This window comes from Lysinibacillus sp. OF-1, from assembly GCF_028356935.1.
Taxonomy (GTDB): domain Bacteria; phylum Bacillota; class Bacilli; order Bacillales_A; family Planococcaceae; genus Lysinibacillus; species Lysinibacillus fusiformis_D.
This window is the reverse complement of record NZ_CP102798.1, coordinates 2191314-2306656: the sequence shown is the minus strand read 5'-3', so window position 1 is coordinate 2306656 and position 115343 is coordinate 2191314. Positions and strand designations below refer to the sequence as shown.

Annotated in this window: 105 protein-coding genes, 2 pseudogenes, 6 riboswitches and 2 other annotated features (2 of these 115 cut by a window edge); of the genes and pseudogenes, 30 read left to right on the top strand and 77 right to left on the bottom strand. The window is 38.3% G+C overall.

What is annotated here, in order from left to right; translation table 11 throughout:
- From NV349_RS11175 to mmgD, 14 genes are all read right to left on the bottom strand, one after another.
- On the bottom strand, nucleotides 1-105 hold the beginning of the coding sequence (locus tag NV349_RS11175) for a M1 family metallopeptidase (protein WP_271913473.1). It extends 1353 nt beyond the left edge of the window; only the first 105 of its 1458 coding nucleotides appear in the window; the start codon lies at nucleotides 103-105; its stop codon lies beyond the left edge, outside the window.
- Between the two features lie 365 nt (nucleotides 106-470).
- Nucleotides 471-908 (bottom strand): dUTP diphosphatase, encoded by a 438-nt coding sequence (gene dut / locus NV349_RS11170; protein ID WP_036126296.1) that lies wholly within the window; start codon nucleotides 906-908, stop codon nucleotides 471-473.
- A gap of 11 nt (nucleotides 909-919) precedes the next feature.
- Nucleotides 920-1888, bottom strand: a complete 969-nt coding sequence (gene nrdF, locus NV349_RS11165; RefSeq protein WP_036126298.1) for a class 1b ribonucleoside-diphosphate reductase subunit beta — start codon at nucleotides 1886-1888, stop codon at nucleotides 920-922.
- The gene (gene nrdE / locus NV349_RS11160) at nucleotides 1876-3969 is read right to left on the bottom strand and encodes a class 1b ribonucleoside-diphosphate reductase subunit alpha (RefSeq protein ID WP_058844404.1); all 2094 of its coding nucleotides are present in this window, start codon (nucleotides 3967-3969) and stop codon (nucleotides 1876-1878) included. The genes nrdF and nrdE overlap by 13 nt, the downstream gene beginning before the upstream one ends.
- Nucleotides 3966-4325 carry a class Ib ribonucleoside-diphosphate reductase assembly flavoprotein NrdI gene (gene nrdI, locus NV349_RS11155; RefSeq protein WP_141904342.1) on the bottom strand — a complete coding sequence of 120 codons (360 nt, stop codon included), beginning with the start codon at nucleotides 4323-4325 and terminating at the stop codon, nucleotides 3966-3968. The genes nrdE and nrdI overlap by 4 nt, the downstream gene beginning before the upstream one ends.
- The gene (locus NV349_RS11150; protein WP_271913469.1) at nucleotides 4322-4546 is read right to left on the bottom strand and encodes a glutaredoxin family protein; all 225 of its coding nucleotides are present in this window, start codon (nucleotides 4544-4546) and stop codon (nucleotides 4322-4324) included. The genes nrdI and NV349_RS11150 overlap by 4 nt, the downstream gene beginning before the upstream one ends.
- A gap of 114 nt (nucleotides 4547-4660) precedes the next feature.
- Nucleotides 4661-4838: riboswitch (cobalamin riboswitch) on the bottom strand.
- 283 nt (nucleotides 4839-5121) lie between these two features.
- Complete coding sequence (locus NV349_RS11145; protein WP_271913468.1) at nucleotides 5122-5778, bottom strand: hypothetical protein; 657 nt, start codon at nucleotides 5776-5778, stop codon at nucleotides 5122-5124.
- 39 nt (nucleotides 5779-5817) lie between these two features.
- Nucleotides 5818-6018 carry a hypothetical protein gene (locus NV349_RS11140; RefSeq protein ID WP_271913466.1) on the bottom strand — a complete coding sequence of 67 codons (201 nt, stop codon included), beginning with the start codon at nucleotides 6016-6018 and terminating at the stop codon, nucleotides 5818-5820.
- Nucleotides 6019-6218: 200 nt separating this feature from the next.
- Nucleotides 6219-6406, bottom strand: a riboswitch (cobalamin riboswitch).
- 135 nt (nucleotides 6407-6541) lie between these two features.
- Nucleotides 6542-7606, bottom strand: coding sequence for an enoyl-CoA hydratase/isomerase family protein (locus NV349_RS11135; RefSeq protein ID WP_271913465.1), 1065 nt, complete (start codon nucleotides 7604-7606; stop codon nucleotides 6542-6544).
- 14 nt (nucleotides 7607-7620) lie between these two features.
- A complete protein-coding gene (locus tag NV349_RS11130; RefSeq protein ID WP_271913464.1) occupies nucleotides 7621-8406 on the bottom strand; it encodes an enoyl-CoA hydratase-related protein in 786 nt (261 codons plus the stop codon).
- A 15-nt stretch (nucleotides 8407-8421) separates the two neighbouring features.
- Nucleotides 8422-10089 (bottom strand): acyl-CoA dehydrogenase FadE, encoded by a 1668-nt coding sequence (locus NV349_RS11125; protein ID WP_271913462.1) that lies wholly within the window; start codon nucleotides 10087-10089, stop codon nucleotides 8422-8424.
- A 44-nt stretch (nucleotides 10090-10133) separates the two neighbouring features.
- On the bottom strand, nucleotides 10134-11048 hold the full coding sequence (prpB, locus tag NV349_RS11120; protein ID WP_036126321.1) for a methylisocitrate lyase: 915 nt from the start codon (nucleotides 11046-11048) through the stop codon (nucleotides 10134-10136).
- Between the two features lie 174 nt (nucleotides 11049-11222).
- The gene (prpD, locus tag NV349_RS11115; RefSeq protein WP_271913460.1) at nucleotides 11223-12656 is read right to left on the bottom strand and encodes a 2-methylcitrate dehydratase; all 1434 of its coding nucleotides are present in this window, start codon (nucleotides 12654-12656) and stop codon (nucleotides 11223-11225) included.
- 98 nt (nucleotides 12657-12754) lie between these two features.
- Nucleotides 12755-13876 carry a citrate synthase gene (gene mmgD / locus NV349_RS11110; RefSeq protein ID WP_271913459.1) on the bottom strand — a complete coding sequence of 374 codons (1122 nt, stop codon included), beginning with the start codon at nucleotides 13874-13876 and terminating at the stop codon, nucleotides 12755-12757.
- 193 nt (nucleotides 13877-14069) lie between these two features.
- Nucleotides 14070-14264: riboswitch (cobalamin riboswitch) on the bottom strand.
- A gap of 248 nt (nucleotides 14265-14512) precedes the next feature.
- Here mmgD and NV349_RS11105 point away from each other — a divergent pair.
- Entirely contained in the window at nucleotides 14513-14998 is a 486-nt protein-coding gene (locus NV349_RS11105) for an NUDIX hydrolase (RefSeq protein WP_271913457.1), read from the top strand.
- A 55-nt stretch (nucleotides 14999-15053) separates the two neighbouring features.
- Here the strand turns inward: NV349_RS11105 and NV349_RS11100 are convergent, their stop codons facing one another.
- From NV349_RS11100 to metE, 9 genes are all read right to left on the bottom strand, one after another.
- On the bottom strand, nucleotides 15054-15335 hold the full coding sequence (locus NV349_RS11100; RefSeq protein WP_036126328.1) for a hypothetical protein: 282 nt from the start codon (nucleotides 15333-15335) through the stop codon (nucleotides 15054-15056).
- Nucleotides 15336-15344: 9 nt separating this feature from the next.
- Nucleotides 15345-15731 (bottom strand): SHOCT-like domain-containing protein, encoded by a 387-nt coding sequence (locus tag NV349_RS11095; protein WP_271913455.1) that lies wholly within the window; start codon nucleotides 15729-15731, stop codon nucleotides 15345-15347.
- Nucleotides 15732-15744: 13 nt separating this feature from the next.
- Nucleotides 15745-16110: a DUF2089 domain-containing protein gene (locus NV349_RS11090; protein ID WP_271913454.1), complete on the bottom strand. Its 366-nt coding sequence runs from the start codon at nucleotides 16108-16110 to the stop codon at nucleotides 15745-15747.
- A 272-nt stretch (nucleotides 16111-16382) separates the two neighbouring features.
- Nucleotides 16383-17183: an ABC transporter ATP-binding protein gene (locus NV349_RS11085; RefSeq protein ID WP_271913452.1), complete on the bottom strand. Its 801-nt coding sequence runs from the start codon at nucleotides 17181-17183 to the stop codon at nucleotides 16383-16385.
- 10 nt (nucleotides 17184-17193) lie between these two features.
- Nucleotides 17194-17982 (bottom strand): ABC transporter ATP-binding protein, encoded by a 789-nt coding sequence (locus tag NV349_RS11080; RefSeq protein WP_271913450.1) that lies wholly within the window; start codon nucleotides 17980-17982, stop codon nucleotides 17194-17196.
- Entirely contained in the window at nucleotides 17979-18791 is an 813-nt protein-coding gene (locus tag NV349_RS11075; RefSeq protein ID WP_271913449.1) for an ABC transporter permease subunit, read from the bottom strand. The genes NV349_RS11080 and NV349_RS11075 overlap by 4 nt, the downstream gene beginning before the upstream one ends.
- A gap of 1 nt (nucleotide 18792) precedes the next feature.
- Nucleotides 18793-19746: a nickel ABC transporter permease gene (gene nikB, locus NV349_RS11070; RefSeq protein ID WP_271913448.1), complete on the bottom strand. Its 954-nt coding sequence runs from the start codon at nucleotides 19744-19746 to the stop codon at nucleotides 18793-18795.
- 71 nt (nucleotides 19747-19817) lie between these two features.
- Entirely contained in the window at nucleotides 19818-21431 is a 1614-nt protein-coding gene (nikA, locus tag NV349_RS11065) for a nickel ABC transporter substrate-binding protein (RefSeq protein WP_271913446.1), read from the bottom strand.
- A 386-nt stretch (nucleotides 21432-21817) separates the two neighbouring features.
- Nucleotides 21818-22010, bottom strand: a riboswitch (cobalamin riboswitch).
- Nucleotides 22011-22181: 171 nt separating this feature from the next.
- Nucleotides 22182-24479, bottom strand: coding sequence for a 5-methyltetrahydropteroyltriglutamate--homocysteine S-methyltransferase (gene metE, locus NV349_RS11060; protein WP_271913445.1), 2298 nt, complete (start codon nucleotides 24477-24479; stop codon nucleotides 22182-22184).
- Nucleotides 24480-24658: 179 nt separating this feature from the next.
- Nucleotides 24659-24837: riboswitch (cobalamin riboswitch) on the bottom strand.
- Nucleotides 24838-25392: 555 nt separating this feature from the next.
- Between metE and NV349_RS11055 the strand changes: the two genes are divergently transcribed.
- From NV349_RS11055 to NV349_RS11045, 3 genes are all read left to right on the top strand, one after another.
- Nucleotides 25393-26874, top strand: a complete 1482-nt coding sequence (locus NV349_RS11055) for an Lsa family ABC-F type ribosomal protection protein (RefSeq protein ID WP_271913443.1) — start codon at nucleotides 25393-25395, stop codon at nucleotides 26872-26874.
- Nucleotides 26875-27036: 162 nt separating this feature from the next.
- The gene (locus NV349_RS11050) at nucleotides 27037-27774 is read left to right on the top strand and encodes a DUF3888 domain-containing protein (protein WP_036126352.1); all 738 of its coding nucleotides are present in this window, start codon (nucleotides 27037-27039) and stop codon (nucleotides 27772-27774) included.
- 229 nt (nucleotides 27775-28003) lie between these two features.
- Nucleotides 28004-28369, top strand: a complete 366-nt coding sequence (locus NV349_RS11045) for a hypothetical protein (RefSeq protein WP_036126354.1) — start codon at nucleotides 28004-28006, stop codon at nucleotides 28367-28369.
- A 233-nt stretch (nucleotides 28370-28602) separates the two neighbouring features.
- On the opposite strand, the gene pdxR is transcribed toward NV349_RS11045, so the two are convergent.
- The gene (gene pdxR, locus NV349_RS11040; RefSeq protein WP_271913438.1) at nucleotides 28603-30018 is read right to left on the bottom strand and encodes a MocR-like pyridoxine biosynthesis transcription factor PdxR; all 1416 of its coding nucleotides are present in this window, start codon (nucleotides 30016-30018) and stop codon (nucleotides 28603-28605) included.
- A gap of 168 nt (nucleotides 30019-30186) precedes the next feature.
- On the opposite strand from pdxR, the gene NV349_RS11035 reads away from it, so the two are divergent.
- Nucleotides 30187-30804: an FMN-binding negative transcriptional regulator gene (locus tag NV349_RS11035; protein WP_101966656.1), complete on the top strand. Its 618-nt coding sequence runs from the start codon at nucleotides 30187-30189 to the stop codon at nucleotides 30802-30804.
- A 48-nt stretch (nucleotides 30805-30852) separates the two neighbouring features.
- On the opposite strand, the gene NV349_RS11030 is transcribed toward NV349_RS11035, so the two are convergent.
- Nucleotides 30853-31371, bottom strand: coding sequence for a spermidine/spermine N(1)-acetyltransferase (locus NV349_RS11030; protein ID WP_271913436.1), 519 nt, complete (start codon nucleotides 31369-31371; stop codon nucleotides 30853-30855).
- A 124-nt stretch (nucleotides 31372-31495) separates the two neighbouring features.
- On the opposite strand from NV349_RS11030, the gene NV349_RS11025 reads away from it, so the two are divergent.
- Nucleotides 31496-32113 (top strand): YczE/YyaS/YitT family protein, encoded by a 618-nt coding sequence (locus tag NV349_RS11025; protein WP_036126364.1) that lies wholly within the window; start codon nucleotides 31496-31498, stop codon nucleotides 32111-32113.
- Between the two features lie 223 nt (nucleotides 32114-32336).
- On the opposite strand, the gene NV349_RS11020 is transcribed toward NV349_RS11025, so the two are convergent.
- Nucleotides 32337-32615, bottom strand: a complete 279-nt coding sequence (locus NV349_RS11020; RefSeq protein WP_257982899.1) for a DUF4304 domain-containing protein — start codon at nucleotides 32613-32615, stop codon at nucleotides 32337-32339.
- A gap of 414 nt (nucleotides 32616-33029) precedes the next feature.
- On the opposite strand from NV349_RS11020, the gene NV349_RS11015 reads away from it, so the two are divergent.
- Nucleotides 33030-33944 (top strand): C40 family peptidase, encoded by a 915-nt coding sequence (locus NV349_RS11015; RefSeq protein WP_271913434.1) that lies wholly within the window; start codon nucleotides 33030-33032, stop codon nucleotides 33942-33944.
- A 520-nt stretch (nucleotides 33945-34464) separates the two neighbouring features.
- Here the strand turns inward: NV349_RS11015 and NV349_RS11010 are convergent.
- A complete protein-coding gene (locus NV349_RS11010; protein WP_036126369.1) occupies nucleotides 34465-35994 on the bottom strand; it encodes a DHA2 family efflux MFS transporter permease subunit in 1530 nt (509 codons plus the stop codon).
- A 560-nt stretch (nucleotides 35995-36554) separates the two neighbouring features.
- The gene (locus tag NV349_RS11005) at nucleotides 36555-37109 is read right to left on the bottom strand and encodes a helix-turn-helix domain-containing protein (RefSeq protein WP_036126370.1); all 555 of its coding nucleotides are present in this window, start codon (nucleotides 37107-37109) and stop codon (nucleotides 36555-36557) included.
- 142 nt (nucleotides 37110-37251) lie between these two features.
- Between NV349_RS11005 and NV349_RS11000 the strand changes: the two genes are divergently transcribed.
- Entirely contained in the window at nucleotides 37252-38454 is a 1203-nt protein-coding gene (locus NV349_RS11000) for an MFS transporter (protein WP_271913432.1), read from the top strand.
- 418 nt (nucleotides 38455-38872) lie between these two features.
- On the opposite strand, the gene NV349_RS10995 is transcribed toward NV349_RS11000, so the two are convergent.
- The 5 genes and pseudogenes from NV349_RS10995 to NV349_RS10980 form a co-directional block, all read right to left on the bottom strand.
- The gene (locus tag NV349_RS10995; protein ID WP_058844410.1) at nucleotides 38873-40213 is read right to left on the bottom strand and encodes a sensor histidine kinase; all 1341 of its coding nucleotides are present in this window, start codon (nucleotides 40211-40213) and stop codon (nucleotides 38873-38875) included.
- Nucleotides 40210-40422: pseudogene (locus tag NV349_RS23230) on the bottom strand (winged helix-turn-helix domain-containing protein); the annotation flags it as partial. The pseudogene NV349_RS23230 and the gene NV349_RS10995, both read right to left, overlap by 4 nt.
- A gap of 80 nt (nucleotides 40423-40502) precedes the next feature.
- Nucleotides 40503-40848: pseudogene (locus NV349_RS23225) on the bottom strand (response regulator transcription factor); the annotation flags it as partial.
- A gap of 12 nt (nucleotides 40849-40860) precedes the next feature.
- On the bottom strand, nucleotides 40861-41403 hold the full coding sequence (locus NV349_RS10985) for a glycoside hydrolase family 73 protein (protein ID WP_101966653.1): 543 nt from the start codon (nucleotides 41401-41403) through the stop codon (nucleotides 40861-40863).
- 174 nt (nucleotides 41404-41577) lie between these two features.
- A complete protein-coding gene (locus NV349_RS10980) occupies nucleotides 41578-42462 on the bottom strand; it encodes a GNAT family N-acetyltransferase (protein WP_101966652.1) in 885 nt (294 codons plus the stop codon).
- A 463-nt stretch (nucleotides 42463-42925) separates the two neighbouring features.
- Here NV349_RS10980 and NV349_RS10975 point away from each other — a divergent pair, with 463 nt between their 5' ends.
- Genes NV349_RS10975 through NV349_RS10965 form a run of 3 tightly spaced genes read left to right on the top strand, consistent with a single transcriptional unit; the run spans nucleotide 42926 to nucleotide 46695 of the window.
- Nucleotides 42926-44446, top strand: a complete 1521-nt coding sequence (locus tag NV349_RS10975) for a spore germination protein (RefSeq protein WP_271913428.1) — start codon at nucleotides 42926-42928, stop codon at nucleotides 44444-44446.
- 16 nt (nucleotides 44447-44462) lie between these two features.
- Nucleotides 44463-45584 (top strand): GerAB/ArcD/ProY family transporter, encoded by a 1122-nt coding sequence (locus NV349_RS10970; RefSeq protein ID WP_036126393.1) that lies wholly within the window; start codon nucleotides 44463-44465, stop codon nucleotides 45582-45584.
- Nucleotides 45571-46695 carry a Ger(x)C family spore germination protein gene (locus NV349_RS10965; protein WP_271913426.1) on the top strand — a complete coding sequence of 375 codons (1125 nt, stop codon included), beginning with the start codon at nucleotides 45571-45573 and terminating at the stop codon, nucleotides 46693-46695. Before NV349_RS10970 ends, NV349_RS10965 begins: the two co-directional genes overlap by 14 nt.
- Nucleotide 46696: 1 nt before the next feature.
- Here the strand turns inward: NV349_RS10965 and NV349_RS10960 are convergent, their stop codons facing one another.
- The 5 genes from NV349_RS10960 to NV349_RS10940 all read right to left on the bottom strand — a co-directional run bounded on the left by NV349_RS10960 (nucleotide 46697) and on the right by NV349_RS10940 (nucleotide 53097).
- On the bottom strand, nucleotides 46697-47650 hold the full coding sequence (locus NV349_RS10960; protein WP_058844414.1) for a nucleoside hydrolase: 954 nt from the start codon (nucleotides 47648-47650) through the stop codon (nucleotides 46697-46699).
- Between the two features lie 163 nt (nucleotides 47651-47813).
- Nucleotides 47814-50981 carry an ATP-binding cassette domain-containing protein gene (locus NV349_RS10955; protein WP_271913425.1) on the bottom strand — a complete coding sequence of 1056 codons (3168 nt, stop codon included), beginning with the start codon at nucleotides 50979-50981 and terminating at the stop codon, nucleotides 47814-47816.
- Nucleotides 50982-51085: 104 nt separating this feature from the next.
- Complete coding sequence (locus NV349_RS10950; RefSeq protein WP_036126406.1) at nucleotides 51086-51496, bottom strand: SRPBCC family protein; 411 nt, start codon at nucleotides 51494-51496, stop codon at nucleotides 51086-51088.
- Nucleotides 51493-51819 (bottom strand): ArsR/SmtB family transcription factor, encoded by a 327-nt coding sequence (locus NV349_RS10945; RefSeq protein WP_101966647.1) that lies wholly within the window; start codon nucleotides 51817-51819, stop codon nucleotides 51493-51495. The genes NV349_RS10950 and NV349_RS10945 overlap by 4 nt, the downstream gene beginning before the upstream one ends.
- A 591-nt stretch (nucleotides 51820-52410) precedes the next feature.
- Entirely contained in the window at nucleotides 52411-53097 is a 687-nt protein-coding gene (locus tag NV349_RS10940) for a Dph6-related ATP pyrophosphatase (RefSeq protein WP_101966646.1), read from the bottom strand.
- A 219-nt stretch (nucleotides 53098-53316) separates the two neighbouring features.
- On the opposite strand from NV349_RS10940, the gene NV349_RS10935 reads away from it, so the two are divergent.
- Nucleotides 53317-53463, top strand: coding sequence for an NUDIX domain-containing protein (locus NV349_RS10935; protein ID WP_257982898.1), 147 nt, complete (start codon nucleotides 53317-53319; stop codon nucleotides 53461-53463).
- A 21-nt stretch (nucleotides 53464-53484) separates the two neighbouring features.
- Nucleotides 53485-53691, top strand: coding sequence for an NUDIX hydrolase (locus tag NV349_RS10930; protein WP_271913423.1), 207 nt, complete (start codon nucleotides 53485-53487; stop codon nucleotides 53689-53691).
- 27 nt (nucleotides 53692-53718) lie between these two features.
- Here NV349_RS10930 and proS read toward each other — a convergent pair whose 3' ends face one another.
- The 7 genes from proS to NV349_RS10895 all read right to left on the bottom strand — a co-directional run bounded on the left by proS (nucleotide 53719) and on the right by NV349_RS10895 (nucleotide 60795).
- Nucleotides 53719-55155: a proline--tRNA ligase gene (proS, locus tag NV349_RS10925; RefSeq protein ID WP_058844416.1), complete on the bottom strand. Its 1437-nt coding sequence runs from the start codon at nucleotides 55153-55155 to the stop codon at nucleotides 53719-53721.
- A 135-nt stretch (nucleotides 55156-55290) separates the two neighbouring features.
- Nucleotides 55291-55510: a binding site (T-box leader), on the bottom strand.
- A 69-nt stretch (nucleotides 55511-55579) separates the two neighbouring features.
- Nucleotides 55580-57286 carry a putative bifunctional diguanylate cyclase/phosphodiesterase gene (locus NV349_RS10920; RefSeq protein WP_271913421.1) on the bottom strand — a complete coding sequence of 569 codons (1707 nt, stop codon included), beginning with the start codon at nucleotides 57284-57286 and terminating at the stop codon, nucleotides 55580-55582.
- Between the two features lie 391 nt (nucleotides 57287-57677).
- Complete coding sequence (locus tag NV349_RS10915) at nucleotides 57678-57848, bottom strand: hypothetical protein (RefSeq protein WP_058844418.1); 171 nt, start codon at nucleotides 57846-57848, stop codon at nucleotides 57678-57680.
- A 217-nt stretch (nucleotides 57849-58065) separates the two neighbouring features.
- Complete coding sequence (locus tag NV349_RS10910; protein ID WP_036126419.1) at nucleotides 58066-58215, bottom strand: hypothetical protein; 150 nt, start codon at nucleotides 58213-58215, stop codon at nucleotides 58066-58068.
- A gap of 175 nt (nucleotides 58216-58390) precedes the next feature.
- Nucleotides 58391-58888, bottom strand: a complete 498-nt coding sequence (locus tag NV349_RS10905) for a DinB family protein (RefSeq protein WP_369802772.1) — start codon at nucleotides 58886-58888, stop codon at nucleotides 58391-58393.
- Between the two features lie 54 nt (nucleotides 58889-58942).
- Nucleotides 58943-59905, bottom strand: coding sequence for a tyrosine recombinase XerC (locus tag NV349_RS10900; protein ID WP_036126422.1), 963 nt, complete (start codon nucleotides 59903-59905; stop codon nucleotides 58943-58945).
- Between the two features lie 476 nt (nucleotides 59906-60381).
- Nucleotides 60382-60795 (bottom strand): hypothetical protein, encoded by a 414-nt coding sequence (locus NV349_RS10895; RefSeq protein ID WP_271913417.1) that lies wholly within the window; start codon nucleotides 60793-60795, stop codon nucleotides 60382-60384.
- Nucleotides 60796-60871: 76 nt separating this feature from the next.
- On the opposite strand from NV349_RS10895, the gene NV349_RS10890 reads away from it, so the two are divergent.
- From NV349_RS10890 to NV349_RS10880, 3 genes are all read left to right on the top strand, one after another.
- Nucleotides 60872-62362: a circularly permuted type 2 ATP-grasp protein gene (locus tag NV349_RS10890; protein ID WP_271913415.1), complete on the top strand. Its 1491-nt coding sequence runs from the start codon at nucleotides 60872-60874 to the stop codon at nucleotides 62360-62362.
- On the top strand, nucleotides 62316-63281 hold the full coding sequence (locus NV349_RS10885) for an alpha-E domain-containing protein (RefSeq protein WP_271913414.1): 966 nt from the start codon (nucleotides 62316-62318) through the stop codon (nucleotides 63279-63281). Before NV349_RS10890 ends, NV349_RS10885 begins: the two co-directional genes overlap by 47 nt.
- A gap of 61 nt (nucleotides 63282-63342) precedes the next feature.
- Nucleotides 63343-64197 (top strand): transglutaminase family protein, encoded by an 855-nt coding sequence (locus tag NV349_RS10880; protein WP_036126429.1) that lies wholly within the window; start codon nucleotides 63343-63345, stop codon nucleotides 64195-64197.
- Between the two features lie 43 nt (nucleotides 64198-64240).
- Here the strand turns inward: NV349_RS10880 and NV349_RS10875 are convergent, their stop codons facing one another.
- Nucleotides 64241-65116: a tyrosine-type recombinase/integrase gene (locus NV349_RS10875; RefSeq protein WP_271913411.1), complete on the bottom strand. Its 876-nt coding sequence runs from the start codon at nucleotides 65114-65116 to the stop codon at nucleotides 64241-64243.
- A 366-nt stretch (nucleotides 65117-65482) separates the two neighbouring features.
- Between NV349_RS10875 and NV349_RS10870 the strand changes: the two genes are divergently transcribed.
- Complete coding sequence (locus NV349_RS10870) at nucleotides 65483-66277, top strand: enoyl-CoA hydratase/isomerase family protein (protein ID WP_036126440.1); 795 nt, start codon at nucleotides 65483-65485, stop codon at nucleotides 66275-66277.
- A gap of 44 nt (nucleotides 66278-66321) precedes the next feature.
- Here the strand turns inward: NV349_RS10870 and NV349_RS10865 are convergent, their stop codons facing one another.
- Nucleotides 66322-67137, bottom strand: a complete 816-nt coding sequence (locus NV349_RS10865; protein WP_036126442.1) for an AAA family ATPase — start codon at nucleotides 67135-67137, stop codon at nucleotides 66322-66324.
- Between the two features lie 821 nt (nucleotides 67138-67958).
- Between NV349_RS10865 and NV349_RS10860 the strand changes: the two genes are divergently transcribed.
- Nucleotides 67959-69134: an aminotransferase class I/II-fold pyridoxal phosphate-dependent enzyme gene (locus NV349_RS10860; protein ID WP_271913407.1), complete on the top strand. Its 1176-nt coding sequence runs from the start codon at nucleotides 67959-67961 to the stop codon at nucleotides 69132-69134.
- A 71-nt stretch (nucleotides 69135-69205) separates the two neighbouring features.
- On the opposite strand, the gene NV349_RS10855 is transcribed toward NV349_RS10860, so the two are convergent.
- The 3 genes from NV349_RS10855 to NV349_RS10845 form a co-directional block, all read right to left on the bottom strand.
- Nucleotides 69206-69571 carry a cupin domain-containing protein gene (locus NV349_RS10855; protein ID WP_271913405.1) on the bottom strand — a complete coding sequence of 122 codons (366 nt, stop codon included), beginning with the start codon at nucleotides 69569-69571 and terminating at the stop codon, nucleotides 69206-69208.
- Between the two features lie 91 nt (nucleotides 69572-69662).
- Nucleotides 69663-70862: an AI-2E family transporter gene (locus NV349_RS10850; RefSeq protein ID WP_058844423.1), complete on the bottom strand. Its 1200-nt coding sequence runs from the start codon at nucleotides 70860-70862 to the stop codon at nucleotides 69663-69665.
- Nucleotides 70863-70926: 64 nt separating this feature from the next.
- Complete coding sequence (locus NV349_RS10845) at nucleotides 70927-71877, bottom strand: LCP family protein (protein ID WP_036126458.1); 951 nt, start codon at nucleotides 71875-71877, stop codon at nucleotides 70927-70929.
- Between the two features lie 174 nt (nucleotides 71878-72051).
- Between NV349_RS10845 and msrA the strand changes: the two genes are divergently transcribed.
- A complete protein-coding gene (msrA, locus tag NV349_RS10840; RefSeq protein ID WP_082673741.1) occupies nucleotides 72052-72573 on the top strand; it encodes a peptide-methionine (S)-S-oxide reductase MsrA in 522 nt (173 codons plus the stop codon).
- A 54-nt stretch (nucleotides 72574-72627) separates the two neighbouring features.
- Here the strand turns inward: msrA and recQ are convergent, their stop codons facing one another.
- From recQ to argS, 4 genes are all read right to left on the bottom strand, one after another.
- Complete coding sequence (gene recQ, locus NV349_RS10835; protein ID WP_271913403.1) at nucleotides 72628-74400, bottom strand: DNA helicase RecQ; 1773 nt, start codon at nucleotides 74398-74400, stop codon at nucleotides 72628-72630.
- Nucleotides 74401-74407: 7 nt separating this feature from the next.
- A complete protein-coding gene (locus tag NV349_RS10830) occupies nucleotides 74408-75511 on the bottom strand; it encodes a hypothetical protein (RefSeq protein WP_058844425.1) in 1104 nt (367 codons plus the stop codon).
- Nucleotides 75512-75765: 254 nt separating this feature from the next.
- The gene (locus NV349_RS10825; RefSeq protein WP_271913401.1) at nucleotides 75766-76941 is read right to left on the bottom strand and encodes an MFS transporter; all 1176 of its coding nucleotides are present in this window, start codon (nucleotides 76939-76941) and stop codon (nucleotides 75766-75768) included.
- A 151-nt stretch (nucleotides 76942-77092) separates the two neighbouring features.
- Entirely contained in the window at nucleotides 77093-78766 is a 1674-nt protein-coding gene (gene argS / locus NV349_RS10820) for an arginine--tRNA ligase (protein WP_271913399.1), read from the bottom strand.
- Between the two features lie 44 nt (nucleotides 78767-78810).
- Nucleotides 78811-79029 (bottom strand) — a binding site (T-box leader).
- A gap of 113 nt (nucleotides 79030-79142) precedes the next feature.
- Between argS and NV349_RS10815 the strand changes: the two genes are divergently transcribed.
- On the top strand, nucleotides 79143-79442 hold the full coding sequence (locus tag NV349_RS10815; protein WP_271913570.1) for an ArsR/SmtB family transcription factor: 300 nt from the start codon (nucleotides 79143-79145) through the stop codon (nucleotides 79440-79442).
- Between the two features lie 122 nt (nucleotides 79443-79564).
- Nucleotides 79565-80755: an MFS transporter gene (locus tag NV349_RS10810; RefSeq protein ID WP_271913567.1), complete on the top strand. Its 1191-nt coding sequence runs from the start codon at nucleotides 79565-79567 to the stop codon at nucleotides 80753-80755.
- Nucleotides 80756-80921: 166 nt separating this feature from the next.
- Here NV349_RS10810 and NV349_RS10805 read toward each other — a convergent pair whose 3' ends face one another.
- Complete coding sequence (locus NV349_RS10805) at nucleotides 80922-82808, bottom strand: FAD-dependent oxidoreductase (protein ID WP_036125984.1); 1887 nt, start codon at nucleotides 82806-82808, stop codon at nucleotides 80922-80924.
- A gap of 630 nt (nucleotides 82809-83438) precedes the next feature.
- On the opposite strand from NV349_RS10805, the gene NV349_RS10800 reads away from it, so the two are divergent.
- On the top strand, nucleotides 83439-85043 hold the full coding sequence (locus NV349_RS10800) for an ABC-F family ATP-binding cassette domain-containing protein (RefSeq protein ID WP_036125988.1): 1605 nt from the start codon (nucleotides 83439-83441) through the stop codon (nucleotides 85041-85043).
- Nucleotides 85044-85498: 455 nt separating this feature from the next.
- Here the strand turns inward: NV349_RS10800 and fabF are convergent, their stop codons facing one another.
- The 3 genes from fabF to NV349_RS10785 all read right to left on the bottom strand — a co-directional run bounded on the left by fabF (nucleotide 85499) and on the right by NV349_RS10785 (nucleotide 87871).
- Nucleotides 85499-86734: a beta-ketoacyl-ACP synthase II gene (gene fabF, locus NV349_RS10795; protein WP_271913395.1), complete on the bottom strand. Its 1236-nt coding sequence runs from the start codon at nucleotides 86732-86734 to the stop codon at nucleotides 85499-85501.
- 27 nt (nucleotides 86735-86761) lie between these two features.
- Nucleotides 86762-87319 (bottom strand): TetR/AcrR family transcriptional regulator, encoded by a 558-nt coding sequence (locus NV349_RS10790; RefSeq protein WP_058844428.1) that lies wholly within the window; start codon nucleotides 87317-87319, stop codon nucleotides 86762-86764.
- An 81-nt stretch (nucleotides 87320-87400) separates the two neighbouring features.
- Nucleotides 87401-87871, bottom strand: coding sequence for a DinB family protein (locus NV349_RS10785; RefSeq protein ID WP_058844429.1), 471 nt, complete (start codon nucleotides 87869-87871; stop codon nucleotides 87401-87403).
- A 169-nt stretch (nucleotides 87872-88040) separates the two neighbouring features.
- Here NV349_RS10785 and NV349_RS10780 point away from each other — a divergent pair, with 169 nt between their 5' ends.
- Both NV349_RS10780 and NV349_RS10775 read left to right on the top strand, forming a co-directional pair.
- Entirely contained in the window at nucleotides 88041-88667 is a 627-nt protein-coding gene (locus NV349_RS10780; protein ID WP_089933593.1) for a hypothetical protein, read from the top strand.
- Between the two features lie 58 nt (nucleotides 88668-88725).
- Nucleotides 88726-89550, top strand: a complete 825-nt coding sequence (locus NV349_RS10775) for a S1 family peptidase (protein ID WP_089933597.1) — start codon at nucleotides 88726-88728, stop codon at nucleotides 89548-89550.
- Nucleotides 89551-89602: 52 nt separating this feature from the next.
- Here NV349_RS10775 and NV349_RS10770 read toward each other — a convergent pair whose 3' ends face one another.
- The 4 genes from NV349_RS10770 to NV349_RS10755 all read right to left on the bottom strand — a co-directional run bounded on the left by NV349_RS10770 (nucleotide 89603) and on the right by NV349_RS10755 (nucleotide 91590).
- Entirely contained in the window at nucleotides 89603-90094 is a 492-nt protein-coding gene (locus NV349_RS10770) for a YkvA family protein (protein ID WP_271913390.1), read from the bottom strand.
- 315 nt (nucleotides 90095-90409) lie between these two features.
- The gene (locus NV349_RS10765; protein ID WP_271913387.1) at nucleotides 90410-90664 is read right to left on the bottom strand and encodes a hypothetical protein; all 255 of its coding nucleotides are present in this window, start codon (nucleotides 90662-90664) and stop codon (nucleotides 90410-90412) included.
- Between the two features lie 183 nt (nucleotides 90665-90847).
- Complete coding sequence (locus tag NV349_RS10760) at nucleotides 90848-91048, bottom strand: cold-shock protein (protein ID WP_004230088.1); 201 nt, start codon at nucleotides 91046-91048, stop codon at nucleotides 90848-90850.
- A 221-nt stretch (nucleotides 91049-91269) separates the two neighbouring features.
- The gene (locus tag NV349_RS10755) at nucleotides 91270-91590 is read right to left on the bottom strand and encodes a DUF1033 family protein (RefSeq protein ID WP_230593917.1); all 321 of its coding nucleotides are present in this window, start codon (nucleotides 91588-91590) and stop codon (nucleotides 91270-91272) included.
- A gap of 88 nt (nucleotides 91591-91678) precedes the next feature.
- Here NV349_RS10755 and NV349_RS10750 point away from each other — a divergent pair, with 88 nt between their 5' ends.
- Nucleotides 91679-93406: a methyl-accepting chemotaxis protein gene (locus tag NV349_RS10750; protein WP_271913369.1), complete on the top strand. Its 1728-nt coding sequence runs from the start codon at nucleotides 91679-91681 to the stop codon at nucleotides 93404-93406.
- Nucleotides 93407-93451: 45 nt separating this feature from the next.
- Entirely contained in the window at nucleotides 93452-93733 is a 282-nt protein-coding gene (locus NV349_RS10745) for an acylphosphatase (RefSeq protein ID WP_036126007.1), read from the top strand.
- 152 nt (nucleotides 93734-93885) lie between these two features.
- On the opposite strand, the gene NV349_RS10740 is transcribed toward NV349_RS10745, so the two are convergent.
- The gene (locus tag NV349_RS10740) at nucleotides 93886-94407 is read right to left on the bottom strand and encodes a hypothetical protein (protein ID WP_271913366.1); all 522 of its coding nucleotides are present in this window, start codon (nucleotides 94405-94407) and stop codon (nucleotides 93886-93888) included.
- Between the two features lie 107 nt (nucleotides 94408-94514).
- Nucleotides 94515-94724 (bottom strand): hypothetical protein, encoded by a 210-nt coding sequence (locus NV349_RS10735; protein WP_271913365.1) that lies wholly within the window; start codon nucleotides 94722-94724, stop codon nucleotides 94515-94517.
- A gap of 407 nt (nucleotides 94725-95131) precedes the next feature.
- Here NV349_RS10735 and NV349_RS10730 point away from each other — a divergent pair, with 407 nt between their 5' ends.
- Both NV349_RS10730 and NV349_RS10725 read left to right on the top strand, forming a co-directional pair.
- Entirely contained in the window at nucleotides 95132-95782 is a 651-nt protein-coding gene (locus NV349_RS10730) for a 5-bromo-4-chloroindolyl phosphate hydrolysis family protein (RefSeq protein WP_036126015.1), read from the top strand.
- Nucleotides 95779-96846: a toxic anion resistance protein gene (locus tag NV349_RS10725; protein ID WP_058844434.1), complete on the top strand. Its 1068-nt coding sequence runs from the start codon at nucleotides 95779-95781 to the stop codon at nucleotides 96844-96846. Before NV349_RS10730 ends, NV349_RS10725 begins: the two co-directional genes overlap by 4 nt.
- 47 nt (nucleotides 96847-96893) lie before the next feature.
- Here NV349_RS10725 and NV349_RS10720 read toward each other — a convergent pair whose 3' ends face one another.
- The 9 genes from NV349_RS10720 to NV349_RS10680 form a co-directional block, all read right to left on the bottom strand.
- Nucleotides 96894-97091 (bottom strand): DUF6501 family protein, encoded by a 198-nt coding sequence (locus tag NV349_RS10720; protein WP_036126026.1) that lies wholly within the window; start codon nucleotides 97089-97091, stop codon nucleotides 96894-96896.
- A gap of 264 nt (nucleotides 97092-97355) precedes the next feature.
- A complete protein-coding gene (locus NV349_RS10715; protein WP_036126028.1) occupies nucleotides 97356-98087 on the bottom strand; it encodes an amino acid ABC transporter ATP-binding protein in 732 nt (243 codons plus the stop codon).
- Between the two features lie 12 nt (nucleotides 98088-98099).
- Nucleotides 98100-98825 carry an amino acid ABC transporter permease gene (locus tag NV349_RS10710; protein ID WP_036126030.1) on the bottom strand — a complete coding sequence of 242 codons (726 nt, stop codon included), beginning with the start codon at nucleotides 98823-98825 and terminating at the stop codon, nucleotides 98100-98102.
- A gap of 170 nt (nucleotides 98826-98995) precedes the next feature.
- On the bottom strand, nucleotides 98996-99853 hold the full coding sequence (locus NV349_RS10705) for a transporter substrate-binding domain-containing protein (protein ID WP_271913360.1): 858 nt from the start codon (nucleotides 99851-99853) through the stop codon (nucleotides 98996-98998).
- A 118-nt stretch (nucleotides 99854-99971) separates the two neighbouring features.
- A riboswitch (Lysine riboswitch) is annotated at nucleotides 99972-100158 on the bottom strand.
- A gap of 342 nt (nucleotides 100159-100500) precedes the next feature.
- Nucleotides 100501-101760, bottom strand: a complete 1260-nt coding sequence (odhB, locus tag NV349_RS10700; RefSeq protein WP_249645685.1) for a 2-oxoglutarate dehydrogenase complex dihydrolipoyllysine-residue succinyltransferase — start codon at nucleotides 101758-101760, stop codon at nucleotides 100501-100503.
- 94 nt (nucleotides 101761-101854) lie between these two features.
- The gene (locus NV349_RS10695) at nucleotides 101855-104680 is read right to left on the bottom strand and encodes a 2-oxoglutarate dehydrogenase E1 component (RefSeq protein ID WP_271913357.1); all 2826 of its coding nucleotides are present in this window, start codon (nucleotides 104678-104680) and stop codon (nucleotides 101855-101857) included.
- A 232-nt stretch (nucleotides 104681-104912) separates the two neighbouring features.
- Nucleotides 104913-106298: a HAMP domain-containing sensor histidine kinase gene (locus NV349_RS10690; protein ID WP_036126039.1), complete on the bottom strand. Its 1386-nt coding sequence runs from the start codon at nucleotides 106296-106298 to the stop codon at nucleotides 104913-104915.
- Complete coding sequence (locus tag NV349_RS10685) at nucleotides 106295-106969, bottom strand: response regulator transcription factor (protein ID WP_058844437.1); 675 nt, start codon at nucleotides 106967-106969, stop codon at nucleotides 106295-106297. The genes NV349_RS10690 and NV349_RS10685 overlap by 4 nt, the downstream gene beginning before the upstream one ends.
- A gap of 113 nt (nucleotides 106970-107082) precedes the next feature.
- Nucleotides 107083-109110 (bottom strand): diguanylate cyclase domain-containing protein, encoded by a 2028-nt coding sequence (locus NV349_RS10680; protein ID WP_036126045.1) that lies wholly within the window; start codon nucleotides 109108-109110, stop codon nucleotides 107083-107085.
- A gap of 541 nt (nucleotides 109111-109651) precedes the next feature.
- On the opposite strand from NV349_RS10680, the gene NV349_RS10675 reads away from it, so the two are divergent.
- Nucleotides 109652-110200, top strand: a complete 549-nt coding sequence (locus NV349_RS10675; protein WP_089933612.1) for a GNAT family N-acetyltransferase — start codon at nucleotides 109652-109654, stop codon at nucleotides 110198-110200.
- An 81-nt stretch (nucleotides 110201-110281) separates the two neighbouring features.
- Here NV349_RS10675 and NV349_RS10670 read toward each other — a convergent pair whose 3' ends face one another.
- The gene (locus NV349_RS10670) at nucleotides 110282-111358 is read right to left on the bottom strand and encodes an undecaprenyldiphospho-muramoylpentapeptide beta-N-acetylglucosaminyltransferase (RefSeq protein ID WP_271913352.1); all 1077 of its coding nucleotides are present in this window, start codon (nucleotides 111356-111358) and stop codon (nucleotides 110282-110284) included.
- A 172-nt stretch (nucleotides 111359-111530) separates the two neighbouring features.
- Here NV349_RS10670 and NV349_RS10665 point away from each other — a divergent pair, with 172 nt between their 5' ends.
- A complete protein-coding gene (locus NV349_RS10665) occupies nucleotides 111531-112877 on the top strand; it encodes an MATE family efflux transporter (protein WP_036126051.1) in 1347 nt (448 codons plus the stop codon).
- Nucleotides 112878-112919: 42 nt separating this feature from the next.
- Here NV349_RS10665 and NV349_RS10660 read toward each other — a convergent pair whose 3' ends face one another.
- The 3 genes in view from NV349_RS10660 to NV349_RS10650 are tightly spaced (each overlapping or abutting the next) and all read right to left on the bottom strand, a layout consistent with a single transcriptional unit that may run on beyond the window.
- Complete coding sequence (locus tag NV349_RS10660) at nucleotides 112920-113996, bottom strand: Ger(x)C family spore germination protein (protein ID WP_036126053.1); 1077 nt, start codon at nucleotides 113994-113996, stop codon at nucleotides 112920-112922.
- Nucleotides 113986-115014, bottom strand: a complete 1029-nt coding sequence (locus NV349_RS10655; protein ID WP_271913350.1) for a GerAB/ArcD/ProY family transporter — start codon at nucleotides 115012-115014, stop codon at nucleotides 113986-113988. Before NV349_RS10655 ends, NV349_RS10660 begins: the two co-directional genes overlap by 11 nt.
- Nucleotides 115011-115343 carry the end of a spore germination protein gene (locus NV349_RS10650; protein ID WP_271913347.1) on the bottom strand. 882 nt of this gene lie beyond the right edge of the window, so only the last 333 of its 1215 coding nucleotides appear in the window; the start codon falls outside the window, past its right edge; it ends in the stop codon at nucleotides 115011-115013. Before NV349_RS10650 ends, NV349_RS10655 begins: the two co-directional genes overlap by 4 nt.

Here is a 115343-nt window from a genome sequence, read left to right as displayed (position 1 = left end):
TTTCCCTTCCTGTTGATTGAACTCACAAGCAACGAGAAAAATACATACTAGTAATAAACCTGTACTCCATAATTTCTTCTTTATAATTTCCGCCCCCAATCCCAACACTATTAGCTACAATAAAAATGGTATATATATAAATTTTATATTATTATCCCAATTTAAACCATATACTTTCGATCTTTCATCTGGAATCTAGTTAATTACCAAGATGAACAAAGAAAGAAGAGCACATATTCGTGGTGATATGCTGCCTATTAGGTAGACAGATGAAAATTAAAAGCTGTTGATATTTTTAGATGTAGTTGTTGATTATGCCGTAATGGGATGACTTTGGTAAGTAACCGACGTCATCTTTTTTAATGTCCATTGCTTTCATGTGTAGTTCTGCTAAGCTTTAAACAGACTATCCTTACTGACAACAAAAAAATCCTGCATGTATATACACACAGGATTTCTTTGTCATCTTTTTATTTAGTACCACTTGCTCCAAATCCAGATGCTCCTCGGATCGTTTGTGATAATTCATCTACTTCTACTAATTGAATGGATGGGACAAATTGAATGACCATTTGGGCGATACGCATAGATTTTTCGACGATAAACGGTTCTTGGCCGTGGTTGATTAAAATAACGCCGATTTCCCCTCTGTAGCCTTCATCAATTGTGCCTGGGCTATTCAGTACGGTTACACTATGCTTTAATGCTAGTCCACTTCTTGGTCGAATTTGGGCTTCCGTTCCTTTAGGTAATTCAATCTGTATACCTGTTTTAATAAGTTTGGCTACGCCTGCTGGTATTTCTACTGCTTCAATGGAGTAGAGATCCATGCCCGCATCACCAGGATTGGCTTGCATTGGTAGTATTGCATCCGCGTGTACTCTTTTGATTTTTACTTCTACGTTCATTGTTCTCCATCCTAACGATTAAAATTAAATGTGTCATCTGTAATTGGCGCTACTTTTGCTTTAGCATAGGTAGCTCCCTTTTGTGAAAAGAAATCGTATGTGGAGCCTTCATTACGAATACCGTTCATCACAATCGGATTGACTTCTTCTTCTGGAAACATTGCTTCAAAACCAACATTCATTAAGGCTTTATTAGCATTATATCGTACATAGGCTCTCACTTCAGGTGATAATCCTGTTTCCGCATAAATATCATCCGTATATTTCATTTCATTTTGATATAAATCTAATAATAGCTCATAGCCCCATAAATTGAGCTCTTCTTGTTTTTCTTTTGAAAATTGCTTGAATAGATTTTGAGCAAAAAATCCAACTGCGACACCATGGATGGATTCGTCGCGTAAAATAAGTGAAATAATCTCAGCACTGTTTCGTAGGAAGCCTTGTCCTCCTAAGTACAGCGGGTAGAAAAAGCCAGAATAGAAAAGGAAAGATTCGAGCATAACGGAGGAGAACATCGCTTTCCATAAGCTTTCTGGATCGTTTTCTTCGATACTATTATAAATATCCGCAATTTTATTGGCCTTATATTGTAGAAATTCATTTTTTTTGACCCATTCAAATAACTCATCTATTTCTTCGTTTGTACAAAGCGTTGTAAAAATATAAGAATAGGATTTGGCGTGGATTGCCTCAAATGCATCAAAAACGGTTAGGACAGCCTTCTCTTGTAAATCGTCTGTATAAGCGGCCACACGATTCATCCCTATATTGGTCTGAACTGTATCCAGTAACGTTAATCCCGCGAACACTTTTTTATACGTGTCTTGATGCTCAAAGCTTTTCCACTGTTTGATATCTTTACTGACCGCAATTTCCTCAGGAAACCAAATTTGCTTCCATTGCTGGTCCCAAAATATTTGGGCAAGTTCACTCGTTGCCTTATTCCAATTGACCGCCTCATAAATTATATTTGACATGCTACACACTCCTCTAAGCTTTGTAATCGTTGACGAACATAGTAAACGGACTTAATGCCCTTTACCCATGCATAAATGTATACTTTAGCTAATTGTTCAGTTGTCCAATTATCTGTTACATAAAGCGTCATGGAAATACCTTGGTCAACGTGTTTTTGAGAAGCAGCGTACAAATCAATTAAATCATACGGATTAACATCATATGCCTCTACATATAAATGACTGTTATCATTTGTTAAATGAGGCATTGGATAAATCGTTCTACTATCTGCATAATCACGAACCTCTACACGCTCAGTACATGGCGCAATAGAAGCCGTACAGCTACGTATGTAGGAAATACTGCCAGTTGGTGCAATAGCCAAACGATAGGAATGGAATAGACCATATTGCATCACATCTTGCTTAAGCGTTTCCCACATGTTTTTCGTAATGATTGGAATATTGCCAAGTGCTTTTAACACAACAGGTGATAGTTCTTCGTCGATTTTATTGACATATTGGTCAAAGTAGCTACCTGATGCATAATCACTGTCCTCAAATCGATAAAAAGTTGCAGCTTTTTCTTTAGCCATTTCCATCGATGATTTGAGTGAATAAAAGTTCATCGCTTCCATAAAACGATCCATGAAAGCAATCGACTCTTTAGAGCCATATAAAATGCCCTCCGTCACAAGATGGCCGTGGAGGTTCATACAACCAAGCCCTACTGAATGCATTAATTGATTGGCTTTTGCAACAGACGGTACATTTTTAATGTGCGTCATTTGCGACACATTTGTTAATAGGTGCATAGCCGTATCGATTAAGGCTTCGAAATCATTGACCTTACTTGCTGCATGAATATCAATCGACCCTAAGTTACAGGATACATCTAATCCATAGTCATTCGGTTGATCTTGATCTGTAATAATGCTTGTTTCTTGAACTTGCAGGATTTCGGTACATAGATTGGACATTTTTACGCGACCGATGTTTTTTAAAGGATGCACTTCATTGACATTATCATCAAAAATTTCAAACGGATAGCCCGATTCAAATTGTGCTTTTTTCACTTCTGTATACAGCCTACGTGCATTCAAACGTTTAATTTTACGAATTTTAGGGTTATCAAGTAGCTCATAGTACATATCTGAAATGGAAATCTCAGACATGCGTTTGCCATATTCTTTGAAAATATCATATGGGCTGAACAAGACAATATCTTTATCACGTTTCATAAGTTCGAAGAAAATACTTGGTATAATTATTCCTGTTGATAATGTTGCGAGGCGAATTTTATCATCGGCATTCGGTTTTTTAGATGAAATAAAATTTTCAATGTCTGCATGGAAAATATTTAAATAGACAACACCAGAGCCATTTCGCTGCCCTAGTTGATTGGAATAACTGAAAGAATTTTCTAACAGTTTAGCAACTGGGATGACACCACTGGCACGATTTAGAATCTCTTTAATAGGGTCACCTAAAGGGCGTAAATCAGTTAAGTTAACTCCAACCCCACCGCCAAGTCTTGATAGCTCTAAGCAATAACCAATATTTTCAGCAATACTATTCATGGAATCATCCATCGATAATTTAAAGCAGCTCACTAATTCACCACGTGCTTTTTTACCACTATTTAATGCTGTTGGTGTAGCAGGCTGATAAGCTTCCATCATTGCTTCGACAGAACGTTCTGCTAGCACCGTATTCCCTTGTGCTAAATACAAGGCGATAATGACAATACGGTCCTCATATTTTTCTAAAATCTCTTCTCCATCACGACTTTTCATAGCATAGCTATCGTAAAATTTACTTGCACTCATAAAGGATGGGAAGCGGAAATTATAATCATATGCTTTTTTGTACAGCTTCTTAATAAATTCCATTTCATACATGTCGATAAATGCTTTCTCGTAGTAGCCCTCATCAACTAAATAACGGATTTTTTCTTCAATATCAATAAAGTAACGTAAACGCACGTTGACATATTCTAAAAAGTAGCGGCGTGTAGCTTCACGATCCTTTTCTAATTCAAGTAGCCCAGTTGAACTATAACGATTCAGTACGTCATTATTTAGCTTTAAATAGGTTTTCATCTTATTACCCTCGTTTCATAAAACGTTTGTATGGCTTCATAATCTGTTTGATTGCCTCGTAAATCTAATTTTCTCACTAAGGGTACATGATAGGTAGCAGCGATTTTCTCGCCAGCAGCCCCAAATACGTTGTGCCCAAAGTTACTATTGCCACTGGCAACTACACCTTTACAAAAATCTCTGTTTTTTTCTAAAAAACGTTCCACTTTTGCAGGGATATCGCCTAAGCCATCAGTATAAGTAATTAAAAGATAAGGCTTATTCAATTGTAATTCCTCAGAGAGCTCAACAGACTCTGCCCTTAATTTGGAAACAATATTCCGGACATTTCCTGTACGACTTGCGTAAACGATCATAGAACAATCATCTCAATATGAGAAACTATGTCCTTAACATCTCCTATAAATGTATTATTCATTTCTAAAACAGGCACACTTAAAAAACCTGCATCGATTATTGTTTGTTTAGCTTGTTCATCGTGATCAATGTTGACAATTTCTGCATCAAGTCCTGCACGTTGTAATTCAGATTTTACCCAAAGGCATTTTGGACAGATTGTTTTCGTATAAAGTTTCATAAAAATCCCTCTTTTCATATAATAAAAAGCTATCTCCTCTAGAGAGATAGCTAAATGGAAACGTTACCATACCAAAAATACTGACGTTCCCATTTCTTAATCCCCGAAGAAATGATTAATTGTTTTATAGAGGCAGGTCTCCTGGCTTTGCTTCATCCTCTGATTCCCTTCCCATGCGAATGCACAGTGGTTGTAATCATTGTCAGCTTCACAGTTGCGGGGACAGCGTCGGAATTGTACCGAACTTCCCTTTTAAACTACATATAGTAGCACCTATATAAAACGAACACAATATATAGTTGTTGTTCAATAGTTTTAAGTGTACCATCCTTCATATAAAAAGTAAATCTAGATTCTAAACTTCTTTATTTTTTGATTATTCATTATTTTCAATCATAACTTTCGAAGGAATTTCACCATCTATTACTTATATCTTAATTCATTGTGTATCTAAACTATGTACGAGATTTTTTGTTACTACGGATCTATGAGCATTAAATATACTAGCGTATTTCACATAGAAACAGCCTATATTCTAAAGAATAATAGACTGTTTGACATGTCGAACGTATGGATTACTCGATTTCGACAAATAAGGACAATTCCTTATAAAATTCAGGCGTTGCTGCCGAATTCACTTGAAAATGAGGATTATATTTTGATAAAAGTTTATAGAGAGTAGTTGCGGTTAACAGATTCTGTTCTTGATCGAAAGCCCTGAAACTTTCATAGACCTCCTTCACTTTACCATTTATTGAATGACAAAAAAACTGTTGAACATCTGCATCCTCTAAATAATCCTTTTCCCATCTGTAACATATTAAATTTGTTAGGAAAAACATTTCTAATCCAGGCATTTTTCCAACTTCAATGAGCAATGACATTCCATAATGAAATGCATTTTCCAACCATTTTATGCCGTGTCGATCTTTGTAAAAGCGCATCAACTTTTGTAACCCATGCCCTTGCTCCTTCACTAGATAAGCATGGATATTTGTACGACCAGCGGTTCTTTCCCATTCATCGAGAGAGAATTTATACTTCCTTACCAGTTTCATCCAAAGCTTTTGAAGCTTGTCTTCGGAAAGGTATTGTGTTTGTTGATTCCATCTTAGAAAAATGTCTAAACTTTCTAATACCAAGCCTCTTTCCATTTCAAAATGATCCAATTTTCTATATAAAACTTTTTGATTCATATCTATGTTGTCCATTATGTCTTCAGATTTGTTCATTTTGCATTCCATTTAATTATTCACTTCACTTCAGATTTTTTATCTACTATCATGACATGTCTTGACTAATTCAAGCTTGATCGTTAAATAGGCATCATTAATAGATGTATAATCATTTGGGTTTTCTTCTATTAACTTCCTAATATAAAGCTGTAAAGGCCTAATATGCTCACCAGAAAGGTTGTTCATAATTTGCTGCTTTAACTGATTTATATAAAATGAAATTGAATGTGATGTCATCTTGTTCACCCCTATTTATTCATAAAAAAAACATCTTGCCCTAATGGGAAGATGCTAGCTATGACTGACATACTTCATAGTTCTTCAACCAATATAAAATAAGTCGTCTATATTGAATAGAGACTCTTTTTTTGGTTGTCGCACTATGAGTATGATGAAGGTAATTCGTCACACTCAACACCCCCTATCCGCGTAGGTTTTGGCTGTACTAGATAAAGGCAGGTCTCCTGGCTTATGATCATCACACATTTTTCCCTTCCCATTACATACATAACAGTGGTTTTTAAAATGTGCTCCCAATTACAGTTGCGGGACAGCGACGGCTTTTCACCGTTCTTCCCTTTTAAACAAATTCTATTGAATTTGTACCTTTATCCTTTTATTCCGTTTTTTATAGTATAACATATCATTCTACTTTCTCTGACAAAACCCTATGAAAATCTACAGAACAACACTTAAGAAACCACCTACCTCTTAACAAGTAGATGGTTTCAGCATTTATTGAGCGAAGATATCATTGTTCTTACTTCTTTACGGTTTCACTACTGTCTTGAAAGAATTTTTCAAGTATATCATCTGTAAAATCAGCGAATGTTTGATAGATATACTGAGGATTTCGATCCTTATCAATGACGACAGACCTAACCCCTTCATAGAAATCCTCATGATTTAAAAAGTTTTTTGCCAAGATTAAATCAGTCGCAAAGCATTCTTCTACCGTTTTATGTTGGGCATCTATCAGCTGCTTTAATGTAATTTTTAAGGATGATGGAGATTTAGATAGAAGCAACTGCTTTGTTTCTTGTGCAAATTTGCTTGGGTCATTGTCTAAGGATTCGACTATCTTCTCCACTGTATGTTTTGAGAAATGTTGATCGATTTCATTTTGAAGGCTGGCAAGCTCACTGTTTGCTGTTGGTGTACTTGAATAGTCCTCTATTAATTGCTTTAGAGCTGTGTCAGTCTCCACTGTATGCCAGTCCGTTTGTTCAATGCGTGTGAGGAATGCGTGTAAATGATCGCTCGTCATATAGCTATCCGCACCATTAGCAAAGAGAACATCTGCAGCTTGGATGATCGATGCTGTCAAAGCTAAGTAATATCCTACATAGCCAGGCGCTTTATTTAGAAAATAGGCAGCTCCAACATCAGGAAAGAAGCCAATATTCATTTCTGGCATAGCCCATTTTGTTCGTTCTGTAACAATTCGGTGGCTAGCCCCATACGTTAAACCAACCCCACCTCCCATGACAATGCCATCAAGGCAAGCAATGATAGGCTTTGGGTAGTGATAGATTGCCCTATCTATGTGATATTCTTCCTCAAAAAAGATTTCGGCATTTTGGAAAGCTTCCTGACTGGAGCGAGCTTTATAGAGTGTTTTAATATCACCCCCAGCACAAAAGCCCTTTTCGCCAGTACCTCTTAGAATTATCAAGTGAATTTGATCATTCGCCTGCCATTCCTTTAGTTTCTCACCAATGGGCTTTAGCATTTCTATAGAAAGTGAGTTTAAAGCTTGAGGACGATTCAGCGTAATGCTTGCTGCGCCACCCTCACTGACGGAAAATATTACTTCATTTGTCATAGTAGTTTCCTCCCTTACAAATGTTTAAAGTTGGGCTGTCTTTTGTCTATAAACGCTTGAACGCCTTCTCTAGCATCCGCTGTTAAAAATAACTCAGCAAAGCGTGTTCGTTCTAATTCCAACCCTTTTTGGAGATGATCCTTCCCGCCTTGAATTATACATTCAATTGTACGGGATACACTTGTCATACTTTTGCCCTCAACAAAAGACTGAGCAAGGGCTTTGGCAGTTGGCAGAAGCTCATCTGGCTCCGTCACCACTTGAATAATACCTAGTTGTAGTGCTTCGTCAGCACTTAATTGCTGGCTTGTTAAAATTAATTGTAGAGCCTTTGCTTGCGTTGTTATTCTGCCCAGTCGTTGAGTGCCTCCGAATGTCGGCAGTAAGCCAAGCTTTAATTCTGGTAAACCAACAATGGCATTACTTGAAGCAATCCTGAAATGACAGCCTAACGCTAGCTCCAGTCCTCCTCCAAGGGCTGGCCCATTAATAGCAGCAATAACAGGCTTTTTCATGGCTTCAATTTCATCACATAGCGCTTGGCCTGCCTCAGCCATTTGTAATGCTCTATCCTGTTGCCCAAAGGCAGCAACAAATTCCTTTATATCTGCTCCCGCAGCAAAAAATCGTCCAGAGCCGGTCACAATGATGGCTCTCGTCTCTTCATCCTCAGCTAATTCTTTAAAAATGACACGAAGATGTTCAATAGAAGCTGATGACAACGTATTTGCTGGTGGATGATTTAAATGAATAAGCGTGATGGCACCTTCTTTACTAACATTGGCAAATGTATCAACCATGATTTTCCCTCCTGTTTATGATAATGAACTGATCGATTTTGGATTGTTGATAATCCCTCTTGCAATCTCTCGCTTTTTCATAAAGAGATTCTGGTGGAGTGGGATGTTTAAGCGCTGAATATGATCTAGCCTTGTTTTTCGCTTTTGTTCATTTGTTTCAGCAGCACAAATAATGTCGATTGTCCTTTTTTCTATTTTACGATAGCCTTCCTGACAAAGAATATCTGTCATCAAATGCTTCATATTGTCACATGCGTTCTTTTCCGTCCGCAGTAAAGAAGCTTCCATAACATAAATATCTTTTACTATATCAGCTAGCAGACGCATATATTCCTGCTCTTGCTCCAATTGAATCTGTGCGTCAGCAATGACAGCGATGGCTATTTGCATTAAGTACTTGGCAAGACGGATGTATTGCTGATTCTTTTCTGCTGGTTGATATGCTACTGGAGCATTTTCGGTAGAGGTTGCTTGTGAATACTTCTTATATAGTAGCTTCGCCATTGTTAAACGGTTGATTTCATTTGTTCCTTCAAAAATACGGCTAATTCTAGCGTCACGATATAAGCGTTCAACCTCGTAGTCTTGCATATAGCCATAGCCACCATGGATTTGTACAGCTTCATCTACAATTTCCCCAAGCACTTCTGAGCAATTGACTTTATTGAGTGCGCATTCCAGAGCGAAATCAGCTATTTTTTGAACCATTGACTCTTTATCCGTAACTTCCATCGCATCATCTATTTCTCCTGCTGTCCTGTATGCAGCGCTTTCCGCCCCATAGATGGAGGTTGCCATATCCGCAAGTTTTTCCTGTATCATGGTAAAATGAACGATTGGTTGGTGAAATTGCTTCCGTTCCCTACCATACGTTACAGCTAACTGAAGTGCCTGCTTGGAAGTGCCGATGTTGGAGAAAGCTAGCTTTAAGCGTGCCATGTTCAATATATTCATCGCTACTTTATGGCCTTTTCCAACCTCGCCAAGAACATTTTCCCTCGACACGACAACATCCTGTAAAATAAGCGTAGCAGTCGAGGAGCCTTTAATGCCCATTTTCTCCTCTTCTTGTCCAATAGATACACCGCTAAATGTACGTTCTACAATGAATGCAGTCATGCCTTCACTCGTTTTCGCAAAAACAACAAAGAGATTTGCTAGCTGTGCATTGGTAATCCATTGCTTTTCACCATTTATTACCCATGCAGAGCCGTCCTCGTTTAAAATGGCATTTGTTTTGGGATGTAGTGCATCTGAGCCTGCGTCTGGCTCCGTCAGAGCGTAAGCACCAATCCATTCACCTGAAGCTAGCTTTGGTAGGTATTTCAGCTTTTGGGACGCATCGCCAAAATAGACATAGGGCAATGTGCCGACTCCTGCGTGAATATTGTAAGATACACTGAATGAGCTGCCATAGCCCATTCTTTCTGCAACTAACCCGGAAATTTTTTTATTAAGTTCTAGCCCTCCATAGGCCTCGGGTATTTCGATGGCTAGTAAACCAAGATCACCAGCTTTTTGAAATAACCGCCGAGTGATGTCATATTGATGCTGCTCAATAGCTGCCATATTAGTGGCAACATCTTGTTTGATGAACAGCTCTGCGGTTTTTGCTATGAGCCCTTCCTCCTCCTGAAAGTCCTCAGGTGTAAAAATGGTCCTTTTGTTTTCTAATGTATCCATGCTAGTCCTCCTTGAAAGAAAGAGGAGAAAAGTAAACTTTTCTCCTACTTTATTTCCTCTTTAGGTAAGATGGTTTTCGCCAGCTCACTATCTAAATCTTCAAATTTGTAATAGGAGATGGTTTCATATAATTCACTTCTTGTTTGCATATCCTCAATAGCTTCTTTTTGAGTCCCTGTCTTTTTTATTAAGCCAAACACTTGCTCATAGGCTTTGGCTGCTACTCTCATCGATGTAACGGGATATATAACCATCGAATAGCCCATCTTTTCAAATTCCTTAGCCGTATAATACGGTGTTTGTCCAAATTCAGTCATATTGGCTAATAACGGAGCATCTAGCTCACTAGCAAAATGTTTAAATTCCTTTTCTGTTTGGAGAGCCTCTGGAAAAATGGCATCTGCCCCAGCTGCTACATAAGCTTTAGCTCTTAAAATAGCCTGCTCTAAACCTTCTACAGACCTTGCATCTGTGCGGGCAACAATTACTAACGTAGGAGCTATTTGTTTAATCATTTTTATTTTTTGTATCATTTCCTCTTGAGCAACGAGTGTTTTCCCATTCAAATGACCACATTTTTTTGGAAGATTTTGATCCTCTAGCTGTACAGCAGCTACTCCAGCCTCTACCATTTCACGAGCTGTGCGGGCAACATTTAAGACACCACCAAAGCCAGTATCGATATCCACTAGCAACGGTAAATTAGTCGCACGAATAATTTCGCTCGCACGCTGTGCAACTTCATTTGAATAAATCATGCCTAAATCAGGTAAGCCTCTACTGGCAGTGTAGGCAGCGCCAGAAAGATATAATGCCTCAAAGCCAACTTTTTTAGCCATTAAGCCAGCCATTGCATCATGAGCTCCTGGGATTTGTAAAATCGTTGAACGAGTAATGAGTGTTCGAAATTGTTCAGCCAATTGTTTTTGTGCTATTGCTTCATTTACAATCCACGCCATCTATAAAAACCTCCTAATAATCAATGATGCCTCGGCATATTTACGTCCGAAAGCGGCTGTGATGCAGGTCAGTTAGCCGTTATCGCAAGGATGGGAGGATTTTAGGCTAACATCCTTTATTAACTCCTTCCCGATTCGTGACATTCGCCAGAGGCTTTAATTTCCTGAAAGAAGTTAAACAAATAAATTAACGAATTCATGAACAGCACTATTTTCAAGAAGTGCTTGATCAGCACAAACTTCATTAATCTTACTGTATTGTTTTTGGGAATAATGGGTGCTAATGTTTTGCTGGAACTTATCGATGATTTGAGGGAATGCTTCCTCACGACGGAAACGGTGTCCTAAAGGATATTCACATTCAATAAGCTCAGATGATGTGCCATCTTTGTAATAAACTTGAACAGCATTGGCAATCGAACGTTTCTCAGGATCTAGGTAATCAATTGTATATTGGGGTTTTTCCACAACCACCATTTTATTTCTTAAATTATCGATACGTGGATCTGCAGCCACTTCATCTTCATAGTGGTCTGCTGTAATATCGCCATAGATAAGCCCTATTGCTGTAATGTATTGAAGACAGTGATCACGATCAGCTGGGTTATTAAGAGGTCCTTCCTTATCGATAATTCGTATAGCGGATTCATGGGTCGTAATTTGAATGCGTTCAATGTCCTGTAAACGATTTTTCACTTCATTGTGTAAATGAACGGCACATTCGGCAGCTGTTTGTGCATGGAATTCAGCTGGATAAGAAACTTTAAATAGAACATTTTCCATCACATAAGATGCTAGTGGTCTAGCAAGCTTTAATTCTTGCTTATTAAAGAGAACATCTTGGAAGCCCCAGCCAGGTGCAGATAAGGCCGTTGCATAGCCCATTTCGCCTTTCACAGCCATCATGGCTAAGTGTACTGCCCTGCTTGTTGCATCACCAGCAGCCCATGATTTTCTAGAACCCGTATTCGGTGCATGGCGATATGTTCGTAGGCTCGAATTATCAATCCAAGCATTTGATAAGGCGTTGACAATTTCCTGATGAGTGCCACCTAATGCCTTTGTCACAACAGCTGTTGTCGCAATTTTGACAAACAGTACATGGTCTAACCCAACACGATTTAAGCTATTTTCTAATGCGAGAATACCTTGTATTTCATGGGCCTGTATCATCATTTCTAATACGTCTTTCATTTTAAGTGGCTCTTTCCCTTCAGCAACACGCACGCGACTCAAATAATCAGCCACAGCTAATATGCCCCCTAAATTATCGGAAGGGTGTCCCCATTCAGCCGCAAGCCAAGTGTCGTTGTAATCCAGCCAACGAATCATACAACCGATATTAAAGGCACCTTTTACAGGATCAAGAACATAGGAAGTGCCTGGAACTCGTGTACCATTAGGAACGACTGTGCCTGGTACTACTGGGCCAAGAAGTTTCGTGCATTCAGGATATTGTAAGGCCAAAATGCCACACCCTAATGTATCTAATAATACATAGCGTGCCGTTTCGTATGCTTCTTCACTTGTAATAGTTGTATTGACTACATAATCCGCAATATCTGTAAGTAATTGATCTGTCTTAGATATGTCATTTGTTTTAATCATCTATATCTTCCCTTCAAGGCATGAATTTGATATACTAGTATGCTGATAGGCATTGGTCAGAATGCCCATCAGCTCTATGGCGAGTTGTTAAAACTTGATTATACCGACAATTCTTCAAGGTTATGACGCTCGCCAATATAATGGACACGAGGTCTAAATAATCGGTTATTGTCATGCTGCTCAATGACGTGAGCACATAAGCCAATTGTTCGTGAGCCAAAAAAGATAGGTGTATAGATTTCAATTGGCAAGCCAAGCATGTAGTATACTGGTGCTGCATAATAATCTAAATTTGGGTACAAGCCCTTTTCTTGTGCCATCACCTTCTCACCAGCTTCACACATGTGATATAAGCGATCATCCCCTTGTGCCAAACATAATTTATGCAAAGCCTCTTTCATAATTTGTGCTCTTGGGTCCATCTTTTTCATATAAACACGGTGACCAAAGCCCATAATCTTTTCTTTATTTTGCAGTTTATTTTTCAGCAAGGCTTCAAAGCCTGCTACTGTTTTGGCTTCTAGAAGCATGTACATGACTGCCTCGTTGGCCCCTCCATGTAAATTTCCTTTCAATGATGCGACAGCTCCAGTTAAAGCACCGTACAAATCAGATTGTGTAGAGGCAATAACACGAGCTGTAAACGTCGAATTTGGCATCTCATGCTCACTATATAAAACGAGAGACTGATCAAAAATTTCTTCTTCTAACGCCGTTGGTTTTCTACCAGTAATCATGTAATAAAAATTGGCGCTATAGGAAAGCTGACTATCTGGCTCCACAACATCTTGTCCGTTTAAGACACGATAGCTATTGGCTACGATGTTAGGCATACCGCCTAAAAGTCTATAAGCTCGCGTCAAGTTCATTTCAGTAGAACGATCATTGATGTGCTGATCAAAGCCTGCTAAAACAGAAATTCCAGTTCTCAGTCCATCCATCGCATGTGTTTCATTAGGCAAGAGCTTGAAGATTTGGAAGATCTCTTGTGGAACCTGATAATGTGCTTTTAATTTGTCCTGTAAGTCAGCCTGTTGCTCGGCAGTAGGAATTTCGCCATGCAGTAGTAGGTAGACAATGTCTAAATACGAATATCTTTGTGATAATTCAATCAAGTCGTAGCCTCGAATAACAATTTGACTTCCTACAGTGTCTAAAAAAGATAATTTTGTTTCAGCAGCAATGACCCCATCAAGACCTGGTGAATAAGTTAACTCCATTCAATGACAGCCCCTTTGTTTAATTATTCTTGTAAGCGTTACCATTCCAACACGAAAGAACAACAAAAAAACAACTTCTACCCCTTTTTAGAAGTTGTTAATCTACAAAAGCATGACAGACCAAATAACAGTGAATTTACAGGAATTCACAAAAATCATGCAGTAGCTAACACCTCCCTATCCTCGTAGGTCAATTGATGCTTATTTTGTGGCAGGTCTCCTGACTTATAATCAACACTTCAATAACACCTTCCCATTTTGACAAACAAAACAGTGGCCTTGTTATCGAGCTCCTAAATACAGTTGCGGGACAGTGTTGGACTCTCACCAACTTCCCTTTTAATCAAATGGAATGAACCCCATTTGAACCACCAAAATTTAGCATATTCAATTTGTCTATTTACCTTAACATAGAGTTTTCAAAACAATCAATATAGGTAAAATTCAGAAAAGACTGATTATAAAAAGCTATTTTTCATTTTTGATTGACTATTCTGCATTTTTGAGCATTATTTTGTACAAAAAAAGATTGTTCATCTATACCAATAAATCCATTTTCAAGGGTTATAAGTAAAATAGAGGTCTTTATAATAAAAAAGGCGAATAGTTTTTTTATAATATAGAGGAGGAGCACATATGGGCTATATTTCAGAATTAAGGAAACACATCGGTAGTAGACCGATTATCAGTATCGGGGCGACAATTCTTGTAGTCAACGATGATAAGAAAATTCTCTTTCAACATCGTTCAGATACGTTGGATTGGGGATTACCTGGTGGCTCAATGGAACTGAATGAAACGCTAGAAGAAGCTGCTACTCGTGAACTTCATGAAGAAACAGGACTGGTAGCGAATGAATTGGACTTGATTGGTGTTTTTTCAGGGCCAGATTATTATTTTCAATATCCAAATGGGGATGAAATCTATACAGTTATTCATCTTTATAGTGCGAAAAATGTCAGTGGTATACTAGAGATGAGGGATGGTGAGAGTTTGAATCTTACCTATTTCAGTAAAAATGAGCTACCAGATTATCTTGAGAAAAGAACAAAAACACGCTTAGACAATCTAGAGGACAAATTGTGGAATTTAGATAGTTCTTTTGCAAAGAATTCTCTTTAAATAACAAAGAGCATGCTTTTTATGAAAACATGCTCTCATCTTAACTATTAGGCTATTACAGTCTAACCTTAACCTCTGTACCGTCTTGCGCCTTGACATCTACTAGCACGAGCCCTTTATAATTTTGTAGTTCCTTGATAATAGGCTTGAGCATTTCTTTGTCAATGAATGGAAAGGAAAAGTCGATTTTTTTTCTGTCGAAGTATGCCTTTGTCCATTTGTTGACACTTTGCTGAATCCATTTTGAAGTCAAAATGGAAAGAACAATGGTTAGCACAGCATATGGAACAGGAACGGTAAAGCGAACGTCTTTTGCTTTCACTTTTACATGCATCATAAGTCGCCTCTACTCAATGAAAACTGAAACGGTATCTCCGTTTGCCGATTTTATGTCCACAATTTGTCCATCTAATTCATTTTCGATGGCTTCAAGAAGAAGATTGATATCGATATCTTTCACGTATTTTTCCGATTGCGGAATACTCGCAGCGATACTGTGTCCAGCCATTAACACAGCCTTGACAAGTTTTATAGGCAAATTCACAGTGACATTATCATTTTCAGTGGACACCACACGAACCTTTAACGTTTTATCTAAATACTTCGTTTTTTCCAGAAATTTGTTACCTGACTCCTCTTTCTCTTGTAACACTTGAATCAGCTCTGACCCTTTTTCAGCATCAATTTTCCCCTCTTGAATCATGGTTAACACTTTAGTAATTTCCTCTTTCATGTAGCATTCCTCCCTATTCGTCTTTTAAGAGCTTTATGGCCTCATCAGTTGTGATTTCGCCATTTTCCAACATGCTTACAATTTTTTTCTCGTCTACTTCATTTTTCTTCTTTTGGACATAGCCAAGAGATGAGATAATGTCATTTAGCTTGCCTCGCACAGTTGGGTACGAAATGCCCAGTTCCTTTTCTACTTCCTTAATATTCCCTCGACATATTAAAAATACTTCCACAAAATGAAGCTGATCCTGTGATAAGGATGCTAGCTTCGACAATTCAAACTCATTTTCAATCGTCGTTTGACAATGAGAACACTGTAACTTCGTAATTTTTAATGTTTTACTGCAGACAGGACAATTTGTGATTACTTGATAAGCCATAGTGAACTCCTTCCTTTAAGTTAAATTGATTATATACCAAATAATTTAAAAAAGTAAATAATAAAATTAATTTATTCAATGAAAATATCAATAAAGTTAATTACCTAATTAATATTATTAATAAAAAGAAAAACACCATTCTAATGCAAAATGGCGTTTCTTTAATAGATGACTCTTACTAATGTTTGGAGCAAATGAGGTAATCCAACTGGCCTCTATCATTACCAGCCCATACCTCCATGACCATTGTATACGTGTTTTCTATATTATGATCATTTCGTTTTATGTTTTCTTTCTCGCGGGTGTGAAGGCAAAATAGCATGATATAATTGTTGTGAAGCGGGATGCTGATATGCTCCATCCTTTCCAATCTCCTCCACTAGCCGACCATGCTGCATGACAAGGATACGGTCTGACATAAAACGTGTTGCCTGTAAATCATGCGAAATGAAAATGTAGGCAAGCTGTCGCTCTTTTTGAAGTGTTTGTAGTAACTGTATAATCTTCTTCTGTAAAATCATATCAAGACTGCTAATCGCTTCATCTAAGACAATTAATTTTGGCTTTAGCGCAAGAGCTCTAGCGATGTTGACTCGTTGCTGTTGCCCCCCACTAAGCTGCGAAGGATAGTTTTGAGCCATTGCTCTCTCTAACTCTACACAGTCTAGTAATTCCCTTACTTTATGTTGTCGCTCTGTTTTGCTAAAATGCTCGAAATTCAGAAACGGTTCTTCGAGTATTTCAAAAATCGTCTGCTTCGGATTAAATGAATGATAGCTATTTTGAAAAACTGCCTGTAAATCTCTACGTATTCTTTTTTTATGCTTGCTTGGTGCTTCGTATAAATTGACACCTTGAAAGAGCAACTCCCCGTTTGTTGGTCGTTCGATTCCTAAAATAATACGACCTAATGTGCTTTTTCCTGAACCACTTTGACCGACTATTCCTAGACATTCCCCCTCCTGAAGTGAGAATGACACCTTCTGTAATACGGGAACTTCCTGCTTACGCTGGAATAGAAATGGTCTTTGAGCGTAATGCATATCAATATTTTTCACGTCTAGCAGCGTCATTTTTTCACCTCTAAAATAGCATTCTTGCTTGTAATAGTTTCTTTGTATAGGCATGCTGAGGTGCATCAAAGAAATCATAGACATTCGTTTGCTCAATGATTTTTCCTTGATACATAACAGCCACATCGTCAGCTAGTTCAGCAATAACACCTAAATCATGTGTAACAAGAAGTATGGCAGCTTCTGTTTCTACGCGAATACGATCAAATAGTGTTAATACTTGTTTTTGATTGATCGTATCAAGAGCTGTCGTTGGTTCATCAGCAATATAGAGGGAGGCTTGTAGCGCCAATGATAAGGCAATCATCACTCGCTGTAGCATGCCACCACTCAACTGAAAAGGATAATAATGTAAAAGCTGCTCTGAATTTGGTAAATGCACTTTATGTAAGGCATCAAGAGCTATTTGTCTCATTTCTTTTTTGGTCAGCTTAAAGTGTGCCTTTAATGTTTCTCTGAAATGGCCTTCAATCGTTTGGATACGATCGAAGGCAGCGGATGGATTTTGCAAAATCATCGAAAGATGCCGCCCACGATATGCTCTTAATTGAGTAGCCGAAACATTCATTAAATTTTCCTGCTGATAAAGAACTTCCCCTTGTGTCACCTGTGCGATAGATGGTAATGTTTGCATGATGGCATGGCAAAGCATGGTCTTGCCACTACCACTTTCTCCTATGATTCCTAAGACACGCCCTTTATAGGCTGTCAGATTGATAGTGGTTAATACATTTTTCTCCCCAATTTTGACGTTTAAATCTTTCACTTCTAAAACCTTCTCCATAACTTCACCTTTCACGAATCAAACTTCTTTAAACAATTGGCTAAATGATTAAACAATAACACCACTAGGACAATGGCAAGCCCAGGATAAAGCATTAAATCGGGATGCTGACGGATATATTGTTTCCCTTCATTTACCATCATGCCCCATTCTGGAATCGGCGCCTGCACGCCCAGACCTATAAAGGAAAAGCCAGCGATTTCTAAAATGACTTTCCCGATATCTAACGCCACAATCGTGACAATAGCTGGCAGTATGTTAGGGATATAATGGCGAATGATTAATTTAATGCCTGTAGTGCCAGTAATCTTAGCAGCTTGAATAAAGTCTTTTTCATTCATCCCAATACATAAACTTCGAACCATTCTGGAGTAATAAATAAGCTGTGTAAAAATAAGGGCTATTAAAACATTTTTTAAGCTAGGGCCTAATACACCTAAAAGTCCAAATGCAAGTACCAGTGTCGGAAAAGCTAATAAAACATCACATATTCGAATAAATACCACATCGATTATACCTCTTTTCAACGCTACAAAGGCACCAAGTAGGACAGCTAAAACAATAGCAACGACTTGAATGAAGAGTGCGGATCCTAATGAATAGCGAATACCTAAAAGCATGCGAGAAAAGACGCATCTTCCTAAGTGATCTGTACCAAATGGGTAATCCCAGGAAGGGGCTAAAAATTTCTTAGTTATATCGACAGCTAACGGATCATGTGGCATTAAAATGGGTGCAAACAATCCCAGTAAGACAATGATTACAAGGAGGGATAAGCTAAATAACCCTAGAATAGGATCTCTTCTTTTTCGTAATCGCTTCATGTCAATCTCTCCTGTCCTTCATCATCAGATGAGGGTCCAATAGACGATGCAATACATCTGTGCATAGATTGGTCAACACATAGATCACAGCAATAATCAATACATAGCATTGTACAACGGGGTAATCTCTGTTCGTAATGGATTCGATTAAATACCTACCGAGTCCTGGCCAACTAAAAACTTGCTCCACAATTACAGCTCCACCTAGTAAACTACCAAGCGTCATACCTAATAAGGAAGTCAAAGGTATGGCAGCATTTCGTAACACATGACGTATGAGGATTACAGAATTTTTTAATCCTCTTAGCTGCGCATATTGAACATATTGCTGCTGTAATTCTTCCTGGATAGTGGAACGAATAAACTGGATGAACAGACCAATGGTTGGCAATGCTAGTGCGAAGGATGGTAAAACTAAATGAGCGAGTGTGCCCTTTCCGTTTGTCGGAAAGAGCCCTAATTTTAAGCTAAATAGATAGAGCAGTAGGAAACCTAACCAAAATGTTGGAATGGATACGCTCAATATGCTAAAGAATCTAATGATTTTATCGATGATGGCATACTTAGACAATGCACTCATAATCCCTAATGGTATACTGAATACTAAAATGAGGACAAATGCGGCAAGAGCTAATTCAATGGTTGCAGGTAATTTCGCGAATAGCTCATGTGCTACTGGTAATTTACTCACAAAGGATGTACCAAAATCTAGCTGTAAAACGCCTTTTCCCCATAGCAAATATTGAAGAACGAAAGGTTTGTCCGTCCCTAGTTCTTCGCGTAATGCCTGAACAGCTTCCTCGGTTGGAGCAACTCTTGCCAATCGTAGGATGACCTCAGCAGGCTCTATCGGTACAAAACGAATAAATACAAAGGTTAGGATGGAAACTCCTAGTAAGACAAACGGCAAAGTCAAAATTCTTTTTAAACAAAACATCCATGTCGATTCATACATGCTGTCACTTCCTACTCACTCCTATGATAAAGAGAGAGCTGTCTTTGCAAGACATACTCTCTCTTTTTTTATTACTCTTTATCCATTTGTGCATAGGGAATATCATATTCAGATGCACGTGGAGCAAAATCCTTCATATATGGTTGATAAATTACATTATTTGTTTCGTAAGAGATAGGATAGAAAAGTGCTTGATCATGGAATATGGATAAAATATCCGTGTAAAGCTGCACTCGTTCCTCTTCATCTGTTCCCACTAATAATTGATGGATTTTCGTATCGATGTCTGTAGCGTTAGATAAGCCTAATTTTGCCTCATAAACACCACTAGCATTTGGCGTAGCTGACTCATTTGCAAAGCTATGTGGGTCGGTTGGTGGTCCGTTTGTACGCCAGAAATTAATATCCACCTGATCATCCATTAATTTTTGAAGACCGACCATCACATCTGCACCTTCTAAATTCAACTGTACCCCTATTTTTGCTAGTTCACCTTGCATTAATTCCGCCATTGGCTTTTGGATTGCATCTGTTGCGATGTAGATTAAATCTAATGATAATGGTTGCCCGTTTTTCGAACGAATTTTTTCGCCCTTCTGTAACGTCCACCCTGCCTCATCTAGTAGTTGCTGCGCTTTTTCAGGATTATATAAGATTGGCGCTAACTCTATATTGGCATAAGGAATGGCATCCCAAAATAATGTGTTAGCCACTTGTTCTGTACCATGTGTAATACTGTCAACCATTTGTTCCTTATTGATAGCATATTGAATGGCCTGACGAACCTTTAATTCGGCTAACGGTCCCGACTGAGTATTGAAGAGTAACGCTTTCGTAGACAAAGGCTCAGAGGTAGCGGTTTTGTATTTACTGCTATCTTTTAAATACGTATAGTTATCTAAACTAATGATGCCACGACCATAAATTAAATCTAATTCCTCGTTTTCAAATGCTAATGAAATCGATTCTGAATCTGGGATAATTTTAACTTTAATTTGTTCTACGAGAGGCTTTTCTCCCCAATAGTTTTCATTGCGACTAAATAAAGCATATTCATCTTTTTTGTACTCGGTTAATACCCATGGACCTGTTCCAATAGGTGCCTTGATCGAATCTTGTGTCGCATCTCCGGCTGGGAATCCATTATCCCCTAAAAAACGGAATGGTCTTACAAAGGCAAGCTCGTTTAAGACAGGATAATAAGGTTCATCTAATTGCAAGCGAATTGTAAAATCATCCACTTTCACAACCTCTTTCATATGGTTGACCATACCCATCCAAGAATGCATTTCCCGATCCGCTAATACTGCATTGAAATTACGAATCACATTATCTGCATTAAACGCAGTTCCGTCTGAATACTTAACATCTTTTCTTAAATGAAAAGTATAAGTCGTTTTATCTTCTGATATGTCCCAGCTTTCTGCTAGCTTTGGACTAACAGTTCCATCGTCGTTGTATTCCACCAAAGATTCATAGACCATCGCTTGTGCGGTCATTTGATTGGGTAAATATGTATGGGGGTTCAATGGGCCGACATCTAATGGCCACCCAATTGTTATCATTTTTTCATTTGTTTGCTGTGTTCCTGTCTCTCCCTTTTCTTGATCTGTGCTTGTACAACCAGCAAGTACGCTGAAAGTTAACACAAGGATGAAGGGAAGTACATACTTAGTCAATCTCATTTTCTGTCTCCTATCTCTATTCGTGGTACAAATGAATCTAGTTATAGATAGATGGAAAGAAGGTATCAACAATGCGTTCAAATTTTTCGAGCTAACGAGTAGAAGTTGATTTGCATTGTGCAGACACCTTTTCAAAGTTTGTGATATCCGCTAGAGGCTTTAGACACACCGACATTGCCACAGGACGTGGTGCTTTTTGACGTTCAGAGGGCATTTAAACAGCCATTGACTATTTATCTTCTTATAGAAAAAGAAGTCTTCTGTATGTGCTACTACAAAAACATTTGCTGAATCAAACTAAAAAAACCTTATTCTAAAAAAGAATAAGGACAGAAAAACTTACAATGAGTAAGCCTCCATCCATCTCCCTATCTTTCGTAGATCATCAATGAATCTCCTTACAAGCAGGCATTCTGGCTCATGAATCATGATTTTGCTTCACCTTCCCAAGTAATCACTTAGTGGTATTTGAAACAAAACTCCTCATTTACAGCTGCGGGACAGCATGGGATTTACACCCATTTTCCTTTTAATTGAATGAAAGTCTTTTTCACTCAAACTTGTAATGATCGCTATGAAATTCGTTATAAACATAACATGCTCGATTGTTCACGTCAATTTTATTTTCTGAATATAATAAAAATCTTAAAAGAATGAAACAACAAAAGACCAGGTCCATTTTTTTCCTGGTCTTTGTTGTATTTCGGAGAGAAGATGTAGTAGTTGTAGTAGATTTATAAAATGATGTCGTTATCTCGAGATAGATTGTTGTACTTCCTGGCGTAATGTTTTCGTTGCAGCAACCATATTAGCCAAAGCTGCAACAGTTTCAGTTTCTTTTCTTGTTTTTAAACCACAATCTGGGTTCACCCAAAATTGATGGGAATCTAACACCTGTAAACTATCTCTCATAATAGTTAGCATTTCTTCATTGCTTGGCACACGAGGACTATGAATATCATAAACGCCTAAGCCAATGCCCTTTTGATAAGGTTGCCCTTGCAGTGATGTAATGAGCTCCCCGTGACTTCTTGATGTTTCAATGGAAATCACGTCTGCATCAAGTGCACTAATCGGTTCGATGAAATCGTTAAATTCGCAGTAGCACATATGTGTATGGATTTGTGTTTCATCTTTGACACTAGCTGTAGCCAGCTTAAAGGAATTAACAGCCCATTCTAAGTAAGCTCCCCATTCTTCTTTTCGTAGCGGTAAACCTTCTCTTAGAGCTGGCTCATCCACTTGAATAATTGAAATACCTGCGTTTTCGAGTGCCTCAACCTCTTTGCGAAGTGCTAATGCAATTTGATAAGCGACATCTTTACGTGACAGATCGTCTCGTACAAAGGACCAATTTAATATCGTCACTGGTCCTGTCAGCATACCTTTTACAAAGCGCTTTGTTAAGCTTTGAGCATAGGCTGACTCTTTTACAGTTATTGCTGAAGACCACGCAACATCTCCATAAATGATCGGTGGCTTGACACAGCGTGAGCCATAGGAAACGACCCATGCTTTTTTTGTAAAGGCAAAGCCAGTCAGCTTTTCACCAAAGTATTCGACCATGTCTGTACGCTCAAATTCACCGTGAACGAGTACATCGATATCTAGTTCCTCTTGTATCGTAATCCAGCGTTTTGTTTCCTGCTCTATAAATGCCTCATAGGCTTCATTCGATAATTGTTTTTTACGCCAAGCATTACGATTCCTTTTCACCTCATCAGATTGTGGGAAGCTTCCGATTGTTGTTGTTGGGAATAGCGGTAACGCTAACGCTTGCTGCTGCATCTTTTGACGCTGAGCAAATTCACTATGTCGTTCAAAATCTTGCGTTGTCACAGTTTGAACTGCTTGATGGATCAACTTGTTTTGACGGATTGGATGGTTTTTTAGAGCCTCAATTGCCTTCATACTTTCAGAAAAATTATGCTGTAAGATACCCTCTGTATCTCGTCTACATTTAGTTAGCTCCGTGATTTCTACAATCTTTTCATCTGCGAAGGCTAAGGCATGCTTCAGAACAGGGTCAATCTCATTTTCAAGAGCAGTTGTGATCGGTACATGTTGTAGATTGCTGGATGGTTGAATCCATAGCTCTGCTGCATTACTTAAATGCTCAATTGCCTGAATTGTAGCATTGACCTCCGCTAAGTTGGAACGCCAAATATCACGTCCATTAACAACCCCGACTGCCAATACTTTGTCCTGAGGGAAACCATATTGACGAAGTGACGCCATATTTCCTTTATAGCCATGAACAAAGTCTAGGCCAAATCCTTCTACAGGCAATGTAATCAATGTTTCATAGTTGCATAATGCTTCAAAATAAGTTTGCAGCATGATTTTCGCTTCTGGAACCGCAACGGCTAACTGGTCGTAAATCTCTTGCACAAGCTTGATGTCTGCTGGATCAAGGGTTGTGACAAGTGATGGCTCTTCTAGTTGAATCCAATTTGCACCTGCATCTACTAATTCTTTTAATACTTGTGTATAGAGCGGTATTAGAGCTAATAAGTATTCAACCTGTGTGAATTTGCTATAGCCTTTTGTTAACTTGCAGAATGTATAGGGACCAATCAATGTTGGCTTTGCAATAATACCGTACGTTTCTTTCGCCTCTAAGAAATCGGCCAACACTTTATTTTCTGTTAGTTTCAAGGCCTGTCCCTCGTATTCAGGAACAATATAGTGATAGTTTGTATTAAACCATTTTGTCATCTCACTAGCTACAGCTGTTTTATTCCCTCTTGCTACGCTGTAGTAGGTAGATAAATCTACTTTCCCTCCCTGCCAGTTAAAGCGTTTTGGGATGAGACCAAACATTAATGCTGTATCTAACATTCTATCGTAATACGTAAAATCGCCAACTGTCACCATGTCGATGCCAAGCTGTAGCTGCTTGTCAATTCTAGCTAAACGGATTTTTTTTAAACTATCCTCAAAATCCTCTTCAGAAAGCTCGTTGCGCCAAAATGCTTCTAATGCTTTTTTCCATTCGCGATCTTCCCCGATATACGGGTAACCAATGAGTGTGCTTGTATAGGTCATTTTTATATCTCCTTTTCAGAAAAAAATAAAAAGCCATTTTCCAAGGAGGAGAATGGCTGCTAGTTGAAATTTTTAATGCTAAAACAATACGAAAAAAGTATCTACTTTCGCATAAATCATTTGTTATCGCACAGTGCCGATTTGGTCACTTTTCACCACCTATTTCCACGTAGGTATTTGGTGTGTACTAGAAATTGGCAGGTCTCCTGGCTTCTCATCAACACGCCTCACAGCCTTCCCGGTTTCCCAGTGGCCTTTGTGATTTGCTCCGAATAACAGTTGCGGGACAGCGTCGGATTTGCACCGACTTCCCTTTTAAGCCAAACTTTCATTTGGCACCAATTCTTACACATTATTCAATTATGCTCCTACTATAACATATCTTTCAGAATAGTAGAAATAATTTTTATACGATTATCTAAATTATTTCTATAATTATTGTAGGGATTGGTTTAAGAAGATAAGGCTACATTGTATTCCATAAAAAAATTTGTTACTATAAAAATACAATTATGAGAGGACTGATGAATGGACAATGATGAACTAATCTATATTTTTATTTGAAATGAATCACTTCAAACGACAAAATATAGGATTAGTCTATCCATTTTTAACAATCAGTTTGCGTTTATTTGTCATGATGTCATTGGCAAATAAAGTTTATTCAGTGAGAGACTAATCCTTCCAATATCCAATTGGGGGGATTTTTTCTTGCTCTCATAGTTTATTCTGTATCTTTCATCTACCTAATAAAGGAGAGAAAAAAATGAGCGATTCTGAACCTATTGTGACGCATGTGATGCTCCGTATAAGTCGTTAGCATCCATCAACTTATACGGAGAAATTTAGCATAGATGGATGTACCGACTTTGTATAAAAGAAAAATGATTTGCTATACAAAGGAGGAATTATCATGTCAATGATACAAGTACAAGACTTAACGTTTTCTTACCCAAGCAGCTTTGATTATATTTTTGAGGGTGTCAACTTTCAGATTGATACAGATTGGAAACTTGGATTTATCGGTAGGAATGGTCGTGGGAAGACAACATTTTTTAATTTGCTATTAGGGAATTATGAGTATAGTGGGAACATCATTTCTTCAGTAGAATTTACTTATTTCCCCTATCCTGTTTCAGACCCAAATAAATATACGTACGAAATTTTTGAAGAAATTTGCCCTCTGGCAGAAGATTGGGAATATATTCGTGAAATAGCCTATCTAGATGTCGATGCTGAGGTCATGTATCGCCCTTTTCAAACATTATCTAATGGAGAGCAAACAAAGGTGTTGCTTGCAGCGCTCTTTTTAACAGAGGGACAGTTTCTATTAATTGATGAGCCAACCAATCATCTCGATACAGATGCACGAAAGACGATCTCTAATTATCTACGCAAGAAAAAAGGATTTATTTTAATTTCGCATGACAGAGCCTTTTTAGATGGCTGTGTTGATCATATTTTATCGATCAATAGAGCCAATATTGATGTTCAAAGTGGTAACTACTCAACTTGGAAGTTAAATTTTGATCGACAGCAGGAACATGAAGAAGCAACTAATCAACGTCTGCAAAAAGATATCGACCGTTTAACGCAGTCTTCCAAGCGTTCGGTAGGTTGGTCTAATCAAGTGGAGGCTTCCAAAAATGGAACTACGAATTCGGGTTCTAAGCTAGATAAAGGCTTTGTTGGACATAAAGCAGCCAAGATGATGAAGCGAGCAAAGAACTTGGAATCTAGGCAGCAAAAAGCGATTCATGAAAAATCAAAACTGCTAAAAAATGTTGAAAAAACGGAATCTTTAAAAGTACAACCATTAGCATTTCCATCAAAAGACATGGTTGTTGTAACGGATGTATCAATTCAGTATGACGACAACTTTGTGAATCAGCCTATTAGCTTCAAAGTGGCGCAAGGTGATCGCATTGTTCTCGATGGCAAAAATGGAAGCGGAAAAAGTAGTATCCTACAGCTGCTTCTTGGCAAGCCTATACAGCATACAGGCTCTATACATTTAGCTGCTGGCCTTATTATCTCCTATGTTCAACAGGATACTGCTCATTTGAAGGGAGCATTATCGGATTTTATTGAAGAGCATGCTATAGATGAGACGTTATTTAAATCTATTCTGCGAAAGATGGACTTTGAGCGGATTCAATTTGATAAAGACATCTCACATTATTCAGGTGGGCAAAAGAAAAAGCTGTTGATTGCCAAAAGTTTGTGTGAAAAAGCACATCTCTATATTTGGGATGAACCCTTAAATTTTATTGATATTTATTCGCGCATGCAGATTGAAGAGCTTATTCAAAGTTTTAATCCTACAATGATTTTTGTGGAGCATGACCAAGCCTTTCAACAAACCGTGGCAACGAAAACAATAGCTTTGTCATAAAGGAATCATTTAGAGAAGAGTCCATTTTCAAAATGGATTCTTCTTTTTAATGAAACCAAGTGACACCTTTATTATTTTTATCTTTAACTATAAAACGTTTAATAATTTTCTGTGATCGACGCACACTATAAAGAAATATTTTATAGAAAGGCTAGCAATCCCATGAAAAAAATCGCTACTTTAATGACTATAGTCACTATTTTGATTATGCCCAGTAAGATTTATGCACAAAGCGAACAAGCTGATGAGAAACTCATCACTGATACATTGATAACAATCCTTAATCCATTTATAGAAAAGGAAATTGACCATTACTACGGCTATCCTAAGCAGTATGGCTTGTATGATGCGAACATTTTGAACGTTATTAGGGAAAGTCAGTTTAGCTTTAGGGTTAACGTTCAAGTTACTACTTTTGAACATGCCCATTCCCCACCATATAGCAAGGAAATCATTACGTTTGAAATCAGTCCAACTGATGTGAACACCCTTCACTATAAACATGAGGCAGATAATGTAGAAAAAGCAATAGATGCATTCTATCGCACAACACTTTTAGACATACAGCAGAGCTTTAATTTGAATTTAGCCTCGTTCATTTCCTATCGATACAATCAATTGCAATACAAGGCTGAAATAAATAATGAAATGAAGCCTCTTGCTACGATTGCAGATGAAATAGCAAACAATATTTTATTTCCTGAGCGAAAGATACCCTATAAAAATGTAGTTGACCCTGTCACCTTTATCAAAGACAATACAGGCTATATGCTCTTTAAAAGGGCAGATGGGACCAATGTAAGCTATCAGCTGCAAAAGAAAGACGGCACATGGACCGTAATAAATAAAGCAAGTAAGCCAGGTAAGAAAATGCAGCATCAATTACCCTGGTATATATAAAGAAGAATGGGAAATTTAATTTTTCCGATTCTTCTTCTTTTGTTAAATAATTTTATAATTAACATTTTTTCTATCATCCCATTTGTGGGAACTCCTTAATGCTAAATCTTTATTATCTTTATCGTTTGCATGAGTCCATTCCACATTATTGAAGGAAAATATTAAGCATTAAAATTTTTCTGAGAAAGTGTTATGATCAGAAAGGATTTATGATTGATGGAGGATTTAAATGAAGGTTGATTTTGAAGAATTATTACATGGTGTTTTTTCATCTTTGCATGCGATAGAAGGCGTAAAGTCTGTCGATTGCATTCTTGAAGTTTTAAAAGATCGAATTGTTTTTCCAGAGATTACTATTTTGATACTGAATGCTAGGTTTGAATTGGTCTATTTGTTTAATGAACAGAAAGTAGTGTTTAAAACGTTAAGAGAAGCTTCGATTGATTCAAATTATATAGAAGAAATCAATTTAATTAATCAGCATTGTAGTTCCATTGAAGGTATTCTAAATGATTTTATTAACACAGATACACTTAAGAATTATTCTTTAAGCCTTCTTTCCTTAAAGTATAAAGAGAAAATTCCGAATAGTTAATATTGTGACAAAGATAGCGTTATAAAAAATGGAATTTGGTAAGAGTTTCTTCTATCAAACTCCATTTTTTAACTCGCCAAGTATTACCATTTATGTTGAAAAAAGATGGTTTGTGCAATGCCAATAAAATATGCTGATTCCGCAATAATATGATTTAACATAACTTTTGCTGTTACATGCATAAGTCCCTCTCCACTTCCACTAATCTATAGAAATAGAGCTTTCAAAGACAGTCACGACATGCTGGGGCTATCAAACCAAGCATGTTTTAATAGCTTAATCCCCTTGTCAATCTCTTCTACCCCTAAATTTGCAAATCCAAGCAAAACTTTTGCGTGCTGTATGACGGAAGGATTGGCGTAAAAAATAGAGGTTGGGTATACTTTTACACCTACCCGTTTTGCTGTTTCAATTAGTTCTTCTTCAGACATTTTATTATTTGGTTCGAGTAGAATATGTAAGCCACTACTAGCCCCATGTATTTTCACGTTATCCCCTAATATTTGATGAATGGACTTTAGTAAAGCCTCATATCTTCTTTTATAGCCATTTCGTGTTTTATTCAAATGTCTCTCCCAATGCCCACTTTCCATAAATAACTGTAAGGTATGCTGATGAAGTCTCGATACAGTTTGAACATAGTAGTTGTTGTTATTAAATAAAAGGGTTAATTCCCTTGGTAAAACCATATAGCTTAGCTTGATGGAAGGAATCAATGATTTTGAAAAAGTGCCCATATAGATGACGCGGTCATTCGAATCTAATCCTTGTAGAGCAGGTATAGGTTTACCTGCATATCGAAACTCCCCATCATAATCATCCTCAATAATATAAGCATTTTCATCCTTGGCCCATTCTAATAATGCTAGTCTTCTTGAAATCGGCATGACCGTTCCGATGGGGAATTGATGGGAAGGGGTGACATAAACAGCCTTGACCCTACTATTTCTTAACTGGCTGATATGAATGCCATGTTCGTCGAGAGGGATAGGTTTCACCTTTATACCATGATCCTTAAACAAGTAACGAACGCGATAATACCCTGGATCTTCCATAGCAAAAAGCTCATTTCTTCCAATTAAATTACATACGATGCCCATTAGAAATTGCAAACCTGCACCAATGACAATTTGGTCTCCTTGGCATTGTACCCCTCTTGCTTCATAAAGATAGCTTGCAATGTAATTCCTTAATTCAAGCTCCCCTTGCGGATCTCCATATAAAAGCAGATGAGCCTGCTCTTCATTCAGGCTTTGCAGTGTTAATGTACGCCATATTTTATAGGGGAAATCTTTTAAATTGATATCTCCATAATTAAAGTTGTACTTAATTGAAGGTAGTTGTTGTTCTTGCGGAGTTGCTAACTGCGGCTCAAAATGATTAGAACTTGTTTGAAAATAGCCCCTTTCGAGTTCTACAACATAAAGCCCCTCTCGTTCTTTACTAATTACATAGCCCTCTGCAAGAAGCTGCTGGTAAGCTGCATCAACCGTGTTGCGACTAATCTGTAAATGTTTAGCTAAGCTGCGCTGAGACGGCAATTTGGTTTGAGCTAAAATATTTCCATTTTGAATTTCAACTTTTATATAGCTATATAACTGAAGATAAAGTGGTTCTTCATTATGCAAGTTAGGTGTCATTTCGAGCATGGCTTATTGGCTCCTTTGAAAATAGCTTTACTGGCACTTTTAAGAGGTACCAGTGATTGATTATAATAAAATCTACATTGTAGAGGGGAAAATGTAAAGACGTGTAATCACAATAGTTTGTTTATTCAAAAAGCTCACAATGATTTGATGAGATAAGGAGAGGTTTGCATGTATGTTCCAAAGTACTACAAAATAACAGATTTTGAAGAAATCAAAGATTTTATTCAAAACAATGCCTTTGCGACAATTGTTTCAATTAGAAAAGGTAAACCAATAGCAGCCCATATCCCTGTACTGCTGAATAAAATTCAGGATGACTATTACCTGACAGGTCATTTAGCTTATGGAAATCCTTTATGGAAGACCTTTGAGGACGTGAATGACCTTCTCGTCATATTTAATGGGCCTCATGCCTATATTTCTTCCTCTTGGTATGAGCATGAAAATGTGCCAACTTGGAATTATCAAGCTGTCCATATATACGGAAAAGCAAGCCTTATGAACGGAAAAGAGTTAGAGCAAGATTTGACTAGCTTACTAGAAAAATATGAGAAATTCCGTGAAAACTCTGTTTTGTGGGATAAACTATCGCCTGAGCTTTTACAGCAAGAAATAAAAGGGATTAAAGGATTTAAAATAAAGATAGACGAAGTGCAGGCTGCCTATAAATTAAGCCAAAATCGTAATGCTAATGATTATGCCAATATTATTAGCGAGCTTTATAAAGAACAACAACCTCAAGCTGATGCATTGGCAGATGCCATGAAGAAAAATAGAAATGACTAATAAAAATGGCAGAAATGTTGTTTTATCAACGTTTCTGCCATTTTCACTTTATTCGAGCGTTTTGGTCATGATGAGATCCATTTGTTCTTCATCCCCCATATAAAAAGAATGAGCACCTGTTTGAACAAAGCCAAGTTTCTTATAAAAACCGATAGCATGGTCATTTTTCTCCCAAACGCCTAGCCAAATGCTTATTTTGTTGTGTGCAATAGCTACTTCCATTGCTTTATTGATGAGGTATTTACCGAGCCCTTTGCCTTGAAATTTATGTCGAATATAAATTCTCTCCACCTCGAGTGACTCATCCCCCATTTGTTCAGATTGTGCCTCATTGACATTTACTTTTAAATAGCCAGCTACTTCTTCATCATCATAGATAAAATAGAAGGCTGAATCGACATTGGTCAATTCCTGCTCTAGCTGATGATCATGAAATGCACGCTCTAAATAAGCTTTCATATTATCAGGCGAGTTTTGGTCTTTAAACGTGTCATTGAATGTTTCGATGCTTATTTCTTGAAGCTTTTTTAAGTTTGCTAGACTACATTCCTCTAATTTAACGGTCATTGCTTCCACTCCCTTATCGTGAACTCTTTCTAGATTTTATATTGCAAATGCAACAAAAAGAGTATATAGTCAATTTAACGTAATTTTATTGTATTTGCAATAAAAATGAAAAGAGGGCTTTCGTTTGAAATATATCTTTTATGTAGTAGGCATTTTCATTTTAACGCTAGGTATTTCTCTAACAATTCATTCCAACCTTGGGACTTCCCCTTTTGATGCGGTTTTAGTCGGATTGTCTAATCATGTAGGTCTAACTGTAGGAAGCTGGGAAATCATTTTAGCTATCCTATTAGTCGGTAGTAATTCCATATTAGCTAGACAAAAGCCTGAAATAGTAGGGCTGATCACAGCATTTATCACAGGTATAGGAATTGATATGTGGTTACTGCTATTAAATGATTTAGCAATACTATGGTATAATCAGGTGGTTTATTTTGGCATAGGGCTAGTTGTGACAGGATTAGGAACGGCAACCTATTTACATACAAATTTTGCGCCAATTCCTGTAGACCGACTAACCTTAATTATAAAAGAGCTAACAAACAAATCGATTTTTTTCTCAAGAACGGTTATTTACCTCTTTTTCTTAGTGTTGGCGATGTTGTGTAAAGGACCGATCGGTGTCGGTACATTATTAACGGTTTGCTTAGGTGGCTTTATCCTGCATTTCTTTATGCCCATTACTGGAAGAATACTAGATACTCTACTGAATACGACTGTAAATGATCAAAATAAAAGCTAAAATAGAAAACCAGCTACTCGATGAAGAAGGAGTTCTAGTTTTGTGATAGCTACTCTTCATCAAGTTTCACTCCAAATTGATTGAAGATAGTCTTATATTTTTTTCGAAAATGGCCCATCGCTGTTCAGTTCCATGCTTTTCTGCAATTCATGATAATAACGCTTAGAAGTAGCATTTTTCTTAGACCATCCATATTCGTAGTAGGATGGATGGAAAATAGAGATCAGGTGGTACCTTCGACAATTGATTCAATTCTTGCTCGGAAGTGACATTCTGCTTCTTTTGATGCTGTCAGAATCTCTTTCGATTGAACGTGTGCCAACTCGGTTGCGTAAATATAGCAATTCATATAAAACATGTTATTAGCAGACTTTTGGAAATTGAACATATAGTTAAGATTGTCGGTTGTTTTATAGAAATTCAAACTTTTCTTGTTGTAGCCAAGCATCGAAAGGAATGGCTTGATGTTCTGTTTTATTAACTTATTAAAAATCTGCTGCAATAGAATCCCTCCTATCAGGTTATTAAGTAATGAGGTTCACAGGTTAATTTCATTTCCTGTTAAAATGATGTCCCTCTCTTTGAATGGATTTTTTCACCTCTTGATTATCGACTAATTCTTCCCAAATCATTTGTCATAATTCTATGTTTTTATATTTTGTTCAATGGTTTTTGGTTTTTTAATATAGATGAAATATATAAAATAGCACTTATATCCCTACACATCCAATAATTTCATATATTTTTGGTAAAATTACCCGTGATTATTGCAGAAGTTTTACACAGTTAAAATTAAGGTTTCAATTTAGCTGTTTAGGGGTAATCGGTAATATTATTGAAAAATAACGCTTGTCTCTTTCATGCTATTCTTACTTTAGTTCAAAAGCGAAAGTTTTTTGAAAGGAGTAAGATTTAATTGAAGAAAAAATGGTTACTACCCATTTTCGCCTCATTTATGTTCTTCACAGGCATAGGTGTTCATGAAGCGAAAGCGGCAACAATAGCAGATATAACAAATACAGCAAAAGCATATATAGGTGTTCCTTATCAATACGGGGGCACAAATATTAAGACAGGTGTGGATTGCTCTGCATTTACACAAATTGTTTTTTCAAAGCTAGGGATTTCACTAGAACGTACATCCAAAGCTCAATATCAGCAAGGTACTTCGATTGCTAAAGATCAATTGAAGACTGGTGACCTAGTATTTTTTAATACTTCGGGAAGTGGTATCTCCCATGTCGGCATATACATAGGTGACAACAGTTTTATTTCAGCTACTACAAGTTCTGGTGTTAAAATTGATAACATCAATGACCCTTATTACTGGGGATCTCGTTACGTAGGGGCAAAACGCGTGACGAACTTCACTGAAAATGAGTTTGGAGAAGTAAAAGATGCTGAAATCGACTTTAGCGTTTATGCTTCACGTGGAGAAGTAGCTCTTAAACTGGCTAAGCAATTACAATTAGATACTAGTAACACCAATTCAAGTTTTCCTGATGTAAAACCATCGTCTAAATATGCGGGTGCTGCTGAGGCACTAAAAAAAATCGGCGTTTTTACGGGGGATGAAAATGGCAAATTCAATCCAGGTTCTCCTATGACACGCGGTCAATTATCGAAAGTTTTAGTGGAAGCATTTCATTTAAAACAACAAGGAGCGGCAGAACAATTTGTCGATGTTCCAAGTGCGCATTGGGCAAACAATTATGTATCCATCCTCGCTTCCAATAAAGTTACAGTTGGTAAAGGTGACAATGTATTTGGGGTGAATGACAATGTTACACTCGTACAATTAGATGCTTTTATCCAACGATTAGCTCAATAACTAACTTCAAAGAGGTGTTTCATCTATGGATGAGACGCCTTTTTTGTTCTGTAGCTCCCCACCTCCAAAGCCCGCACTAATTATATTCACATCAAAATTATATAAATAGATTAAGATAAACGCTATATTAGCCGAACGTACCGAGCTAAATCGAGCCACTTTTTATTTGCATTTTATAGATATGAACGATCTATTAAAACAAGTAGTGTACGATATTTCCAACGATTTGTCGGTAAAAATAACGCTGACTTTGCAGATTGACACCCTTGCTTCAAAAGAAAAGTTTATATGATGTTAACGGACTTGATCGTGATAGAGAGAGTTTGCGAATCCTAAAGAAATAACATTATCAATGGATATTCTTGCTTCTTCTGTACTAGGAGTTGCTCAAAGATGGGATTCATTTTAGCTCTGAATAGATAGCCGGCCAAATTATTGAGTTGTATCGATAATTTTTTTTATAAATCCCCTTTATCCAAATAAAAACGGGCGTTGCTCAAGCTTAGCAACGCCCGTTTATTTATTCTTCCACTATTTTTTCATTAACTTCCCCACTAGCATGATTTTCATGACTAGGTTTAACTCGCTTAATAAAGAAGGCAAGGACGAGTGCAATCGCTGCAATCAATGTTGACAGGAAGAATGTATAAGTTATACCATGTAGCATGGCTTCGTTCATCAATTGTTGCTTTAATTCCGCAGCAGACTGTGACGTTGTTTGAGTTGCATTAGCACTCATATTGTTCATCGCACTTGCAGCTAATTCCTCTGCTTTGACAGTTGTTTTATTGTTCATAATCGTAATCAATACTGCTGAACCTATTGCGCCTGAAACTTGTTGTAATGTGTTGTTCATCGCTGTTCCATGTGGATTATTATGCGCTGGTAGCTGATTCAAACCATTTGTCATTACTGGCATCATTACCATGGACATCCCAAACATACGTAATGTATACAGCACCACTAGTGTAGAATAAGCCGTATCCATACTAATTTTGCTAAAGTAATACGTCGTCACAATGGTGATAATCAAGCCAAATACGGCCAAGCTTCTTGCCCCATATTTATCAAAAAGCTTCCCTGTAATAGGTGACATGATCCCCATCACAATCGCACCAGGTAGCATGAGTAGACCTGAATCCATTGGTGAAATACCACGGATTGTTTGAACGTAAATCGGCATTAAAATCATAGCTGAAAACATTGCCACCGAAATGACAATGGAAATAGCTGATGATAAGGCAAACATTGGATATTTGAAAATACGAAACTCAAGCATTGGTTCCTCCAGTCGTAGCTGACGAAGGATAAAGGTAATTAAAGCGAGCGTTCCAATAATGATCGTTCCGTATACAAGGGCATTATCCCATCCTTTTTCTCCAGCAGAACTAAAGCCATAAAGCAAGCCACCAAATCCAATACTTGATAAAATAAGTGAAATTACATCGAGCTTAATAGGACGTTGTGGCGTCACATTTTTTAATTTAAAGGCTGCGAAAATTAATGTTAGAATGGCAATTGGTAGCACAAGATCAAATAACATTCTCCAACTGTAATGCTCAATTAGCCACCCCGAAAGAGTCGGTCCAATAGCTGGAGCTGTAATCATTACGAGACCGAACATCCCCATTGCAGCGCCTCGTTTTTCGACCGGAAATGCAGTCAGCATAACATTCATTAATAGAGGCATCATAATCGCTGATCCTGCAGCTTGAATCATTCGCGCCCCTAGTAACACACCAAATGCAGGTGCAATACTAGCTAAAAATGTACCCAATGTGAACAAGGCCATCGCGGTAATAAATAATTTTTTATCCGTAAAGCGTTGAATGAAGAACGCGCTGGCGGGAATTAAAATACCGTTAATTAACATATAACCTGTTGAAAGCCATTGTACTGCCGTTGCATTCACATCGAATTCAATCATAATGGCTGGAAGCGCAATGTTTAGTAAGGTTTCATTTAATATAGCAACAAAGGCCCCAATAAATAAAATGGCAATCATGCCGTATGGCGTTTTTGTCTCAACTGAAATGGTTTTCTCTGACATATAGTATCAGTCCTACTTTCTTTATCTTTTTCAATTTCATTCACATGTTTAGGAAGCCTTTCGATTACCTTTAAGTCCTTAAAAGATTTGAACTGCTTCGTTCATTTTTCCCCCAATCTGCTGTTTTGCCCCTGTTGACTTCATCAAAACCACCCCTCAAAAAAAAAGACTATTAAAAGTGTTGACGAAAGAATAGAATGTATTATATAATTAAAATAGGGGTAGTGCGCTGTATAATAAATATACAACGTCTATCTATATAAATTTATCATAAGACATGCTTTATTTCAATGTGTTTACATAAATTATTTTCACAAAAAAGTCGATTCCTAAACTATAGGAATGCGACTTTTTTTCATTATATTTTTATTAAACCTTCCCCGTTCATTCGTAAATGGTTGTGGCGATACTGATAAGGGGTTGCTTTAGAACAGGTATAACTGAGAAAATTAATGATACTTATTGTGTATTTGTATAACCTCTTTATTAAAAGGGGGTTCTTTCTATTTTTTACATCAACCTTTTTAGAGTCAGGTTTCTGCCTAGCTTTTGTGGGATAATTAGGGCGTTGTATACGTTAACGACAGCATTAAATGTACTTTTTCATTTGAGCGATTGATGTAAGTGTGAAGTTCTTCACCTTTAAATTTAATGACATCCCATTGGTTTAACTGATGGCATTTTTCTCCGACCTTCAGCTCTAATTGTCCATTTAACACAAGTACAATTTCTTCAGACCCTGCTAAGTGACATTCACTGTACTTACTATTTGGCTCGATACAGCCTCTATACCACTCTGATCCATGTGTTTTAAATAATGGTTCGACAAACCAGTCGTTATTATGCCCTGCAAATTGATACTCCGAGCCGAATCGATGGACTTCTGTATGTTCTTCAAATGTTAATAAAGAAACGAGTGGAATATTGAGTCCTCTACATATTTTCCACAGGATATTGACGGTTGGATTTGTTTCCCCTCTTTCAATTTTCCCTAATGTCAATTTACTAACATTGCTGACATTCGCTAGCTCCTCTAAACTCATCCTTTTGTTTTTTCGAATTTCTCTTAGATTAACCCCGACTTGACCAGATAAGTCAATATTTTCCTCATTCATTATGCGCACCCCTTTCATTGACTTTGTATATTAAGTATATTATAGTATACAAGTCGATAAATTATAGTTTATTTTTAAAATAAAAAGTTAATTATAGTATATCAAATAATCATCTATATTGACAAAAAGAGGTGTGCTTTCAATGATAGCAAAATCAAAAAATCTATATATTATTTGGAGCGTTTTTTCTTTATTCATACTCTCTATGAATCTACGAGCTTCCATTACATCCATCTCACCCGTGCTGAAAAATATCCAGGCCGATTTACAGATGTCGAGTGTTGTCGTCAGTTTACTAACGGCTTTACCCGTTTTTTGTATGGGGCTTTTTGCACCACTGGCTGGAAAGTTAAGTGCACGGTGGGGCATTGAGCTGACGATTGCGTTATCGATTTTATTAATTGGCGTATCAACTGCATTACGTTTAGTAGCGACTTTCCCTTTTCTTTTATTATTGACAGCTGTCTTTAGCGGAATAGGCATTGCCATTACAGGTCCACTAATTTCTGGTTATATTAAAAAGCATTTTCCTAAATCCTCATCCTCGATGATTGGTGTTTATTCAGCTGGCATGGGGATTGGTGCATCTTTAAGTGCTGGCTTAGTCGTGCCTGTTATGCATGCTTTTCACCAATCTTGGAACATCGCTTTAGCGATCTGGTCTTTGTTTGCACTAGTAGGAATCATCGTTTGGATTCCTATTATAAAAAAATCACATCAATCACAAAACATAGCAGAGCAAGCTGTCAGTCAAAAAAGCCGACTACCTTGGGGAAATCGTTATGTTTGGCTTTTGATGGTGATGTTTGGTTTACAATCGGGTGTTTATTATTCCTTGGCAACATGGCTTGCGCCAAAAGTACAGGACATGGGTTATAGTGATGCATATGCCGCAACAACGGTTACTATTTTTTCTGTTATGCAAATGATTTGTAGCTTTATTATTCCAATTATCATTAATAATAGTGTGAAGAGAAAACCTTGGATGCTACTATGTGCTTTCAGCTCCTTTATCGGCATCCTATTATTAATAATTGGCGGGACTTCTCCAATTCTCTGTGCCGCATTAACGGGGATAGGTGCTGGTGGTTTATTCCCATTAGCTATGATTCTGCCTTTAGATGCAACGACTACACCAAAAGCTGCAAGCGAATGGACAGCCATGATTCAATTTGGTGGCTATATTATTAGTGGAATTATTCCGATGCTTGTTGGGGTCATAAAAGATGTCACTAATACATTTGACGTTGCCCTTTTCGCCCTATTAGTGGTAATGTTTGTTCTCATGCTGCTAACGTTAAAAGTGAGAACAAAAACCGATTCAACTATGCGTATACTTTCCTAATAGACAAAAGGGGGGTCACTTCATGTGACCTCCCCTTTTTCATGTTGAAAGATGATGCTAATCCCCTAAGAGTGACGCTGGCTTTACTCCAATCTTAAGTGGCTTTTTGTCTTTCTTACTAGTAAGTAGTAATGAATAAAATAGCACATCATTAGGAGAAGAATACGTTCTTATTTTCAATGTGAAGAAGTATTAGTCACAACAGCCATCGATAAAATGAGGGATGAACACCTTCATTTTTGCTAAAAGATATCACTTTTATTGATTTGTTGAGTTTCAATCAGCATAGATAATGGCTGCCCCACTTTACTCTGTTGCAAATACCTCTACATGTAAAGAAAATCCTCGTGGAAAACATTGTCTAGCTCCTCTATTGGAGGAAATAGTCCCCATCTACATCATTGTAAAGAGTAAGGCACTATCCCCTCTGCCAAAAATTAATTGTAAAGGTGATTTTCCCATCGGCTAATGTGGATTTAGTCGTGTAGCCTAATTGTTCAGCAAGACTTTTCACTGTGGCGAGACCGAGACCAGTTCCTGAAATATGCTTGTTTCGAGAGCTTTCCCCTACATAAAATGGCTGCCATATTTTAGAGATATCTGGCAGTGTAGTATCATTCGTAATTTCTAGCCTACCATGTGAATCGAAGCAGATGAATATGTCACGACCAGAGGTATATTTGACAGCATTACTGATCAAATTCTCTACAATAAAATGGACTTTCTCTTGCTCGGTGTTTAGCATGAATTCGGTTAGTTCTGATTGAAGAAAAATTTGTTTATCTCCCTGCAGCGGCTGATAGCTATGAATGATTTGTTGCAGTAGCTGAATAACATCAAAGCTGGATACTTTCGAATCGTTTTCTTCAGTTCTAGCGAAATAAAGCATATCTGTGATGATTTTTTCCATTCGATCTATTTGCTGATGAATAACGGTTAAATAGGTTCCATCATCCATCCCATCTTCCATTCCACTTGCATATACGTTGATTAAGGCAAGAGGCGTCTTTAGCTCATGTGTTAAGCCTACCATAAATTGCTTCAAATCCAGATTGCGTTGCGTTAATTGCTGTTGGGCTGATTCCAGTGTTTGACTCATTTTATTAATGCTTTTGGCTAATTCTTCGATTTCATCACCTGTTTGAATGTTTGCCTGCTGAAAATTTAGTGCGCCAATTTCCTGTGCCACTTGTTGTAGCTCATTTAATGGATTGGTCAGCTTGCGAGATAAGAGGGCTGTCACCATGATAATTACTAAAATACTGGCAATTAAAAAGACGAAATTAAAGCGATTGATAAAAGAAGCAATATCCGTAAAATGAGCCATAGAGGCCCCAATCATTATAAGCTGATTTCCCTCTTTGGCATAATGTACAAGAAAGCTCGATTTTTGTTTTCCTTGATCATACAGTTTGCCTACTATTTTTTCTCCAGCTATGTCTTGTAGCACTTCTTCTGAAACCCAAAATTTATTAAGAGCGATCTGTTCTCTCGCCAGCTGTAGTCTTAAATTTTCGTTCAGATTATCGATGGAGCCTTCAAGAGGCACAGTGATGATTGTGACATCAAATTGTCGTTCCACTAGGCTAGGTTCATCCTTGGTCTGATACGTTTCATAAGCGTCTGCTACTTTTTTATTTAACTGATAGAGATAATATTTAGGCAGAAAAAATTGGCTGACGACAAGCGAAATCGTAAACGTAACAATCACAACGAATGTGATATAAATGGTTAATTTAGTGCCAATTTTTTGCTTCATTCGCTTGTACTATAGCCAACACCTCTATGTGTTTGGATAATATCCTCTCCTATTTTTTCTCGTAATCGTCGAATATGTGTATCGACGGTACGAGGATCTCCGACATATTCCAGTCCCCACACTAAATCTAAGAGCTGATCTCTCGTTAAGATTTGTCTGCGATTCTGGCTAAAAACGCGTAACAGCTCGAATTCTGTTTTGGTTAACTCAATTTCTGTCCCTGCTCGCCAAACGCGCTTGCTAGCGATATCGAAGGATACTTCCTTTAGTTGCTGGACAGACTCTATGTGCAGCAATTTTTTCACCCTCATAATGAGTACCTTTGGATAAAATGGTTTATGGACATAATCATCAGCTCCATCTGCTAGCGCTTGAAATTCATCCTCACCAGTGTCCCTTGCTGTAAGCATTAAAACCTTGATTTTTTGTGTTTTTTTCATCTCACGACAAACTGTAATGCCATCTATTTTAGGCATCATCCAATCTAAAATCGCTAAATCAATTTTTTGTTGATAAAATATCGCAAGTGCTTCCTCCCCGTTTATAGCAGTAAAGACAGTGAATCCCTCCCTTTGAAAATAGCTTTGTAAAATCTTTAACATATCTAATTCATCATCAGCAATGAGTATATTCATTTTATAGAACTCCTATTGATCATATTTTCCTAAATGATATTGTTCGATAATCGCAATTAATTTTTCAGGATATAAAGGGTCTGTCGAGTAATTGCTTTTTTTTAAGGCATAGGCTGCCTCTTGATAATTGGTTGCCTTCAGCACCTCATCATATTGATGGGCATTCCAGCTCGTTCCATTTAATAATAGCTGACGATGGTCCTTTAATGCACTTTTCCAATCAGGATAGGCTCGAAATTCAGCTTCGGTTGTATAGCTTTTATTGTTTTGATATTCCATTGTCGGCATTTTGATGGACTTCCCTTGATACCGTCCCTTTATCCCAAACAAATTATTGGCATTGACAGCCAATTCACTCCGTCCAAAATTGGATTCTAAAATAGCCTGCGCGATTGTTATACTAGGCAATATCTCTCCGTTTTGTTGATGTAATGCAACAGCGATTGGCGCAATGTCGTCGACAAATTTCATTTCATCGTTATTGTCCTGCCCACATAGTTTGGCTACGTACAAGCTTATCATTACTGCAAATAAGATGATGATTATTTTTTTCATAGTGTTTAACCTCAATTCCATTCATGTGATGCTTGTATCGTAAAACAACAATGTTACAGCCATTTGACAAAATATCATAAATGGCTAAAAAAAGCCCGCACCTTTGAAGGTACGAGCTAGTATTCATGTTATTTTTGCTTTGATGAATTTTTGTTAAAAGCACTCATGTCCAGACTAACAATGGGATGTTAAAGGGAACATAAAGTTACCTTGTAGGAGTGGGTTTTTCGATAGGATGAATAGGGCGTCGTCATCATTTGGTGTGATGGTTGTTGTCATGTCGTCCATCGCAAAGTTAGGTGTGAAATAAAATACCACCTTTTTCGTTGTTTGTTTTACAATGCTTGCTAACACAGCCTCCACATTGATTGCCTGCTGGGAGATGATATCGTAAATATTTAATATCCCGTCCTCTTCCTCCATTAACACAATGGTTGCTAAATCTTCTAAATAGTAAATGGCATGTTGGAATACTAGGGTGAAATAAAACATTAATAAACTCTCGTTTTGTTCAACATCTACAATATTTGAAAGGATATGACGATTTTTCGCATAGTTTTCAAGGAGTGTTAGATCCTGTTCAATTGTCAACTGTCGGACGATGGCATCCTCCCTCAGTGGAATAGGCTTTTCCGTGAGGTCTAAGCTAAATTCGCTTTCATGAATTCGTGTAAAGCCAAACTTTGGATAAAAATCTAGTACCGTATCATTGGCAAAAAGATACATAAAATCACAGGCATCTTCGTATTCCTTGAGAATATGCTGCATTAACTGCTTAGCCAAACCTTGATGGCGATACTTTTCATCGGTCATCACCGTACCAATTTGAATCCCTTTTAATTGTTGACCATTTATTAGTACAGACATTTTATGAATAGAGGCATTGGCAATCACTTTTCCTCCCTGAACAAAAGAATACGGAATATATCGATCATTCCAATAGCCTTTGTTGTACCAGCCTCTAAAATCTAAGCCGAATGTTTCGATGGCTAAATCATTAAAGCTGGCCTTCAATTTTTCATCATGACGATAATTACTCACTAACTCATATTTTATCACGTCTATTCCCTCCGATTTTATGTTTTATTAGCTCATTATTGTGGGAATACTCACCTCCTAAAAACAGAAAAAAGACCTTATGAGAACAAACTCATAAAGTCCTTTGTTATATACAGAAAATAATGCTAGCCACTTAAGTAACTACCAATGATCTCTGTTTACATGGATCAGACAGGATTATGCTGCTCTTCGTTATCGCAAGAGGGCCATACTAAATAAACCCTATAATTCACAAAAAATTATAGAATAGCCCCTTTATTAAATTCATTGGAATTTAATTTGCGATAATTAGTTTTAGCATAAACGGCTGATCTCCCTTCTGTTTTTAAGAATACTATTATACTACCACTTTTTGTTAAGTACTGTCTACTTGATGATGAAAATGAAGGAAATAAGTATAGAATACCCCTTTCAAGACAATTCTATAAAAGAAGTTAGCAATGAAGGGAGCCTACAATTCATCATGAAATTTAAACTACCTTTCAATAAACAACAGCCACCTTCCATCAAAGAGGCACCTAAAGAAAATCTTGTGAGGGTTGCACATACAACAGAACATTTTATTCAATCAATCAAAAATGCAACAAATGATCCAGCTGATTTAATTATTAAATCACTTCCTCCAAAATTGACCCTTATTTATATCGATAACTTAATTGATGATCAATCTTTGAATAATGATATTATCGCCTGTTTACAGAACAAGCCACATGAAACACCAGAGGACATTGTGATGGCCCTTTCTATTGCTGAAGTAAGTCAAGCCAGTTTATTAAAGGAAACTGTAGCGTCAATGGTCAATGGATCTGTTGTGATTCATGTAGACGGTAGCTCACAAGTGATTTTAGCCAATATCGCTAGCCGAGAATCTAGAGCTTTGTCAGCTCCTGAAAATGAATCACAAGTAATTGGTACACAGGTTGGTTTCAATGAGAGTCTTTCAACGAATATTTCCTTAATTCGTCGCTACATAGTAAGTCCGAATCTTTGCAATGAAAAAATAAAAGTTGGCACGCGCACCAATACGTCTGTTTCACTCCTATATATGCATGGGATTGCTAATGATCAAATGGTCCAGACGTTACGCCAGCGAATTACAGACCTTACGATCGATGAATTGCTCGATAGTGCGGTTCTAGCAGAAATGATTGATGATAATTCATTATCAGTCTTCCCACAGATGCTGCTGACAGAAAGACCTGACAGATTTTGTGATGCGGTTTTAGATGGCAAGGTGGGCGTTCTTGTAGATGGTAGCTCAATGGCCATCATTGGCCCCCAAGCCTTTACTGAGTTTTTCCAAAGTCAGGAAGATCAAAATTTAAGATGGCAAATTGCTACTTTTCTCCGTTTATTGCGACTTACTGCCTTTTTTTTGTCCGTTTATTTAACACCTTTTTACGTGGCAGCTTTGACCTTTCATTACGAGGTAATTCCGCAAGCCTTCCTCGTACCATTAAGTGAATCGAGGGCTTTGGTTCCGTTCCCACCGATATTTGAAGCTTTACTGCTGGAAATTATCATTGAATTATTGAGAGAAGCTGGAGCCAGATTGCCAACTAAAATTGGACAAACGATTGGTATCGTTGGCGGTATCGTTATCGGGACAGCAGCTGTACAGGCAGGTATAACAAGTAATATTTTACTGATTATTATTGCACTAAGTGCTTTAGCATCATTTACCTCACCGAGTTATATGATGGGCAATGTGGTTCGTCTTATTCGCTTCCCTATTATTATACTTGCAGGATTTTGGGGTTTTTACGGCATCATGCTGGCTTTTTGTTTTATTCTTATCCATCTGTTACGCCAGACAAGCTTGGGAGCACCATATATGTCTCCTTTCTACCCACCAAGATTGAAGGAAATGCGGGATAGTATTATCAGAATGCCTATTCCCTTAACAGCAAAAAGACCTGCTTTAACAAGACCGAAGGATGATTATAAATTCGAGCCTGAGCCTGTAAAACCGGAAAAAAGTTGAACTGAAGGTGAGATAAATGGCAAAACCTATACAACTTAGCCCTAAAGATATGATCAATGCTTATTTGCTTTTTTTTGTGGTACACGGTGCACAAATTGGGGTTGGTATACAGGGATTTCAACGCATTATCTATCAGGATGCAAGACAAGATGCATGGATTTCAGTTCTACTGGCTGGTATTGCTACACATATCGTCACATTTTGTATGATTAAAACTTTAGAGATCTATGGCTCCAATGATTTATATGGAATTCAAATCGATATTTTTGGCAAATGGATTGGCAATTTTTTAAATGTTATGTATGTCATCTATTGTTCTGTAGCATTCTTTTCCGTTTTGCGAAACTATATAGAAGTTATACAAGCATGGATTTTCCCAAGTATTGGGACATGGTTTCTATCTGCTACGTTATTAATCATTATTATTTATGCCTTTACGGGTGGGCTTCGAGTAATTGTTGGGGTGTCTTTTTTTAGTATCATCCTATCGTTATGGATTATGCCGATGTTAGCCTTCCCTTTGAAGTATTCCTCAGCAGAAAGTCTCTTTCCTATTTTAGAAAACGACTTTCGCTCGATTTTAAAGGGTGCCCATTCGATGACTTTTACCATCATTGGCTTTGAAATTTTGAACGTGATTTATCCCTTTGTGAAAGACAAGGAAAATGTTAGAAAACCTGTCCATTTAGGGTTATTGGCTTCAACGGTCATCTATTTAGCCGTCATGCTGGTGTCTATCACCTACTACAGTGAAGGCAAACTACTGAAAACAATTTGGGCAACTTTGACATTGTTTAGCTTTATTAGCTTCCCTTTCATGGAACGCTTTGAATTTGTAGCCGTTTGTTTTTGGATGTTGATTATTTTACCTAATCTTTGTCTGTATTTATGGGCGGCCTATCGGGGAGCAATTCGATTAGTCAATATAAGTGGAACGACTTTTGTCTGGATACTTTCGTTCTTTGTTTTCATTGGAACATTACTTATTCAAACACGCACACAGATCAATACAATCAACACGGTGTTTGGACAAGTGGCATTTTTTGTGATCTTTGTCTACCCTCTTGTGCTATGGCCAATCGCCCTACTGAAGAAGAACCTCACATCAAAGAAGGTGAAAAAGAATGAACAAGCTTAAAGGAAAATGGTTGGTTCTTCTATCGATTGTTTTTTTATATGGATGTGCCCAAACGAATATTTTGGATAAAGTAGGATTAACCACTTTAGTCGGCTACGATATAGGAAAAGAAGAAAAAATTGCAACGACAGCCGTCATACGTGAAGTAAATCCTGAATTCCAAAGCAATGTGGAAGTTCTAACAACGGAAAACGATACAAGTAAAGGGAATCGAATGGAAGCCAATCGCAAGCTTTCGAAAAAAATCATGGTTGGTCAAATGAGGGTAATTTTGTTCGGTGAAGAACTTGCGAAAGAGGATCTTCGTTATTATCTTGATACAAATCTAGAAAATGCAAGTGTCAGCAATGGAATCTTTATGGCAGTTGTGGAAGGCGAAGCAGCACCATTACTGAAATACGAATACAAAAATATCGAGGACATTGGGCAGCATATTTTTAGGCTCATCGAACAAAACGTCAAGCAGGAATATATGATTTCGTCCACGCTTCATCAAATTGCCCACGATTATTACTCAATTGGCAAAGATTTAGCTATGCCCATATTAAAAAGAGATGATGAGCTAGTGGAGTTAAGTGGTGTCGCTCTTTTTAAAGGAAGTAAAATGGTCAGCACCCTACCAGTTAAAGATAGCTTTTACGTAAAAATCGTTCGAGACACATTCAAAGTGGGACTATATGAAACTATACTGGACAACGAAGATGTTCCATCCAAGATCCTTCAAAAAAAAGCCAACAAAATCACAGTAGCCTTTGATGCGATTCATTCGAAAAGAGAAATACAATTAATCGATGCGGATAAACCAACATTTGACCTAAACATCAAAATCAAGTCAAGAGTATTAGAAGTGTACCCAGATATTAACCAAGGTGACCCAAAAAGTGTATCGGCACTAGAAAAAGCGATTGAGAAAAAATTGTCGAAGGAAGTATCAAGAGTGATTGCCCATAGTCAGGAAGTCGAATCCGATATTTTTGGTTTCGGTGAAAAATACCGAAGCTCTGTGAGACATTCTGAACTCACTAAAGAAAAATGGCATAAGATGTATAAAGATATGAAAGTAAATGTCCATGTTGATTTTGTGATTTTACGGAACGGTGTTTTTGAATAAGCTACTGCAATGGTTGCCCTGTCATGATCGTCAAAAAGTGGTGGAAAAATTTCTCGTATTGGATATCAAAGGCAATACGATGTTTTTTCTCGCCATTGTTTATACTTTCATAAGGCCGTGTTTCAGCAATGCTTTGCCCTCTTGCAGGGCCTTCTAATTTATCGACAACAGTTACGGGATAGGACTCATATATAAACATGTCAGGCTCCATTATAGCCATCAGCGTTAACGCATCATGCACAGGGCTCCCTAAAAGTGAGGGGTCCCGTTCTTGATAAAAGCGAGTATAGTATTCCATTAATGGCTTGAGGATTTTTGTTTGTCCAAATGAATCAATATAGTCTACCATACCTGGCGTGACAATCGCCTTTTGTGTAGCATTCAAGGGAATGATTGTGACATTCTTTGCATAGGTAAGCACGATATTAACTGCAAACGGATCACCATGAAAATTTGCCTCTGCCACTGTTGTGACATTGCCAGGAACCCAAAACGCTCCACCCATAATATAAAATTCCTTGACATGTTTCATAAGCTCTTTGTAGAGGATAAACATCGTTGCGAGCGAGGTCAATCGCCCAATATTAACAATTGTTAGTTCATCATTTTTATATCTTTCTATAATATTGACGATTTCAAAAAAGTTTTCAATTTTTAATTCATGATCATCATTTGGAATAATGGGTCCTAATCCCCGTTCGCCGTGTATTTCTGGATAGTAAGTCGGCTGTTCACCAGTTAAAGGTACTTCTGCCCCTAAAATAACGGGAATCCCTTGAGGGAAGTTAAACAATCTCATGACATAATAAATATTGGATACCGCATCTTCTCGCGATACATTGCCGTAGTCTGCCACTAACCCAACAATTTCTATTTCCTGATTGAGCCTGGCATAAATTAATGCTACGGTATCATCAATGCCAATATCCCCAAATAACAGCACTTTTTTTACCAAAGAATATCCTCCCTTTTCCTGCCAATCTGGCTATTCCTATAGTACGATGAAAAGCTCAAAGACGATACAGATTTGAATGTTTTTGGAAAAATTAGTGTGTGATTCTAGTCAAATGAAAGTAGCCCATCTGCTCAGTGCAAATGGGCTTTCTAACATATTGGCTTTAATTATTATGCTGTAAGAACTGATAAACCGCCATCATTTCCTGTTTATTCAACTCACGAATGCGATTGAAAATAGGAATATTGGCAACTGCCTCAAGATGAGAGCCTTCTATTACTACATCACTGACAGTACCAGTTAGCCACGTTTCCACATCAATGCCATCAACAATTTGCTGGCGACCTTCATCGTTTATACCACTTGCACCACAGTTGACACATGGAACGGTTAATTTATTGACCCCATCATGCAATCCATCCTCTGAAAGCACCTTTTTCCCTTTGCAGAATGGACAACTATGACTAGCTTTTACTTTATTGATTTGAGTGACAATTTTTTTATAGCCAAATGCTTCATAAACATACGTTAATTTTTTGTATTTTCCATTCGTAAAATACTGGTCGATGATATTTTCTCTTGTCTCGTAAATATTGGCAAAATCACAGATGGTTACTTGGTTTTTTAGGCTGATGTTCTTTATATAATCTTGGATTTTGTCCCAGAATGGAAGTGCATTTTGTAGGACCATTTCATAGCCAACAAAGCTTGCTAGCTCTAATTCCAGCATTTTCAACGCTACTTGTATTTCTCTTGGCAATAAGGAGACATCTTGTAGAAGTGACATGTCACCCCCTACAATGGCTTTCAATTTTTCAAGTTGTGGTAAGTTCCCTACAGTTTTTATTACCACATCAAGAGGTTGACGAATCAAGTCACGAATATCTGTGTCCCCAAATTGTAATTTTTTCTGGTGGTTAAGCACAGTGCCATGACAAATTGGGCAAGGCATCATCTCTCTTGTTTCCTTCATTTGCTCCTTAATAAAGGATTTTGAAATGACGATATAGCGACCAATGATAAAGTTAAAACCTTCCCATTTCTTCGAAGATTTTGTTGCCTTATCATAAAAGGACTTATCCCAATACCCATATAAAAATGTATGCTTTTCTTCCTCAGTCATAGCATTGTAACTTTTACTAATGTCTTGACCAAGTTCATTTTTAATTTCTTCAAAAAGAAATTCCAGCTTCGCATGTTGATAGTATTTTAAGACCTCCATAATATCTGGGTGTAATAAGCCATCCCAAAATGGCACGTTTTTATCTTGTACGACTAGATCAAAATCGAATTTGGAAATTTCCAATCTCCCTGAACAGCTTGGACAATGATTGTCTTGGCTATAGAAATCGAAGCTTCTTGTATCCTTATTCGTTGGGTGTGCAGCGACAATATGATTAATCAGACCACCCATTTCATACAGAAAACTATACTGACTATATAAATGTCTTTCCAAGTCGATCGCAATAACAGGCGCTATTTTATTGGATTCGTAGTCACCGTAAATGAGACGTGCCATTGAAGATAGGCTTTTTAAAATGCCACCTTTATAAATATTTTCAGCCTTTTTAAAATAGCTTATAGGTTGGTCTTCTAAGTATTGAATACCATTTCTTGATGCGAGCGTAGACGCGATTTGTAATGGAGCCGTTTTTGTATAGTTAACCTGATTATAATAGTCCTCATGACAAACTACCTCAAGATGTGTCACAGGCTCCTGCTGTCTTTTACCAAAGTCTACAATGAAATCAGAGCTCTCTAACATATAGGTATTATGCTCAATCATGATGATAGAGATAGCTTCATCCTCAAGGATGTCCCTTACACTATCAATAAACTGGTTTAAAATGTTTTGAGATAATCCTTTAGAAGGCTCATCAAAAATAAACAGTGTATGTGGATTTCGCGAATTCGCAAATAACTCCGATACTAAATGCACACATTGGAATTCACCAGTCGACAGCGATTGTGTTTTTCTTTCCAGTGTCAAATAGCCTAGCCCTAGTTTAATTAGTAAGCTTAAACGTTTATGGGCGATATCTTCATGAGGAAGTTCATCAATAATGTCTTCAATCGAGCGTTGGAAAATAGCATCAATGTCCTCGCTATATTTGGTTAGTTTCTTTTTAATATCGAGGAAAGTTGCGACAGTTGATCGACTAGTAATGGACTGATTCCGATCCTGCCCGACCATCACTAGTTTGTCCTTTGGATAGCGTTTGACAAAATCTTTAGCGATACACTCATTCACAAGCGTTGATTTCCCACAGCCAGACTCCCCAGTAAAAGTAATAAGTCGGTTTTGCGGAATGGCTATTTCGTCCATTTGTATATTGCGGCAATATAAGTCTCGGAATTGATAAAAGGATGTTGGCTTTGATGGGTTTCGTTCTGAATAGATAGGCTGTGGTCGAGGAGATTCTTCCACGATTTTACCGCCGTATTTCCCACTCCCTGGTCCAAAGAATAGGTGCTTATTTGCCGTGTCTAGCACCGTATCTGAATGATCAATAAGCCAAATTTGGTTTTTAGTGCCCAACTGTTGGATTTGCTCTAAGATTTTTAGTAATGTGTCATGGTCAAGACCAACAGAAATTTCGTCGACAATAATGACCGTGTTTTCGCTAGTAGCCATGAATTCTGCTAAGTAAAGTCTTGTTAATTCTCCGCCCGACAATGTCCCCATAATACGATTTAATGTTAAATAGCCAATATTCATCTGGATAATATTTTGAAGAATATGTTGCTTCTCTTCACTTATATTTAATTCTTTTGATAAGGAATAGATCGTTTCGATACTGAAATTGTGAATATCAGAAATACTGTATGATTCATTCCATAAAGCTATTTTATGTTGCTCCACTTCAGGACTATAGCGTTTACCTGAGCATTTTTTACATTCTACATTTTTCGTCGTGCCACGTCCTTTACATGCAGGACACCAGCCTAATGCATTGTTAAAGGAAAACATTTCTGGAGAAAGTTGAAATTCATCCGCCAGTCGATTACGAATTTCTTTAAAAACACCCGTATGAGTACCAATCGTTGAACGTGGGTTACTGGAGATAGAGGATTTTCCTAAAAAAAGTACGAGGGGCATATCCTCCATTTTGATGGCACTGAAGTTCGTTTCCATAATGTTTGGAAATAAATATTGATACTCCGCCTTAGGTAATAAAGAAACGAGACGTTTTTTGGATTCTTCCCCAATCGTTTGACAAAATGTCGTTTTCCCTGAGCCAGACAAACCGGCTATACCCAATGATTGATGTTCTGGTAAGACGACATCTAAACGGTTGATATTGTTGGCAATTAGTTGATTGATCTTCATTTAGTTATCCTTCCATGTCTAGAAAATTAAAAAATTTGAGTGAAAATGAAAGAACACAATTCTTGCTACGGAATTGCGCTCTCCTTGTTATCGTTTGATTTGTATTAGGCTAGTACTTTTTCAAGCTGTGTGCTCATATTCGTCCAAGCATATGTTGCCCCTTCGATTGCCCCTTGACGAGCTTTTGTTTCTTCGCTAAAGCCACTTTGATCAAGATGAAGCTGAGTCGTGCCATCTGAATCTTGTGTTAATGTCCATGTAACAGTCGTTGTTTCACCAGCACTTGTCCAAGTGTAAGATAATGTATGAGGCTCTTCTACTACAAGTACCTCACAGTCTACAATGCCGTCCCACCATTCATTTGGTTCAGCACGAAATTGAAATTTATGCCCAACGATTGGTTGGAAGTCATTATTCCAAATCCATTTTGCTAGCGTATCTGAATCGGTTAAAGCATGCCAAACCTGCTCGATTGAACTTGTAAACGTAAAATCTAATGATACATCTGGTTTCATTTTTTTTCCTCCAATAAAAGATGTAATTTAGCGATTCTTTCTTTCCAAAATCCTTCATAAAACGATACCCAATCCTGTATTTCTTTCAACGGGGCCGCATTCAGCCGATACCTTGTCTCTCTACCTTCCTTGCGAGCAACGACAAGACCTGCATCTTTCAGGATGGCTAAATGTTTCGAAACAGCGGTACGCCCCATGTCAAATTGAGCGGTTAATTCGTGAAGCGGTAACTCATCTACCTCTGCCAGTAAACGAATCAACTTTCGTCTTGTAGGGTCAGCAATGGCTACATAAACGTCACGCTCTTGATGATTATTATTCAAAACCACCACCCTTTCTAATAGGACACTAAATGGTGTCTTAATTATATGACACCATTTAGTGTCCAGTCAATGATTATTTTGGACAAAATGAGATGGATTCTATACCTATAAAGAAGAAACAGCCAAATGCAAAAAAAGTACAGAGGTGAGAGCCTTTGTACTTTTCGTTCATTATTATTTATTAGTATCTATTTCTTTAAATTTATTATGAGAGCCATGAAAACCAGAGTATGTAGTAAGCCTATATGTTGACTCATTGTTTTCTCTATTACTCGAAATCGTTTATTTAAGAAACGCTCATTTGTCTAATCAACTTGTTTCAGTATTTTTTCAATGCTTTGCCACTTTCAGAAATTTCGTGATAACCATTAATCAATTTAGCTTCCCTAACTCTCGCGCTAGCCAGCTAACATATTGCTTTTCTTGATGAAGAGTGGCAATCATTTTTCAACGATAAGGATTTGACAAAGCACTTAATACTAATAGTAATTCATCCCCATTTAATGTATTTTTCCTCTGTAATCATTTTATTACACACGACCATATACATTAAAAGGAAAAACCATGATCATCACAAGAAAGGCTGTGGATTTACGCTCGTTCTAAAGGTAAAAATGCATAGTCTCCATCTCTTATAATTGGACATTTGCGCACAGCTATTGGCTGCTGAAAAAGAGGGCCATCAATGACGGTTGTATGGAATTCTCCTCCCTCCCCGCACGGGTCAATCTTACGAGCTTCTAGTTCTAATACATATTCAGGGGTAAGTATTCGCCCTAAATCATCCTCAGTCATGCCTAAGGATAAGTTGACCGTGACAATCATCGTGATAAATCCTAAGTTAATAAATTCATCGACTGCTTCGCGATGGTCCATTTCCCATAATGGCATGCCTAGCTGTAACCCAGCATTTTTTGTGACCTTATCATGCCAGCAGCCATGTGCAGGCATATCTAAGTCACCTGTCACTAACACTTCTGCCCCCTGCTGTTTTGCCTTTTCTAAAAGGTGCATAAAGACACTTTCGTAGTCTGCCCAACTAGCTGCAGCCGTAAAGACAGGCAATCCGATCGAGTCAGCCTGCGCCTGGATAAGCTCAGGTGGCATGCCGTGTGACCTCGAACGTTTCCCTTCCTCCTCTAGCATCACAAGCAGTCCTACAGCCTGACCTACCTGGGATGCTTTATATAAAGCTAAAGTACTGTCCTTTCCACCACTAAATGAGGCAATAAATGGACGATTTTGTGCATTCTGTTTCCAGCCTGTTGTATCTGTCATTCCCTTATCTCCTTGTCAAAAATAGTCTGTTAGCATCCTTATCAAAAAATTGAGTCATAGTAGCATCATTTTTAATCGCTATATCCCCATTTCTTCAGGAAATTTTCAAGATATAACACCCCTTCATTTTATCATAAGTAGAATAAAAATTTGGCTAACTATGTTGGAGGGGCGCTATGAGTGATTATGTAACCATAATTAAGACAACTAATTGGGACAATGCCTGTTATTTTAGTAGGTTCTACAGTAATTGTCTTAAATCAAACGAGAGAAGTTCTACTTCAATTTCGTGCTGATATCGAAATGTGGGGATTACCTGGAGGAGCAATGGAACTAGGGGAAACCCTTGAAGAAACAGCGAAGTGAGAGCTGTATGAAAAGACAGAATTGCATGCAAACAATCTTCAGTTTTTAACGATATTATCAGGTTATCAGGACTATTTTAAATATCCTAATGGGGGCGTAACGGCAGTCTTTTTAGCAGATCAGACAGATGGATGGCTCACTATGAGGGATGGCGAAAGCTTAAAATTGGACTACTTCCCGAAAGCAAAGGATGTAATCGATCACCACCTCATAACAACAGCCTCCTAATTAAATAGGAGGCTGTTGTAGTCGTTATTAATAGGCTTGTGCAAACCAAACCGTATGTTTAGCTTCATTTCCACAGCCAATACATGTTGTTTTTGTTGTTGGTGGATTAAACGGCATATTACGAGATGTATATTTTGTTTCTTCCTTCACTTTTTCCTCGCATGCATCTTCTCCACACCAACCAGCTAGTACCCAGCCAGGAATTGTACCGTTTGCTTTGGCTGCTTCAATATGCTGTTGTAATTGTGGTAATGAATCAATCATTGTATGTGTGTTTGCTTCACGGAACTGACGTGCTTTTTCGAGTAAGCGCGCTTGCATGGTTGTTAATTCTTCTTCAATGGCTGTGATAATCGTAGCTAAATCAATTGTTCGTTTTTCCTCTTCATCACGGGCTTTAAGTAAAGCTTGATTGTTGTCAAGATCACGAGGTCCTAATTCAATGCGAACTGGCACCCCTTTTAGCTCCCATTCATTGAACTTAAAGCCTGGTGATTGGTCCGAATCGTCAAGGCGTACGCGAATGCCCTTCGCTTTTAAAGCGACAAAAATTTCATCTAAATGCTCCATAATTTGAGGGTTCTTTTTCCATGGTCCCACTGGAATTAAAACAACTTGAGTTGGCGCGATGCGAGGAGGTAAAACAAGCCCCTGCTCATCACCATGCACCATAATTACCGAGCCGATTAAGCGCGTAGATGTACCCCAAGATGTTGTGTGTACATACTCATGCTGGTTCGCTTTATTTAAATACTTAATGTTAAAGGCTTCTGCAAATTTCGTACCTAAATAATGAGATGTACCAGCTTGCACAGCCTTGCCATTTTTCATCATCGCCTCAATCGAATACGTATCGACAGCACCTGCAAAACGTTCAGAAGGTGTTTTTTGTCCGTCATAGACTGGAATTGCTAGTACTTGTTCTACAACTTCTTTATAGATTTCAAGCATTTGCATCGTTTCTTGACGAGCATCCTCTTCATCGACGTGCGCTGTATGTCCTTCTTGCCATAAAAATTCAGATGTGCGAATAAAAGGAAGAGTTTTCTTTTCCCAACGGAAGACGTTTGCCCATTGATTAATCAAAACGGGTAGGTCACGGTAGCTTTTAATCCAATTGGAGTAAAGATGGCCAATCATCGTTTCAGACGTTGGACGTAGTGCCAGACGTTCTTCTAATTGTTCCCCTGCTGCCTCTGTTACCCAAGGTAGCTCAGGTGAGAATCCTTCGATATGATCCTTTTCTTTTTGGAAGAAAGATTCAGGAATAAGCATTGGGAAATAAGCATTACGATGCCCTGTCTCTTTAAAGCGACGATCCATTTCCTCTTGAATATGCTCCCAAATCTCATAGCCATCAGGTTTAAAGGCAATACAGCCACGAACAGGTGTATAATCCATTAAATCGGCTTTTTGGATAGTCTCAATATACCATTTCGAAAAATCTTCTAATTGTTTTGACATGTGATCTCCTCCAATTTTTGTTAAATCATTGTTGCCTTGGTGTAAGAAAAACAGTGCCATCTACCAGGGCGTTTAGCTTGTTTCAGCGAGCTGTTACTATCAAGCTGAATGAAAAAAGCACAAAGCTGTCCTCTGAATAAGGACGTCTTTGTGCTGGATAGACGTGGTACCACCTTGATTTAGCTTTAAGTAGAACTTAAAACCCTCTCACGTTTGGTAACGAAAACGACTCGGTTATGTTTGCATAACATCTCCGTGGTAGGTGTTCAGTAAAGAAGCGGTGATATAGCTCTCAGCAATTGCTATATTTTCTGTCTCACAATTCTTACTTACTTGGCCACATCATCAAATTGAATATTGTCTGAACTGTTTGGCTTTATCCTACTTTAGCAAAATCATTCAGGAATAGCAATTCATAACTGGTCTATTTTGTCACAGAATTAACGATTAAATCTGTAAAATCATCTACAGACAATGGCTTACTGAAATAATAACCCTGCACATACTCACAGCCATGCTCACGAAGTACGTTCAATTCAGCTTCTTCCTCGACACCTTCAGCAACTACTTGAAGATTTAAAGCATGTGCTAAGGAAATCATAGCTGAAATCATCGCAATCCCTGATTTTTCAGGCACAATGTCACGGACAAAGGCACGGTCAATTTTAAGGACATCCACAGGGAATTTTTTTAAGTAGTTTAACGATGAATAGCCTGTCCCGAAATCGTCTAATGAAATCGTAATGCCCAATGCCCGTAATTGCTTGATGGTATCAATTAAATCTTCCGTATAATCAAGCATACTCATTTCCGTAATTTCAATTTCTAATAAGTGTGGGTCAATGCCTGTTTCTGCAATGACTTCACACACCATGTCCACAAAGCTACTTGTACTAATATGAATCGGAGAAATATTGACGGCTACGCGCAATGTTAAATTATGTGCTTCATTCCAAAAACGAGCTTGAGCACAGGCTTTATGTAATACCCAAACACCGATATCATTAATAAGCCCACATTCTTCTGCAAATGGAATAAAACGATCTGGTGGAATATGACCTAATTCAGGATCATACCAGCGTAGCAAGGCTTCCATGCCAATGACCGTATCTGTTTTTAAATCAATTTTAGGCTGGTAATGTAATTCTAAGCGGTCCTGTTTTAATGCTTGGTGTAATTTTGTTTCTAATAGAAGCCATTTATCGTTGGCTTCATCCATATTGTCACGGTATAAACGGTACTGATTTCCACGCGTAGATTTTGCTGCATACATGGCAATATCCGCATTTTTCAATAATTCTTCTACAGAGTTTGCATGATCTGGGAATATACTAATGCCGATACTGATGCTTGCATAAAATTCATAGGTATCGACGATGAAACTTTCATTGAAGACATTAATGATTTCTTTGGCCATTTCGTCAATGCGACTGACGTCATTTAAAATCATGACAAATTCATCACTATTGTGGCGATAGAATGAATTAGATGTATAATCAACATTTCGTAGACGATTCGACATTTCCACTAAAAACATATCGCCGATAATATGACCAAGCCCGTCGTTAATGTGTTTGAATCGATTCACATCAATGAAAAATAACGCAAATTTATCTCCTGTACGTCGAGATTGATGGAATTCATTTTCTAAACGCTGTTCTAGTTTACGACGATTTGGCAGTCCTGTTAATTCATCGTGATAGGCAATATGGGTAATTTTTTTTATGTCCTTTTGCGCTGTAATATCGACGCGAATGGCGATATATTGATAAGGCTTTCCCTTTTCATCAAGGAATGGGAAAATCGTTGTCTTTACCCAATATAAACTGCCATCTTTCGCACGATTGCACACCTCGCCATTCCACATATCACCATTACCTATTGTTCTCCACATCTCTCTAAAGAAAGATTTAGGATGGAAGCCTGAGTTAAGTAAACGGTGATCTTGACCTAATAATTCTTCACGCGTATACTTCGAAATTTTGCAAAAATGATCATTAACAAACGTAATTTTCCCGGTACGATCGGTAATCGCTACAATGATGGAACTATTCATGGCGGAAAAGATATCTTGTAATTCTTTTAGACTATAGTTCATTTGATTAATGCTATTAGGCGTGATATTCATCATTTTCATTCTCCGTTCATTAAAATATGAAGGGTTTGGTACTTTTGCTTTATCTTACAGCGAGGTATAAAGTTGTGGTATATCGCCCTTTTTTATGTAATTATATTATAGTCTTAGAAAAGCAGTTAATTCAACCCAAATATCAAAAACATCTAAAGCCCTATTTGAGGATTTATGAGAAAATAGCCAAAAAATAGCGGTTATAAACACCCTAAATTTACCTAATCGTAAAGTTTTTTGATACTTTTGTACTATTGAAAGTGCTTTCTTTAGGCTATTTATCTATTAAATACAAATTTCAATTATGCTAGATAAAGAGAATGCAGCTATGTAAATTTTTTGTGAAAGCAAAAATACCTTACGAACCCACAGAGGTAATAAGGTATTTTACAAGTTAAGAAACCTCATATTCGATTGACTCTTCTGATGATTTTGCATATTGGTTATATGCATGTAACTGCTCTTGCGATAAATTTAAAATATAATAGTGAAAATTAATAGGCTCGAGTCCGTGCTCCTCACATACTTGGCGGTAAAATTCATAACCCTCTCGATAATCTGTCACCCTTCTAACTTCCTTTCATGATTGCTACTAAATGTGTTTTTTTATTTTTGTTATATAACAGTATTATTATTTTCTAAAAATATATAACAGAGTGTAATGCTTGTCAATAAATTATCTGAAATTTCTTTTATAAATCACAAAAGCCCAAACCATTGTATTTAGTATGGCTGGGCTTTTCATAAAATATTCACGTCGGCTTCCGTCATAACCACGTCCTTTAAATGCCTAATTGTTTTGCTTGCATGTTATAAGCAGACAGTTGTTGCTGTGATAACTGTAATACATAATAGCGGAAAGAAATTGGCTCTAATCCATAACGCTCACACATTTCACAATAAAATTCATAGCCGTCTCGATACTTTGTCATTAAAAATTCCTCCTTGATTTGAAAACTGTTTTATAACAGTTGTTGTTATTTTTATTTAATATATAACAGATTATGTAGCACGTCAAGAGGTTATGATAGAAAAAACATATAACAATAAAAGGAATTTGGCTCACACTTGTGTGCTCAAATCCCTCTATACTTACTTACCATATGTTTATTTCATTATTTCTTGTATTTGCTCGATATGACGCTGCTCGTGTAAATAAACCATTTCAATCCATTGATCGAGTGGCAATGTACCTAAGGCTGGGTGCTTCACAGCATATTTTGTTAAAATTTCAGGTTCTTCGATTGTTTGTAAAAAAGCGAGAAAATTCATTCTTGATGTGGCTAGTAAATCTAGCATCTCCTGAACGGTAAAAGGCTGATCTATTGGCTCCACAATAGTTGGTGCTTGAAATTTTTTTGTTCTATCCAAAACAACAAGCTGAACATTTTTTCTTGCAGGTGATGATTGTTCTTGGGCTTGTAATCCCCATGTAATGGCTTTTTTGGCTGCTTCCTCTACTAACACAAGATGATGACAGATTTGTGCTACACTCCAGCTTTGTGCATCTGGTTTGTCATTAAAGCTTGTATTGTCTAAGTTTTGAATCGTTTGAAGTAATTGCGCCCTTGTTGCGTCGAATTGTTCTTTTGCTACTAACATCATAAGTTAACCCCCTTCATTTGGCATACTACTATATTCGACAGAGAGGGGTAAAAATCATCTCTCGCGCACAATATTAAAGGGATTATTTTCTAAAACATGTTGTAGCTGCTCGTCCTCTATATGCGTATAAATTTGAGTCGTCGCTACACTTGAATGTCCTAAGATATGCTGTAAGCTCCGAATATCTGCACCTGCTTTATACATCATAGTCGCAGATGTATGACGCAACTTATGTGGTGTAAGTCGTTCCTTTTGAAGACCTGATTGTTGATTAATACGTTTCACGATTTTGGCAACAGTTTGGCGCGTAAAGCGTGTTCCTTTTTGTGAGACGAAAAGAGGCTCATCCCCGTCCCCCTTATAAGGCGTTTTCCCACTATTTTCATAATCTGCGAGTGCCTGCAAACAGCTATCGTTTAAGTAGACAGTACGCTCCTTATTGCCCTTCCCGACAACCGTTAAATAACGTCCTTGAATAGATGTTTTATTGAGCTGGCAAAGCTCCGTCACACGTATTCCTAAATTTAAGAAAAACATCATCATACAGTAATTTCTTGGTGATGCCTGATTTGTTGGTATTCCATCAATAAATTGAGTAGCCTCTTGAAGATTCATATAAATTGGTCTTTTTCGGCCAATTTTTGGTGTTTCTAATTCTTCTGCTGGATTTTCCTCAATAAGTCGACGTTTTCCTTTCAAGTACTTGAAAAAGGATTTTAATGTCGCCACTTTTCGTGCCCTCGAAGCAGCAGAATTTCCTCGCTGTACCTCACAGTACTCCATAAAGTAATAAAGATCCTCTAATGTAATATCACGAATTTCTTCTATTGTAATAGTGGCAATATCAATGGCTACTAAATTTTCTATATCCAGATCCTCCTGGATTGCTTTATGGAAACGGAAAAATAAGGTTAGGTCATATTCATATTCTTTTCTTGTGCGCTGTGATTTTCCTTTGATGGTCGTTAAATAAACTAGAAAATCCTTCATGAATTTCGGTTGCTTGGTATTTTGCATGCTAATCACCTCTATTTGCTCTATTTTACCACGAAAAAACGTTCCCAAATATAAATTTGGGAACTTTATTGAAAAAAAATGCCCTTTTTCATGATATAGAACAAATGTTCTTTTTAAGCAATAAAAAAATCCCCTTTTTTAAAAAAGAGGATTTCCTTTTAAATCTTTTGTGACAGTTGCAGGAAAATAGTCATAAAGTTCACGTTAAATGAATATTAAAATCTAGTATACTTCATCTTCATTCAGCTTAAATGCTTGTCTTGCCCACCTTCTACTAAACCGTCAAAAAGGGCTATGTCTTATGGCAATATCGGTGTGATTAATATCAAGTAACTTCTACTTGGTAGCTTGAGTATTGTTTATTTACTTGAAAACAAAGTTACGAGGAGTCGCAATTCGCTTGCCCTATGAGACGCTTTGAAAAAATAGAAGATGGGTCACTACCCATGTCGATTCGTCTCACAACACGAATGGTATTATTTTACAAAAACTGAATAAGCACCGTCTGCCTGTTTTGTTAGTGACCAGTTTGTCGATAACATTTGCTGAAGTCTTGCGACTGTCTCCTCATTACACGTTAAATGCTGGATACCTGTTTCTAACAGTTGGTAATCCTTCCCTTCTTCTAATTGAAAGCGAAGTTGCAATAAACGTTGGATGCCTGGCAATGTTACATACTTGATTCGATAATGGCCATGGTACGCTTCTATGAATTGTTGTTCCCCTTCTTTATAAAGAGCCATTGTCTCATTAAATTCATAGTTTGGTACTTGTTCTTGCCAAGCTGATACATCCCCCGTACGTAAAGCGCCTAAGATCTCTTCTTCTGAAAAATTTAATTTAGATAGTTTATCTAATTCATAAGCTTGCATTAAATTAATGATGGTCATGATTGTTAGCTCCTTATATGTATTTATTCACAGTGTAACATGTTTTCACTACTACTTGAATTCGGAGGCGATCCATATGATGAATTTATATGATTCTAGTCTGTTTTTCGATGAAATGTTTGATGGCAATCAGCCGAAGCCTCATTATCAATCTTTTCATCATAAGCTATCCTTTTTTTCTCAGGAGCAACTTGAAGAAAAGTATCGACAAGCACAAGCAAGCTTTCTCAGACAAGGAATTACCTTTACCGTCTATGGAGCGCAAGATGGAACTGAGCGTACAATGCCCTTTGATTGTGTCCCCATTATTATTCCTCAAACGAAGTGGGCCATGATTGAGGCAGGCGTCAAACAGCGTGTGCAAGCCCTCAATTTATTTTTGCAGGATGTTTATGGGCAACAAAGGATTATTCGAGACGGTTTTATTCCAAGACAGCTTGTTGAAAATAATCCGTATTTTACAGCAACAATGATGGGTTTCCAAGTACCGATTGCGAATCATATATTTTTAGCAGGCATTGATTTAATACGGGATGAAAAGGGTGATTATCATGTATTGGAAGATAATTTACGCAACCCTTCTGGCATTTCCTATGTCTTTGAAAATCGTGATGTCATGAAGGAAGTGTATCCTGAATTTTTCTCTAAGCATACCATCCAACCACTTGATAAACACATCGCTTATATGAAAAAAGCACTTCTTGTGCACCGCCCACCTTCCATGCAAGCAGAGAGAGAGCCTAAAGCTGTGCTACTAACAGCTGGCATGTACAATTCAGCTTATTACGATCATGTCTTTTTAGCCCAGCATTTAAATATACAGCTCGTAGAGGGTCGTGATTTAGTGGTACAGGATTTGAAAGTATATATGAAAACTATTTATGGTCTACAGCAAATTGATATTATTTATCGTCGTATTGATGATGATTTTTTAGATCCTGTTGTCTTTCGTGAGGATTCTTTATTGGGTGTTCCTCATTTAATGGCAGCCTATCAAGCGGGCCATGTTGCCATCTTAAATGCTGTTGGCAACGGGGTTGCTGATGATAAAGCAATGTATGCCTATGTACCAGAGATGATTCGGTATTACTTGCAGGAGGAGCCTATTTTACCGAATGTGAAAACCTATCATTTAGGAGATGATAAGCAACGAGCATGGGTGCTGGAACATATTCAAGAGCTAGTCATTAAGAATGTGAGTGCCTCTGGCGGCTATGATATGTTGATTGGCCCGCATGCAAGTGAGGAAGAAATTGCTTTGTTTAAGCAAAAAATTAGCAAGCAGCCATTTCAATATATTGCACAACCAACGATTAAATTGTCTAGAGCTCCTGCCTTTCAAAATGGACGATTTTATCCTTGTCATGTCGATTTACGAGTTTATGTCACGAAGGGTGATGATTATTACGTGTTGCCTGGCGGTTTATCTCGAGTGGCACTACAAGAAGGATCACTTGTCGTAAATTCCTCACAAGGCGGTGGTGCTAAGGATACGTGGATACTAAAGGAGGAGTTGCAGCATGCTAAGTCGAGTAGCCGACGCGCTATACTGGATGGCACGGTATAGTGAACGCACACAATCAAATGCACATATATTACAGGTACAGCTGTTGAATATGTTGGAGCAATCGGGGCAAGAACATGCTTATCTTGATCATTGGGAGGCTGTCTTAGCTATTTGTGCCTCTAAGGAGGAATATTTAGCGAATTACTCAGCCATACGTGTCAACCCATTGATTGACTATCTACTTTTTTCCGAGAAAAACGGCAATGCCCTCCACGTTACATTACGTGCCATACGAGAAAATGCACGGGTTACGCGTGATAGTATACCAACTGAGCTATGGGAAATACAAAATACCTTTTATTTAACGAAGCAACAGGCCATACTGACAAGAGAACGCCCAATCCCACTTATTGAACTTCAAGCATTTTTACAGGAAGTAAGAAAAACTCTATGGATGGAGACCGGGTTAATCGAGAGCACGATGGATCGTGATCTTCCCTTTTATTTCATGCAGGTTGGCAAATGGCTTGAACGAGCAGAAAAAACGTTGCGGATGACGTTAAGTATAGTGGAACAACAGAAGCTGTCGGGCCTATCCCTGTTAGAGGATGATGGTAGCTTTTTATTGGCGCTTACAGCAGCAAGAGAGTCTTATATGCGGAAACATTGCCAGACGAATTTACTTGCGGTTATTCGCTATTTAGTACAGGATGAGCATTTCCCATGTTCTGTGATGTTTTGTCTAAAGAAAATAGAGGAAGCTATTACGGCGATTGAACATGATTCTTTATCCTCAAGATTTTTAACACTGCATACAAGCATTCGTAGCCTCATCCTAGCAATCAATCATCTTGATTTTTGGCAAATGACTCTTGAAGAAACGATGACTATAATGGAGGAAAGACTGTCGCAATGTATAGCTTTTAGTGATACCTTTTCGACAGTTTATCATTTATATGAACCCAGCATACAACCTTGAAAGGAACCCACCACAGCTCCCTTTCAACAGGCAAGTCAGTAAGCAGAAGGAAGCGGACACGATGAAATTTGAAATTCAGCATACCAATATTTTTCAATATGAGTCTGAAGTCGATCAAAGCTTGAATACGATTCGTTTAAAGCCTCGCAGTGATGAGCGGCAGCGATTATTATCGTATCGAATTGCTATTACGCCCTCCTCATTGACCCGTGAGCATACGGATATTTGGGGTAATACAGTTGGTTCTTTTTATATACCGGAGCAGCATCAAATACTCGAAATTCATACATCTTCGATTGTTAGTATTCAGCGTGCACCATTTATTCATCGTATTCAATATTCGCCCGAAATGCAGACCATTTTCCATTCACAGCTATTTTATGAGCATTATTTACCGTATTTAAAAGCAACTCATTTTACTTTTATGACCGATCAGCAATTAGAGGAAGTTTATCATGCGATTGGTCATGCTGAAAATCCAGTGCTCTTTTCACTTAATTTAATGCAATATTTATATGCTAGCTTTGAGTATGATCCTACAGCGACAGTTGTAACGACAACAGCAAGTGAGGCATTTGCATTAAAACGGGGTGTTTGTCAGGATTTCACCCATGTCATGCTAGCTGTTTTGCGAGCTAAAGGCATTCCCGCTCGGTATGTCAGTGGTTACTTATATGTGGATGAAAATTCAGCGCTCATTGGTGATAGTGCTACACATGCCTGGGTGGAAGTCATGATACCAGGTATTGGCTGGATTGGTCTTGATCCAACAAATAATGTAGAAGTTTTAGAAAATCATATTATTTTATGTATAGGTCGCGATTATAGTGATATTAGCCCTGTTGAAGGTGTTTATAGTGGAGGCAAGCATGATTTAACGGTCAAAGTGAGTGTCAAAGCATTGAATCATTTATAATAGGCGTGCAGTAATGGTGATAAATCGCGATTACTGCACGCTTTTATTCGAAGCGTTGCTGTCTTTCTGTCAGCACCCATTTCCTCACATAGCCCATTTCTTGTTGGATATGCTCCAGCGTTTTTTCCTGCTGAAAAGCCCGTTGCATAACGGTATATCGCAAATCGGTTGCTCTTATGTTTTTTCCTATATCTTGTGACATCGTTTGAAAAATACGCTCCACCGTCTTCGTTGAAATTGGCTTCACAATAGTTGCCTCACTTACCCAAACCCATTCCCCTACCTCTTGCCCATGTAAAACTGTTGTCGCTAGTTTATACTGAGCTAGCATGTCCATTAGTACAGGAGAACATTTTATTTCTCGACGGCCATTTCGATTCGCAATAAAAAGGGTTGCCTTTTCTTCGTTAAAATGAGTCCATTTCATTCGCACAAGCTCTGCAGGCTTACAACCTGTTTCCATCAACATTTGGACTATACAGCCATTGCGTCTAGCCAGCCAAGCATGCTCCTCTGTTTTTGCATATTGAAAATAGGTTGGCCAGACGTTGGCAATTTGCATAATCTGCGTATTGGTCAGTACTTGCAGCACCTCTTTTTGCCTTTTTTTCGGCTGTAAAATGGGCTGATAATCAAAAGGTGTCACCCATTCTCGTAAAAAAATAAAGTCTACAAAGCCTCTCAATGTCGCTATTTTATGGTTAAATGTATTGATATTGCAGTAGGTTTCCTTGAGATAGTCACAATAAAGCTGTAATAGATTTTTTAATTGATGATCCACATACAAGTATTGGTGTTCATGGGCGAACGTTAAAAATTGCTGTCCATCTATGTTGTACTGCTTTTTTGTGGCAGCACTTTTTTTCAATGATTGCAGCAGTAAGATGTAACTATTCCATGCTTCCTTGAGTGTGACCATATTGCCCCTCCTTGTTTGCTGTGCGTCATGTCATTTTATTTTACTATATTTTGGGTGCGTGTGTTTCAATTCATTTTATAATAGTTTAGTGTCGGATAATCTGTAATATCGATACACAAGCCGCTTCCAGTCTTCAAATGCCCCTTACGTGCATAAGAAACGTATGTTCCTACAGTAGTTTCTCATATCTTTTGCTTTCTTACAATAGTAAATTCCGCTCCCCTGTTATAGAACAATAAATGCTAACTATTCCCTACATTCTTGTATAACAACGCAATTTTATGTGAAAATTCATATCATTTCGTGTTTATAGTTGATTGTGTTATATAATAAAGATAGACATTAATACGTAGGAGGCTTTCCACTATGCAAGTAAAGACGACACGATTGGAAGCAGAAGATGCAAAAATCATTTATCAAGAAACAGCTGGACTAGCGATAATTACGATTCACCGACCACAGGCAAAAAATGCGTTAACCGCAAACATGTGGGATCAATTAGCAAAGATTGCACTACAAGTATTAGACAATCCGAAAAATAAAGTACTCATTTTACGAGGCTCTGGTCAAAGCTTTACCGCAGGCTCTGATATTAAAGAATTTAATGCCATCTCACTTGAACAAGCCGAGGAGGCGTTTGTACATATGGAAAAAACCATTTCCACAATTGAGCGCCTTCCGATTCCAACAATCGGCGTCATCAACGGGCCTGCGATGGGCGCTGGTTTAGAATTGGCATTAGCTTGTGATATCCGCATTGGCTCAGACAAAGCCAAGCTCGGCATTCCTGTCGGAAAATTAGGCATCACCATAAACAATAAATTTGCGCAACGTTTAGTACAGCTCGTTGGCCCTGCGACCACAAAGGACTTAGTCTTTACAGGACGCATGTTTAAAGCGGAGGAAGCCTTCAAGCTTGGGATGCTTAACTACTTAGTAGCCGAAAAGGATTTAAATAAATATATGATTCGCATGGGCAAGCTTGTGGCAGGCATGTCACCAGAGTCCTTGCTTGCTGTGAAGCAATCCGTTCAAGAATGTCTCGATAGTGTGCCGACCTTATGGCAAGGCTCTTCACCGTTTGTAGGCAGCGATTTCGCCGAAGGCTGTCGTGCCTTTGTGGAAAAACGTCAGCCACAGTTCAGCCGTCAACCAAAATAAAAACAGGTACTCTCGTCGCAAAGTGCGTTGGGAGTACCTGTTTTTCACGACTTTTTCTTTTGTATAGCCGTCTTGACATGAACATGAATCGCATCTAATTCATAGCCAAATTGTAAATAAAACGCCTTCTGCACCGCCTGCTGTAGCTCTAGTAAACGCGCTGCTAATGGATAATCTATCGGTAGCTTTACTTGTATGGTCAGAATAGCTTGAGCCTGATCTCCTAACAAAAATTGGGCCTGTTCCACCTTTTGTACAATTGCTTGTTGACTACAGCAATACGTCAGTAGCTGAACATAAACATGCTTGCTAATTTCAATGTACTCCCGTTGAAAATCAGGTCGCACTATCGTTGTTTCCCCGATTTTTTCGCGCTTTGATGAAAAAATCTCCATGCCCTTTTGTACCAATCGTTTAAAAAAGTTTTGCTCCACTTGTCGATAAGGAATTGGCATCACATGCTTGCCCTGCGTTTGACGAATAAAACGAGCTTTTTGAATTTCCTTAAAGGAACGAACATCCTCCACATCGTAATAATGTTCAATGGGTCCAAGATCTAGCTGCTTAGCAATACTATTCGTCATTTTAGTGGATGTCCCAATCAGTAAAATGGACTGCACCTTATGACTTGCTAACGCTTTTTTGACAGCCTCACGATGTTCTTGTTCCGTAAAAATGGCACGTCGTACAGCGGTAATTGTATTTTTTTCGAATTTGGCAGAAATGCCAGCAACTCTTATTCCATTGACAATGAGAAGACCATCATCAATGATAGCCTCCACTCCTAATTTATGAGCAAAGGCAAGGGCACTCGTACTTTTGCCTGTGCCGCTTGGTCCACTTAACGAATATACCTTCACTGCCCTCTCCCTCCCTTACTAAATGGTTTGCGTATCAGGTAGTATCATACATGCTTCGAAATAGTGTGCATGCCGCAACTATGGTATTCCGCATAGTATCATAGTCAGCAGCTGCGTAGGTTTTTACATACAATGCCCGCTAGTCCGCTGGCATATAGCTTTTTTAATACCTCTCTATCTTGGCTGTAGACAATTGAAAATCGTAATGCTGAACGATTCATCATGTTTTGTAAAGACTGCCTCGTCGTACACTTGCATAGGCAGTTTGTTTTGCCCCTACTCATCCAGCATTGCCACTGTCAATAATAGGGGAACATCAATACGATGGCTATCCTTTAATACTATTCAGTATGTATAGCTGTAAGCAAAGTCTATGTCCGATCTTGTAAAAAGGAGGTTGTTTCTGTTACGGCGCAGACAATAGTGAAACCTTGCAACATATCGTTCACTACTGAGTCAGCTATTCAATCGTTAAGATGCGTGCTCTCCCCATCTGAAAAACTTTATACTCAGTATAATACAATTTTCTCTTTGAAGGTATTTATAGTCGCTTATCCCAACATCAGACAATCTATTTTCGCTAGCCTATGCACACATCCTCTACATTATATAAATATTTTCTTTTTTCAGAATATCTGCCCATTTCTGTGCTTTAGTATGATAAAATGTGTACTACTATTCTGTTATCTCGCATAAACAGGCCCGTAAGCAAACAATGGTCTGTTAAAGCCCGATTTGTGCAAACAAACAATTAGCGTAGACAAGAGAATCATCTACGGATTGACGTTGCACTTTATACAACGATAAGGAGTGTACTAGTTTTGAAAATCGTACCATCTAAAAAAATGTCATTATTTACACCAGCAATTTTCGGAGATTTGAAAAATTTTGCCCGTGAGCAGCAAGCAAAGGGCATGACCTTGATTGACTTAAGCTTAGGAAGCCCTGATCTTCCTCCACATGCCAAAATACGTGAGCATCTTTCTTATCGCGCAGGGTTAGCTGAATCTTACGGCTACACACTGACAGGCACACAGCGTTTTTATGAAGCCGTTAGTCGCTACTATAAGCGTCGTAGCCATGTCGATTTAGATCCCGCTACGGAAATTATTCAAACTATTGGCTCTCAAGAAGGCCTTGTCCATTTACCGATAGCCTTTTGTGACCCAGGAGACATCGTGTTATCCACAAACCCAGCCTATGTTGCCTATGATGCAGGAATTCACTTAGCAGGGGCAACACCTTATTACATGCCTCAAACGGCCGATAATGGTTATTTACCTGACTTAGACGCTGTCCCAGAAGAAATTGCTGAGAGAGCAAAGCTATTGATTTTAAACTTACCAGGGAATCCTGTACCAGCGATGCCGTCCTTAGCGTATTTTGAAAAAGTCATTGCCTTTGCCAAAAAATATAATATTATCGTCCTTCATGATGCGGCATACTCCGAGTTTTATTTTACAGGTGACAGTCCGATTAGTTTCCTTGCAGCACCAGGTGCAAAAGAAGTCGGCATGGAGATTAACTCCCTCTCCAAAAGCTTTAGTCTTGCAGGAACGCGTATTGCCTATATCGCAGGAAATGCTGAAATGATCGCCGTTATTAAGCAATTAAAATCAAATTTAGACTTCGGTATTTTTGAGCCTATTCAAGATGCAGCTGTCGTCGCACTTGATAACGCAGAAGAAATTACGGAAAGCTTACGTGCCACATTCTCAGAACGTCATAAAACCCTGATGAACGGCTTACAAGCATTAGGCTGGGAAGCCGCACCATCTGATGGTGGAATGTTCGTATGGGCAAAATATCCGTTCGATATGGACTGTACAGAACTAGCCTTTCAATTAATTGAACAAGTTGGCGTTGTAACCGTTCCTGGCACCGTATTTGGTACGGCTGGACAAGGCTATTTACGTTTAGCATTGGTGCAACCAAAGGAACTTCTTCAAGAAGCTGTTGATCGCTTAGCACAAGTGCAATTACTGGCACAAAGCTAGTGCTTTTGAAAAATAATAAACCCTTCTAACCTTGTCTGTTAGAAGGGTTTTACTATGACTATTCAGGAATGTTAAATCCACACATCATTTTCAGCAGTTAGCTCTGATTGTGCTTCGCCTGTATTGACAACCCCCATCGGCTCTACAAGTAGAATTTTACACCCAGAAGCCGCATAAGGTTTATGTTCAACATGGCGTGGTACGACAAACATCTCTCCTTCATTTAAACGCACTTCTCCATCTCTGAATTCGATGATTAGCTGCCCTTCAATGACGATAAACACTTCATCCGTATCATCATGTTTATGCCAAACAAAATCCCCTTGTACTTTAACTAATTTAAATTGATAATCATTCATTTCAGCAATCACTTTCGGAGACCAATGCTCTTGAAACTTAGTTAATTTTTCTTGAAAATTAATCGGTATGTATGTCATGCCCTTTTCCCCCATCCTTTTGATGAATCTACTAATAAGGATAACACACATTAAAAAAACAGCTACTGTCAAACGGCAGTAGCTGTTTTTATCACACATCATATTTTTGATGAACATCATCTTCGTAACGGTTGTAACGCTGTTTAAAGAGCTTGAATAAATGGGTCACCAGCACCTTAAAGATCGCATAGCCTGGAATCCCTAAAATAACACCAGGAACACCGAATAATGAGCCTGCCGTTAATAAGACGAAAATGATCGTGATCGGGTGAATACTGAGTGATTTCCCCATGATTTGAGGAGAAATGAATTTTCCTTCGATTAATTGAACAATCGTCCATACAATCGCCAGCTTAATCAACATCAATGGAGATGTGACAAGGGCAATAATAACGGCTGGTGTAATGGCAATGACTGGCCCCAAATAAGGAACTACACTTGTAATCATCGCTAGGAATCCAAGCAATAAAGCATATTTCATGCCAATGATTAAAAAGCCAATGGTCACCATTGCTCCAATACACATAGATACTAAAATTTGCCCCTGTATGTATGAACTAATTTGCTTGTCCATGTCATGGAAAATTTCAGTGACTTCTTTACGCATACGTGGTGGGCACACTTTCAGCATAAATTTCGGTAATTTTTCGCCCTCTTTTAATAAGTAAAATAAAATGAATGGCACCGTTACAAGTGATAGCACAATACCCGTTAAGGTTGAAAGGAAGCCCGTAATACCTGTGGCCACACCTTGTGCTACATTTGCAGCTGTTTCCCTTACAGTTTTCACCATATCTGTAGTGAAGTTTTTAACCACTTCATTGTAATCAAAATTAATTTTATCTAAATAATCGTTAAAACGTGAATTGTTCAAGAATGCAACGATATTTTGTGTAAACTTCATGAAATACTCTGGGAATTCCTGTGCTAAGTTCGTGAACTGGTCGCGTAAAAATGGATAAACTAACACAACGAGTAGTGTAATGACACCAATAACCGCAACGTAGAGTATTAAAATCCCCCAAATTCTTGGGATTCGCCATCTGACCAAGATCGCCAACAATGGACGCAATAAATAGTAGCCTATGACGGCTAGTACCCCTGGTAAAATCACTACTTCAAATAATACTTGTAACGGGGTAAAGATAAAGGAAACCTGATTAAACATAAAAATAACACATGCAACTAGTAATAAAATCACCAGCATAAATAATAGGTTTCTACCACCTAAAAAACGAATAAACTTGGTTGCTAGTAGGCTTGAACGCTCTTTTGGTCTTTCTTTTTCCATATATCCACCCCAATCCAAATGCTCTACCTTTATATTACAGGATAATGTTGGTTTTTGCGAAACATCACTCCAGTGAAATACCTAAAAATTCACTTAAAAAGGCTTTGTTTTGCTCCACATCAATGACGATGGAATCGCCTGCATGACTAAAGTTTTGGAATTGATAGCTACCTTCGATGGGAATCGTTGCTTTTTCAATGTTGACCTTACCTTTAGATAGCAATTTAAGCACTTGCTGCATTTCCTCAGCAGATGAATAATCGGTTGTTATATAGCCCTGTGCAGCTCCAACAAATTTTGGTAAATTTAACATGTTCGTAGGCGTTAATAGCTCTGTTTTTAAAGCCTCAATGACTTTTTGCTGACGGGCAACACGACCGAAATCTCCTTCAGCATCGTGACGGAAACGAGCATAGCCTAATAGCTCCTGTCCATTTAAATGATGAACACCTTGCTTTAACTCTACCCCAATATTTTCAGACATATCCTTTTCTACATCCATTTCCACACCATTTGGCGCTAAAATGTCCACTAATGATTCAAAGTTTTTAAAATCAATTAGGGCATAATGATGAATCGGTAAGCCAAACATATTTGTCAATGTATCCTTTAATAGCTGTACACCGTCTAGGTAGTAAGCTGTATTAAGTTTATAGGATTGATAGCCTGGGATATCTGCGTAAATATCACGCATAAAGGACACAAGCTTAATATCATTGTTTGCTTTATTCCAGGATAATACCATCATCGTATCTGTACGAGATTTTTCCTCGCCGCGTGTATCGACTCCTAAAATTAAATAGTTCTCAATATCCCCTTTGATTGTATCTCCAGAAAAATCCTCCTGCGCTACTTTCGTATCATTCGCCAGCTCAAGCCCGCTGCGATATTGCATGACAGCATATCCGACGATGACAATGATACACAGTAATAATAGTGTAAAAATTGCTCTCCCTTTACGTAATTTACGTTTTTTAGGACGTTGGGAGCGTCTCGTATAATCTTGCTCTTCCATAACAACTAACTCCTCTATTTTGATATAGTTAATGTAACGATTGATTAGCTAGAAAGTTTCATTTTGGCAATCAGCTATTCCATGTTTTTCTATCTCATCATTATTTTACACCTAATTACTCAGTTTCGAGCAAAACAATGCTATAATATTTTCACAAAAGAAAGGATGATGTAAATGATCGAAAAAGCTACATTTGCTGGCGGATGTTTTTGGTGCATGGTGAAGCCATTCGTCGAGTGGGACGGTATACATAAAGTGACTTCTGGCTATATGGGCGGCCATTTAGAAAACCCAACCTATGAAGATGTTAAGGAAGGGTCTTCGGGCCATTTAGAAGTGGTCGAAATTGAATTCGATCCTGCTATTTTTAGTTATGAGCAGCTCCTGGATATTTACTGGATGCAAATTGACCCAACGGATGCTTATGGACAGTTCCATGATCGTGGAGAATCCTATACAACAGCTATTTTTACCTACACAGATGAGCAAAAGCAAATCGCAGAGGCCTCAAAAGAAAAGCTTGCCAATAGTGGACGCTTTGATAAACCTATTGTAACCAAAATTCGCGATGCTGAACGCTTCTATCCAGCAGAAGACTATCACCAAGATTATTATAAAAAAGAGACGGAACACTATCAGCAAGATCGTGCCATTTCTGGCCGTGATACATTCATAACAAAGCACTGGGAACAATAATGAAAAGAGGTGTCTCACAATGGAGAGACACCTCTTTCTACGTAATAAGCACTATTACACGGAAGCTTCTAAAAACGATTGTAATGCGTCAAAGAATCGCTTACCGTACTTGTCAAATTTCACCTCACCAATACCGCTCACCTGTCGTAAATCCTCCAGTACGGCTGGCTTCTTATCACATAAATCACGCAATGTTTTGTCAGAGAACACTACAAATGGTGGCACCTTTTCTTCATCTGCAATATCTTTGCGCAATACGCGTAAATGTTCGAATAAAGGATCGTTGTCCACCAGCTTCTTCACTGCTACAGCTTCCTTGCGCATAACCTGTCGATTGCCAAGCAGTACTTCCTTGCCATTCGCTGATACATATATGGTTGGGAATGTCCCATGCTTCACAGCAAGTAAACCTTCCGCAATTAAAAATTCAATAAAGTTCGAAACATCCTTTGAGGCATATTTTCCTTTTAAGATGCCATAGGTCGATAAACGTGCAAAGCCAAATTCCGTTATTTTTTGATTTTTGGAGCCAATCAACACCTGAGCCACCATGGTCTTGCCGAATTTTTGTCCCATGCGTACCACACAGGCTAACACCTTTTGTGCATCCTCAGTCACGTCTGTCACTGCTCGCCCATCATTGCAATTACTACAACGCCCACAAGGCTCCTCTGGCTCTTCAGCAAAATAGGATAAAATCGCATTTTGTAAGCAGCCCTCTGTATGGCAATAATCGACCATCGTTTGGAGCTTGGCTAATTCTTGGGCTATACGTGCTTCATCCTGTGTTTGTTCAATTAGAAAACGCTGTGTTTGGACGTCCCCAGAAGCATATAATAAAATACAGGCACTCGGCAGACCATCACGTCCTGCACGACCCGCTTCTTGGTAATAACTCTCCATATTACGAGGCATTTGATAATGCAACACAAAGCGCACATTACTTTTATCAATCCCCATACCAAAAGCATTCGTTGCTACCATAATACGTGCTTCATCTTTTAAAAACCGCTCCTGCTCAGCTATTCGCAAGTCCTCTGACAGACCCGCATGATATTTCGCAACCGCTTCACCAGAGCGACTCAGCATGTCATAAATCGCGTCTACTGCTTTTCGAGTGGCCGCGTAAATAATGCCGACTTCCTGTTTATTTTGTTGTACATAATTTTTTACATAACGTTCTTTATTTTCACCAATTAGTACGGACAGCGCCAAATTTTCACGTGAAAAGCCTGTCATGACTGTCGCTTGCTCATCAATTGTTAGTAATTGGCGGATATCATCACAGACAGCTGGTGTCGCAGTGGCTGTCAGCGCTAAAACCGTGGGCTTTTGTGACCATAGTGTAAACAGCTTTTGAATGGAGCGATAGCTTGGTCTAAAGTCATGCCCCCATTGCGAGATACAGTGTGCCTCATCTACCGCTATTAACGGCACAGGTAAATAGGATAGTGCTTGCAGAAAGGATACACTTTCCAATCGCTCAGGCGCAATATAGAGAAGTTTTAAATAACCTGCGCTCGCTAGTTGCATCGTTTCATCTACTTCCTGTGCCGACAACGTACTGTTAATATAGGCGGCAGGAATGTTCGCCGCACGTAAAGCCTCCACCTGATCTTGCATCAGAGATATAAGGGGGGAAATGACAATAGTTAACCCATCTAGCATTAATGCAGGAATTTGATAGCAAATGGATTTCCCGCCACCAGTTGGCATGACACACAGGCTCGACTGCCCTCGTAATGTTTGTTCTATAATTTGGGCTTGTCCTTGGCGAAAGGCTTCATAGCCAAAATGATGCTGTAGCATTTGTCTTGCTTGCTCCATGCAAAGTTCACTCCTCGTTTGTTAGACGAAGTAGCATGTACTCGCCCTGTTCATTTTTTTCGATTTCATACAGTATGATGGAATGGGCAAGTGCCTCCTGCCCTGCAGCATTCGTCAAAACATATTCCGTTTTAGCACGTAGAATAAGATGCTGGCCTTCTATACGAATAGCTTGAATATCGGTATTAGAGAAATGGATCTTTGCTTGTTTGGAAGCATAATAAGCAACCATGCTATTCAAGGTCTCTTGTAAATCCTCTGTTCCGACAATTGGTTTCATGACACTCGCATCCTGAATGGCCACAGCCGCCTTTAAATGCTTATGGAACGTATCTAAAAACAGCTTGATTTCATCTGTATTATACGCAAACACATTCTCACCATATTGCTCAATTGCTTGCTGTACAGCTTCTTTGTCACCTTGTTCTATATAGGGATATAAATTTTTGGATTGGGACAATCGTACACTGGCTTTCATGCCATCCTCAATCCATTTATCCACGAATGATTGGATTTCCTTCATCGGCAATATGTATGGCTGGGACTCTCCTTGCTGTTGACGATTAAAATATAGTCCAACAATGGCTCCATTTTCAGCCTCCATCACAGGACTTCCTAAAGGCATAGCTTGTTTCACATCTATATAATAGGCCGCTACCTTATCTTGATATTTCTGAATCGTGTAGGGCAAGCCATTCACATAAACGGCTAGCTGATTCAGCTCACCTTCATACGTTTTTGGCACATGCACATTCGCTTTATACGTTACTTGTAGAAGTGCTAGATTATGAGCTGTTGACATGACATGTACATTTGCTGCCATTAGCTTGTCTTGACCAAATTGAACAAGGGCCGTCGGTTTGGAAGCAACTAATGCACCATTTGTTAAAATATACAGCTGATTATCCTGCTGCTTTATAATAATGCCTGCCCCAACACCATACTCTCCGATGACTTTGACCTCTGGGACAATTTTTTCCTCTTGCTTGGTCACTGCCCCCTCTGTTTGAACCTCCGCATTTTTACTTTGAAACCAGCCTGTGCCTATTTGACTGTCACAGCCTGTAACGAGGAAAGCTGTCGCTCCTAACACGAGCATTTTTTTATACATACCTTCACCAAAACTTTCTATTCATCATTCTCTATTATCTATCATAATCAAGGATTTGTGATGTTTCAAGTTTACATAATATTATTATTTATATAATAATGTTAGGGAAATGCGACAACACCGCTAAATATATTTCATTCTACCTATTATTATTTATGAAATACGAAATTTGCTATGAGGATTGGAGGATAACTGGACCTAAAAATAATTTTCATTAAAAAAGACATGCGCATTGCTTCACATGTCTTCTTCGATTATTTTTTTCTTAACAGTCTTGTCGATACGATAATGCCCACCATCAACAGTAAAAAGATGCTATAAGTCCATGTATGATTGCCTGTGATATCATAGCAAACCCCGATCATAATGGGAATAATTGCACTCAGCATAAAGCCACCTGATAGCACCATGGATGACCAGCTATTAGCCTCCAGATCATTTTTGGCTTCATCCAGCGGTAACAATAAGCCAATCGGAAATAGACCACTTAGAACAATGCCGATTAATAAAACAGCAAGCCATAAATAGACGCCTGACGTAAGCCATAATAGCGTGAAACCAATTAATCCTACAAAGCCTAGTGCCAGTATCCATACCATTCGACTTGACCATTTTTCCATGAGCATCGGCACTGCAATATTGCCGATCATTTGCACAATAGACATAAACGTCAGCATAGCACTTGCTGTCTCTAGTGATAAGCCTTTATCCTGCAACAGCGGTGTAAGCCACGCCATCATCGAAAAAAACAGCGAGGTTTGTAAGCCAAAGTACAGTAAGATCGCCCAAGCACGTCCAGATGTCCAAGGATTACGAGCATATTCAGTCGTCGTTATCTTTAGAACTTGTTCATTTTGCTGTGATGGTATGGCCCATAACCAAATAACTAGCGTCCCTAATGCAAGTAGAGCCCATATCCCCAGAGCGACGGTCCAGCTATTGCCGAAAATTTGATAAAATGTCACCGTTAAGGCCGCACTTAATGTAGCACCTACGCCAATGCCGAAGGAATAAATGCCAATCACGGTCGTAAAACGCTGTGGAAACTTTTTCTTAATAAAGGCATTTAAAATAGGACCAATCATCGCAATAGCTAAGCCTGCTGCAAAGCTTGTCACAATGAGCAAAGCGTAGCTTTCTTGTAAAAGGCGTAGTCCATTGGCAAAGACGAGAATAGCCACTAAAAATGTTATGGCGGATTTCGTGCCAACCTTTCGCTGAAGCGGTACAGCCAAAGGTGCAAATAAACCCATACAAAAAACGGGGATGGATGTCAGAAAACTCATACTTGTATTGGAGACATGTAAGGATGTCATCAGTACATTATAAAGTGGGCCAATCCCTGTTACTGCAGGTCTCATATTGAGTGCAACAAAAAATATACTGATGACCACTAGTATAAGTGAAAGGGTCCATTGTTTTTTTGCCATTTGTTCAATATCCTCTCTACTGCCACTCAACATTCATTGCTGAAAGAGTTTGTTTATTTATTCCTCTCTCCTTTTACCATGTTTTCGATAGACGGTCAATCTTGGGACAGTTTCTTGAAAATGGCTATTTTTTATCTTGATTCAGTAGATGTCACATATTTTCAGGTAATTCAATGCCCAATAAGGCGAATGATTCTTTTAAGACAATCGCAACACATGAACAAAGTGCTAGACGTGACGCTTGATATTCATCATCCGCTAATATTTTCTGTTGGGCATAATATTTATTCAATAAACGGGCCAATTGTAAGGCATATTTCGCTATTTGGGACGGGTCAGCCTGATCAAAAGACGTAGCTACCACTTTCGGAAACTGCTCCAGTAATAAAACAATTGGCCAAGCCTGCTCTCCTAATGGCTGGAAGGTCATCACTTCAGCTGGGGCGTTTGCTTTTTCTAAAATGGAGCAAAGACGGGCATACGTATACTGTACATAAGGACCTGTTTCACCTTCAAAATTCATCATTTGCTCGATCGAAAATTCAATATCATTGAGGCGATGGTATTTCAAATCATTAAATATAACTGCGCCAACCCCAACTTGCTGGGCTACTCGCTCCTTGTTAGGAAGATGGGGATTTTTCTCTTCGATATTACGCTTCGCCGTCGCAATGGCCTCTGCTAGCACATCTGCTAATAACACCACTTTGCCTTTACGGGTCGACATTTTTTTGCCATCCTTGAGCATCATCCCAAATGGGACGTGCTGTAGATTTTTGGCCCAAGCATAGCCCATTTTTTCGATGACTTGAAAAAGTTGTTTAAAATGGAGGGATTGCTCATTGCCAACAACGTAGAAAATCTTTTCTGGCTGGTAATGCTGTTGGCGATACAGGGCAGCAGCTAAATCGCGTGTCGCATAAAGCGTGGCTCCATCTGTTTTCGTCATTAAGCATGGGGGCATTTCCTCCATCTCCACAACATACGCCCCATCTGATTCCACTAGGAGCCCTTTTTCTTGTAGTTCTGTCACAACAGGCATCATTTTGTCATTGTAAAAGGCTTCTCCTGTAAAAGCATCAAAGTGAATTCCTAGCAACTCGTATATTGATTGAAATTCTACTAATGATACATCTCGGAACCATTGCCATAATGCCAGTGCCTCTGCATCGCCATCCTCCAACGCTTTAAAGGCGGCACGTGCCTGTTCAATCAGTGCTGGGTCTTGCTCTGCCTCTTCATGAAACTGCACATAAATCTTTAATAGCTCCTCAATTGGTGACGCTGTAATGGCTTGCTTATCACCCCAATATTGATAAGCCACAATAAGCTTACCGAACTGTGTACCCCAGTCCCCTAAATGATTGATGCGAATCGCTTGATAACCATTTTTTTCTGCCATATTGGCTAAAGCATTCCCAATGACTGTTGAACGTAAATGCCCCATCGAGAATGGCTTCGCAATATTAGGAGATGAAAAATCTAGGACGACAGCTCCCATCCCCGTTTGATTAGTTCCATATGATTGTTTTGCTTGCATGATGTTGCTTAGCACTTGTTGCGTCACTTTTTGTTGATCTAGAAAAATATTGACATAGCCTCCAACAGCTTGCACACGCTGGATATTGTCATTGTTTAATTGACTTGCTATATCCGCTGCAATAGTTTGTGGTGACTTTTTCCATCTTTTTGCTAAGGTAAAACAAGGAAATGCCACGTCCCCTAGCTCCGAGCTTTTTGGTTTTTCTAATAATGACGCAATATCATCTGCTGTTAATTGATGATTTACTACTTCTGCCATACTTTCAGCGATTTGTTTATTCATCTTGATCCTCCTCCTGTCCAAATAAAAAAGCCCCCGTCTCTAAAATTAGAGACGAGAGCATTATAATCCCGTGGTACCACTCTAGTTGCCATTTAATATGACCACTTTCCATTGTTAACGAGGTGACGCCCCGCTATTCTCTACTACTTGTTCGAGAATCTTCTCCAAAGTGCGCTTCATTCATGGGTTCTGCATTAGGCTCACACCAACCCTAACTCGCTTGCCAGTTGTCCATCAATTACTCTCTTCTTCATCGAATTTTTCTATGATTTTGACATATATTACAGGACTTCCTTATTGGCGTCAACCATTTTTTAAATATAATGTTGGTACTTAGCAATTGACATATCGAGATAATTCGATATATTATTGCGGTATGGAACCAATTGAAATTTTCAAAGCGTTATCAAACGAGACTAGGCTAAACATCTTACAGTGGCTGAAGGAACCTGAGAAACATTTCCCAAAAGTGAGTATCGAAGGAGGCGTATGTGTTGGTGATATTCAGGAGAAAGCTCAAACTTCTCAATCAACCGTTTCTCACTACTTAAATATGATGCAAAAGGCTGGACTTCTCGAATCTTTTCGTCATGGTCAATGGACATATTATAAATTAAAAGAAGAAACGATTCATCAAATTGCCTCGTTTCTTGTATCAGATACCCAAAATGATTAAAATTGGGTTTCTGTTTAAAATGCCATATCGATTATTCACGATAAATAGATACGCTATAGACATTTGCACAATACATCGAAATTTCTCGATATATTGATATAAAGGAGTGATGTTTTTTGATTATGAATAAAGAAAATGCATTTAGCAATAAACATAAAATTTTAGCCTTCACATTAACCTTATTAACGTTTGTCATGGGAACAAGTGAATTTGTTATTGTAGGATTATTAACGGAGGTCTCTACAGATTTAAGTATACCAATTGCCACAGCTGGTTCCTTGATTTCTGGATTTGCTATCGCCTATGCGATTGGTACACCCATCTTAACCGGTTTTGTTAGTAGATTTGCAAAATATCCACTCATGTTAGTATTGATTTCCCTCTTTATACTTGGAAATATTGTAAGTGCCCTCTCTAGTTCCTATGGTATTTTAATAACTTCCAGAGTTGTTACGGCTGTTGTCAGCGGCGTACTTACAGCATTAGCCATGTCCATAGCGAATGATAGTATGCCAAAAGAAAAAAGATCCTCTATCATTGCTTTCATATTTGCGGGCTTTACCATTGCCAACGTCATGGGTGTACCTCTAGGAACAATGGTTGGACAATGGAGTAATTGGCACATGACATTTTGGTTAACGGCAGCTTTAGGCGGGATTGCCTTTATCATCAGCATGTTTGTGCTACCTCGAAATATCAAAGCAACAAAAAGTTCACTATCAGAGCAATTAAGTTTATTTAAGCAACCTAAAATCATTCTAGCATTCTTCATTCCTGTTTTTACGATTGCTGGAACATACACAATCTATACTTTTATTACGCCCATTTTACAACAAAAACTTGGTATTGAAACGAAATACATAGGTATTGTTCTCTTAATCTATGGCTTCTTTTCAATCTTTAGTAATCTTTTAGCTGGCAAGATTGCTCAGCATAACGGTTTAGGTAGATTGCGCTATACGTTCATTATTCAGGCCATTATCTTATTTACTCTGTATTTTACGATGTCCTCTATGTGGTTAGGGCTACTGACTATTATGTTAATGGCTGTCATGCTATATGCTGTTAATGCAACTGTCCAACTCTACTTCATGGATTTAGCTGAAAGATATTCTCCCTCTGCAAAAGACTTTGCATCCTCATTAACCCCTGTTGCTGTTAATGTGGGGATTGCATTAGGTTCTGCAATAGGAGGATTTGTCGTAGCTTCTGGCAGTCTAGACAAACTTTCGTGGGCTGGTGGAATCTTAGCGCTCATAGCCTCAGTGTTAACATTCATGAGCTATAGATTAAATCAAAAGGATCAAATTTAATACTTCCGTTTAACACTATATGTAAAGGTTGCTTGAAACAAAAGGAGATCTCTGACTGAGTGAGGCTGCCCATAGTGGAAATCAACGGCTTTATATTATTGTAAAATAAAAAAACTGTAGGCAAACGCTCAAATTTTTCGAGCTTGTCTACAGTCTGAAACATTCCTCAAGAAGAGGAATGCTTCTTTTCTACATAATGAATGACATCAGCCATGATGGCGTACATCTCTTTTAATTTTAATTTCTTATTGTCTGAAATTTTCTTTGCTACTTTTTCAGTGACAATTCCTTTTTCCTTTAATGTATCCCAGCTAGTCGCATTGGATTCACCAATGAGGACGTCAGCCAAATATTGAGCCATCTCATCACGTTCAATGGCTTCTTCGCCATTATTATAAACTTTATTGATGACAATTTCGAGCTGATCACTCATACCTGCTGCACTTTCTCCACCAGCTCGTAGCATACTCTCTTTTAACATTTTAGCAAACTTTATTTTTGTCGCCTGGCTGTCCACTTTTAAATCATTATCATAACCACCCACCACTAGGCCATAGTTAATGAGTGTTTGAATAGCTTCATCATACCATTTCCCTTGATATGGGTACTCCATAGAAAATGAATCAACATATGCTCCCTGTTTGTCGAGCTGTTTTCTTAACGTAGCAATTAACTGTTTATCCTTGCTCATATCTCTAAAGGTTACATCCTCTTTCATGACTAGTGCAGCCGCAGTCCCAGCCGCTTCACCTGTCACCATCCCTGTCGGAACAATGCGCGCACTACCTGCCGCCAGTGATGAATACCCTGCAGAGCGTCCAACCACCAATAAGCCATCAATGTCCTTCGGTACTAATGAACGGAAAGGAATAGCATACTGCTTTGGCGCTGCAATGACATACCCATAATCATGCGGCGTTTGTGCTTGCACATCGACTGGATAAGAAGCAATCCCAATGCTATCCCATTGGTCACTATTTTTCCACAGGTCAGCCATCGTTAATTGATATTCCGCCCAAATATGTCTCGTTTCTCTTACATAAAGTTCCTCTGGATAGCTAATAATTTCAGCCTTTTCAAACCCTGGAAAATTCGCTTGTAAATATTCTAGAATGTGTAACGTTTCTTTCTTTCCTGCGACAATAGCAGCTTGTTTCGAATTGTCATTTAAGCCATCAATACCAAAAATCTGTAATGCATTAATAAAATATTCATCATCTACACGAGCTAAGTTTAACCCTCTTAATCGTGTACCCTCTTGCAAAGGCTTGTATTCATCATGGAGCTTTGTAAAGCCCCACATCACGGTATGATTCAAATTAGCACCGCCAAACACATCGGATTTAGCCGCTTTTTTTACTTCATCCCAATCGACATTTTTCAAATGCAACATTAATGTCACAGCCATGCGTTTATCTTTTATGCCAATATCTTCTCCTCCCACAAAGAAAGGAACGTTGGACATGGCCGCAAAATCAGCATCCTGCGTGGCATCTATAAATGATTTCCCTGTCACTACATATGTACCGTACTCATTTTTTAATTCCACTGACGTTAATTGTTGTTGATGAACATTCGCTTTCACGACCTCGGTTTGCACCGACAAGGTTAAATTAGGTTCTTCATCGATCAGTTTTTTAAAGGCAGCCTTAGCACCAACAATGCCAAACGCATCTTTCCCTGTCACCAGCTCATGCCATTCCTTAAAAATACCTTCACTAATTGAGTTGTTACGACCATCACGCGGAATATCAAGGAAATTCAACATTCCGTATGTAAATAATCCACCTAACTCTTGTCGTTTTTCTACCAATAAAGTTTTAGCACCATTTCGTGCCGCAGCCACTGCCGCAGCTACTCCCTCAGGTTCACCACCAATAACAATGACATCATACTCTGTCTCTATATTTTTGATTGGCTCTGGCTTTTTATACTCATCCACTAATTTATTGTATGCCATAGAGTTCGTCATTTCTTTTATAAAATAGTAGCTTCCAAACCCAAGTAAAACTACTATTACACAAGTGGCTGTCCATAATAAGCCCTTACCCATAAAGTACCTCCGATAACTAATATTTCCACAAACATGTTTATTTTATCATCATTTCCGCCTCTTGGAAGAGCTGAATGTCCTATTTTCTGTGCATCCATATGAAAGCATGTCTGTAAAGCTAACTAAAACGCCTCATCTACGGAATTCTTTGGTTTGAAAGGATTCACCTAAACTCATGAATGTAATCATTTTTTGAGGATTGGATGTTTTTTGTCCATCTGTTAGACAATGCTAGTTGCGAAAACTAGGATGATTGAAAGGAACGATCGGCTAGCAATCAAATCGGGGATGACGTGCCTACACACCAGTGATGATCAGGACGTTGTTTCCTTGAATGTAAACAATCAGCATTATTTTAGTTGATAGCTTTGTGAAGAAGCAAACAATATCCATGTGGTAAATGATGTCATTTTTCTATTCTTTTGCAAAAACAGTTAATCACACTACAATGTAGACGTCTCATCCTAAAAGAAAGTTACAGCAAGAAAAATTTTAAAAATGTATCTTTATTCAGTTTTTGTTTAACAAAAACTATTGAAAGAACGCCAAACCTTGATTTAATAATGTTTATAGACTATGGAACATATTTCATGCTATACTAGAGCCATTGTGAAAAAAGGAGGAACTTGCATGATTCAAGTTAGTAATGTAGGTCTTCGCTATGGCGATCGTAAACTATTTGAAGACGTAAATATAAAATTCACACCAGGAAATTGCTACGGTTTAATTGGGGCAAATGGTGCTGGTAAATCAACATTTTTAAAAATCCTTTCTGGTGAAATTGAAGCCCAAGAAGGTAACGTATCCATGGGCAAGGACGAACGTTTATCTGTCCTAAAACAAAACCACTTTGAATACGATGAGCATACAGTGCTCGACACAGTTATTATGGGGAATAAACGCCTCTATGACGTAAAAACAGAAAAAGACGCTATCTATGCGAAGGAAGACTTCTCAGATGAAGATGGCATGCGTGCAGCTGAGCTAGAAGGTGAATTTGCCGAGCTAAACGGTTGGGAAGCTGAATCAGAAGCTGCAACATTATTAAACGGTTTAGGTATCTCAGATGATCTTCATTACATGCTAATGGGCGATCTTGAAGGTTCTGACAAAGTCAAAGTTTTACTTGCACAGGCACTATTTGGTCAGCCTGATGTCCTTTTACTCGATGAGCCTACCAACCACCTTGACTTAAAGGCGATTCAATGGTTAGAGGAATTCCTGATTAACTTTGAAAATACAGTCATCGTAGTATCCCATGACCGTCACTTCTTAAACAAAGTATGTACACATATTGCGGATTTGGACTTCTCTAAAATCCAATTATACGTAGGTAACTATGATTTTTGGTATGAATCTTCTCAATTAGCGCAAAAAATGGCGCAAGATCAAAATTCGAAAAAAGAAGAAAAAATTAAAGAATTACAAGCGTTTATCGCACGCTTCTCTGCGAATGCTTCTAAATCAAAACAAGCAACATCTCGTAAAAAAATGCTGGATAAAATTGAGCTCGATGATATTAAGCCATCAAGCCGTAAATATCCATTTATCAACTTCCAAATCGGTCGTGAAATCGGTAATGATGTACTGACAGTAGAAGATTTGACAGCAAGTCATGAAGGCGCAACATTATTCAAAGACATTCGCTTCTCTATGAACAAAGAAGACAAAATCGTTTTACTTGGTAGCCCAATGGCGAAAACAGCCCTTCTTGATATCTTAATGGAAGAAAAAGAAGCAGATGCTGGATCATTTAAATGGGGTGTCACAACATCTCAAAGCTACTTCGAAAACGATCATGACAAGTACTTTGAAGGTTCTGAGAAAACATTAGTGGAATGGCTACGTCAATATTCTCCAGACGATGAAACAGAAAGCTTCCTACGTGGATTCTTAGGACGTATGCTATTCTCTGGTGAAGAAGTGAAAAAATCCCCTGCTGTTCTATCAGGAGGCGAAAAAGTTCGTTGTATGTTATCAAAAATGATGCTTGCGACAGCAAACGTGATTTTACTTGATGAACCAACGAACCACCTTGACCTTGAATCCATTCAAGCACTGAACGAAGGCTTAATTCGTTTCAAAGGTGCCATGATTTTCACATCACATGACCATCAGTTTATCCAAACAATCGCCAACCGTGTCATCGAAATCCGTGAAGACGGCTCAATTTTAGATAAACAATTAACATATGATGAATTCTTAGAGTGGAAAGACAGCCAAGGCTTAAGCTAATTTCCACCAAAAATCCTCTACCAGCATTAGGTAGAGGATTTTTTTGTGTAGCGGATGCTGTCATAATTTATAGAATGCTATTAAGATACAAAAGATGATTTAGGAGGGGCAAAATTGCAATTATTTCGGATGTCCACGGAAATAAAACAGCATTAGAGGCAGTGGTAAAGGACATTTGATTAAGAAAGATTGAAAGAATTTTTTGTCTAGATGATAATAACTAGTTTTGATCGAAACCTTGAAAAGCCCTGATACAACCACTCCCCCACGACATAGAGATTTGCTTGTCCTGCTGATAATTCTCTACCTTTTCCAATTACCATAATATAGCTTTTGATTGATTTATTTATTATAAGAAAGGCTTATTGAAACGATTTCTTAGGAGGGGCAAAAATAAAAGAATGGTAAGAAGCTGGATGCTCCTACCATTCTTTTCATCCACGATTACTCGATTTTTATTCCTCCACCTTTTTAAACGCTAGTACGGCATTATGACCTCCAAAGCCAAAACCATTGGATAACGCAATATTGACAGGTTGTTGCAGTGCCTTGTTCGGCACATAGTTTAAATCACACTCTGGATCTGGTGTTTCGTAATTAATGGTTGGCGGAATGATGCCTTCCATTATACTTTTCAATGTAACAATGGCTTCGATGCCCCCAGCCGCTCCAAAGAGATGCCCTGTCATCGATTTTGTAGAGCTCACCTTTAAGTGATAGGCATGTTCGCCAAAGACACTTTTAATTGCCTTTGTTTCGGATTTATCGCCCTCTGGTGTACTAGTACCATGCGCATTAATGTAATCGACAGTCGATACATCTATATCGCCCATTTTTAAGGCTAATTTCATCGCATTGGCAGCGCCCGTATAATCAGGTGCTGTAATGTGGTAAGCATCTGTTGTGACACCATAGCCTACAATCTCACCAAGAATCGTTGCGCCCCTTTGTTTGGCATGTTCATATTCCTCTAAGAATACGATGCCAGCTCCTTCTGACATGACAAAGCCATCTCGCTCACTGTCGAAGGGACGGCTTGCTTTTGCTGGCTCATCATTTCTGGTAGACATTGCTTTCATTCGTGAGAAACCTGCAAAGCTAAGTGGATTGATGGGCGCCTCTGCTCCACCTGCTAAAATGCCATCCGCATAGCCATGTCGTATAGCTAAGAAGGCTTCTCCAATCGCTTGGTTTCCTGTTGCACAGGCTGAGACAGGTGAAAAGCTTGGCCCTTTAAAGCCTGTTTGTATCGCTAGTATTCCCGCGGCCATATTGCTAATCATCATTGGCACCATGAATGGGGACACCCTTCTAGGCCCATTATCGAGCATTGCCTGATGATTCTCTAAAATCGTCTCAATACCACCAATGCCTGAGCCAACATAAACACCTAGACGCTCCTTATCGATCTGCTCCATATTTAAATTGGCTTGCTCTAAAGCTTGTTGAGAAGCGGCAACTGCATATTGCACAAATAAATCATACTTACTGATTTCTTTTTTATCCATATACTGTGTTGCGTCAAAATCCGTAATCGTCCCTGCAATTTGCGTATTAATACCGCTGAATTGCTCTCCTTGAATTTTTTGAATTCCTGATTTCCCAGTTTTTATATTCTCCCATAGGGCTGAAACTGTATTCCCTAATGGAGATATAACACCATATCCAGTCACAACGACTCTTCGTACCATGCACATCTCTCCTTCTTATTTAGAAAATTATTTTAATAACGCCTTTAATTGCTCCAGCATTTTTACAAAAAACGCTTCTCCTAAAACGCGTTTATATTGTAACGCACCCTTTGTACTAGAAATAAGCAATATGGCTAGAGACTCTAAATCATCCGTCGCTTGGAGTGCACCCTGTTGTTTGGCTTCCTTCAATAGGGCTATAAAAACATCGATTTCCATTTGACTAAGCTGTTGTAGCTTGTCTTGCATCCGTTGTGGTAATTCTTGATAATCTGCCTGTAAAGCTGAAATAGGACAAACACCCTCTTTTTCTAGGCATTTTACTCGTTGCAAAATAAAAGCAAAAGGTTTTTCCTCCACTGGTATAGCGGAATCTTGAATCGTTTTATACGTCCCTTCTAGCCCTTGTTGAATCCTTTCGCAAACCGCAACCCCTAAGTCTCCTTTCTTTTCAAAATGATAATGAATACTTGCCTTCGTAACGCCAAGCTCTTTAGCTAAATGGTCATAACTAAATGATGTGAAACCTTTTTCCTGAATATGCTTCAATGATAATTCTATAATTTGCGTTTTTCTATTTGTCATGGTTTTATACTAACTTACTAGTAGGTAAGTGTCAATTTTTAGAAATACAGCAGATAAATGATTTATCTGCCGCTTGAATAATTATTGCATTTCTTTTGTTGGTCCCATCACACCAGGTACTGGTAAACCAGCTTGACGTAGCAGAACCGTCATTTGTCCACGATGATGTGTTTGATGGTCGATCAATACACGTAATAAAGCCCCTTTTGGCATTGGCGCTGTAAAGCCATTGACTACCTCTAGTAAATCTTCGTTAGAAAGCTTTGCCACTTCCTCTTTAATACCGTTGGCAATATTTTCATAGGCTGTCACAATGTCAGCAGCTGTCGTTGGTACGGGATCTTCTTGTCGAATCGTTGGCACCTTTAAGCCTGCCAGATAACTAAAATAGCCTGCAGCCCCAACTAAATGCCAGCCTAGCCAGCCAAGTGTACTGTGGCCCTCCACAATATTTTGATTTAGCTTATCATCTGTTAGAGCCTGTAATACTTGCAGTGTTCCTTTAGATGCATTCGACCATTCCTGTAAAAAATCATCAATTTGTCTATACATATCTTTGCCCCCCACTCTTCAACTTCATTTCTATCATAGTTAATTTTCCCATGGGAGACAAGTTTCTGTTTATAGTTTACATAATATAATTATTTATATTAACCTCATATCACTCGTATAACGTCTCGCATTCACGTATAATGAAAGAAAATAGCGAAGGAGTATGCCTATGAGACACTTTGTCCTAGTATTTTCTCTTGCATTTTTACTCACTGGTTGTAATGAAGAAGGAAAAGTAGAGCCCACGCCAACTGCGGAGGACAAACAGCCTGTTGAGCAGAAACAAACATCGCTTCTCTCCTATTTTCCAGCTGATGGGTCTACGGCCTATTTTCAAGGAGAAGGAAATGAGTTTGCTAGCTTCACACTGCGTACAACCTATCTCGATCCACAGCATATTGCACAAATAGAGGATAATGGTGGTGTGACTCTCTTAAAAATCTATCGCATAACGGATACAAATATTGATCTTGTCTATCGGGAACCAGTTGACAGCAATCCAAGTTTGCCAAGTGCAGCAGAGGCAGCTTCTTATCCTGTACTGGAAACAATTCTTCAAAAGCCATTACAAGTTGGGACAAGTTTTCAAGGCTGGACCATTCAATCAACGACCGCCACTGTTGATACAGGAACAAACATTTATCAAGATGTGATCCAGCTAACCCGCTCTAAAGATCAAATGACGACGACCAAATATTTTGTGAAAGATATAGGCCTAATTCGCATAGAGGATACGATGGAGACAGATCAAGATGAACCATTTGTTGTAACATCCACCTTGCAAAAAATAGAATAGTTTGATGATAACAGGCGTCCAGCTTGGGCACCTGTTATTTTAGCTTAGGGGGTCTTATATGAGTGACATACATAATGCAACATCCAAGCAAGAAGAATTGACGGAAGAAGAATTCATTGAGCTCGTACTCGAAGAACAACAAAAAGCATTAGCACGAGAACGAGAAGAACGGCTTCATGGAAAAAAGCCCAAAAAACAAAAACCTCTTGTGCGTTGGATGGTGTGGGGCATGGCAATGGTCCTATTTTTCAATACATTCGCCTTAGTTTTTCAAATTTATTCCATTCCAGCGATTGAATTCATCAAAGTTTCAACCCGACTCTCGGCACAAGAGGATATACAAACCTATAAAAAGGCAGTCGTTGAAATCTCGACTGGCTCTAGCAAAGGCACTGGTTTTGCCATTTCTCCTGACGGGCTTATTGTCACCAATGCCCACGTAGTAGAAGATGCCACTTCATTATCTGTTGTATTTCCAGACGAGGGATTGATGGAGGCAACGTTAATCGAAAGTTATCCAGCAGTAGATTTAGCTCTAGTACAAGTGGAGGCCGAGCAACTCCCCTATCTCCCACTAGCAGAAGATCCACCTTTTTCTGCGGATGAACATATTTATTTTATTGGTAACCCTCTCGCCTTTACAGGTATTGCGAATGAAGGGACACTACTAGAATCCATTCAATTAGAGGATTGGCAGGAGCCCGTTATGATGCTGAAAGCCCCGGTTTATCGGGGGAATAGTGGTAGCCCTGTAATCGACCAACAGGGGAAGGTCATTGGCATTATCTTTGCGACGATGAAACATGAGCCGATTGGTCGTGTCGGCCTGTTCGTACCCGTTCAACAGCTCCATCATTTATTAGAAGCGCAACATAAAAAATGAACCTGTGGTAAGCAGGTTCATTTTTTGGGGGAATAGAGTTTACATAATATTATTATTTATCCTTACTTTCTTGCTTCACAAACTGAGCGATTGGTGATTTCACAGGGATCTTACTGACTACCTCATCACTCACTTCTGCAACTTTTTGTAGCACATGTAACAGCTTATCGTCCCCTGTCCAATGCTTTTCCACTACTTCCGGCCCCAATTTATTAATGATCGTATTGATCACAAAAGTCGCCAGCACCACATCATCTAAGTAGCCACCAAAGCCTAATAATCCCTCTGGCATCAGATCAATCGGCAGCACAAAATACGCAATAGAAGCCCCTATTAAAGCTCGACTTTTCTTATCTACACCCGCATCGGTTACTGTTTTAATTAATAAATGAAATAAATCAGGCACAAACATTAAATAAGGCGTAAATTTATTCTTTTTCCCCTTCTTCGATCCAAGAAAAGCTACTAATTTCATACGCAACTTCTGATAAAAATCTTGCTGCTCCTGTTCCTCAGGCAATTTTTCTACATTCTGCAAATCCATCTACCTCCTTCATTATTACAAACAATCTAGAATTTTTTCCATGGTATTCGCTACTATTAAGTGCAGTCTTTTCTCTACTTAGCACGGTTGCCCTTCAATTTTGCAGGCTATCCTTCGCTTTGTGTGGTCTATCCGCTACTTTCATAAAGCTATCCTTCGCTTTACGCAGTCTATCCGCTACTTTTGCTATTCTATCCACCGCTTTGCTCAGTTGCCCTCCAATTTTGCGAGCTATCCTTTACTTTGAAGATTCTATCCACTACTTTCATAAAGCTATCCTTCGCTTTACGCAGTCTATCCGCTACTTTTGCTATCCTATCCACCGCTTTGCTCAGTTGCACTCCAATTTTGCGGGCTATCCTTCATTTTACAGATTCTATCCACTACTTTCATAAAGCTATCCTTCGCTTTACGCAGTCTATCCGCTACTTTTGCTATTCTATCCACCGCTTTGCTCGGATGCTCTCCATTTTTGCAGCTATCCTTCGCTTTGCTCATTCTATCCACTACTTTCATAAAGCTATCCTTCGCTTTACGCAGTCTATCCGCTACTTTTGCTATCCTATCCACCGCTTTGCTCAGATGCTCTCCAATTTTGCGGGCTATCCTTCACTTTGCTCATTCTATCCACTACTCTATATATAACCTAAATAATGATTTGTAATCCCTTAAACTTTTAAATGCTACAAAAAAAGACACCCTATTTGCATAGGATGTCTGGGTTTAACGAAAGTATTTTTTAATTACTGAGAATTAAAGTTTAGTTACGTTAGCAGCTTGTGGTCCGCGGTTGCCATCTACAACTTCGAATTCCACTTTTTGACCTTCGTCAAGTGTTTTGAAACCTTCGCCTTGGATAGCTGAGAAGTGTACGAATACGTCGTTTTCACCTTCAACTTCGATGAATCCAAAACCTTTTTCTGAGTTAAACCATTTTACTGTACCTTGTTTCATTTAAGAAAACCTCCAAAAAATAAAAGTGAACAATATGTAATTTCTTCAAGGAATGAAAAAAATTCACATATTACAAAGAGTACCGAACTAACGCGATCACTTTTTGTAATATGTGAATTCATGTTTCCGGTGAAGCAATTAAATTGTTAACCTAAGTATAACCGCCATTCATAATTTTGTCAAATAAAGAAATTGTTTTTTTACTTTATTTCAAAATCTTTTTACAACTCTCCGATTTTACAAGCAATAATGCCATGATAAACTTGTGCATCGTCATCACAAGCCTCACAATAGAAGCTTTCGTCATCAGACCAAAAAGCCCAATACTGCCCTTCTTTCGTCATTTCATTGTCATAAGAGGAACGAAAGTGTGCTAATTTTTGCTGTAATGCACTTTCAAAAAGCTCCTTCGTTTCAAATGTATCTTGTGTTTGAATAAAAGCTTCCCAGCCTTCAAATTTCCACCAAGGCTCGTAGTCCGCTTTCATGTAAATAATTGTATACATATTTGCCCATTCCTTGCTGTCATTAGATAATTTCATTTTAGCAAACACATCTGAAATGTCTATTAAAACCACCTGAATTATGCTATTATTACCTTATTATACATACTTTTTGGGAGGAATTTTTATGTTTTCAAGTATTCGACCTAAAGCAGAGTTAGAAGAGCTTCTAAAACGTGGTACGGATTTGCATGCAACAGGCCGATTCCATCAAACACTGGCATTCAACCATTTTCATTCACAGGATGAGGAGCATTTGAGGACACTCTATCAAAAGCTAAAAGATATTACCCCCTCCATGAATGCCATTTTTCATCATTATTTAAGCGAGATATCCCCTACCTCTCAATTAACCATTAGTGAAGAAAATATCAATCAATACTTAACACAATTTTTCTTAGCAACACGTGATGATAATTATGTAGACGAAACTGTCAAATTTTTCAATCTATTTCGCAAGCATCAATATGAGCCTGGTAAACTAATTGTCGTATTTAATCAATTCGCATTCTATATTACGACATATATTTTACACAATTTTGGTATCAAGCCGAATAAGGCATTTCAATTTATGAAATCATTCCAATCCGCTGTCAATGTCGATCAAGAATTATTAGTGGAAGTCTTGACGGAACGCATTATTGAAAATGTAGTGGGCGAAGTATCCTCTTTAATGGATGTTAATGCCAAAATTATGTACATGAAAGATTTGATCTTTAGCTTAGATAAACAAAATGAGGAAATTCAATCCTCCACTGCTGCAACAGAACAGATTGCCGCTTCTATTAATGAGGTAGCGCGTATGTCTTCTCATATATCTGAGAAAACGACTGAATCTGTTGACCATGCAACGCAAGGGAAAAATGCGATTGAGCATGCCTTATCAGAAATTTTTAAAACGGAAGAAACGTTTACTTCTATCGTAGAATCATTTTCAGAATTGCAAAAGCGGGTAAATGATATTGAGCAGGTTGTCACGTTAATCAACCAAATTGCAGATCAGACGAATTTACTTGCTCTCAATGCCTCCATCGAAGCCGCACGTGCAGGTGAACATGGAAAAGGCTTTGCGGTCGTAGCACAAGAAGTACGAAAGCTAGCTGAAAACACGGTCTCTGCTCTAAGCGAAGTATCTGCGAATGTTCATCATTTAAAGAGTTATTCCAATGATGTGTCTCATTCCATTACAGAAACGACAGCCATCATTAAAGAAGCTACTGTCGAGGCAAAAGATTCATTACCATTATTAAATGCCATTGTGCATGCGATTGAAGGCATTAATTTAGATGTTACAAATACAGCAGCCATTTCACAACAACAAGCAGCTGCAATTGATGAAGTCTCTGCGAGAATGATTGAAATTTCAAGTTTGCAGGAAGATATTCGTGATTATAGCCATAATACATCCAGTGACATTCATTTATTAGGGAAAGAAATTAACCGTTTCCGTAATGATATTATTGCCAACAATAATGTGCAGCTTTCATCTATTGCTCTTTTACAATTATCGAAGGCTGATCATATTTTATGGAAATGGCGCATTTATAATATGTTCCTTGGCCTAGAAAAAGTGGAACCAAGCGATGTTTCTTCTCATCGAGATTGCCGACTTGGCAAATGGTACACAGCGCCACGGACAGTAGAACGTTTCGGCCATTTACAGGACTATCATGAGTTGGATGGCTATCATTTACGTGTCCATGAATCAGCGAAGCTTGCTGCAGAAGCCCATAAAGCTGGCCATATCGAGCAAGCCGATGTCCATTTAAAGGAAGTAGATGAGGCATCTAAGCATGTTCTTTATTATATTAATAACTTAATTGCTTATTTAGAAAAAGAACGTGTCATGCAATAAACGGAGAGGCTCATCCCTCTCCCCCATTAGCTAGGAGGTATTCCCTTGAACAAACGAGCAAGTATCAAATTTTTTGGTGATGTTTACGGCACAGGCTACCGTTTTTTCATCAAACAAAAAGCTATTGAATTAGGGTTAAAAGGCTACTGCCGATTGAATGACGCAGAGCAAATTGAAGTGGAAGTAGAAGGCTCTGAAAAAGCGCTTAATGAATTCCTCCTTTTTGTCCAAAAAGGCGTCAGCCCTCAAGCTGATTCCAATTCATTTTCATTAGAATTGTACGATGAGTTAAAAGGATACGTACGTATGGAGTCAGACATTGTTTAGTCTGGCTCTTTTTTTTGTACTGTTATACGGGACGTCAAAAAGAGTAAAGAAAGCATTCCCTTTTCGCCATACATTGATATGAAACATTCCCCAAAACTAGGAACATCTTTTCATTTGAGCGTTATTTAATGTTCGTAATAGTCAACAACATACTAATCATATATTCCCCATTCAAATAAAAAATAATGACTATCAGATTTTCCAAATATATAATCATATGTATGTCCCTTTTTTATTTGAATAATTTCGACATTATTCAATCTAGTTAAAAGTTCTTTTACAATGGCCTCTTGAGCATTAAGGTATGCTAACTCATTTTTAAATCTACTGATAAAATCATCTTTGTTCACTAACTCCATATAACTGTATTTTTTGGGGTAATACTCATTAATCCAGCCCATTTCTAACGCCGTTATCCATTGTTCATCTGAAGGGTCTGGGTCATCATTAACTTCCCACTCCTCTCCATCAAACAATTCCTTTTTAAAGATCGCTGAAAATGCCTCTTGAATAGTATCAAATTGACTTTTTTCTGCAAATATTACATCGACTTGCATAACATAGTTATCTCTAAATTCATATACATCAAATGATAAATTCGATAACCTTACATTAGCAATTTGTCTCGCAAATAAATTGTGATCATCAAGCAACTCTTGAATATCTTTCTTCATCAAATAATCTCCATACCTTTCTTCCTACTTCTATTAAATTAATACTACACCGCATTATTGTAAGAACTATAAAAGGCAACAAAAAGCCACGTTCAGACTTCTGACGATTATTTAATTTTTATTTTTTGAATCGTCGCAACATAGATAGATGCTTCATTGATTTTCACATATTGATTTTTGGATTCCTTCAAATATCCCTCTTTGCATAAATACGCTTTTAGCTTTGATTTTTTCTCAAAGATCTTTTCTATCACCTTTTGCTCCCATACTTGTTCATCTATATTTTTAGTAATCGACATCATATAAATTTTTGTCATGCTCTTTCCCCCTTTAACTATTTTACGAATTTATTTGGGTAAAGTTTCAATTAAAAAAAGACGTGCCCTTGAGCTAAGACCTATCATTTTGTTCCCATTCATAATGTTTTTGGGGTTGGGTCATCCTATTTATGAATGGATGCTACTGTTTTAGTTAACGCTTGAATGGTTATTAGTACTGATATGGGGAGATGACCGTTGAATCGCTCATGCCAATGCCACAATCGTTCATTAGGAGGACAAAATCGACGCATTTGGAGAAACAATTCACTTATTCTATGTATTATCATTGAGAAAGTTAACAAATAGCAGTAAAATTTATGTAAGGGATCATTTTTCAATGAAACTTTATGTCGATTATTTCGTATAAGAAGATAGACATATTGAAAAGCAAGGAGGATGAAACAATGCTTAGTGTCGGACAGTTTTTTTCTAGACATTCTGCCAGCTTTCTTATTTCGCTTACGACCGTTTCTATCGCAGCAATTGCGGCAAATCCTGGATTCTTCCTTGGTGGTTTACTGTTTGCGGGTTCCTATGCGACGAGTACAGCGTTGCTGAAACATAGACAAAAAAAGAAAGTCATGCAAATAGCAGGTATTACAAAAGAAGAATTCAAGCATATTGAAACACAATTATCAGCAGCTAATAAGCATATTCAAACATTAAGTCAAAACTATTTACGCGTACGTTCTGTATCTGCGTTTAAACAATTACTTGAAATGACGCGTATTTCTAAAAATATCGTCAAAATTGTGAAGACAGACCCACGAAAATTTTATAATGTAGAGCCCTTTTTCTATGCACACTTACCTTCTGCTGTGGAATTAACGGATAAGTATACAATGCTTTCGAAGCAGCCTGTGAAGGATAAAGAAATTCAATTAACATTATCAAAAACACGTGAAACGCTAACTGATTTAAATGATACGATTCAAATTGATTTAAAGGACGCGCTTGCTAATGATATTGATACCCTACAAATGGAGATTGAATTTGCAAATCGTTCCAATCTTAGACGTAGAGAACAATTGGATTGGCGAGGGGACGATAAATGACAGCAAATGAACACGCATTTCAACTGAATACCATACCAGGGCTTTCTCCACTGGTCCAATCCTATTTAGAAACAACTCCACAAAATGAGGCGATGGCGACTTATGAAACGCTATCGCCTCTTGCACAAAGTCGTGCCTTACTTTATGCTAGTCAAATTGATTTGACAGATTTTGAATCATTGCTGTCCCTTGGGCAAGATTCACAGCGAGCTCTGTCTCAATTTGCTGATCGCATGCTTGCGCAAGTGAAGCAAAAGGACGTCTCAAAAATCGGTCAAATGCTTGATTCCTTAATGCACACGTTAGATCGAATAGACCCGACGGCTTTAGAACCAAAGAAACAAACCTTTTTCAAAAAAATCTTTGGAAAAACAGAGCCGACTGTGAAGCAAACATTAACAGAATTTGAGCGTATTAGTATTCAGGTGGAACGTATTGGCGTTCAGCTAGAGCGTGCACAGCTTCAGTTGATCAAGGATGTCGAAAACTTAGAAGCGCTTTATGCTCATAATCGTGGATTTTTTGAGGAGCTGGCTACTGCTATTGCAGCAGGTCAAATGAAAAAACAGCAAGCCATTGAGGTTGAGTTACCCACACAAATAACGAGTGTTCAAGCAACGAAACAACCGCTTGCTATTCAGCAGCTCAATGACTTTGCCGCACAAATTGAAAGGTTGGATCAACGTATTTATGATTTACAAGTATCACAGCAAGTAGCGCTGCAAACGGCTCCTCAAATACGCATGATTCAACAGGCGAATCAAACGTTAGCGGAAAAAATTGAATTTTCGATTGTCACTTTGATTCCTCTTTGGAAAAATCAGCTGGCGATGATGCTTTCTATGCATATGGATCATCACTATGCACAGCTAGAAGAACGATTAGCTCAGGCACATGATCGCTTCTCTAGTCCATCGTTTGAACAACAGGTTTCGAAATTTAAAGAAACGCAGCGAGAACTGCAAACCGCGATTAAAGATGTGTTTGCCCTGCATACAGCAACTGAACAAGAAAAACAACAGCTACAAGATGTGGCAGGTGCCAGAGGCTATCAGCGCGATTAACAAAAAAGGGGTGGCTCAGCATATAATCTGAACCACCCTGTTTTATGTTATTCAAAATAATCTTTATAGTAGCCACCGACATTACCTGTATTATCGATGATAAAAATGAACTCTTCTGTTTCATTTTTTACTTCATATTCTTTCCCTACTGTTAATACATTGGACACTAAGTATTTTGATGCATTTGTATGTTTGCAAGTTATCGTTCGTAGTGTTGGCGCATCTTTCCATTTTAAATGTAACATATTCTCTCTACCTCTCTTTACTAGCCGAAGCTAATGTCTATTGCTTATTTTATAATATTTTTGGGCTTTTGTGGAGAAAAAAGAAAGACTATAGCTATTCTATCCAAAAAAAATGACTATTTGAGGTGTTATGATGAGTTTTGGTGGTGTACCGCAATGGTTTTTTATTATTGCTGTAGCATTTGCAATCTGCTTTGTTCTTTATGCAGAATGGAATTCTAGAAAATAAGTGAGTCCAATAAATCGGACTCACTTTTTCTATGCTTATTTTAATGTCCGCTTTAAAAATTCTTTTGTCCGTTCATGCTGAGGGTTTACTAATACTTGTGATGGCGGGCCTTCCTCGACAATGATGCCTTTATCCATAAAGACGACACGATCTGCCACCTCTTTGGCAAACTCCATCTCATGTGTCACGATTAACATTGTATTCCCCTCAGTGGCTAACTGTCGCATCACCTTTAATACCTCACCGACCATTTCTGGGTCTAATGCCGAAGTCGGTTCATCAAATAGCATGACATCTGGATTCATTGACAATGCTCGAGCGATAGCCACACGCTGCTTTTGCCCCCCTGAAAGCTGACGAGGCTTGGCGTTCACATATTGATCCATACCAACGATATTCAAATATTTAAGCGCCGTTTCTTCTGCTTCTTTCTTTGATCGCTTCAATACTTTGATTTGGCCCACTGTGCAATTGTTTAACACATTGTGATTGTTAAATAAATTGAATTGCTGGAATACCATTCCTAGATGTGTACGATATTCTTGAATATTGTGCTTATCATCTAAAATGTCTTCCCCTTTATAAATAATTTGACCACCACTTGGCGTTTCTAATAAATTGATGCAACGAAGTAATGTTGATTTACCAGAACCAGAAGAGCCAATTAAACAAACGACTTCGCCTTTTTCTACTTGGAAATTTACATCTTTTAACACTTGGTTACGTCCAAATGATTTACTTAAATGTTCAATCTTAATCACTGCCATTTGTGCGTCCCCCTATACAGCTTCTTTTTGTTCTTTTTGATAGGCATCAGGTCCATCTAGACGTTTTTCAACATAGAGAAGGATGCGAGATGCGGTAAATGTCATGATAAAATAAAGAATACATGCAACAAAGAATGATTCAAAATAACGGAAGTTGTTACCTGAAATTGATTTTGTTTGGAAGAATAATTCCGTTACCCCAATGACATTTAATACGGCTGTATCCTTAATATTCATAATTAATTGGTTACCTGTCGCTGGCAAGACATTGCGTGCTACTTGTGGTAAAACAACATGCAGCATGATTTGGAAGTGATTCATACCAATTGCCGACGCTGCCTCGTATTGACCATTATCAATCGAGACAATACCACCTCGAACAATTTCTGCCATATAGGCCCCTGTGTTAAGGGAAACGACTAAAATACCTGCTGTAATAAAATGCATATCGATACCAAATGCAATATCTAGTCCGTAGTAGACTACCATAGCCTGTACAATCATTGGTGTACCACGGAAAAATTCAACATAGCATGTCAGGATAAAATTAATAAGCTTTAAGCTATAAAATTTTAAACCTTTTTTACGAACTGGAATCGTATGCATAATTCCAATGAAAAATCCGATGAATGCACCAATAATTGTACTAATAATCGAAATCAGTAACGTATAATACGCACCTCGTAAAAACATTTGCCAGTTGTTTTCAATAATTGAAAGTATCCATTCAAGACTCATGATGTTCCTCCTAACAATGTCATGTTGCTTGCTTATTTCCTTCGTGTCCTAGCTATTTCTACTATTCTATGATTTGTTACGCTAGGACATTATCATTATGTAGAGAGGTTCTCATTTTGATAATGATGAAATGATCATGCACGGACCAGCAACTAGCCCGTGCCTTGTCATTATTGTGCTGCTGGTTGTTGAGAAATCGCTTCTTCCATAATCGCTTGACGATCGTCTTCCGAAATACCTTTTAGGATTTCGTTGATTTTTTCACGGTTTGCATCGTCTTTACGTAAGCCTACAGCAATCGAAGTATTGGAAAGATCCGTATCAAAGCCTTCTTCAAATGCGACATATGTGAACTTATCGTTGGCAGCAGCAGCGGAAATACCTTCTGGACGTTCTGCTACATAGCCATCAATTTTGCCAGCCTCTAAAGCGACACGCATTGCGGGGAAGCTTTCCATTGCTGTTTGTTTTTCTACACCGTTAATTTGATCAATAACGTTGTAGTTCGATGTATTTAATTGTGAAGTAATTTTAGCACCAGAGAAATCTTGAATCGATTTTGCATTTTCATACTTGCTACCTTTCTTAATAACCATAACGAAATCAGAAGTATAGTAGTTTTCTGTAAAATCAATCGTTTTCTTACGCTCTTCAGTTGGTGACATACCCGCGATAATCGCATCAATTTTGTTAGATTGTAGCGCTGGTACTAATCCGTCCCATTCCATTTTGACAATGACTAGCTCTTTGCCTAAGCCTTCAGCAATTTTTTTTGCCATTTGGACATCGTAGCCGCCTGCATACTCTGCATTATCAGCAATTTTCACTGCACCATTAGCATCACCTTGCTGTGTCCAGTTAAATGGTGGATAGCCAGCCTCCATTCCGATTCGGAATTCACCGCCACTTGCTTCCTTGTCAGCACCAGCATCACCTGAACCGCCATCCTTTTTGTCGCTAGTGCCACATCCAGCTAGCACAATTGCTGTCATGATAGAGATCATTACTAACAACCATTTTCTTTTCATAAAAAACTCCCCTTTTCTGTAAAAAAATAAGACAACTGTAATAAAAAAGACCTAAGTATATTGAACTTAGGTCTTACCTTGTATGACAGTTGCCCAAATCCTCACTATAATTTCCATTTTCCGAGATAGCACAACCTAGTAAATCTGGAAATCCATTTACTAGGACAGTCCTGCACTTATTCACTGCAGACCCAGCATAAAAGTACGAGCTCCTTTTATACTTCGGCGATATTTCCTTCTTCATTGCGTCTTCGCTTGCTTGAACTCAACAATGAACTAATAAATACCGCGCCTCTACCTCACTGGTAAACGTTAGTGAGGTTTGTTTATTTAATTGATATTTAGATACTACTATAAAACTAGTACACTCGTCAAGACAGTTTTAACATTTTTCTGACTAATGACAATATTAGGATATTGTTCGTTCTCTATTCATTTTAAATCGTTAAGCTTCTATCGATATTTCTGAAAATTAAAACAAATTTTTATTATAGAGTATGTGCTCTATGTGAGAAAAGTTGTGTTTATGTCTTTTTTGCTCCTCTAAACGATATAACATTAGTACTCTTTCAAACATAGAATCGATCAAAATCTTTCGTCATGCATAAAAAAACCCTGCTGAACATTGTTCGCAGGGTTGAATGGCATTATGAATTTAATAGTAAATCTTCAGGATTTTCGATTAATTCTTTAACTGTTTTTAAGAATCCTACAGAATCTTTTCCATCGATGATACGGTGATCGTAAGAAAGTGCTACATACATCATTGGACGGATTTGAACTTCACCATTTACTGCAACTGGACGGTTAACAATTGAGTGCATACCTAAAATACCAGCTTGCGTACCATTCATGATTGGAGTTGACATTAATGAACCGAATACACCACCATTTGTGATTGTGAATGATCCACCAGCCATGTCATTTAAGCCTAATTTTTTATCACGAGCTTTTGTCGCTAAGTTAGCGATATCTTTTTCGATTTCTGCAAAGTTTTTGCTGTTTGCATCGCGTACAACTGGTACAACTAAACCTTCTTCAGTTGATACAGCAATACCGATATCAAAGAAGTTATTTAAATGAATTTCATCGCCAGAGATTTGAGCGTTTACGTATGGGTATTTTTTTAGTGCCGCAACAACAGCTTTTGTGAAGAATGACATGAAACCAAGTTTGATGTCGTTTGCTTTTACAAACTCTTCTTGTTTACGTTTACGAAGTGCCATGATATTTGTCATGTCAATTTCGTTAAATGTTGTTAACATTGCTGTTGATTGTTTCACTTCTAATAAACGTTTAGCAATTGTTTGGCGACGACGGCTCATTTTTTCAACTGTTACACGGTCAGAATTAGCTGCTGGTGTAAATACTACTGGGCCACCTGAAGTTGCTACTGATGTAGGTGCTGCTACTGGTGCTACAGCTGGAGCTGTACCATGAGCTGCTACATCTTGTACACGTACACGTCCTTGTGGATCTACTGGAGATACTGCTGCAAGGTTGATACCTTTTTCACGAGCAAGACGACGTGCTGCTGGAGAGGCGATTACTCGCTCACCAGAAGTTTCTTCTACAACTGGAGCCGCTGCTACTGGTGCAGATGCTGCTTGTGGCGCTGCTGGAGCCGGAGCTGCTTCAGCTGGAGCCGCTGCAGGTGCAGGTGCTGCGCCTTCGCCTGCTTCTACTACTGCGATAACTTGACCAACTAGTACAGTATCGCCTTCTTCAGCTAAAATTTGTGTTAATACACCTGCTTCTTCAGAAATGATTTCAGCGTTTACTTTATCTGTTTCAAGTTCAACGATGAATTCACCTTTTTCAACGCGATCGCCCACTTTTTTTACCCACTGTGCGATACTACCTTCTGTAATCGATTCTGCTAATTCAGGGACTTTAATTTCAGCCACTTTCATTTCCTCCTTTGATTAACGTGCATGACGCACATAAAAGGGCTACTGCTTGAGGGCAAGTAGCCCGGTTTTTTCAAAAATTTATATGTGATTATTTAACCTTCACTGGCTCAGCAACTGCCGCTTCAATTAATGCTGCTTGTGCTGCTTTATGAGAATCTGCATCCCCTTCAGAAGTTGAGCTCATTGCAGGACGACCTACATAGCGAAGTTTTTTACCTTCTGAAAGTTCATATAATGTTTCTAATGCATAATTCCATGAGCCTTGGTTTTTAGGTTCTTCTTGTACCCAAACAATTTCTTTCACATTTGGATACTTAGCAATAATACCAGCAACTTGCTCTTTTGGGAATGGGTAAAGTTGTTCTACACGAATAATGTGTAAATGATCGAAGCCTTCTCCGTCTTTTACGCGATCCGCTAAGTCGATCATCACTTTACCAGTTCCTAAAACGATACGCTCTACAGCTTCTGGTTTAGCGCCTAAACCTGGTTGTTCAATCACTTCTTGGAATGAACCATTTGCTAATTGTTCAGCATTCGCCGCAGCTAATGGGTGACGTAATAGTGATTTTGGTGATACGACTACAAGTGGACGTACCCCTTCTGTACCTAATAACGCTGCTTGACGGCGTAATAAATGATAGTAGTTACCTGCGTTTGAACAGTTCGCTACAAACCAGTTGTTTTCAGCTGACATTTGTAAATAGCGTTCCATACGGCTTGAAGAGTGCTCTGGACCTTGACCTTCATAACCATGTGGTAAAAGGATCACTAATCCAGATTTTTGGCCCCATTTAGAGCGTGCCCCTGAAATAAAGTTATCAAACATCACTTGTGCCATGTTCGCAAAGTCACCGAATTGTGCTTCCCACACTGTTAAAACATGACTATTTTCTAGGTTGTAACCATACTCAAAGCCTACTACTCCCGCTTCAGTCAGTGGAGAGTTGTGTACTGAGAAGGATGCACTCGCACCAGAAATATGATGAAGCGGTGTGAAGACATTCCCATTGTTTTTATCGTGAAGTACTAAGTGACGTTGAGAGAATGTACCACGTTGAGCATCTTGACCTGTAAAACGTACTGGTGTGCCGTCTTGGATAATTGTCGCATATGCTAACGTTTCTGCATGGCCCCAGTCAATTTTTGCTGATGCATAGGCATCACGACGTTTTTCTAAAATTTTGCCAAGCTTTTTCTGTGGCTCGAAGTTTTCTTCAAACACTAAAAGCTCTTCATTGATTTTTTCTAAACGTTCCGCACCAACTGCTGTATCAATTTGTGGGAACTCTACTTTTAATTCTGCTGGCATTTCTAAATGCTGATGATCATCTTTATCTGCCATTTCTCTTACATGGTCATAGGCTGCTTGCATTTCTGCATAGATTGCTGTATCTAAGGCAGCTACATCTTCAGCAGATAGAAGACCTTCAGCCACTAATTGTGCTCCATATAAAGCACGCACTGTTTCATGTTTAGAAACCAATTTGTATGTTTCTGGGTTTGTCACAGTTGGGTCATCTGTTTCATTATGACCATGGCGACGGTAACCAACTAAGTCTACAATAATATCTTTGCCGAATTTTTGACGGTAGTTAGCAGCAAAACGACCCACTTGCGCTACTGCCTCTGGGCTATCTGCGTTGACATGGATTACTGGTACCTCGTAACCTTTTGCTGGGTCAGAAGAGTACACAGAAGAACGAGAATCATAATGCTCAGTTGTGAAACCGATCATATTGTTCGCGATAATGTGGATTGTACCACCTGTTGTAAAGCCTTCTGTTTTAGCAAAGTTTAAAACCTCAGTCACAATCCCTTGACCTGGGAATGCAGCATCACCGTGCACTAAAATACCTAAGCCTTTAGTACGGTCGTGTACCGCTTGGCCTGGTTTAGACGTATCATCTTGTGTTGCACGAGTAGCTCCAAGTACAACTGGATTGCCAACTTCTAAGTGAGATGGGTTGTAAGCCAATTTAACATTCATACCCGATTCACGGTTGTAAGAAGCACCCATATGGTATTTCACATCACCTGTCCAACCTTTTGTAATTTCAAGGCGGCCATGCTCAGGCATAAATAACTCATTTGAAACATGTGCAAAGTCAGAGAACATCATGTCATAAGGTTTGTTTAAGATGTGTGTTAAAACATTTAAACGACCACGGTGTGCCATACCAATACGTACATTTTCTACATTTTTGGCTTCTGCTGTTTTAACGATTTCATCAAATAGAACGATTTGCGTATCTAAGCCCTCACCAGAGAAACGCTTTTGCCCTACAAAAGTTTTATGAATAAATTTTTCGAAATTTTCAACGCGAGTTAAACGATCTAATAAGGCTTTCTTCTCTTCAGAAGATAATGCTTGTTTAAATAAGCCTGATTCAATTTGCGCTTGAATCCAATCACGTTCTTCTGTAGCTACTACGTGACCGTATTCAAATGCCACTTTATCTGTATAAACAGCTTTTAGATAGTCGATTGCATCCTTACCATTTTTCACGTTTGCTGGCACATCTTTGAAGAAGATTGCTGCAGGAATTTCAGCTAAATCCGCAGCGCTTAAGTTGAACGCGCTTTCTTCAATTTGAGCTGTTTGTAGTTCACGGTTTTTCAGAGGATAAATATCTGCCGCTAAATGACCGTGTGAACGGATTGCGTCTGCTAATTTCACAGCGGCTAACACTTTTTTGTAATCGCCAGCAGGAGCCGCTGCTGTATGACTAACTACAGCTACTTCACCTTCTACTACTACTGGTGCACCAAATTGTTGGAATAAAGAAACTAACTCCGGTTCTACTTCTTCAGGAGACTGTAAGAATAAGTCGTATTGCTCCATCACATATCCTAGGTTAGGACCAGAGAAAGCTGACCATGGAGAACTTACAGTTGTAACGTTGTTCGACATGAAAAATGACCTCCAAATTTTGCCTTTCGGCAGTTCCATTAATTAAATTACAATTAATTATATAATATTTAGCCGTTCTTTAAAAGAAAGTTTCACACTACTTTTCCATATTTTAAAGAACGTTTTTTCCATCTCAATCTTACTACTCTTCACAAAAAATACAACTCTTTTTAGCAAATTAAGCAATTTTTTTCGCAAAGGATAGAATAATGAAATAAAGCGTGAATTTTTCTTAATATTTTAGCGGTATTCTTAGCGAGAAAACGGTTCCAATATTAACCTCACTCTTGACTTCTACTGTCGCATTGTATTTTTCAAGTAACATCTTCGAAATGCTAAGTCCTAAGCCAGTTCCACCAATTTGACGATTTCTTGCTTCATCCACTCGATAAAATCGATCAAAGATAAACGGCATATTCTCTTCTGCTATTCCTATACCATTATCAGCAATTTCTAAACATGCAATTTTTCCAGCAGTTGTAAGAGAAATTTCAATCTCAGGAATTTTTTCACAATAACGAATTGCATTCTCTATTATATTACGAACGATTTGACTTAGTGCATTTTCGGTAATAAATAACGGACCGATTTCGCCATTTTTCGACAGCGATATTCGTGCTTGTGGATGGACAAGCTGTAGCTCCTCCATGACGGCTTCTATTACTACTAGTGCATTTGCCTCACTTGCCTCATCTTTTTCCTCACGTCGTGCAAGCTCTAATAATTCCTCAATCATTTTGCGCATCCGAGCAATCTCCGTTAGGGAAGTATCAATGGATTCTTCTAAAATGGCTGGATCATCTTTGCCCCATCTTTTTAACAGGGAGAGATGCCCTTCAATGGCTTGAATCGGTGTTCGCAGTTCATGGGAAGCATCTGCGACAAATTGTTGCTGCTGGGTAAAGGAAATTTGCAGCTCATTCATCATCGCATTGTACATTTTTAACAGATCACCAATCTCATCCTGTGATGTATAGGTTAGCTGGATAGGCTGATTAAATCCTTGGTCTACCACCGTCTTCATGGATGCACGCAATTCATGTAATGGCTTCATTAAATAATTGGCCAAATAATAGCCAATGGAGCCTGATAGTATCAATGCCCCTATCCCCGCTATTAGCATCGCTGTCAGAAGGTAATGCATAAGGGATTGAAAGCTAGTCAAAGGATGAATAACTTGGATATAGCCTTGAAAAAAGCCGATCCGTATCGGTTCATTGATGACGAGTACATCCTTCTTATCGATGGTCATTTCCAGAACTTCTTGCATCGATTGTAGCGGTGCAGCAGCTGAAGTATCATTGATACGTAAAATATCCACTCCATCTCTATTAAATATTCTGACCGTTTCATCGCGATCGGCAATGGATTTGAGCAAACCTGTATTTTGTTGTATTTGCTGAATGGTAACATTAGGACCTTGTGATTCTAAAAAGGAGATAATATCGTCACTTGTACGTTTGACCTTACCTTCCTCATCGTTTAAGAGCCATGTATGAAGCGAAAGATAAACGACTATACAAATAATTGTAAAGCTAATAAAGATGACACTACTTGATGTCAGCATCCATTTTTTCTGTAAAGATTGGTGACGTACATAATTTTTTAATTTATTCATTCACGCATCACATACCCAACACCACGAACAGTTTCGATATAAGCGTTCATATCACCAGGGAGCTTTGTGCGTAAATGTCTGATATAAACGTCTACTACATTGGTCTCGATATCCGTATCATAGCCCCAAACTGACGTTAAAATATGCTCCCTCGTACACACTCTATTTTTGTGCTCGATTAATAGTTTTAGTAAATCATATTCTGTCTTTGTTAGGTCAAGTTTATTCCCTTGAACAAAAACTTCATAGGCTGCCACATCTATTTCAATATCTCGTAAACATAAAGATTCACTGCTAGTAGGCTCTGGTGTGACACGACGTAAAATCGTCCGTATTCTAGCAAGCAGCTCTTCAATAGCAAAAGGCTTGACGATATAGTCATCGGCTCCTGCATCTAAGCCCGCTACACGGTCCATTACAGCATCTCTCGCCGTTAATAAAATAATTGGTACCTGTGACTGCGTTCGGATACGGCGGCAAATTTCAATGCCATTAATGCCTGGCAGCATCACATCCAATAAGAGAACATCAAAATTTTCCGTAGTGGCCAAAGCCAGTCCATCCCGTCCATCAAAGGCTGTTTTCACCTCATAGCCCTCATGCTGTAATTCTAGTTCAACAAAACGCGCAATATGCTTCTCATCTTCTACCAACAATATCTTCTTAGGCATTGTATCACCTTCTATTCTAAAATAACGATATAGGATATTTATCCCTCTCACGTTCTAGCATAACATCAAACAAAAAGTCTGTTTCACAAGGGAAACCTTGTGGACAGACTTTTTTATTGTATTCCCGAAATGGAAAGATTATTTTTTCCCAACTCTTTTGATCGATATAAAGCTCGGTCGGCTAAATCCATTAACTCATCCAAAGTTTGTGCATGATCTGGATAATAGGCAATACCGATTGAGGCTGTAGGAGTAAAATGATGGTCTTCAATCATCCAGCCTTCTGCTAGTTCATCGCGGATTCGACGAATAATATGCATAATTTGGTCATGCCTTTTATCAGCTTCTCTTGTTAAACCTGTTAGGATGACGATAAATTCATCGCCACCAATTCGAATGACCATGTCATGACTTCGAACCGTTTGATTTAAGGCATTACCAAAGCGCTGAATAAACGCATCCCCTGTGTCATGACCAAAACGATCGTTGACTTCTTTAAAATCATCACCATCTAGATAGAGCATGGCGACACAGGTTTGATTTTCAGCTGCTTTAGCCAGTATTTTCGGAAACTCTTTTTGTAAATAACGTCGATTAGGTAGCTGTGTTAACGCATCATGATAGGCTAAATAGAGCAAATCATTTTCTCTTTCTTTACGATGAGTAATTTCTCGAGACACCATCATAATTTGTGAAACCTTTTCACGTTCAGGGTCATGTACAACCGTGACATTGCCCTCTGTCCAAATCGGTGTACCGTCCTTCGCCTTTAGTAAAAGCTCAAACTGTGTTTCTGGCTGACCTGTAAAATTGTTTAAAAATGTTTGCCATTCGTTTTTACTTTCTTGATCTAAAATATCACTGTAAAACTGCCCAAGTAGCTCTTCATTTTCATACCCTAAATAAATCCCATAGGATGGAGACGCATAAAGAATAATGCCATCTTCATTCGTAATCACGATTAAATCATTTGTATTTTCCGTAATGAGTCGGAAAGTACGTTCAATATTTTTTAATTCTGTGAACATTTTTTTCTTATCTGTAATATTATAGTTAATGGTTAAAATTTGTTCGATTTTACCGAACTCATTTTTTAACGGCACAATGGTTGCCTCCACCCAATAATCGGCATGATATTTTGTGCGATAGCACAGTTCTCCTCGCCAAATCTCCATTGTATCCAGCTTGCCTTCGATTAATTGTAAAAAGTTTTGCGCATTGAACCTTGGCTCCATTAATGAATAGGGCTGACCTATTAATTCCTCCGCAGTGTAGCCAGAAGCCTGTAAAAACATATCGCTTGCTTCCGTAATATAGCCTTTATGGTCCAATACAGCAATGGCTGTAGCTGAATTTAAGGCAGACTTAAACACTTCTAAACCATGAGACTTCGAACGTAATTCTGCTTTTTGTAAAGTAAATTGAGTAAAATCCTGCATGATTAGAAAGATAGCAAACGAATTATCATCCTGCATTACAGGCGATAGGGACATTAAATACATGCGCTCCTGACCTTCTGACGTAAACAGCTTGATCAGCTTTTTATCAAGGTTTTCCCCTCTCGCTGCTTTTTGTAAACAAGCTTCAATGTGTTCAACCTCTTCTTTCGGGATAATCGGTAAATCAACAAACAATTTTTGCTTGACAGTTTCATTATCTAATTGGAAATCTTCCATAAAGCAAGAATTCACTTCGTATACCATACCTTCGGCCGATAAAATGACCGTGGAGAAAAAGGCATGGTCAAACATGGACCGCATAAATAAAAATTTATCCTCAATATTGCGGTCATAGAGGATTTCCTTTGTGATGGCTAATATATAGTCTTCATTATTATATTTCAACGGTCTGACAGACGTTTCGTATTTATGAACCTCCGACTGAAAATACGCATAATCTACATAGTCAACCTGATTATGCTCCCTAATCGCTTGATCGTAGTTTTTCTGAATGATCGAAAAAATGCGCTCTGAGGTAACGCTTGAAATCATTTTTCCAATCGCCTCATTTGATAACAGGTCACGAGCTGCTTGGTTTAAGCGAATATATTGATAATCATCCTCTACTTTTTTCATGAGAAAAGCAAAATCTTTGCCAATAAATAATGAATTAAAAAAATCTTCGCTTAAAAGATACTCCATGCTGTCACCTCCAGAAAAGCCATTGCAATCATGATAAAAATGCTAGTATGTATGTTTTGTTCGATTTTATATAATACTACTATTATAACATAAAAATCAAAAATTACCCTTACAGAATAAGATAAATTATATCCTTTTTAGGATATTTTTTGATATATTACCTATTGTAGAAACATTTAAATCCTACTAAAGAAGTGTATAAATGATTAATATTAGATAAAATTGATAGGATAGACTTAATGCTAAAAAACAACAATATTTTCGCCAACGCCTCTTCTTTTGTCAGAATTTACTGACTACTAAACTCAAATTTTGTTTTTTTCGAGCAAAATGATTGCATCAAACAGCTTTCGTGTTATATTATATTTAAAAAACTAGCCTTTTTTCGGTATGGTCGAAATCAGTAAGACAGCGGGAGATTATGGAATATCATAGTTATAACGTCTAGTTCTTTGGGTTTTAATTCCAGTACGAATTTTAGTTTTCTTCTTTATGCTTCAACGGAATTGTTTTAACTACCCTAGTAAAGGAGGCGTTTCGTATGCTTAAACATCGAGACCTGCATGAATGTACAGAGCTTTATGAGCTATTATCACACCCTTCTGTATTCCCTTTTGTCCGTCAGAAAGCCACATCCGCTGATGAGTATTGGTTTATGACAAAACAACTGATTGAAGAGGAAGCGAGAGGACTCGCTATCTCGAGGACCATTACTGATGATTGGGGTCAACCAATCGGCACCATTAGTATTCACGATGTGGAGGACGGTGCAGGCTTTTTAGGAACGTGGATTGGACTCCCTTACCAGGGTAAAGGCTATAATCAAAAGGCAAAAATGCTATTTTTGAATGAGTTATTTTTTGATTATAATTTCCATACGGTATTTCTCCGTATACGAGTTGAAAATTTAAAATCACAGCGTGCCGCATTAAAGCTACCTTATGTGGTGAGTGCCAATGAAAGTCATCCGACTTTATTAGAACAGGTCAATAGCGGTGAAGCTCAATTTAATTTATTCAAAATTCAAAAAGATTTATTCTACTTAATAACAGCACATCAAATGCAAGAAGGCGAAGAGCAAGCCATGTAATGTGTCATATATAATAAGAAGCTATAAGGTTTTGTCATCTTTGACCTGCCTCATAGCTTCTTTTCTTTTTTCAAAGAGCCTTTATTTTTTGTAGTGCAAAATTAATGTTGCCATTTCGTCTGGTGTTTTTGGTTTTTGCGTTTTTGACATCTTCTCTACCATTTCTGCCTTACACTCTGTTAATGTATGAACCGACTTCATAAAAGATTCCTTTGTTAATTCTTCTTCCTGCAGCACTTCCGCATAGCCCTGTTTTTTAAACAAGTTGGCATTTAAAATTTGATCCCCACGACTTTTTTGTGCGGATAGCGGCACTAATAGCATCGGCTTGTGTAGTGCCAAAAATTCGAAAATGGAGTTAGAGCCTGCTCGTGACACGATAAAATCTGCTGCATGCAATAGATCAGGTAACTCTGTTGTCACATACTCAAATTGCTTGTAGCCAGGCATTGTCTCTAGTGCTTGGTCATAGTTCCCTTTCCCACACAAATGAATAATATGAAATTGCTTTAAAAGCTCTGGTAAGTTTTGACGCAATGCCTCATTTAGAACAACAGAGCCTAAACTTCCGCCCATCACTAGTAAAACAGGCTTTAATGTTGAAAAGCCACAGAATGATAACCCTTTTGCCCGTTCGCCCTCAAACAACTCCGGACGAATAATGGAGCCTGTGCAAGTTGCCTTTTCTTGTGGTAAATGCTTTAGTGTTTCTTCAAAAATCGTGAACACATGAGAGGCAAAAGGCAGGGCAATTTTATTGGCAAGACCAGGTGTCACATCAGATTCATGTATAACAACAGGCACACCTGCCAGTTTTGCTGCCATAACAACAGGTACTGAAACAAAGCCACCCTTTGAAAAGACAACCTGTGGCTTTACTTTTTTAATAATACGAAAAGCCTGCATCATTCCAGCAAGCACTTTAAATGGGTCTGTAAAATTTTTCACTGAGAAATAACGACGCAATTTACCACTCGCAATGCCATAAAACGGAACATCGGGGAAGGCCTCGCCTATTAATTCTTTTTCAATACCTTGTTCTGAACCAATATAGTGGACATCATAACCAAGTTCAAGTAAAGACGGGAGTATCGCTTGATTTAACGATACATGGCCAGCTGTCCCACCACCGGTTAAAATGATAGTTTGTTGTTTCACATTAATTCTCCTATTCCTTAAAAACCATTGTAGTCCGCACTACTTTTTGTTTACAGTGTTCTATTTTACTATATGCTGAAGAAAAGATATAGATGAAGCACGAAAATTTCAAGCTTTTCTCTCTTTACATATGCTATACTTGTTCATTATGTTCACGAAGGAAGTATCAAATATGTACCAAACATCCACAATTAAGGAAAAATATGCACTACTTTTAAAAATGATTGTTCCCATCTTAGTAACACAAGTAGCCATTTATCTTATTTCATTTTTTGATATTTTAATGTCCAGTCGCTATGGGACGGCCGATTTAGCAGGTGTCTCAATCGGCTCCTCCATTTGGATGCCGATTTATACAGGACTGTCGGGTATTCTCCTTGCCATTACACCGATTGTCTCACAGCTAGTCGGAGCGAAACAAGAGATGGATGCCAAAAAGGCCGTTCAGCAAGGTATTTATGTAGCCATTTTGCTGGCAATCATCATCTTCACAGGGCTCTTTTTTGGCATCGATTGGATACTTAGCAAGATGAATTTAGAATCTGCTGTACATAGCATTGCAAAAGGCTACATCTATGCGATGTGTGCTGGTCTTTTACCTTTATTCTTATTTTTTGTCATGCGTTGTTTCATTGATGCCCTTGGGCAGACACGTGTCACAATGATTATTACATTATTGACAACGCCGATTAATATCGTCCTTAACTACATTTTTATTTTCGGTAAATTCGGCGCACCAGAGCTTGGCGGGATTGGTGCAGGTGTCGCAACAGCAATTACGTACTGGCTCATTTTCTTGATTACTGTATGGATTATCGCCAAACGAGTACCGTTCGAACGTTTCCGTTTGTTCCACCATTGGCCGAAGCTGGAATGGCTTCGATGGAAGGAAATTTTACTGATTGGTGTGCCAATTGGCATCTCCTTATTTGCAGAAACAAGCATTTTTTCTGCCGTTACCATGATGATGAGTAATTTTAGTACAGAAATTATTGCTGCTCATCAAATTGCCTTAAATTTCACCTCCCTGCTCTATATGGTGCCGCTTAGTATTTCCATGGGTGTTACCATATTAGTAGGCTTTGAAATTGGTGCTGGTCGCATGCGGGATGCTCGTATTTATAGTTATCTATGTGTCGGCACAGCCATTTTATTTAGTTTTATTTCTGCTTGTATCTTATTTATTTTACGTGAGCCTGTAGCTCATATGTATTCAACAGATCCTATAGTACTTGAGTATGCTGTACAATTTTTAGTTTATGCAGCCATTTTTCAGCTCTCGGATGCGATTCAAGCACCCGTACAAGGGGCATTACGTGGCTATAAGGATGTTATGATCACATTTATGATGGCAATTATCTCGTATTGGATCATTGGCTTGCCCGTGGGCTATATCCTTGCTACGCATACTGATTTTGGTCCATTTGGATATTGGATTGGACTTGTTGCTGGTTTAACAATGGGCGCAATCACCCTGCTTATCCGTCTGCTAATTGTTCAAAAAAGAGTTACCGTCTAACGACAAAAAATCGCTTTTCTCCCTCTTGAGAAAGGCGATTTTTTAGCGTAATACACCTGTACGAATGATTTTCACTTGAACAGACGGCACGAGCTGTAAGGATGTATATTCCGTATGCCAGTCGTCCTTAAACATCTTCGGGTGATAGGCACGAATATAGCGACCAATTCCTAATGTATCAGACTTTTGATTTTGAAGTATACGTAAGACCTCCTCAAACTCCGCCTGCAAATGCTTTTGAATCAATTGTTGAACATCCTTAAAAATGGTTTCTTTATACAAATGATCTTGGGCGAATTCTTCAATTCCGACCTCGAGTTGGTAATCCATCGTTATTCGTCTCAGTTCCTCATCCACTATCCATTTACGCTTCACATGGATAACATCTGCCGTAATCGGCATTTCTTTCCCGTCATGCTTCCACATATAACTCATACGTGCTTGCTTATTAGTTTGATTCATTAAAATTAGCATGATGAGGGATTGTTTTGGCGTTAATACTGTGCCCGTAAAGGTTTGACCTGAAAATAAAGCTAAACCAGCCGCAACAACGTGCTTTTTATCCTCACCTAGCCGAATATACGGTAGCGTGATATCGATTGTTTGTTCAAATAACATCGAGCCAATCGTTTGTAAATCTAATTTCGGAAAAAAGGTATTTTCCTCTGTACTTTCGATAAAGCGTTCATAATAAACGCCTGCGCTTCCAGCTAAATCCTTCGTTAAGTCGACGTATGGTTTGACATCCCCTTCTGTTATCGCCACTTTGATGGATATCGGATTTTGAGGATCGCGAAAATAAATATCCAAGATATCATAAATGGGCTCTCTCACTGTTTGATCCGCTATTAGGAGCGTTGATAGCTCCGATAGATCAAGCGTTTGCTCGACTTTCAAATTGGCGTTATTGCGTACATCTTTCGGTGAAATCCCTTCCGCTTCAATCACTTCATTTTGCTGTGCTGTTGTATTCGGATAAGCATAATAGCCTTTGTACTCCCCAACATAGCCTTCCACACCAACGAGTGTTACGACAGACGCATTTTTATAAAGACGTTCATCCCAACATCCCGCTAAAAGCACTATAGATAAGATGATTATACTCCCTTTACGATACACGTTTTCCCCTCCATTTATTCCAACAGATAATGATGAGCGGTAGTAGAAAAGTAAAAAAGAATAATACATAGTGCAAAGAATTTTTAATAAACTCAATGCGCTGAAATTGCATCATAAAGAGCGGTAGTATTGCCAGTAAAAGATGGTAGATAATAATACTCCATTGCGGATGCTTCCTTTTTTTTGAAAGATACAGCACTCGAAAGGACAGACCAAAAATCATGACCGTGACAATAGACCATGATAGCCAAATATAGACGAAGAAAATATCAAGTCGTTTAACAAATGTCACTTCCTGTGATTTTAAAATATACATAATCGGCTCTGGGATCAACTTGATTTCATCTAAGGCAAAGAACATTTGCGTAAAAAGCACGGAAATCAAATAAAATACAAAAATGACCAGTTGGTAGATGAATAAAGGCCGCCCTTTCACCTGTGTATCTTGTTTTAGAAATGGTCGATAAAGAAGGTACATTTCAATGCCAAAAAAAGCATAGGTACTATGAATCAAGCCCCCCATGATTTGTCTCATATGATTCCATTCAATAGGAAATAGATTACTCCATGTTAAATCGGGAATCGCCAGCATTAAAAAAAGCACAAAAAGGAAAATGATTGGTATGAGCATGACACCGATGTTAATGACCGTTTCTGGTCTTACTAGGTTGGCATACAAGGATAGTGCGACAATCAGTACAACAACGAGCCATTCAGGGGTTTGTGGTAATACCCATGTGGCCAAAACATATCCCATATAGGCAATCAGTACAGCCGCTAATAAAATCCAATAAAGCTGATAGACCCAGCGAAAAAATCGATTTAAATAAAAGTAGGCATAATAGCGTTCAAACAGGAGCAACAGACCATAATGAATGACACTTGCTAAAATAAAAACGAGCCAAGCATTATGTTGACTGTAAATGATTAAAGGGGTTTGGAAGGCAATATAGACGACACCTGTTTGAATAATAAATAGTACTAAAAAAAATTGAGCCTTAGATAGCGAAAACTTCATGGCGTATCCTCATTTTTTAGCTGTTCATCCTCTGGTGGGTCAAAGGAAGTAACTTGCACAGTCGGTTTAATGAATGGCCAGCGTAAAAAAATTTTATACACCGCTTTTGGCTGAAAAGGTACGATGGGTGAAAAATACGGCTGTTTAATAGAAGTTAAACTGATTAGATGAATGAGTAAAATAACAACCCCTATGACAATCCCTAAAAACCCAAACAATGAGGCTAGGACCATAAACGGAAAGCGTAACATACGTATGGTACTATTCAATTCAACGGATGGAACGACATAGCTTGAAATAGCCGTTAAGGCAACGACAATGACCATTAA

Excerpts from the sequence above, each read along its gene's own strand:
- dut (WP_036126296.1), bottom strand. The coding sequence starts at position 908 with ATGAACGTAGAAGTAAAAATCAAAAGAGTACACGCGGATGCAATACTA.
- nrdF (WP_036126298.1), bottom strand. The coding sequence starts at position 1,888 with ATGTCAAATATAATTTATGAGGCGGTCAATTGGAATAAGGCAACGAGT.
- nrdE (WP_058844404.1), bottom strand. The coding sequence starts at position 3,969 with ATGAAAACCTATTTAAAGCTAAATAATGACGTACTGAATCGTTATAGT.
- nrdI (WP_141904342.1), bottom strand. The coding sequence starts at position 4,325 with ATGATCGTTTACGCAAGTCGTACAGGAAATGTCCGGAATATTGTTTCC.
- NV349_RS11150 (WP_271913469.1), bottom strand. The coding sequence starts at position 4,546 with ATGAAACTTTATACGAAAACAATCTGTCCAAAATGCCTTTGGGTAAAA.
- NV349_RS11145 (WP_271913468.1), bottom strand. The coding sequence starts at position 5,778 with ATGAACAAATCTGAAGACATAATGGACAACATAGATATGAATCAAAAA.
- NV349_RS11140 (WP_271913466.1), bottom strand. The coding sequence starts at position 6,018 with ATGACATCACATTCAATTTCATTTTATATAAATCAGTTAAAGCAGCAA.
- NV349_RS11135 (WP_271913465.1), bottom strand. The coding sequence starts at position 7,606 with ATGACAAATGAAGTAATATTTTCCGTCAGTGAGGGTGGCGCAGCAAGC.
- NV349_RS11130 (WP_271913464.1), bottom strand. The coding sequence starts at position 8,406 with ATGGTTGATACATTTGCCAATGTTAGTAAAGAAGGTGCCATCACGCTT.
- NV349_RS11125 (WP_271913462.1), bottom strand. The coding sequence starts at position 10,089 with ATGGATACATTAGAAAACAAAAGGACCATTTTTACACCTGAGGACTTT.
- prpB (WP_036126321.1), bottom strand. The coding sequence starts at position 11,048 with ATGGCGTGGATTGTAAATGAAGCAATAGCACAAAAACAATTGGCTGAA.
- prpD (WP_271913460.1), bottom strand. The coding sequence starts at position 12,656 with ATGATTAAAACAAATGACATATCTAAGACAGATCAATTACTTACAGAT.
- mmgD (WP_271913459.1), bottom strand. The coding sequence starts at position 13,876 with ATGGAGTTAACTTATTCACCAGGTCTTGATGGGGTCATTGCTGCTGAA.
- NV349_RS11105 (WP_271913457.1), top strand. The coding sequence starts at position 14,513 with ATGGGCTATATTTCAGAATTAAGGAAACACATCGGTAGTAGACCGATT.
- NV349_RS11100 (WP_036126328.1), bottom strand. The coding sequence starts at position 15,335 with ATGATGCATGTAAAAGTGAAAGCAAAAGACGTTCGCTTTACCGTTCCT.
- NV349_RS11095 (WP_271913455.1), bottom strand. The coding sequence starts at position 15,731 with ATGAAAGAGGAAATTACTAAAGTGTTAACCATGATTCAAGAGGGGAAA.
- NV349_RS11090 (WP_271913454.1), bottom strand. The coding sequence starts at position 16,110 with ATGGCTTATCAAGTAATCACAAATTGTCCTGTCTGCAGTAAAACATTA.
- NV349_RS11085 (WP_271913452.1), bottom strand. The coding sequence starts at position 17,183 with ATGACGCTGCTAGACGTGAAAAATATTGATATGCATTACGCTCAAAGA.
- NV349_RS11075 (WP_271913449.1), bottom strand. The coding sequence starts at position 18,791 with ATGAAGCGATTACGAAAAAGAAGAGATCCTATTCTAGGGTTATTTAGC.
- nikB (WP_271913448.1), bottom strand. The coding sequence starts at position 19,746 with ATGTATGAATCGACATGGATGTTTTGTTTAAAAAGAATTTTGACTTTG.
- nikA (WP_271913446.1), bottom strand. The coding sequence starts at position 21,431 with ATGAGATTGACTAAGTATGTACTTCCCTTCATCCTTGTGTTAACTTTC.
- metE (WP_271913445.1), bottom strand. The coding sequence starts at position 24,479 with ATGACCTATACAAGCACACTCATTGGTTACCCGTATATCGGGGAAGAT.
- NV349_RS11055 (WP_271913443.1), top strand. The coding sequence starts at position 25,393 with ATGTCAATGATACAAGTACAAGACTTAACGTTTTCTTACCCAAGCAGC.
- NV349_RS11050 (WP_036126352.1), top strand. The coding sequence starts at position 27,037 with ATGAAAAAAATCGCTACTTTAATGACTATAGTCACTATTTTGATTATG.
- NV349_RS11045 (WP_036126354.1), top strand. The coding sequence starts at position 28,004 with ATGAAGGTTGATTTTGAAGAATTATTACATGGTGTTTTTTCATCTTTG.
- pdxR (WP_271913438.1), bottom strand. The coding sequence starts at position 30,018 with ATGCTCGAAATGACACCTAACTTGCATAATGAAGAACCACTTTATCTT.
- NV349_RS11035 (WP_101966656.1), top strand. The coding sequence starts at position 30,187 with ATGTATGTTCCAAAGTACTACAAAATAACAGATTTTGAAGAAATCAAA.
- NV349_RS11030 (WP_271913436.1), bottom strand. The coding sequence starts at position 31,371 with ATGACCGTTAAATTAGAGGAATGTAGTCTAGCAAACTTAAAAAAGCTT.
- NV349_RS11010 (WP_036126369.1), bottom strand. The coding sequence starts at position 35,994 with ATGTCAGAGAAAACCATTTCAGTTGAGACAAAAACGCCATACGGCATG.
- NV349_RS11005 (WP_036126370.1), bottom strand. The coding sequence starts at position 37,109 with ATGAATGAGGAAAATATTGACTTATCTGGTCAAGTCGGGGTTAATCTA.
- NV349_RS11000 (WP_271913432.1), top strand. The coding sequence starts at position 37,252 with ATGATAGCAAAATCAAAAAATCTATATATTATTTGGAGCGTTTTTTCT.
- NV349_RS10995 (WP_058844410.1), bottom strand. The coding sequence starts at position 40,213 with ATGAAGCAAAAAATTGGCACTAAATTAACCATTTATATCACATTCGTT.
- NV349_RS10985 (WP_101966653.1), bottom strand. The coding sequence starts at position 41,403 with ATGAAAAAAATAATCATCATCTTATTTGCAGTAATGATAAGCTTGTAC.
- NV349_RS10975 (WP_271913428.1), top strand. The coding sequence starts at position 42,926 with ATGAAATTTAAACTACCTTTCAATAAACAACAGCCACCTTCCATCAAA.
- NV349_RS10970 (WP_036126393.1), top strand. The coding sequence starts at position 44,463 with ATGGCAAAACCTATACAACTTAGCCCTAAAGATATGATCAATGCTTAT.
- NV349_RS10965 (WP_271913426.1), top strand. The coding sequence starts at position 45,571 with ATGAACAAGCTTAAAGGAAAATGGTTGGTTCTTCTATCGATTGTTTTT.
- NV349_RS10955 (WP_271913425.1), bottom strand. The coding sequence starts at position 50,981 with ATGAAGATCAATCAACTAATTGCCAACAATATCAACCGTTTAGATGTC.
- NV349_RS10950 (WP_036126406.1), bottom strand. The coding sequence starts at position 51,496 with ATGAAACCAGATGTATCATTAGATTTTACGTTTACAAGTTCAATCGAG.
- NV349_RS10940 (WP_101966646.1), bottom strand. The coding sequence starts at position 53,097 with ATGACAGATACAACAGGCTGGAAACAGAATGCACAAAATCGTCCATTT.
- NV349_RS10935 (WP_257982898.1), top strand. The coding sequence starts at position 53,317 with ATGCCTGTTATTTTAGTAGGTTCTACAGTAATTGTCTTAAATCAAACG.
- proS (WP_058844416.1), bottom strand. The coding sequence starts at position 55,155 with ATGTCAAAACAATTAGAAGATTTTTCGAAATGGTATATTGAGACTATC.
- NV349_RS10920 (WP_271913421.1), bottom strand. The coding sequence starts at position 57,286 with ATGATGAATATCACGCCTAATAGCATTAATCAAATGAACTATAGTCTA.
- NV349_RS10910 (WP_036126419.1), bottom strand. The coding sequence starts at position 58,215 with ATGACAAAGTATCGAGACGGCTATGAATTTTATTGTGAAATGTGTGAG.
- NV349_RS10905 (WP_369802772.1), bottom strand. The coding sequence starts at position 58,888 with ATGATGTTAGTAGCAAAAGAACAATTCGACGCAACAAGGGCGCAATTA.
- NV349_RS10900 (WP_036126422.1), bottom strand. The coding sequence starts at position 59,905 with ATGCAAAATACCAAGCAACCGAAATTCATGAAGGATTTTCTAGTTTAT.
- NV349_RS10895 (WP_271913417.1), bottom strand. The coding sequence starts at position 60,795 with ATGACCATCATTAATTTAATGCAAGCTTATGAATTAGATAAACTATCT.
- NV349_RS10890 (WP_271913415.1), top strand. The coding sequence starts at position 60,872 with ATGATGAATTTATATGATTCTAGTCTGTTTTTCGATGAAATGTTTGAT.
- NV349_RS10885 (WP_271913414.1), top strand. The coding sequence starts at position 62,316 with ATGCTAAGTCGAGTAGCCGACGCGCTATACTGGATGGCACGGTATAGT.
- NV349_RS10880 (WP_036126429.1), top strand. The coding sequence starts at position 63,343 with ATGAAATTTGAAATTCAGCATACCAATATTTTTCAATATGAGTCTGAA.
- NV349_RS10875 (WP_271913411.1), bottom strand. The coding sequence starts at position 65,116 with ATGGTCACACTCAAGGAAGCATGGAATAGTTACATCTTACTGCTGCAA.
- NV349_RS10870 (WP_036126440.1), top strand. The coding sequence starts at position 65,483 with ATGCAAGTAAAGACGACACGATTGGAAGCAGAAGATGCAAAAATCATT.
- NV349_RS10855 (WP_271913405.1), bottom strand. The coding sequence starts at position 69,571 with ATGACATACATACCGATTAATTTTCAAGAAAAATTAACTAAGTTTCAA.
- NV349_RS10850 (WP_058844423.1), bottom strand. The coding sequence starts at position 70,862 with ATGGAAAAAGAAAGACCAAAAGAGCGTTCAAGCCTACTAGCAACCAAG.
- NV349_RS10845 (WP_036126458.1), bottom strand. The coding sequence starts at position 71,877 with ATGGAAGAGCAAGATTATACGAGACGCTCCCAACGTCCTAAAAAACGT.
- msrA (WP_082673741.1), top strand. The coding sequence starts at position 72,052 with ATGATCGAAAAAGCTACATTTGCTGGCGGATGTTTTTGGTGCATGGTG.
- recQ (WP_271913403.1), bottom strand. The coding sequence starts at position 74,400 with ATGGAGCAAGCAAGACAAATGCTACAGCATCATTTTGGCTATGAAGCC.
- NV349_RS10830 (WP_058844425.1), bottom strand. The coding sequence starts at position 75,511 with ATGTATAAAAAAATGCTCGTGTTAGGAGCGACAGCTTTCCTCGTTACA.
- NV349_RS10825 (WP_271913401.1), bottom strand. The coding sequence starts at position 76,941 with ATGGCAAAAAAACAATGGACCCTTTCACTTATACTAGTGGTCATCAGT.
- argS (WP_271913399.1), bottom strand. The coding sequence starts at position 78,766 with ATGAATAAACAAATCGCTGAAAGTATGGCAGAAGTAGTAAATCATCAA.
- NV349_RS10815 (WP_271913570.1), top strand. The coding sequence starts at position 79,143 with ATGGAACCAATTGAAATTTTCAAAGCGTTATCAAACGAGACTAGGCTA.
- NV349_RS10810 (WP_271913567.1), top strand. The coding sequence starts at position 79,565 with ATGAATAAAGAAAATGCATTTAGCAATAAACATAAAATTTTAGCCTTC.
- NV349_RS10805 (WP_036125984.1), bottom strand. The coding sequence starts at position 82,808 with ATGGGTAAGGGCTTATTATGGACAGCCACTTGTGTAATAGTAGTTTTA.
- NV349_RS10800 (WP_036125988.1), top strand. The coding sequence starts at position 83,439 with ATGATTCAAGTTAGTAATGTAGGTCTTCGCTATGGCGATCGTAAACTA.
- fabF (WP_271913395.1), bottom strand. The coding sequence starts at position 86,734 with ATGGTACGAAGAGTCGTTGTGACTGGATATGGTGTTATATCTCCATTA.
- NV349_RS10790 (WP_058844428.1), bottom strand. The coding sequence starts at position 87,319 with ATGACAAATAGAAAAACGCAAATTATAGAATTATCATTGAAGCATATT.
- NV349_RS10785 (WP_058844429.1), bottom strand. The coding sequence starts at position 87,871 with ATGTATAGACAAATTGATGATTTTTTACAGGAATGGTCGAATGCATCT.
- NV349_RS10780 (WP_089933593.1), top strand. The coding sequence starts at position 88,041 with ATGAGACACTTTGTCCTAGTATTTTCTCTTGCATTTTTACTCACTGGT.
- NV349_RS10775 (WP_089933597.1), top strand. The coding sequence starts at position 88,726 with ATGAGTGACATACATAATGCAACATCCAAGCAAGAAGAATTGACGGAA.
- NV349_RS10770 (WP_271913390.1), bottom strand. The coding sequence starts at position 90,094 with ATGGATTTGCAGAATGTAGAAAAATTGCCTGAGGAACAGGAGCAGCAA.
- NV349_RS10760 (WP_004230088.1), bottom strand. The coding sequence starts at position 91,048 with ATGAAACAAGGTACAGTAAAATGGTTTAACTCAGAAAAAGGTTTTGGA.
- NV349_RS10755 (WP_230593917.1), bottom strand. The coding sequence starts at position 91,590 with ATGAAATTATCTAATGACAGCAAGGAATGGGCAAATATGTATACAATT.
- NV349_RS10750 (WP_271913369.1), top strand. The coding sequence starts at position 91,679 with ATGTTTTCAAGTATTCGACCTAAAGCAGAGTTAGAAGAGCTTCTAAAA.
- NV349_RS10740 (WP_271913366.1), bottom strand. The coding sequence starts at position 94,407 with ATGAAGAAAGATATTCAAGAGTTGCTTGATGATCACAATTTATTTGCG.
- NV349_RS10735 (WP_271913365.1), bottom strand. The coding sequence starts at position 94,724 with ATGACAAAAATTTATATGATGTCGATTACTAAAAATATAGATGAACAA.
- NV349_RS10730 (WP_036126015.1), top strand. The coding sequence starts at position 95,132 with ATGCTTAGTGTCGGACAGTTTTTTTCTAGACATTCTGCCAGCTTTCTT.
- NV349_RS10725 (WP_058844434.1), top strand. The coding sequence starts at position 95,779 with ATGACAGCAAATGAACACGCATTTCAACTGAATACCATACCAGGGCTT.
- NV349_RS10720 (WP_036126026.1), bottom strand. The coding sequence starts at position 97,091 with ATGTTACATTTAAAATGGAAAGATGCGCCAACACTACGAACGATAACT.
- NV349_RS10715 (WP_036126028.1), bottom strand. The coding sequence starts at position 98,087 with ATGGCAGTGATTAAGATTGAACATTTAAGTAAATCATTTGGACGTAAC.
- NV349_RS10710 (WP_036126030.1), bottom strand. The coding sequence starts at position 98,825 with ATGAGTCTTGAATGGATACTTTCAATTATTGAAAACAACTGGCAAATG.
- NV349_RS10705 (WP_271913360.1), bottom strand. The coding sequence starts at position 99,853 with ATGAAAAGAAAATGGTTGTTAGTAATGATCTCTATCATGACAGCAATT.
- NV349_RS10695 (WP_271913357.1), bottom strand. The coding sequence starts at position 104,680 with ATGTCGAACAACGTTACAACTGTAAGTTCTCCATGGTCAGCTTTCTCT.
- NV349_RS10690 (WP_036126039.1), bottom strand. The coding sequence starts at position 106,298 with ATGAATAAATTAAAAAATTATGTACGTCACCAATCTTTACAGAAAAAA.
- NV349_RS10685 (WP_058844437.1), bottom strand. The coding sequence starts at position 106,969 with ATGCCTAAGAAGATATTGTTGGTAGAAGATGAGAAGCATATTGCGCGT.
- NV349_RS10680 (WP_036126045.1), bottom strand. The coding sequence starts at position 109,110 with ATGGAGTATCTTTTAAGCGAAGATTTTTTTAATTCATTATTTATTGGC.
- NV349_RS10675 (WP_089933612.1), top strand. The coding sequence starts at position 109,652 with ATGCTTAAACATCGAGACCTGCATGAATGTACAGAGCTTTATGAGCTA.
- NV349_RS10665 (WP_036126051.1), top strand. The coding sequence starts at position 111,531 with ATGTACCAAACATCCACAATTAAGGAAAAATATGCACTACTTTTAAAA.
- NV349_RS10655 (WP_271913350.1), bottom strand. The coding sequence starts at position 115,014 with ATGAAGTTTTCGCTATCTAAGGCTCAATTTTTTTTAGTACTATTTATT.